General features: G+C 67.6%; 101 protein-coding genes (1 of these 101 only partly in view). 45 read left to right on the top strand and 56 right to left on the bottom strand.

Annotated elements, in window-relative coordinates; translation table 11 throughout:
- The 3 genes in view from EKG36_RS01185 to EKG36_RS01175 are tightly spaced (at most 12 nt apart) and all read left to right on the top strand, a layout consistent with a single transcriptional unit that may run on beyond the window.
- Positions 1–218, top strand: partial view of a TIGR04282 family arsenosugar biosynthesis glycosyltransferase gene (locus EKG36_RS01185; protein WP_246007398.1) — the 3' end only. It extends 379 nt beyond the left edge of the window; 218 of the gene's 597 nt are visible here — the last part of the coding sequence; its start codon lies beyond the left edge, outside the window; the stop codon is at positions 216–218.
- Between the two features lie 12 nt (positions 219–230).
- On the top strand, positions 231–815 hold the full coding sequence (locus EKG36_RS01180) for a sigma-70 family RNA polymerase sigma factor (RefSeq protein ID WP_126480156.1): 585 nt from the start codon (positions 231–233) through the stop codon (positions 813–815).
- A complete protein-coding gene (locus tag EKG36_RS01175; protein ID WP_126480154.1) occupies positions 812–1,045 on the top strand; it encodes a zf-HC2 domain-containing protein in 234 nt (77 codons plus the stop codon). Before EKG36_RS01180 ends, EKG36_RS01175 begins: the two co-directional genes overlap by 4 nt.
- A gap of 59 nt (positions 1,046–1,104) precedes the next feature.
- On the opposite strand, the gene EKG36_RS01170 is transcribed toward EKG36_RS01175, so the two are convergent.
- The 3 genes from EKG36_RS01170 to EKG36_RS01160 all read right to left on the bottom strand — a co-directional run bounded on the left by EKG36_RS01170 (position 1,105) and on the right by EKG36_RS01160 (position 3,546).
- Complete coding sequence (locus tag EKG36_RS01170) at positions 1,105–2,427, bottom strand: DcaP family trimeric outer membrane transporter (protein ID WP_221766024.1); 1,323 nt, start codon at positions 2,425–2,427, stop codon at positions 1,105–1,107.
- Between the two features lie 122 nt (positions 2,428–2,549).
- The gene (locus EKG36_RS01165; protein WP_126480152.1) at positions 2,550–2,738 is read right to left on the bottom strand and encodes a hypothetical protein; all 189 of its coding nucleotides are present in this window, start codon (positions 2,736–2,738) and stop codon (positions 2,550–2,552) included.
- Positions 2,739–3,066: 328 nt separating this feature from the next.
- Entirely contained in the window at positions 3,067–3,546 is a 480-nt protein-coding gene (locus EKG36_RS01160; RefSeq protein ID WP_221766023.1) for a DUF302 domain-containing protein, read from the bottom strand.
- Positions 3,547–3,692: 146 nt separating this feature from the next.
- On the opposite strand from EKG36_RS01160, the gene EKG36_RS01155 reads away from it, so the two are divergent.
- On the top strand, positions 3,693–4,376 hold the full coding sequence (locus tag EKG36_RS01155; RefSeq protein WP_126480150.1) for a DUF3047 domain-containing protein: 684 nt from the start codon (positions 3,693–3,695) through the stop codon (positions 4,374–4,376).
- A 3-nt stretch (positions 4,377–4,379) separates the two neighbouring features.
- Here EKG36_RS01155 and EKG36_RS01150 read toward each other — a convergent pair whose 3' ends face one another.
- From EKG36_RS01150 to doeA, 12 genes are all read right to left on the bottom strand, one after another.
- Complete coding sequence (locus tag EKG36_RS01150; protein WP_126480148.1) at positions 4,380–5,063, bottom strand: haloacid dehalogenase type II; 684 nt, start codon at positions 5,061–5,063, stop codon at positions 4,380–4,382.
- A gap of 77 nt (positions 5,064–5,140) precedes the next feature.
- Positions 5,141–6,088 (bottom strand): cyclodeaminase, encoded by a 948-nt coding sequence (locus EKG36_RS01145; protein WP_126480146.1) that lies wholly within the window; start codon positions 6,086–6,088, stop codon positions 5,141–5,143.
- 170 nt (positions 6,089–6,258) lie between these two features.
- Positions 6,259–7,257, bottom strand: a complete 999-nt coding sequence (eutB, locus tag EKG36_RS01140) for a hydroxyectoine utilization dehydratase EutB (protein ID WP_126480144.1) — start codon at positions 7,255–7,257, stop codon at positions 6,259–6,261.
- A gap of 168 nt (positions 7,258–7,425) precedes the next feature.
- Entirely contained in the window at positions 7,426–8,835 is a 1,410-nt protein-coding gene (locus EKG36_RS01135; RefSeq protein WP_126480142.1) for an aspartate aminotransferase family protein, read from the bottom strand.
- A 239-nt stretch (positions 8,836–9,074) separates the two neighbouring features.
- Positions 9,075–10,544: an NAD-dependent succinate-semialdehyde dehydrogenase gene (locus EKG36_RS01125; RefSeq protein WP_126480140.1), complete on the bottom strand. Its 1,470-nt coding sequence runs from the start codon at positions 10,542–10,544 to the stop codon at positions 9,075–9,077.
- A gap of 203 nt (positions 10,545–10,747) precedes the next feature.
- A complete protein-coding gene (locus EKG36_RS01120; RefSeq protein ID WP_126480138.1) occupies positions 10,748–13,525 on the bottom strand; it encodes an aminotransferase class I/II-fold pyridoxal phosphate-dependent enzyme in 2,778 nt (925 codons plus the stop codon).
- A 44-nt stretch (positions 13,526–13,569) separates the two neighbouring features.
- Positions 13,570–14,568, bottom strand: a complete 999-nt coding sequence (locus EKG36_RS01115; protein WP_246007397.1) for a C45 family autoproteolytic acyltransferase/hydrolase — start codon at positions 14,566–14,568, stop codon at positions 13,570–13,572.
- A gap of 47 nt (positions 14,569–14,615) precedes the next feature.
- Complete coding sequence (locus EKG36_RS01110; protein ID WP_246007396.1) at positions 14,616–16,235, bottom strand: biotin carboxylase; 1,620 nt, start codon at positions 16,233–16,235, stop codon at positions 14,616–14,618.
- Positions 16,236–16,273: 38 nt separating this feature from the next.
- Positions 16,274–17,143 carry a carbon-nitrogen hydrolase family protein gene (locus EKG36_RS01105; RefSeq protein ID WP_126480136.1) on the bottom strand — a complete coding sequence of 290 codons (870 nt, stop codon included), beginning with the start codon at positions 17,141–17,143 and terminating at the stop codon, positions 16,274–16,276.
- A 190-nt stretch (positions 17,144–17,333) separates the two neighbouring features.
- Positions 17,334–17,810, bottom strand: coding sequence for an Lrp/AsnC family transcriptional regulator (locus tag EKG36_RS01100; RefSeq protein WP_126480134.1), 477 nt, complete (start codon positions 17,808–17,810; stop codon positions 17,334–17,336).
- A 20-nt stretch (positions 17,811–17,830) separates the two neighbouring features.
- The gene (gene doeB / locus EKG36_RS01095) at positions 17,831–18,844 is read right to left on the bottom strand and encodes a N(2)-acetyl-L-2,4-diaminobutanoate deacetylase DoeB (RefSeq protein WP_126480132.1); all 1,014 of its coding nucleotides are present in this window, start codon (positions 18,842–18,844) and stop codon (positions 17,831–17,833) included.
- 13 nt (positions 18,845–18,857) lie between these two features.
- Positions 18,858–20,057 (bottom strand): ectoine hydrolase DoeA, encoded by a 1,200-nt coding sequence (gene doeA, locus EKG36_RS01090; RefSeq protein ID WP_126480130.1) that lies wholly within the window; start codon positions 20,055–20,057, stop codon positions 18,858–18,860.
- A gap of 209 nt (positions 20,058–20,266) precedes the next feature.
- On the opposite strand from doeA, the gene ehuR reads away from it, so the two are divergent.
- From ehuR to EKG36_RS01070, 4 genes are all read left to right on the top strand, one after another.
- Positions 20,267–21,673 (top strand): MocR-like ectoine utilization transcription factor EhuR, encoded by a 1,407-nt coding sequence (gene ehuR, locus EKG36_RS01085; protein ID WP_126480128.1) that lies wholly within the window; start codon positions 20,267–20,269, stop codon positions 21,671–21,673.
- Positions 21,674–21,684: 11 nt separating this feature from the next.
- Complete coding sequence (locus tag EKG36_RS01080; protein WP_126480126.1) at positions 21,685–22,620, top strand: 2-hydroxyacid dehydrogenase; 936 nt, start codon at positions 21,685–21,687, stop codon at positions 22,618–22,620.
- 77 nt (positions 22,621–22,697) lie between these two features.
- Positions 22,698–23,267 (top strand): nicotinamidase, encoded by a 570-nt coding sequence (locus EKG36_RS01075; protein WP_126480124.1) that lies wholly within the window; start codon positions 22,698–22,700, stop codon positions 23,265–23,267.
- Positions 23,264–24,610 carry a nicotinate phosphoribosyltransferase gene (locus tag EKG36_RS01070; protein ID WP_126480122.1) on the top strand — a complete coding sequence of 449 codons (1,347 nt, stop codon included), beginning with the start codon at positions 23,264–23,266 and terminating at the stop codon, positions 24,608–24,610. Before EKG36_RS01075 ends, EKG36_RS01070 begins: the two co-directional genes overlap by 4 nt.
- Positions 24,611–24,710: 100 nt before the next feature.
- Here the strand turns inward: EKG36_RS01070 and EKG36_RS01065 are convergent, their stop codons facing one another.
- From EKG36_RS01065 to EKG36_RS01050, 4 genes are all read right to left on the bottom strand, one after another.
- A complete protein-coding gene (locus EKG36_RS01065) occupies positions 24,711–25,469 on the bottom strand; it encodes an SDR family oxidoreductase (RefSeq protein ID WP_425459571.1) in 759 nt (252 codons plus the stop codon).
- Positions 25,470–25,539: 70 nt separating this feature from the next.
- Positions 25,540–26,652, bottom strand: a complete 1,113-nt coding sequence (locus EKG36_RS01060) for an alkene reductase (RefSeq protein WP_126480120.1) — start codon at positions 26,650–26,652, stop codon at positions 25,540–25,542.
- Positions 26,653–26,750: 98 nt separating this feature from the next.
- Complete coding sequence (locus EKG36_RS01055) at positions 26,751–27,335, bottom strand: TetR/AcrR family transcriptional regulator (RefSeq protein ID WP_126480118.1); 585 nt, start codon at positions 27,333–27,335, stop codon at positions 26,751–26,753.
- An 88-nt stretch (positions 27,336–27,423) separates the two neighbouring features.
- Positions 27,424–27,981, bottom strand: coding sequence for a DJ-1/PfpI family protein (locus EKG36_RS01050; protein WP_126480116.1), 558 nt, complete (start codon positions 27,979–27,981; stop codon positions 27,424–27,426).
- 142 nt (positions 27,982–28,123) lie between these two features.
- On the opposite strand from EKG36_RS01050, the gene EKG36_RS01045 reads away from it, so the two are divergent.
- From EKG36_RS01045 to EKG36_RS01025, 5 genes are all read left to right on the top strand, one after another.
- Positions 28,124–28,777, top strand: coding sequence for a hypothetical protein (locus EKG36_RS01045; protein ID WP_246007395.1), 654 nt, complete (start codon positions 28,124–28,126; stop codon positions 28,775–28,777).
- A 250-nt stretch (positions 28,778–29,027) separates the two neighbouring features.
- Positions 29,028–29,954, top strand: a complete 927-nt coding sequence (locus EKG36_RS01040) for a LysO family transporter (protein ID WP_126480114.1) — start codon at positions 29,028–29,030, stop codon at positions 29,952–29,954.
- 357 nt (positions 29,955–30,311) lie between these two features.
- Positions 30,312–31,751 carry an ATP-binding protein gene (locus tag EKG36_RS01035; protein ID WP_126480112.1) on the top strand — a complete coding sequence of 480 codons (1,440 nt, stop codon included), beginning with the start codon at positions 30,312–30,314 and terminating at the stop codon, positions 31,749–31,751.
- Positions 31,748–32,461: a response regulator gene (locus EKG36_RS01030; RefSeq protein ID WP_126480110.1), complete on the top strand. Its 714-nt coding sequence runs from the start codon at positions 31,748–31,750 to the stop codon at positions 32,459–32,461. Before EKG36_RS01035 ends, EKG36_RS01030 begins: the two co-directional genes overlap by 4 nt.
- 144 nt (positions 32,462–32,605) lie before the next feature.
- A complete protein-coding gene (locus EKG36_RS01025; RefSeq protein WP_126480108.1) occupies positions 32,606–33,439 on the top strand; it encodes an AraC family transcriptional regulator in 834 nt (277 codons plus the stop codon).
- Here EKG36_RS01025 and EKG36_RS01020 read toward each other — a convergent pair.
- A complete protein-coding gene (locus tag EKG36_RS01020) occupies positions 33,424–34,014 on the bottom strand; it encodes a LysE family translocator (protein WP_126480106.1) in 591 nt (196 codons plus the stop codon). The two genes, EKG36_RS01025 and EKG36_RS01020, sit on opposite strands and share 16 nt — an antisense overlap.
- Before the next feature lie 171 nt (positions 34,015–34,185).
- On the opposite strand from EKG36_RS01020, the gene EKG36_RS01015 reads away from it, so the two are divergent.
- From EKG36_RS01015 to EKG36_RS00985, 7 genes are all read left to right on the top strand, one after another.
- Positions 34,186–34,839: a hypothetical protein gene (locus EKG36_RS01015; protein ID WP_126480104.1), complete on the top strand. Its 654-nt coding sequence runs from the start codon at positions 34,186–34,188 to the stop codon at positions 34,837–34,839.
- A gap of 185 nt (positions 34,840–35,024) precedes the next feature.
- Positions 35,025–37,076, top strand: a complete 2,052-nt coding sequence (gene betT, locus EKG36_RS01010; RefSeq protein ID WP_126480102.1) for a choline BCCT transporter BetT — start codon at positions 35,025–35,027, stop codon at positions 37,074–37,076.
- Between the two features lie 143 nt (positions 37,077–37,219).
- Positions 37,220–38,158 (top strand): carbon-nitrogen hydrolase family protein, encoded by a 939-nt coding sequence (locus EKG36_RS01005; protein ID WP_126480099.1) that lies wholly within the window; start codon positions 37,220–37,222, stop codon positions 38,156–38,158.
- An 84-nt stretch (positions 38,159–38,242) separates the two neighbouring features.
- Positions 38,243–39,484, top strand: a complete 1,242-nt coding sequence (locus EKG36_RS01000; RefSeq protein ID WP_185827442.1) for a cyclic di-GMP phosphodiesterase — start codon at positions 38,243–38,245, stop codon at positions 39,482–39,484.
- A gap of 89 nt (positions 39,485–39,573) precedes the next feature.
- Positions 39,574–39,942 (top strand): DOPA 4,5-dioxygenase family protein, encoded by a 369-nt coding sequence (locus EKG36_RS00995; protein WP_126480095.1) that lies wholly within the window; start codon positions 39,574–39,576, stop codon positions 39,940–39,942.
- A 14-nt stretch (positions 39,943–39,956) separates the two neighbouring features.
- Positions 39,957–40,448 carry a CreA family protein gene (locus EKG36_RS00990; RefSeq protein ID WP_126480093.1) on the top strand — a complete coding sequence of 164 codons (492 nt, stop codon included), beginning with the start codon at positions 39,957–39,959 and terminating at the stop codon, positions 40,446–40,448.
- Positions 40,449–40,533: 85 nt separating this feature from the next.
- Positions 40,534–40,773 carry a hypothetical protein gene (locus tag EKG36_RS00985; RefSeq protein ID WP_126480091.1) on the top strand — a complete coding sequence of 80 codons (240 nt, stop codon included), beginning with the start codon at positions 40,534–40,536 and terminating at the stop codon, positions 40,771–40,773.
- A gap of 74 nt (positions 40,774–40,847) precedes the next feature.
- On the opposite strand, the gene adhP is transcribed toward EKG36_RS00985, so the two are convergent.
- The 3 genes from adhP to EKG36_RS00970 all read right to left on the bottom strand — a co-directional run bounded on the left by adhP (position 40,848) and on the right by EKG36_RS00970 (position 44,834).
- The gene (gene adhP, locus EKG36_RS00980; protein WP_126480089.1) at positions 40,848–41,873 is read right to left on the bottom strand and encodes an alcohol dehydrogenase AdhP; all 1,026 of its coding nucleotides are present in this window, start codon (positions 41,871–41,873) and stop codon (positions 40,848–40,850) included.
- A gap of 108 nt (positions 41,874–41,981) precedes the next feature.
- The gene (gene exaC, locus EKG36_RS00975; protein WP_126480087.1) at positions 41,982–43,502 is read right to left on the bottom strand and encodes an acetaldehyde dehydrogenase ExaC; all 1,521 of its coding nucleotides are present in this window, start codon (positions 43,500–43,502) and stop codon (positions 41,982–41,984) included.
- A gap of 258 nt (positions 43,503–43,760) precedes the next feature.
- Positions 43,761–44,834 (bottom strand): sulfite oxidase, encoded by a 1,074-nt coding sequence (locus tag EKG36_RS00970; RefSeq protein WP_126480085.1) that lies wholly within the window; start codon positions 44,832–44,834, stop codon positions 43,761–43,763.
- A gap of 355 nt (positions 44,835–45,189) precedes the next feature.
- Here EKG36_RS00970 and EKG36_RS00965 point away from each other — a divergent pair, with 355 nt between their 5' ends.
- A complete protein-coding gene (locus tag EKG36_RS00965; RefSeq protein WP_126480443.1) occupies positions 45,190–45,849 on the top strand; it encodes a response regulator in 660 nt (219 codons plus the stop codon).
- A gap of 34 nt (positions 45,850–45,883) precedes the next feature.
- Here EKG36_RS00965 and EKG36_RS00960 read toward each other — a convergent pair whose 3' ends face one another.
- From EKG36_RS00960 to EKG36_RS00945, 4 genes are all read right to left on the bottom strand, one after another.
- Positions 45,884–48,454, bottom strand: a complete 2,571-nt coding sequence (locus EKG36_RS00960) for a hybrid sensor histidine kinase/response regulator (protein WP_221766022.1) — start codon at positions 48,452–48,454, stop codon at positions 45,884–45,886.
- Complete coding sequence (gene nosP / locus EKG36_RS00955) at positions 48,435–49,532, bottom strand: nitric oxide-sensing protein NosP (RefSeq protein WP_126480441.1); 1,098 nt, start codon at positions 49,530–49,532, stop codon at positions 48,435–48,437. Before nosP ends, EKG36_RS00960 begins: the two co-directional genes overlap by 20 nt.
- Before the next feature lie 223 nt (positions 49,533–49,755).
- Positions 49,756–51,072, bottom strand: a complete 1,317-nt coding sequence (locus tag EKG36_RS00950) for a sigma-54-dependent Fis family transcriptional regulator (protein ID WP_126480081.1) — start codon at positions 51,070–51,072, stop codon at positions 49,756–49,758.
- Positions 51,073–51,638: 566 nt separating this feature from the next.
- Positions 51,639–53,153 (bottom strand): carbohydrate porin, encoded by a 1,515-nt coding sequence (locus EKG36_RS00945; protein ID WP_126480079.1) that lies wholly within the window; start codon positions 53,151–53,153, stop codon positions 51,639–51,641.
- A gap of 467 nt (positions 53,154–53,620) precedes the next feature.
- Between EKG36_RS00945 and EKG36_RS00940 the strand changes: the two genes are divergently transcribed.
- The 8 genes from EKG36_RS00940 (at position 53,621) to EKG36_RS00905 (ending at position 63,764) form a co-directional block, all read left to right on the top strand.
- Positions 53,621–54,889, top strand: coding sequence for an ABC transporter substrate-binding protein (locus EKG36_RS00940; RefSeq protein WP_126480077.1), 1,269 nt, complete (start codon positions 53,621–53,623; stop codon positions 54,887–54,889).
- Between the two features lie 12 nt (positions 54,890–54,901).
- Positions 54,902–55,876 carry a carbohydrate ABC transporter permease gene (locus EKG36_RS00935; protein WP_126480075.1) on the top strand — a complete coding sequence of 325 codons (975 nt, stop codon included), beginning with the start codon at positions 54,902–54,904 and terminating at the stop codon, positions 55,874–55,876.
- Complete coding sequence (locus tag EKG36_RS00930) at positions 55,873–56,715, top strand: carbohydrate ABC transporter permease (protein ID WP_126480073.1); 843 nt, start codon at positions 55,873–55,875, stop codon at positions 56,713–56,715. Before EKG36_RS00935 ends, EKG36_RS00930 begins: the two co-directional genes overlap by 4 nt.
- A gap of 70 nt (positions 56,716–56,785) precedes the next feature.
- Complete coding sequence (locus EKG36_RS00925; RefSeq protein WP_126480071.1) at positions 56,786–58,411, top strand: alpha-glucosidase; 1,626 nt, start codon at positions 56,786–56,788, stop codon at positions 58,409–58,411.
- A 49-nt stretch (positions 58,412–58,460) separates the two neighbouring features.
- A complete protein-coding gene (locus EKG36_RS00920; protein WP_126480069.1) occupies positions 58,461–59,567 on the top strand; it encodes an ABC transporter ATP-binding protein in 1,107 nt (368 codons plus the stop codon).
- A 45-nt stretch (positions 59,568–59,612) separates the two neighbouring features.
- Positions 59,613–60,917 (top strand): ABC transporter substrate-binding protein, encoded by a 1,305-nt coding sequence (locus EKG36_RS00915; RefSeq protein ID WP_126480067.1) that lies wholly within the window; start codon positions 59,613–59,615, stop codon positions 60,915–60,917.
- 72 nt (positions 60,918–60,989) lie between these two features.
- Positions 60,990–62,633 (top strand): alpha-amylase family glycosyl hydrolase, encoded by a 1,644-nt coding sequence (locus EKG36_RS00910; RefSeq protein ID WP_126480065.1) that lies wholly within the window; start codon positions 60,990–60,992, stop codon positions 62,631–62,633.
- A 75-nt stretch (positions 62,634–62,708) separates the two neighbouring features.
- On the top strand, positions 62,709–63,764 hold the full coding sequence (locus EKG36_RS00905; RefSeq protein WP_185827440.1) for a LacI family DNA-binding transcriptional regulator: 1,056 nt from the start codon (positions 62,709–62,711) through the stop codon (positions 63,762–63,764).
- 87 nt (positions 63,765–63,851) lie between these two features.
- On the opposite strand, the gene EKG36_RS00900 is transcribed toward EKG36_RS00905, so the two are convergent.
- The 7 genes from EKG36_RS00900 to EKG36_RS00870 all read right to left on the bottom strand — a co-directional run bounded on the left by EKG36_RS00900 (position 63,852) and on the right by EKG36_RS00870 (position 73,546).
- Entirely contained in the window at positions 63,852–66,038 is a 2,187-nt protein-coding gene (locus tag EKG36_RS00900) for an ATP-binding protein (protein ID WP_126480063.1), read from the bottom strand.
- A 33-nt stretch (positions 66,039–66,071) separates the two neighbouring features.
- A complete protein-coding gene (locus EKG36_RS00895) occupies positions 66,072–66,590 on the bottom strand; it encodes a putative pterin-binding protein (protein WP_126480061.1) in 519 nt (172 codons plus the stop codon).
- Between the two features lie 135 nt (positions 66,591–66,725).
- Positions 66,726–67,541, bottom strand: coding sequence for a DUF2189 domain-containing protein (locus tag EKG36_RS00890; protein ID WP_126480059.1), 816 nt, complete (start codon positions 67,539–67,541; stop codon positions 66,726–66,728).
- 230 nt (positions 67,542–67,771) lie between these two features.
- The gene (locus EKG36_RS00885) at positions 67,772–68,200 is read right to left on the bottom strand and encodes a universal stress protein (RefSeq protein WP_126480057.1); all 429 of its coding nucleotides are present in this window, start codon (positions 68,198–68,200) and stop codon (positions 67,772–67,774) included.
- 14 nt (positions 68,201–68,214) lie between these two features.
- Positions 68,215–70,809 carry a TRAP transporter permease gene (locus EKG36_RS00880; RefSeq protein WP_126480055.1) on the bottom strand — a complete coding sequence of 865 codons (2,595 nt, stop codon included), beginning with the start codon at positions 70,807–70,809 and terminating at the stop codon, positions 68,215–68,217.
- 134 nt (positions 70,810–70,943) lie between these two features.
- Positions 70,944–71,918: a TAXI family TRAP transporter solute-binding subunit gene (locus EKG36_RS00875; protein WP_126480053.1), complete on the bottom strand. Its 975-nt coding sequence runs from the start codon at positions 71,916–71,918 to the stop codon at positions 70,944–70,946.
- A 239-nt stretch (positions 71,919–72,157) separates the two neighbouring features.
- Positions 72,158–73,546: a KamA family radical SAM protein gene (locus EKG36_RS00870; protein WP_126480051.1), complete on the bottom strand. Its 1,389-nt coding sequence runs from the start codon at positions 73,544–73,546 to the stop codon at positions 72,158–72,160.
- 324 nt (positions 73,547–73,870) lie between these two features.
- On the opposite strand from EKG36_RS00870, the gene EKG36_RS00865 reads away from it, so the two are divergent.
- The 3 genes from EKG36_RS00865 to EKG36_RS00855 all read left to right on the top strand — a co-directional run bounded on the left by EKG36_RS00865 (position 73,871) and on the right by EKG36_RS00855 (position 76,895).
- A complete protein-coding gene (locus tag EKG36_RS00865; protein WP_126480050.1) occupies positions 73,871–74,695 on the top strand; it encodes a carbon-nitrogen hydrolase family protein in 825 nt (274 codons plus the stop codon).
- A 36-nt stretch (positions 74,696–74,731) separates the two neighbouring features.
- Complete coding sequence (locus tag EKG36_RS00860; RefSeq protein ID WP_126480048.1) at positions 74,732–75,268, top strand: macro domain-containing protein; 537 nt, start codon at positions 74,732–74,734, stop codon at positions 75,266–75,268.
- An 862-nt stretch (positions 75,269–76,130) separates the two neighbouring features.
- Positions 76,131–76,895 carry an outer membrane protein OmpK gene (locus tag EKG36_RS00855; RefSeq protein WP_126480046.1) on the top strand — a complete coding sequence of 255 codons (765 nt, stop codon included), beginning with the start codon at positions 76,131–76,133 and terminating at the stop codon, positions 76,893–76,895.
- An 81-nt stretch (positions 76,896–76,976) separates the two neighbouring features.
- Here the strand turns inward: EKG36_RS00855 and EKG36_RS00850 are convergent, their stop codons facing one another.
- On the bottom strand, positions 76,977–78,065 hold the full coding sequence (locus tag EKG36_RS00850; protein ID WP_126480044.1) for a glycosyltransferase: 1,089 nt from the start codon (positions 78,063–78,065) through the stop codon (positions 76,977–76,979).
- A gap of 167 nt (positions 78,066–78,232) precedes the next feature.
- Between EKG36_RS00850 and EKG36_RS00845 the strand changes: the two genes are divergently transcribed.
- Positions 78,233–79,105, top strand: a complete 873-nt coding sequence (locus EKG36_RS00845) for a DMT family transporter (protein ID WP_126480042.1) — start codon at positions 78,233–78,235, stop codon at positions 79,103–79,105.
- 4 nt (positions 79,106–79,109) lie between these two features.
- Here the strand turns inward: EKG36_RS00845 and EKG36_RS00840 are convergent, their stop codons facing one another.
- From EKG36_RS00840 to EKG36_RS00775, 14 genes are all read right to left on the bottom strand, one after another.
- Positions 79,110–79,649, bottom strand: a complete 540-nt coding sequence (locus EKG36_RS00840; RefSeq protein WP_246007394.1) for a DUF192 domain-containing protein — start codon at positions 79,647–79,649, stop codon at positions 79,110–79,112.
- Complete coding sequence (locus tag EKG36_RS00835) at positions 79,642–80,799, bottom strand: ABC transporter ATP-binding protein (RefSeq protein WP_126480040.1); 1,158 nt, start codon at positions 80,797–80,799, stop codon at positions 79,642–79,644. Before EKG36_RS00835 ends, EKG36_RS00840 begins: the two co-directional genes overlap by 8 nt.
- The gene (gene modB / locus EKG36_RS00830) at positions 80,789–81,460 is read right to left on the bottom strand and encodes a molybdate ABC transporter permease subunit (protein WP_126480038.1); all 672 of its coding nucleotides are present in this window, start codon (positions 81,458–81,460) and stop codon (positions 80,789–80,791) included. Before modB ends, EKG36_RS00835 begins: the two co-directional genes overlap by 11 nt.
- The gene (gene modA / locus EKG36_RS00825) at positions 81,460–82,272 is read right to left on the bottom strand and encodes a molybdate ABC transporter substrate-binding protein (RefSeq protein WP_126480036.1); all 813 of its coding nucleotides are present in this window, start codon (positions 82,270–82,272) and stop codon (positions 81,460–81,462) included. Before modA ends, modB begins: the two co-directional genes overlap by 1 nt.
- A gap of 244 nt (positions 82,273–82,516) precedes the next feature.
- Positions 82,517–83,248, bottom strand: a complete 732-nt coding sequence (locus tag EKG36_RS00820; protein ID WP_126480034.1) for a GntR family transcriptional regulator — start codon at positions 83,246–83,248, stop codon at positions 82,517–82,519.
- A gap of 98 nt (positions 83,249–83,346) precedes the next feature.
- On the bottom strand, positions 83,347–84,837 hold the full coding sequence (gene pyk, locus EKG36_RS00815) for a pyruvate kinase (RefSeq protein WP_126480032.1): 1,491 nt from the start codon (positions 84,835–84,837) through the stop codon (positions 83,347–83,349).
- On the bottom strand, positions 84,834–86,144 hold the full coding sequence (locus EKG36_RS00810; protein WP_126480030.1) for a glycerate kinase type-2 family protein: 1,311 nt from the start codon (positions 86,142–86,144) through the stop codon (positions 84,834–84,836). Before EKG36_RS00810 ends, pyk begins: the two co-directional genes overlap by 4 nt.
- A gap of 181 nt (positions 86,145–86,325) precedes the next feature.
- Positions 86,326–87,213: a 2-hydroxy-3-oxopropionate reductase gene (locus EKG36_RS00805; protein WP_126480028.1), complete on the bottom strand. Its 888-nt coding sequence runs from the start codon at positions 87,211–87,213 to the stop codon at positions 86,326–86,328.
- 220 nt (positions 87,214–87,433) lie between these two features.
- Positions 87,434–88,213, bottom strand: coding sequence for a hydroxypyruvate isomerase (hyi, locus tag EKG36_RS00800; protein ID WP_126480026.1), 780 nt, complete (start codon positions 88,211–88,213; stop codon positions 87,434–87,436).
- A 91-nt stretch (positions 88,214–88,304) separates the two neighbouring features.
- The gene (gene gcl / locus EKG36_RS00795; RefSeq protein ID WP_126480024.1) at positions 88,305–90,080 is read right to left on the bottom strand and encodes a glyoxylate carboligase; all 1,776 of its coding nucleotides are present in this window, start codon (positions 90,078–90,080) and stop codon (positions 88,305–88,307) included.
- A gap of 526 nt (positions 90,081–90,606) precedes the next feature.
- Complete coding sequence (locus EKG36_RS00790; RefSeq protein ID WP_126480022.1) at positions 90,607–91,443, bottom strand: bifunctional allantoicase/(S)-ureidoglycine aminohydrolase; 837 nt, start codon at positions 91,441–91,443, stop codon at positions 90,607–90,609.
- On the bottom strand, positions 91,440–91,973 hold the full coding sequence (locus EKG36_RS00785; protein ID WP_126480020.1) for an ureidoglycolate lyase: 534 nt from the start codon (positions 91,971–91,973) through the stop codon (positions 91,440–91,442). Before EKG36_RS00785 ends, EKG36_RS00790 begins: the two co-directional genes overlap by 4 nt.
- A gap of 302 nt (positions 91,974–92,275) precedes the next feature.
- Positions 92,276–93,208, bottom strand: coding sequence for an allantoinase PuuE (puuE, locus tag EKG36_RS00780; RefSeq protein WP_126480019.1), 933 nt, complete (start codon positions 93,206–93,208; stop codon positions 92,276–92,278).
- Positions 93,209–93,327: 119 nt separating this feature from the next.
- Complete coding sequence (locus EKG36_RS00775; RefSeq protein ID WP_126480017.1) at positions 93,328–93,987, bottom strand: aspartate/glutamate racemase family protein; 660 nt, start codon at positions 93,985–93,987, stop codon at positions 93,328–93,330.
- A gap of 421 nt (positions 93,988–94,408) precedes the next feature.
- Here EKG36_RS00775 and EKG36_RS00770 point away from each other — a divergent pair, with 421 nt between their 5' ends.
- The 3 genes from EKG36_RS00770 to EKG36_RS00760 all read left to right on the top strand — a co-directional run bounded on the left by EKG36_RS00770 (position 94,409) and on the right by EKG36_RS00760 (position 98,192).
- Positions 94,409–95,155, top strand: coding sequence for an aspartate/glutamate racemase family protein (locus tag EKG36_RS00770; RefSeq protein ID WP_126480015.1), 747 nt, complete (start codon positions 94,409–94,411; stop codon positions 95,153–95,155).
- Positions 95,156–95,267: 112 nt separating this feature from the next.
- The gene (locus EKG36_RS00765; protein WP_185827439.1) at positions 95,268–96,644 is read left to right on the top strand and encodes an NCS1 family transporter; all 1,377 of its coding nucleotides are present in this window, start codon (positions 95,268–95,270) and stop codon (positions 96,642–96,644) included.
- 96 nt (positions 96,645–96,740) lie between these two features.
- Positions 96,741–98,192, top strand: coding sequence for an NCS1 family nucleobase:cation symporter-1 (locus EKG36_RS00760; protein WP_126480012.1), 1,452 nt, complete (start codon positions 96,741–96,743; stop codon positions 98,190–98,192).
- 84 nt (positions 98,193–98,276) lie between these two features.
- On the opposite strand, the gene EKG36_RS00755 is transcribed toward EKG36_RS00760, so the two are convergent.
- The 3 genes from EKG36_RS00755 to uraH all read right to left on the bottom strand — a co-directional run bounded on the left by EKG36_RS00755 (position 98,277) and on the right by uraH (position 100,795).
- On the bottom strand, positions 98,277–99,017 hold the full coding sequence (locus EKG36_RS00755) for a GntR family transcriptional regulator (RefSeq protein ID WP_126480010.1): 741 nt from the start codon (positions 99,015–99,017) through the stop codon (positions 98,277–98,279).
- 124 nt (positions 99,018–99,141) lie between these two features.
- A complete protein-coding gene (locus EKG36_RS00750) occupies positions 99,142–100,389 on the bottom strand; it encodes a urate hydroxylase PuuD (RefSeq protein ID WP_126480008.1) in 1,248 nt (415 codons plus the stop codon).
- 52 nt (positions 100,390–100,441) lie between these two features.
- Positions 100,442–100,795, bottom strand: coding sequence for a hydroxyisourate hydrolase (gene uraH, locus EKG36_RS00745; protein ID WP_126480007.1), 354 nt, complete (start codon positions 100,793–100,795; stop codon positions 100,442–100,444).
- Between the two features lie 204 nt (positions 100,796–100,999).
- Here uraH and uraD point away from each other — a divergent pair, with 204 nt between their 5' ends.
- Together uraD and EKG36_RS00735 are read left to right on the top strand one after the other, a co-directional pair.
- On the top strand, positions 101,000–101,524 hold the full coding sequence (uraD, locus tag EKG36_RS00740) for a 2-oxo-4-hydroxy-4-carboxy-5-ureidoimidazoline decarboxylase (protein ID WP_126480005.1): 525 nt from the start codon (positions 101,000–101,002) through the stop codon (positions 101,522–101,524).
- A gap of 118 nt (positions 101,525–101,642) precedes the next feature.
- Positions 101,643–102,266: a phosphoribosyltransferase gene (locus tag EKG36_RS00735; protein WP_126480003.1), complete on the top strand. Its 624-nt coding sequence runs from the start codon at positions 101,643–101,645 to the stop codon at positions 102,264–102,266.
- 106 nt (positions 102,267–102,372) lie between these two features.
- On the opposite strand, the gene EKG36_RS00730 is transcribed toward EKG36_RS00735, so the two are convergent.
- Both EKG36_RS00730 and EKG36_RS00725 read right to left on the bottom strand, forming a co-directional pair.
- Positions 102,373–102,723, bottom strand: a complete 351-nt coding sequence (locus EKG36_RS00730; protein WP_126480001.1) for a phasin family protein — start codon at positions 102,721–102,723, stop codon at positions 102,373–102,375.
- Positions 102,724–102,890: 167 nt separating this feature from the next.
- Entirely contained in the window at positions 102,891–103,598 is a 708-nt protein-coding gene (locus tag EKG36_RS00725) for a glutathione S-transferase family protein (RefSeq protein WP_126479999.1), read from the bottom strand.
- 321 nt (positions 103,599–103,919) lie between these two features.
- On the opposite strand from EKG36_RS00725, the gene EKG36_RS00720 reads away from it, so the two are divergent.
- From EKG36_RS00720 to EKG36_RS00690, 7 genes are all read left to right on the top strand, one after another.
- Positions 103,920–105,620, top strand: coding sequence for an L-lactate permease (locus EKG36_RS00720; protein ID WP_126479997.1), 1,701 nt, complete (start codon positions 103,920–103,922; stop codon positions 105,618–105,620).
- A gap of 151 nt (positions 105,621–105,771) precedes the next feature.
- Complete coding sequence (glcD, locus tag EKG36_RS00715; RefSeq protein ID WP_126479995.1) at positions 105,772–107,271, top strand: glycolate oxidase subunit GlcD; 1,500 nt, start codon at positions 105,772–105,774, stop codon at positions 107,269–107,271.
- A 9-nt stretch (positions 107,272–107,280) separates the two neighbouring features.
- Positions 107,281–108,372 (top strand): glycolate oxidase subunit GlcE, encoded by a 1,092-nt coding sequence (glcE, locus tag EKG36_RS00710; RefSeq protein ID WP_126479993.1) that lies wholly within the window; start codon positions 107,281–107,283, stop codon positions 108,370–108,372.
- Between the two features lies 1 nt (position 108,373).
- Complete coding sequence (gene glcF, locus EKG36_RS00705; RefSeq protein ID WP_126479991.1) at positions 108,374–109,609, top strand: glycolate oxidase subunit GlcF; 1,236 nt, start codon at positions 108,374–108,376, stop codon at positions 109,607–109,609.
- Between the two features lie 66 nt (positions 109,610–109,675).
- Positions 109,676–110,077, top strand: coding sequence for a heme-binding protein (locus EKG36_RS00700; RefSeq protein ID WP_126479988.1), 402 nt, complete (start codon positions 109,676–109,678; stop codon positions 110,075–110,077).
- 167 nt (positions 110,078–110,244) lie between these two features.
- Positions 110,245–110,544, top strand: a complete 300-nt coding sequence (locus tag EKG36_RS00695) for a hypothetical protein (RefSeq protein WP_126479986.1) — start codon at positions 110,245–110,247, stop codon at positions 110,542–110,544.
- A gap of 251 nt (positions 110,545–110,795) precedes the next feature.
- Positions 110,796–111,062 (top strand): DksA/TraR family C4-type zinc finger protein, encoded by a 267-nt coding sequence (locus EKG36_RS00690; RefSeq protein WP_126479984.1) that lies wholly within the window; start codon positions 110,796–110,798, stop codon positions 111,060–111,062.
- 63 nt (positions 111,063–111,125) lie between these two features.
- On the opposite strand, the gene EKG36_RS00685 is transcribed toward EKG36_RS00690, so the two are convergent.
- Together EKG36_RS00685 and EKG36_RS00680 are read right to left on the bottom strand one after the other, a co-directional pair.
- Positions 111,126–112,718, bottom strand: coding sequence for an FMN-binding glutamate synthase family protein (locus EKG36_RS00685; RefSeq protein WP_126479982.1), 1,593 nt, complete (start codon positions 112,716–112,718; stop codon positions 111,126–111,128).
- Positions 112,719–112,777: 59 nt separating this feature from the next.
- The gene (locus EKG36_RS00680) at positions 112,778–113,647 is read right to left on the bottom strand and encodes an HD-GYP domain-containing protein (protein WP_221766020.1); all 870 of its coding nucleotides are present in this window, start codon (positions 113,645–113,647) and stop codon (positions 112,778–112,780) included.
- Positions 113,648–113,760 lie beyond the last annotated feature (113 nt).

Genomic DNA, 113,760 nt, shown 5'->3' with positions numbered 1-113,760 from the left:
TGCCCGCCGAGGACGGCGGCTACGCCCTGGTCGGCGTGCGCGAGAGCCACCTCGAGTTGTTTCGCGGCATCGACTGGGGTGGGCCCCGAGTCATGGCCCAGACCCGGCAACGGGCCCGAGCGTTGGGATGGCGACTGGCCTGCCCGGCCGAGGTATGGGATGTTGACCGTCCAGAGGACCTGGGGCGGCTCGCCGCCCTCGACGCATTCACGGATTGACAAGGAGGCCATGTGACCCCGAACAGCGCCGACGATGATCGCCACCGCCGCCTGGCGGCCGTCAGGCCACGCCTGGTGGCCTTCGCCCTGATGCACCTTCGCGATGCCGCCCAGGCCGAGGACGCCGTGCAGGAGGCCCTGGTCGCGGCCATCGAGAAGCCCGAGGCCTTCGCCGGTCGCTCCGGCTACGAGACCTGGGTGTTCGGTATCCTCAAGTACAAGATCCTCGACGCCATGCGGGCCCAGAGGCGCCAGGGCAAGTGGCAGCCGCTGGAAGACGAGACCGATGACGAGGCCATCGACCGCCAGTTCCAGCGCAACGGCCGCTGGCAGGAATCCGCCCGGCCATCGAGCTGGGGCGAGCCGGAGGCAACCTTCGAGAACGAGTACTTCTGGCAGGTCTTCGACGCCTGCATGATCGGCCTGCCGGACAACCTCGCCCGGGTCTTCTCGCTTCGCGAGCTGATGGGCTTGTCCACCGGCGATATCTGCCAGGAGGTCGGCATCAAGGAGAACAACTGCTGGGTGATGCTCCACCGGGCACGGCTGCGGCTGCGTGCCTGTATCGAGCGCGGCTGGCTGGAGGAATCGGCATGATGATGTGCAAGCAGGCGACACGCCTGATGTCGCTGAAACGGGACCGCCCCCTGACCTTCCAGGAGCGCCTGTCGCTGCGCCTGCACCTGGCGATGTGTGGCGCCTGCCGCAACTGCGACCGGCAATTCGAGCTGCTGCACCAGGTGGGCCGCCACTACGAGCCCACGTCGGAAGACGACGGAGAGAGGCACGAGCAGAGCGACGACGATCCCGGCTCGCCCGGCCGCTGAACCGCCCCCTTGATGGCGGGGCGCCACCGGGTGGCGCCCCGTCCCGTTGCCATGGCCTGTCAGAAGCTGTACTGGGCGGAGAACTGCAGTCGAGTATTGTCCGCATCGTCGCGGTTCTGCAGTTCCTTGTAGGCATGCGAGACCTCGAAGCCCAGCGTCACCGGGTCGCTCCACTGGTAGAAATGGCTGAAGTGGATGCTCTGCAGGGTCCGGGTCGAGGTCGGGAAGATGTCCTCCGGGCGATCGCCGCGCACCAGGCCATAGGACAGGCTCGAGGTGAAGGCCGGCGTCCACTCCTGTACGACGGCGGTATTGAAGCCGTAGGCCTCGATGGTCTCCAGGCTGCCGTCGGGATCGATATAGGCCGCGCCGATGGAGTCCCCGTCCTCGGAGCCATTGGCCGTGTAGATGTAGCGGCCGATGCCGTCACCATAGAGAACCCCCGCCATCAGCCGGGTACTGTCGGCCACGTCGACATTGCCGGCCAGCATCAGGCCGTAGCCGGTGGCGGCATCGTCGCTCGACGCGGCCGCATCGTCGGTCTCGAGGCGCCGCAGCAGCGCCCCCGCTTCGACCGCGGCCGCCGCCCCCTGCCACTTGTAGCGCGCCGTGACGTCCGGGGCGGTGTCCCGGGACTCGGCATAGCCCGTGCCTTCCGGATTCTCCGCGGCCAAGGACAGTTCCCCGGGCCCAACCGGCAAGGTATAGCGCACCTGAGCCTGGCGAATGAAGCTCACCCCCACCGGGCCATCGAAGTCCACGGTGGTCGGATAGGCAGAGAAGTGCATGAAGTTCGACCAGGTCTGACCGGCCAGCAGTCCGGCAAGCTCGCCATAGGCGTGACGTAGCCGGAAACCGCGGGAGTTGGAGAAGACTTCGTTGCCCCCGCCACCGAAGAAGTCCCCCTCGATGTGCGTGGTGGCCGCCCCGAGGGCGGTGGGCGTCGAGGTCTTGATATACAACCGGGACTGGCGGGCGTGGGAGCGGAAGGAGGGATCGCCCGAATCGTCCGAGGCGTCCAGGCCATCGACGAACAGGGTGTCGCCGAGGTCCTGGTCCAGGTCGTAGATGGCGTCGAACTTCACATAGCCACCGATCTGCACCGAGGTCTCGCTGCCCGGCACCTTGAAGCTGCCCGGCATGTCCCCGCCGGTCACCACATCGGCCGGCACGCCGGCGGCGACCTCGCGTTGCTGCGCCGACTGCCGCTGTTCGCGCTCGAGTCGCTCGATCTGGCGCTGCATCTGCTGCATCTGGGCGCGCAGTTCCTCCAGAGTGGCCTGGTCGGCCAGGCCGGGTTGTGCCACCACCGACAATCCCCCGCCAAGCCCCAGGGACAACGCCCAGACCGCAGGGAGCCGCGAGCTGCGTGAATGATCCATGAGAGTCACCTCTTGTTATGGTTATTGAACAGCCTTCCCGAAGGAGGCCATAGTTAACTTAGCTCAACACCGAACTCGGGGCGTCACGCCCTTCCTCTTTTGTCGCCCGATACGGGCCCGGCTTACTCCAGGATCATCAGGATCTGATAACGCGACGTCTCGAGTTCGCTGCGGGTACCGAAGGTGGCCCCCTCGAACTCGAGCAGGTAGTCCCCCGGGGAGACCTCAGCAACGAGTTGAAAACCTCCCTCGCCAGGAAGGGAGGCCCCCAGCGGACGCGCCTCGCCATCGAGCAGGCGTCCACTGATCACTGGCGGTAAACGCCCAGTTCCGTCCCTGAAGCCGCAGGGTCGCGGGTGACTCGATACGAAGGGAGAAGCGATGCACGCCCTGCGGAACCAGGAAGGTATCGGAGAGACCGGGCGTCAGCGGAGTCAGGTCCTGGGCGTCGGCGCTGCCGAGCATCATCCCGAGCAGCAAGCCCATGAGCCCGCGAAGGAACGGGTGTCGCACCTTCCACCTCCCCCGGCGACGAGGCGCCGACAATCGCAACGAACGTCAGCTTGCCAGGCTTGGTCGGCAAGCCGGGCCACACCCTTACAGGCAGGCGCCCGGGGGGAGATGCTGGGGCACGAGGGGCTAGTCGGTGGCGGCGGCCTCGGCGATGGCAGACAGCGCTCCTGCCACCTTATCCAGCGGCAGGTCGCAGGCCTCGAGGTCATGGCGCCGGGCCAGGTACCGGGGATCGTTCCATTCGATGCGGGTGCCGCCATCGGTCTCGCGCAGCAGCATCTTCTGGGGCAGGTCCAGGGCCAGGCTGCCCTGGCATTGCATCATGGGGGTGCCCACGGCAGGGTTGCCGAAGACGAAGGTGCGTGTCTCGGGCAGCTCGAGATCGACCCCCGCGGCATTCGCTGCATGGTCGACCACGGTCATCAGGCGCATGCCGCGGGCCTCCAGGGCCTCGCGGAGGCGACTGTCGACCCGGGCGATGTCATCCTGGCTCAGCCTGTGGAGGATGCCGTGCGGCGATGTCTCGCGGGTGTCATCGGCGGCGGCGCCGAGGGTCACCCCCATCGCCAGCCCCAGCAGGGCCAGCGGCCACGTCACATGCCTCATGGAATTCCCTCCCGTTGGTGGAGTCCTCATCCTTGGCGACACCCGGCGGCAGGTCAAGTCATCCCGGTTGCCGGTAAGGAATGCCCGGGCGCCACGACCCAGGTCCTGCATTGCCGCCGCCCACTCTCCCTCCTCAAGGAGATCCCATGCGTCACCGTCCCGCGCCGCCACCACGCCTGGCATTGCCCCTGCTGGCCGCCCTGCTCCTCGGCCTGGCAAGCGCCTCGGCGGCCGCCGAGCTGGCATTCTCGCCCCGCGACATCCTCGGCTGGCCGACCCGCTCCTTCGCCGGTCACACCGACTACCGGCTGGTGGACCTCGACGGCCGGCGGGTGCTGCAGGCCCGGGCCGCTGGCCAGGCCTCGGCCAAGTACCTGGAGCGGCGGATCGACCTGACCGCCACCCCCTACCTGAAGTGGTGCTGGCGGGTCTCGGGGATCTATCCCGGCCTCGACGAGACCACCAAGGACGGCGACGACTACCCGGCACGGGTCTATGTAGCCCGGCGCACCGGCCTGCTGCCCTGGCAGGTGCAGTCGGTGAACTATGTGTGGTCGTCGACCCAGGCCGCCGGCAGCGACTGGCCGAACGCCTTCACCGACCGTGCCCACCTGCTTGCCCTGCAGGGGGGAAGCGCCCGGGTGGGCGAGTGGGTCGCCGAGGTCCGTGACGTGCGTGCGGACTATCGCCGCCTGTTCGGCGCCACCCCGGCGACCATCGACGGCGTGGCCCTGATGACCGACGGCGACAATGCCGGAGGCGATGCCCGTGCCTGGTTCAGCCGGATGGTCCTCTCGGCGGATGCCACGCCCCTGGAGTGTCCCTCCTGACGCTCAGGCCAGGGCGTCGACCAACCCCGATAGATCCGCCACGGTGAGGTCGGGCTCGATGCCCCAGGGATCGAAGGGCGCCTCCGGCAGGCGCCGGACCCAGGCCGCATGCAGGCCCGCATGACGGGCGCCGATGACATCGAAGGCGTTGCTCGAGATCAGCCAGGTGTCACCCGGCGCCACCTCGAGGCGATGACGCAGGTGGGCATAGACCGCCGGGTCGGGCTTGAAGCGCTTGACCTCCTCGACGCTGACGATGTCGTCGAAGCGCTCGAGCAGGCCGGCCTCGCCCAGCAGGCCAGCGACGGCATCGTGGCTGCCGTTGGAGAAGGCCACGCAGGTCACGCCGGCCTCGGCGAGGCGCGCCAGGGCCACCTCGGCTTCGGGGAAGGCCGGCAGCCGCGCGTAGGTCGCCATCAGGTGATCCTTGTCGGCCTCGGCGAGGCGGGTGCGCAGCGCCCGATCGGTGTACTCGAGGGCCTCGCGGGTGCACTGCGAGAAGTCCACGTAGGCTCCCATCAGGCCGCGCCGAAAGCTGTACTCGAGCTGCTTGTCCCGCCAGCGTCGCGAGAACTCCGGGGCCAGGTCGGACTGGCCCTGGGCGGCCAACCGCTGCTCCAGTTCGGTGACCACGCCGTGGGTATCGATCAGGGTCCCGTAGACATCGAAGGCCAGTACCATTGCCATCTCGTGCTCTCTCCTTACGTCGATCACTGGGCTCACCAGTGCAGCCTGCGCCAGGCCGCGGCCGGGCACAAGGCGTATCAGGTCCCAGCGAGGCGTGACAGGGCATGGTCGGCGATGGCGGTGTCCTGGACGCCGGTGCCGGTGAGGTCGCAGACCGTGATGGTGGCCGAGGAGAGCCGCAGCATGTCACCGCCGGCGATCACCCGGCCGAGCTCGTGGACCTTGAACGGCGTCTCCCGGCCGGCGAAGGCCTTGAGCTCGCCGTTGGTCTCGCTCTGGCCGCGGCTGTCGGCGACGAAGGCGTCGGCGCGGGTCAGCACCGAGGCATCGAGCTCGCGCTTGTCGGGACTGTCCGAGCCCATGGCGGTAACGTGCACGCCCTCGGGGAGGTCCTGGGCAAAGAGCAGCGGTGTCCGGGACGGTGTGGCGGTGACGATGAGATCGGCTGCCGCACAGGCGGCGCGGATCTCCTCATGGACATGCGCCTCGAGGCCGCGGGCGCGCAACCGCTCGGCCAGGGCCTCCGCGGCCGACCGGCGGCGCGCCCAGAGATCCACCACGCGGATGTCCCGTACCAGGCGCAGGGCCTCCACCTGGCGCTCGGCCTGCTCGCCGGCCCCCAGGACCGCCACCCGGCGGCTGTTCTCCCGGGACAGGTGGCGAGCGGCAATGGCCCCGGCCAGGGCCGTGCGCACCATGGTCAGGTAGCCCTCATCGAAGAGCACGGCCTCCACCTGGCCGGTGCGCGCCGAGAACACCATCATCAGGCCATTGAGGCTCGGCAGGCCGAGCCTGGGGTTGTCGAAGAAGCCGGGGCTGACCTTGATGGCGAAGCGCGCGGCACCACGGATATGCGCCATCTTGACGTCCACCTCGCCATTGGCCTCCTCGATGGCCATGGACAGGATCGGTGGCTGCACGGCCTCACCGCGACCCAGGGCAGTGAAGCCGGCCTCCACCGCCACCAGGGCCTGGCGATCGATGCCCACGGCGGTCTCGATGGTATCGCGTTGATAGAGCTGCATGGGAAAACCTCCAGACGCAAGGAACCAGGGTCGAGGAACGATGAGTGAAGAGTGAAGAGTGAAGAGTGAAGAGTGAAGAGTGAAGAGTGAAGAGTGAAGAGTGAAGAGTGCAAGATGCTCTTGTCCCTTGCTACTCGTCTACTCCCCTCTTGCCCCGCGAACCTCGAACCTCAGCGCCCCGCCAACGCCCGGGCCCGATCGAAGGTCTCGAGCGAGACCGCGTTGCCCGAGACCACCAGGGCCACCTTCTGCCCCTGCACCGCGATGCCGTGTTCGGCCAGTGCCGCCAGGCCGACCGCGGCGGCGCCCTCGATCAGGCGCTGCTCGTGCGCCAGGAAGTCGACCATGGCCCCGGCGATCGCCGCCTCCGAGACCCGATAGTGCTCGTCCATGACCTCGCGGACCAGGGCGAAGGTACAGCGATTGTCGAGACCGATGCCACCGCCCAGGGAGTCCCCCAGGCTCGCCACCTCTTCCACCGCCAGCGGATGACCGGCCGCCAGGCTATCGGCCATGGCCGCGCCACGGGAGAGGCTGACCCCGGTGACGGTGACCTCGGGCCGGAGCGCCTTGAGCGCCGCCCCGATCCCGCCGATCAGGCCGCCGCCGGAGAGCCCGGCCAGGACGCGGTCGAGATCGGGCGCCTCCTCCAGCAGCTCCAGGCCGATGGTGCCCTGGCCCGCGGCGATGAGGGGATCGTCGAAGGGCGGGATCAGGACCATGCCCCGTTCGCGGACCAGCCGCTCGACCTCCTCGAAGGCCGCATCCTGGCTCTCGCCGACCCGCCGCACCTCGGCGCCCAGCGCCGCGACGGCCTCGGCCTTGTCGGCGGGCACCAGCCGCGACAGGCAGACCATCGCGGGAATGCCCAGCCGCGCTGCAGCATAGGCCACTGCCCGACCATGGTTGCCGGTGGAGGCGGTCACCACACCGGCGGCCAGGGCCTCCCGCCCCCGTTCTTCCAGCAGGGCAGCGATCATGTTGGTGGCCCCGCGCAGCTTGAAGGCGCCGGTGGGCTGGCAGGTTTCGAGCTTGAGCAGGATGTCGGCGTCGAAGCGCCGCGACAGGGCAGCGGAACGTACCAGGGGCGTGCGGACCACCTGGCCCTCGAGGCGCCGACGGGCGGCCTGGATCGCCGCCAGGGTGACGCCATGGCTCGACTCGCTCATCCAAAGCCTCCTCACGGGTTCGGGCACGGAGCCCGGGGGAGCCCGGGGGAGCCCGGGGGAGCCCGGGGGAGCCCGGGGGAGCCGCCCCGATGATGGTCGATGGGCGGCGCCCCAACAAGTGCGCCGCGGGGGGCTCCCCGCGGCGACCAACGTCGGCACCGGCCGGTGTCAGGCGGTCTGCAGAGTACCTTCCCGGACCAGGGCATCGGTGACCTTGTCCACCGCGCGCTTGGTACGGGCGACGATCTCGTCGACCTCGCCCCGAGTGGTGGTCAGCGGCGGCGCGAAGCCGAGGATATCCCCCTGGGGCATGGCCCGGGCGATCAGGTTCTCCTCCAGGGCGGCAGCGGCCATGCGCGGGCCCACCTTCAGGCTCGGGTCGAAGTGACGACGCCGCGCCGGGTCGGCGGAGAATTCCAGGGCCGCCAGCATGCCCACGCCGCGTACCTGGCCGACGATGGGGTGGTCGCCGAAGGCGGCCTGCATCTGCCGCTGCAGGTAGGCACCGGTCTCGGCGGCGTTGGCAGTCAGACCCTCGCGCTCGATGATCGCCAGGTTGGCGAGGCCGGCCGCACAGCCCAGGGCATGACCGGAGTAGGTCCAGCCGTGGCCGATGGGGCCGTACTCGCCGGTGCCCTGCTCCAGCACCCGCCAGACCCGATCGCCGACGATGACGCCGGAGAGCGGCTGGTAGGCGCTCGTCAGGCCCTTGGCCACGGTGATCAGGTCCGGCTTGATGCCGTAGTGGTGGCTGCCGAAGTCGGCGCCGATGCGACCGAACCCGCAGACCACCTCGTCGGCGATCAGCAGCACGTCGTACCGGGCCAGGACCGCCTGGATGGCCTCCCAGTAGCCTTCCGGCGGCGGCACGATGCCACCGGTGCCGAGCACCGGCTCGCCGATGAAGGCGGCCACGGTCTCCGGCCCCTCGGCGAGGATCATTTCCTCGAGCTTGCCGGCACAGTACGCCGAGAACTCGCGCTCGGTCATGCCCGCCTGCTCCGCGGCGCGATGGTAGTAGTAGGGCGCCTCGGTGTGCCGGATGGTGTCGATGGGCAGGTCGAAGTGGTCGTGGAAGGCCTTGAGTCCGGTCAGCGAGCCCGAGGCGATGCCGGAACCGTGGTAGCCGCGCATCCGCGCGATGACCTTCTTCTTCTGCGGGCGCCCCAGCACGTTGTTGTAGTAGCGCACGATCTTGAGCTGGGTCTCGTTGGCGTCACTGCCGGACATGCCGTAGTAGACCTTGGACATGCCGGGGCCGGCCAGCTCGAGGATCTTCTCGGAGAGCGCGATCTGGGGCTCGTTGGAGTGGCCCACATAGGTGTGGTAGTAGGACATCTCCAGGGCCTGCTGGTAGATCGCCTCGGCGACCTCGGTGCGTCCGTAGCCGATATTGACGCAATACAGCCCGGCGAAACCGTCGATGAACTCGCGGCCGTCCTTGTCGATGATATGGATCCCCTTGCCGCCAGTGATCACGCGTCCCGGCGCATCGCCATGGGCGAAGTCACGCAGGTGGGTGGACGCGTGGAAGGTCACCTTGCGGTCGCGATCGATCAGTTCCTGATGGGTGGTCATGCGTCTCTCCAGTAAGGCTCCCCGGCTCCGCCGGGGAGATGTTCGTCATTCGTTCTGGGACCGGCGATTACCGATCTCTTGCCTAACCATTCGAGAGCTCGGGGAGCCCTTCTTCTCGAAGCTTGGGAGCTCTGCGAGCGAAGGCCTGACCAGGCGGGCCCGACGGAGAACAGCTGAAGTTTACTGGCCGTAAATGAGCATGTTCGATGTCGGGCCCAACGCCGTCAGGCCGAGCGCAGCTAGCTCCCGGATACCGAACCCAGGGCGCCCAGGCAGTAGTACTTGGTCTCCAGGTACTCGTCGATACCGGTCACCCCACCCTCGCGGCCGAGGCCGGAGTGCTTGACGCCGCCAAAGGGAACGGGCGGACCGGTCATCTTCACCGAGTTCACCGCCACCATGCCGAACTCCAGGGCGCGCATGATCTTCCAGATGCGGCGGATATCGTGGGTATAGATGTAGGCCGCCAGACCGTACTCGGTGTCGTTGGCCATCTCGATGACCTGATCATCGTCGGCGTAGGCGGTGATGCCGGCCACCGGGGCAAAGCTCTCCTCATGCCAGATCTTCATGTCGTGGGTCACGCCCGTGAGCAGCACCGGCATGAAGAAGTTCTCGCCCGGCGCCTGGCTCTGGTCGCCGGCCACCAGGGTCGCGCCCTTGGAGATGGCATCGTCGACGACGGCCGCCGCCTTCTCCACCGCCTGACGGTGAATCAGCGGGCCCAGGTCGATTTCACTCTCCAGCCCGTTGCCCACGGTCAGCGCCGCCATGCGCTCGGCGAAGTGCTCGACGAACGCCTCGTGGATCGACTCGTGGACCAGGATGCGATCCGCGGCGAGGCAGTCCTGGCCGGCAGTCTGGAACTTGGCCGCCACCGCGGCATAGGCCGCCTCCTTGGGATCCATGTCCGGGCCGACGATGAAGGGCGCATTGCCGCCGAGCTCCAGCGAGACCCGCTTGACGGTGTTCGCGCACTGCTCCAGCAGCAGCCGGCCGACCCGGGTGGAGCCGGTGAAGGACAGCGCCTTGACCCGGTCGTCATAGCACAGCAGCTTCGAGACCTCGGCCGCCTCGCCCAATACCACGTTGAAGACCCCGGCGGGGATGCCGGCACGCTCGGCCAGCTCGGCCAGGGCCAGGGCCGAGAAGGGCGTCTCGTGGGCGGGCTTGACGATCACCGGACAGCCGGCGGCCATGGCCGCCGCGGCCTTGCGGGTGATCATCGCCAGCGGGAAGTTCCAGGGCGTGATCAGCGCGGCGATGCCCACCGGCTCCTTGATCGTGCCGAGGGCCGCGTTGGGAATATGGCTGGGGATGGTCTCGCCGAAGGTGCGCTTGCCCTCCTCGGCGAACCAGCGCACGAAGCTGGCGCCATACTCGACCTCGCCGCGGGCATCCGGCATCGGCTTGCCCTGCTCCAGGGTCATGATGGTGGCCAGATCCTCGCGGTTGGCCTGCAGCAAGTCGTACCAGGCCAGCAGGCGCTCGCAGCGCTCGTCGGCACGCAGCGCCCGCCACTGGGTGAAGGCCGCCTCGGCGGCGTCCACCGCCGCGTTGACCTGCTCGGTCTCGAGCAGCGGGATATGCCCCAGTACCTCGCCGGTGGCGGGGTTGAACACGGGCTCCTCGCGGCCACCCTCGCCGTGGGTCCACTTGCCGTCGACATAGGCGTACTGACGGAACAGACGCGGATCGCTGAGTTTCATGGGCACCTCCCCTGACTCGCCGGCGCGTTCAGTCATCACGCCGGCGATAAAATGTCATCCGCGGCCCACAGGCCGCGCGATGCCTTCATGGTAAGGGAGGTGGCGGATCAGGACTTTTCGAAGCGCCGCCCTGCAGGCGGCAGGTTTTTCGTTCCATGCCCGAGAAGTTGCGATTTTTTTTGCGCCACCGCCGGCGACTGCCTTCAGTCGTCCGGCGGCGCGGCCAGGGCCGCCTCGGCGAACACCAGCAGGCCGAGCTCGGGGCGGTAGCCGTGGATCTCGGTGACATCCAGGGCCTGCAGGAAGGCGAGGATCTCCTCGCTGACCACCTGGCCCGGCACCAGCACCGGAAAGCCGGGGGGATAGGGGATCACGAAGCTGGCCGAGACCACGTCGCGGCCCTCGCGCATCTGGGCCTGAAGCTCGCCGTTGTCGAAGCGCAGATACTCGGTGTTCTCCTCGTCATAGCTGAGGAAGTAGGCCCGCCGGATATCGCCTTCCGGGGTCTCCTCACGCTGGCGGAAGGCGTCGTGGAAGCGACTGAAATCGGGCAACGGCGGCAGCTCCTGGGTCAGGGAGTGCACCCGGCGCTCGATGATCTTGCGCTCGGGCCGGCTGCTGTCCTCCCAGCGGTACTCGAACTCCTTGGCGATCTTCATCAGGACATCGAGCAGGTAGGCGATGGCCCCCCGGGAGGTACCGATGTTGGTCATGAACAGCACGGTGTTGCGGGAGGTCTTGTTGATCTGGATGCCGTACTTGTTCATCAGGTATTCGTTCTTGAAGGCATCGCCATCCACCCCGGTATTGCCGATGGCGATGGTCACCCGGGTCGGGTCGACCACGAACTCGTCGCGGGCCCAGGCCTCCTCCATCTGGTTCCAGCCGGTCACCGGGTTGTAGTAGGACTCGACGCCGGACTCGCGATAGGCGGCGGGCACCATGTCGCTGTTCTTGAGCACCCGGAAGTACTTCTGCAGGAGCGGATGGCTGTAGAGCTGCTCGCGCAGCGACAGCGCCGTCTCGACCTGGGCATGCACCAGCTCGAAGCCTTCCATCTCGGCCTGCATGCGCCCCACGTCCAGCGAGGCCAGGATCTGGTAGTTGGGGGACGTGGAGGTGTGGGTCATGTAGGCCTCGTGGAAGGGGGCCTCGACACGCTGCCGGAAATCCTGGTCGTAGACGTGGATCATCGAGCCCTGGCGCAGCGAGGTCAGGGTCTTGTGGGTGGAATGGGTGGCATAGGTGCGCACCCGGACCCGGTCCGGGTCCGGCAGCAGGCGATGCTCGAGCCAGGTGGCGTCATCGTCGGGATCGAGCTGGTCGAACTCGGCCTTCCAGGCCGCATACTCCTGGCGGTACTCCTCGCTGCGGTAGCGGTCGCGCAGGGTGCGCGCGGCATGCATGGCGGTGCGCGGCCGGTAGGTGGGGTTGAAGGAGGCAAAGGCGAACCAGGCCTCGTCCCACAGGAAGACCAGGTCAGGCTTGATTGCCAGGCACTCCTCCATCACCCGCCGCACGTTGTAGACCACCCCGTCGAAGGTGCAGTTGGTCAGCAGCAGCATCTTGACCTTGTGAAGCTGGCCGGCCCGCTGGTAGGCCAGCAGGGTCCTCTTGATCTCGTGCAGCGGCACGGCTCCGTACATGGAATAGTCGTTGAGTGGGTAGGAGTCCAGGTAGCTGACGTGGGCCCCGGCCAGCACCATGCCGTAGTGGTGCGACTTGTGGCAGTCGCGGTCGATCAGCACGATATCCTTGGGCTTGATCAGTGCCTGGACGACGATCTTGTTGGCCGTGGAGGTGCCATTGGTGACGAAGAAGCTCTGGCGGGCGCCGAAGGCCCGGGCGGCATACTCCTGGGCCTTCTTGATCGGCCCGTAGGGCTGCAGCAGGGAGTCGAGGCCCCCCGAGGTCGCCGAGGTCTCGGCCAGGAAGATATTGATGCCGTAGAAGTCGATCATGTGGCCCGCCCAGTGCGAGCGGGTGACCGACTTGCCCCGGGAGATGGGCATGGCGTGGAAGACCCCGGTGGGCTTCTTGCTGTACTCGCGCAGGGCATCGAAGAAGGGCGTGCGAAAGCGACTGTCGATGGCCCGCAGGATGGTGTGGTGCTGCTCGATGTAATCGGTCTCGCGATAGAAGATCCGGTTGAAGTAGCGGATATCGCGACTGGCCGTGGACTCCACGTCGCCGCTGGTCACCAGGAACTGATCCACTTCGGGGCGCAGCTCGTGGATCATCGAGCTCAGCAGGATGCTGCGATCGGCCTCGCTCTGACTGTCCAGCGCCTGTTCGCTGAGGCCCTCGAGGTAGCCGCGCAGGGCACTGAGGTTGTACTTCGACTTGAAGGGGAAATCGAAGCGAATCAGGCAGGCCTGGATGTTGGGATTGACCAGCACCGCGATCAGGGCGTCCTCGAAGCTTCTCGCCGTGACCACGTCGTAGACGAACTTGTCCTCGGGGCGGCGCAGGTTGTGGAAGGCCTCGCGGACCACCTCCTCCTCCTGGGGGGAGCAGTTGTCGACGATCAGCAACTCGAAGTAGGGCTGGGCCGAGCTGTTGGAGGCAGGGTGGCCACGCCGCAGCTGGTTGAGGGCATCCAGGGTCTCCAGATCCTCGGCATCGGCGTCGGTCTCGCTGAGGTCGACGTGCCGACGCCGGTAGGACTCGCTGATCAGCGCCCGGACCAGGCGCTTGACCACCTTCTCGAGCAGCACGTACTCCCCGCGCTCGAACAGCGCCCAGATATGGCGGAAGTCCTCCTTGGAAGGGAAGGCATGGTAGTCCTCGATGATCTCCAGGCGGGTGAGCTTGACGTCGATGGCCTTGACCAGGTTCTTCGCCCGGCTCTCGTCCTTGAGTCGCACCAGCTGGCCCAGGTCCCGGGTCAGGGCATTCCAGGTGTCGGCACGCAAGTGGGAGATCTTGTGATAGAACCCCAGCGCGGTGTAGGTGGTTTCGGTATGAGTCGGTTCTTGCATGGCGACACCCTTCTCGGTCGTTGTTCTGCGGGGAAGCGTGGGGCTCAGCCCGAATAGAGGCCGCGCGCGCCGTAGCGCACGGTGATGCGTTCCTCGGGGAAGTCGTCGAAGGTCAGGTCCAGGTGCATGCCCGGCCAGTGGTACTGGGCCCGCCCCTCCCCGGGGCGGTAGACGGCGGTATAGACCGTCCCCAGGCCGCGACCGTAGTCGTGACGAAACAGCGGCGGCGAGAAGAAGGCCGAGACCAGGCGCTCCTCGGTGGTGGCCTCATCGTCGACCAGGATCGACAGCTGGCGCTCGCGGATCAGCGTCTCGGAGGCTAGCGCATGGGCATACCACTCGATCTTCTTCTGGTGGTTGGTGGCCACCGGCACGCGCCGGATGCTGGCCTTGTGGTCCGGCGCGATCATCGCCGTCACGTAGCGCCCCGCGCGGTCGGCGACGGTGATGTTGTAGGCCATGTGGGTAGGCACCCGGGCCAGCACCTCGGCGGCCTGGGGCACGCTGTCACAGAACTCCAGGATGTAGCGCAGGATGATCGGGGCGCCGAAGCCGTCACCGACCACCTTGCGCCCGCCGAAGGCCAGCGAGACGGCCAGGCCGGCATCGTTCATGCCGTCAAGCACGCCCCACAGGCAATCGGACATGGCGATCACCCGGCGCTCGTTCCAGCGGGTATGGAGGATGGTCCCCTCGCAGAGCTCCGGGGGGTAGTCGTAGTTGCGCGCCAGCAGCGTGGAAGCGGGCCGGGCAAGCACCGCCTGGGAGCAGCCGGTGATGTAGGGGGGCGGACGGTAGAGGCTGAGCAGTCGCGCACTGAGATCGCCGCCTCCGGCCAGGTCGCAGAGGACCCGGTAGGTCCCCAGCAACTCCGGCATGTGGCGACGCAGGGCGTTGAAGCAGGCCAGATAGGCCGGCCGCTCGCGCTCTCCCTCGCTGAGGTACCAGTGCTCGTAGGCCGGCCAGTGATAGTCGAACAGCGACTTCCACCTGGCGCCGGGCGTGTCCTCGCGCACGGTCCGGAAGTCCAGCATCTTGTCCATCGCGCCCCGCGGCGTCCGGCCCGACGGACCGGTGCCGTGCTCCCTGCTCATAGGATCTTGAAGTTACCGCCGCCGACCGCATGGCTGACGGCGACCTCCTCCACCACCGGGTCCTGCAGCGACTGGCCCGCGTACTGGCCGCGGATGCCCTCAATCCAGGCGCGGGCCCGCTCGGTGAGCTGGAAGTCATCGTCCATCAGCCGCCCGCGGGTGATCAGGATGCCCAGGTCGGCGCCCTCGTAGCGGAAGTCGCCCTCGCCGCTGATGCGCAGGAAGAAGGCCTCCCGCTCGTTCTCGGCGGCATGCGGGTGGGAGTCGTAGTGGTCGTAGGCGATACTGCCGTCCTCGGCCATCTTCCAGACACCGGACTGGGGGGCCTGGGTCAAGAGGTCGACTGACTCCTCGGTATGCTTGATCACCAGCTGGCTCCAGCTATCGATGCTCTCGGGGTGCGCCCAGCGCTCGTTGATCTCGGCGATGTCGAGGTCGAAGTCCAGCTCCGAGAACTCCAGCAGATGGAACAGAAACAACGGGATATCGGAGTGGGCGAAGGCCGCAACGTTGGTCAGCGAGCTGGCGCCGGTGACCCGCGGGTTCAGCTCGCCGAGATAGACCTCCTGGCTGTCCATGTCGATCAGGAAGTCGAGCTCGAAATAGCCCCGATAGCCCTCTTCGCGCAGCGCTTCGCCGAACTTGAAGGTGTACTCCCGGGCCTTGTCCCGCACTTCCTGGCTGAAGGCCCCGGCGAACATCTCGTTGCCGCACCAGCCGCCCTTGTAGGGAGTCAGCGACTTGAAGCCGACGAGCTCGGTCATCAGCGGGCCGACCACGGTGCCGCAGCGGGTCGCACAGGCCTCGATGGCCGAGCCGCGGCAGTTGATGCGCTTCATGATCTTGACCTCGGCCTCGGCCTCGATCTCCTCGGCATGCTTGTAGTAGTCGTCCTCGCTGGCGATGAAGAAGGTGGTGTGACCGGAATCGCCGAAGGCGGTCTGCACCACCAGGTCGTCGCCCAACTCGCGGCTCACCTCGCCGAGTTCCTGATAGCTGCCCACCCTGGCCAGCACATTGGGCACGCTGGGCACCCCGGCCTTGTTGCCGATGCGCACCGTCTCGATCTTGTTGTCCATCCGCGAGCGCAGCTTGGCCGGCGGGAAGGCCACCTTGAGGCCCAGCTGCCGGCACACCTCCTCGGTGTGCTCGTCGAACATCAGGAAGGTCGCGATGCCGGCGTTGTCGCCATCGGCCCGGGACTGGATGAAGTCGATGACCTCCTTGTGCTCGAGCAGGTAATTGTTGATGTCCTCGATGCTCTCGAAGTCGCGGGGAAACTTCTCCTTGGGCACGAAGACATTGCGCTGACGCCCCTCGAAGCAGTCGATGTAGTTGATGTGGCGGAAGTTCCCCACCCAGTCACCGATCCCGAGGAGGTTGAAGTTGGTCGCCGAGATGAAGTAGATCGGCTCCTTGTTGTTGAGGAATTGGCGGCGGACATCGGCAATGCTTGTTATTTTGCTCATCGTTGTCGCTCCCTGGCTATCGGCGGATACCCCCCGCCCCGCCCCCTTGGCGGGGGCAGGGCGGTCGGGCGAGGACGCGCCGGCGTGGCCGGCGGCCCGGGACGAATCGAACAGGCGACGCAGGGCATGCAGGATCCTGGTAAGCATGGAACCTCCTCTTCCGTTGGCGCCTGTCCCTGGAGAGATCAGTACTCCTCGATATCGGCGCGCTGTGGTTTGGCCAGGGGCCCCAGGGTATCGAGGAAGGGGGTGGAGCCGCCCTCGTTGCGATACAGCGAGAAATCAACGCGCCGATCGCGGAAGCTCTTGAGCGGCTGGCCGAGGCCGCGCAGGCCCGTCTCACGCTCGCGGCGCACCCGGCTGAAATCCACCTCGATGGGCATGATCTCCTCGCCGGTGCCGGCCTGGTGGATGACGTCGCCGGAGGGGCCCACCACGATGGAGCGGCCGTTGCCGATGGCGCCGGCCCCGTTGATGTCGAAGAAGTAGCACTGGTTCACCGCGGCATTGGTCCGCGCGATGGACAGCTCGATATCCCGGTCGATGGTATCGGTCATGGTCGGGTGCAGGATCACCTCGGCGCCCATGGCGGCCAGGGTGCGGGTGGTCTCGGGGAACCACATGTCGTAGCAGATCGACACCCCGAAGCGGCCGACCCGCGGCACGTCGAAGGTGATGAACTCGCTGCCGCTTTCCACCCCGGCCTCGTAGGGGCGGAACGGGAACATCTTGCGGTAGCGGGTCACGACCTGGCCGTGAGGATTGATCACCGACAGGGTGTTGTAGACATGCCCCCCGACCTGCTCGAACATCGAGCCGGGAATCAGCCAGATGCGGTGCTGCTCGGCGAGCTGGCAGAACATTGCCTCGGCGTTGCTGGGCAGGGGTTGGGCGTGGTGCGGCGAGGCGCCCATGGGCATCAGCTCGCTGAACAGCACCATCTGCACCTGGGGGAAACGGCTCATCAGCACATCGATGCGATGGCGCATGGCCTCGGTGTTGTCGCCATGATGCAGGGCATGCATCTGGACACCGGCAATCGTGAAATAGGACATCGGCGGTCTCTCTGCGTCAGGCGATCTCGAATCATTCGGGCTACGTCCAGCACTGCGGCGCCGCAAGATTCGTCAACGCCGGTGGGATCGCCCGGCAGTCATGGGTCTGCGACCCACTTCTTCATCAGCTTATCCCATTTCCGCCACCCTAAATCAACGCTGAGGGTCCGCAGTCATTCCGGCGTGCCGGCTAGAGTGTCAGCTCGGCCGCCGTGATGCCCGCCGCCGGACGCTTGACGGTCTTGGTGACGATATAGGTGAAATAGCGCTCGATGCCCACGTCCGACATCAGCCAGGCATCGATCAGGCGCTGGTAGGCGTCGATGGAGTCGGCCTCGAACTTGACCAGGTAATCCACACCGCCGCCCACCGCCACGCACTCGGTGACCTCGGGGGTGTCATGCACCAGGGCCTCGAAGCGCGCGAAGCTCTCGGCATTGTGTGCCTTGAGCTCGATCTGCACCCACACCGGCGTGCGCGGCTTGAGCACGGCCGGGTTGAGCCGCGCCCCATAGCCCTCGATGATGCCGGCCTGCTCCAGGCGCCTGACCCGCTCCCAGCAGGGGCTGACCGAGAGGTTGATCGCCTCGGCCAGCTTGGACTTGGTGATGCGCCCGTCCCGGGAGAGGATCTCGAGGATTTTCAGGTCGTAACGATCGAGCTTCATGGGGATCTCTGGTCAGGGGTTCAGCCGAGCGACTCGACGACCTCGGCGATCACCGCGATGGTATCGCCCATGTTGACGTTGGCGGGGAAGCGGCGAGCGGCCAGCACGCCGTCGCGTTCGGCCCGGTACTCGACCGGCGCCGCGCCGCTGCGGGTCATGTCGTAGACCCGGGCGATGACCTGCCCCTTCGTCACGCTGTCGCCCAGCGCCACGCCAAGCTCGAGCAGGCCGGTATGCTCGCTCTGCACATAGCAGCTGGCATCCGGCATGTCGAGATACACCTGGGGCGCCTCGGGCGCCTCCAGGACACCCTCGACGAGGCCGAAGTGGACCAGGAAGTTGCGGATGCCCCGCTCGGTGATGGCCAGGCTCCGGGGGGTCGAGGTGCCGCCGCCGCCGAGCTCGGTGGCGACGAAGATCTTGCCCTGGCGCTCCACGGCGGTATCGAACAGCGCCTCGGCATCGAGCTCGAACATCATCATGGCATAGGGGGCACCAAAGGCCTTGGCCCCCGCCAGGGCACGGCGCTGCTGCTCGGGGTCCTCGAGCACGTGAGAGGCGGCGAAGGGCAGGATGTCCAGGGTACGCCCCCCGGAATGCAGGTCCAGCACCACGTCGCACATCGGCACCAGCGTGCGGGTGAAATAGTCGGCGATCTTCTCGGTGACGCTGCCGTCGGGGTCCCCCGGGAAGCTGCGGTTGAGGTTGCCGCCGTCCATCGGCGAGGTGCGCCGGCCGGCCTGGGCGGCCGGGGTGTTCATCATCGGCACGATGATTACCCGACCCTGGACATCCTCGACCGACAGCGAGCTCGACAGCTTCTGCAGGGCGGTGATGCCCTCGTACTCGTCGCCGTGGTTGCCGCCGGTCAGCAGGGCCGTGGGCCCCTCGCCGTGCTTGATCACCGTGACCGGGATCATCACCGCCCCCCAGGCGGACTCGTCGTTGGAGATCGGCAGCTTGAGGAAACCGTGCTGGACGCCCTCGGCGTCGAAATCGACGGTGGCGGAAATGGGGCTGGGTCGCTTGCTCATGGGGGCGGTCTCCTTACTTGACGAACAGCTGACGGGGGAAGTCGGCCAGCGTCTCGCAGCCGGTCTCGGTAATCAGGATACTCTCGGTGATCTCCAGGCCCCACTCGTCCACCCACAGGCCGGGCATGAAGTGGAAGGTCATGCCCGGCTTGAGGATGGTCTCGTCGGAGGGACGCAGGCTCATGGTCCGTTCGCCCCAGTCCGGCGGGTAGCTGATGCCGATGGGATAGCCGCAGCGGGCACCGCCACGGTCGAAGCCGTACTTGTCCATGGCCGCGCCCAGCGCCATGGCGATGTCGGCGGTGCGATTGCCGGGCTTGGCCACCGCGAGGCCGTTGTCGATGCCCTCGAGCAGCGCCGACTCGGCGCGAATGAACTCCGCCGGGGGCCGACCCAGAAAGACGGTGCGCGACATCGGAGCATGGTAGCGCTTGAAGACCCCGGCGATCTCGAAGAAGGTCCCCTCCCCCTCGCGGAAGGGGGTGTCGTCCCAGGTAAGGTGCGGGGCGGCGGCATCCTTGCCGGTGGGCAGCATCGGCACGATGGCCGGGTAGTCGCCCCCGTAGACCTTGCCGCTGGCATCCTTCCAGCCCTCGATGCCGACCCGGTAGATCTCCGAGACCAGCTTGCTCTTGGGCAGCCCCGGCTCGATCACCTCGAGGATGCGCGAGTGCATGCCCTCGACGATCTTGGCGGCGATGCGCATGTACTCGACTTCCTGGGGCGACTTGATGGCGCGACACCAGTTGACCAGGGCGTTGGCATCCATGAAGCGGGCATGGGGCAACTCGCGCAGCAGGCTCTGGTAGGCCTTGGCCGAGAAGTAGTAGTTGTCCATCTCCATGCCCACCACCCCCTCGTGCCAGCCACGATCGGGGAGGATCGTCTGGGCCAGGTAGTCCATGGGGTGCATGTCGGGATTCTGGACGTAGTAGTCCGGATAGTAGGTGATGTTCTCCGGGTCGATCCAGCAGGTGCGCAGGGCACCGTTGGCATCCATCCGCCGGCCGTACCAGACCGGCTCGCCTTCCAGGCCGAGCAGCACGCACTGGTGCACATAGAAGGACCAGCCGTCATAGCCCGTCAGCCAGGCCATGTTGGAGGGGTCGCTGATGATCAGCACATCGATGCCTCGACTCGCCATCTCGGCGCGCACCTTCCAGAGGCGGCCGAGGTATTCCTCACGAGTGAACGGCAGGGAAACCTCAATCATGGAATCGCTCGTCAAACGATCACATCACCAAATCCGGCCACGTCCTCTCCTGGAGGCGGCCGGGGCGCAAGGGCGGACTCACCGGCCACGTCTGGGGCGTGTGAATTGTCATGACGTTTGCTAGCATGTGTCATGACAATTTCCGGTCAATGTCTCAACGCTGATACTAGCACCCCCGCTCGGCGACCGGTCAAAGGCTTTATTGCATCATGACAATTGATCTGACGCCCTACCTTTCGGATTCCGGGCCCAAGTACCTGGCCATCGCTCGCGCCCTCTCCGAGGCCATCCGTCAGGGCGACCTCACGCCGGGGACCCGACTGCCGCCCCATCGTCAGCTGGCCGAGATCCTCGACGTCAGCGTGCAGACCGTCTCCCGCGCCTATGCCCAGGCCGAGAAGATGGGCCTGGTGCAGGCCCGGGTGGGTAGCGGCACCTGGATCAATACCCTCGACGACGCCCGGGAGTCGGCCTACCTGCGCGGCCAGGAACCGCGCCATGAGAGTGCCCTGATCGACCTGTCCATCGCCCATCCGATCTGCCCGCCGGGCCATCACCTGCGCTTTCGCGAAACCCTGGCACGGCTCGCCGAGCAGGCCAGTCCCGAGGTGGTGACCGCCAATCGTCCCATCGCCGGCCTCTCCCACCATCGCGAGCGGGCCAGCGACTGGCTGAGCCAGCGACTCGGCGTGCCCGGCGAGCCCGAGGGCAGGGTGCTGTGCAACGGTGCCGCCCATGGCCTGATGCTGGCCATCTCCACGGTGGTCCAGCACGGCGACCTGGTGCTGACCGAAGCGCTCACCGACCACGGCCTGATCGCCCTGTCCCGTACCCTGGGCTTTCAGCTGCGCGGTGTGGCCATCGACGAGCGCGGCGTGGTCCCCGAGGCCCTGGATATCGCCTGCCGGCGCTTCAAGCCACGGGCCGTCTGCCTGACGCCCACCCAGCTCAACCCCACCGGCGCGACCATGGACGCCCCGCGACGCGACGCCGTGGCCCGGGTCCTCGAGCACCATGGCGTCTGGCTCATCGAGGATGATGTCCATGCCCTGCTGGAGCCGCCGGGCCTCACCCCACTCACCGCCCGCCTGCCCCACCTGAGCTTTCATGTCACCAGCCTGACCAAGGCTACCGTGCCCGGGGTGCGGGCCGGCTATCTCAGCGTGCCCCGGGGCCAGCTGCACCACACCCTGCCGCGGATGCGCGCCACCACCTGGATGGCCACCCCGCTGATCTTCGAGATCGCCGATGCCTGGATCGCCGATGATAGCCTGGAGGCCATGGCAGCGGAGCAGCGCCGCCTGCTCGCCGAGCGCCAGCGGCTGGCCGCGAGGCTGCTCGACGGCCATGAGCGCAGCGCCCGCCCCTCCAGCCTGCATGTCTGGCTCTCGCTGCCCCCGGCCTGGCGGGCGGAGGAACTCCAGCAGCAGGCCGAACAGGAGGGCGTGGCCATCACCACAGCGGTACCCTTCATGGTCGAGCAGACCCCGGCCCCGCGGCGGATCCGGCTCAGCCTCGGGGCAGAGCCCGATATCGGGCGCCTCGAGCAGGGCCTGGCCCGCCTCGCCGGACTGCTCGACGAAGCCCCGCCCCCCATGATGCAGCTCGTCTACTGAAGGAGGTCCCCATGCGTGTAATGGTCCATATCGACGCCGCCGAGGCCTGGCGCGAGGCCCTGGCCCGTCGCCTGCCCGAGGCCGAGATCATCACCAGTGCCGCGCCCCTCGCCGAGCGCCGCCGGGCCGACTACCTGGCGGCATGGAAGCCACCCGCCGAGCTGCTCGGCGAGCCGGAACACCTCAAGGGCATCGTCAACCTCGGCGCCGGCGTCGATGCCCTGCTGACCAATCCGGGACTGCCCCGCGGGGTGCCCATCGTCAAGCTTCGCGATGCCGGCATGGCCGGGCCCATCGGCGACTATGTGCGCTATGGCCTGCTGCACTTCCAGCGCGACTTCGATCGCTATGCGCGCCAGCAGTCGCGGGCCGAGTGGCACGAGCATCCGCTGGTCGACAAGGCCGACTGGCCGGTGGGCGTGCTCGGCCTCGGGGCCATCGGCGCCAGGGTAGCCGCCATGGTCGCGGCCGACGGCTTTCCGGTGCATGGCTGGAGTCGCTCCCCCAAGCGGCTTCCCGAGGTGACCTGCCATCACGGCGAGGCGGGCCTGATGGCATTGCTCGCCAGGGTGAGAAGCCTGGTGCTGCTGCTGCCGGATACTCCCGCCACCCGCGGGATCATCGACGCCAACGCCCTGGCGGCACTGCCCGAGGGGGCGAGCCTGATCAACCCCGGGCGCGGGTCGCTCATCGACGAGACCGCCCTGCTCGAGGCCCTGGGTGACGGCGACACGCAGGGCCGGTTGCGCGGCGCCCTGCTGGACGCCTTCCCGGAGGAACCGCTGCCTGTTACCAGCCCGCTGTGGCATCACCCGCGGGTGATCGTCACGCCGCACATGGCCGGCCCCACGCCGCTGGCCGCGGCCGTGGACCAGGTCGCCGACGCGCTGCGCGCCTTCGAGGCTGGAGAACCGGTGGACACCATCGACCCGGACGCCGGCTACTGACCGACGCGCCCTACACGAACGCCGACGCAGGGCGTAGGCTGAAGGATGACACTCACCGACCTCGACGGAGGTGTGCGATGCGTGCTCATCAGCTGGACTACGGCCCCCGGGACGCGCTGCTGGTGGTGGACATGCAGAACGACTTCTGCGAGGGCGGCGCCCTGGCAGTGGCCGGCGGCAACGCCCTGGTGGCCGGCATCAACGCCGAGATCGCCGCGGCCCACCGGGCCGGTGCCCTGGTGGTGGCCACCCGCGACTGGCATCCGGTGGATCATGTCAGCTTCGCCCATCGCGGTGGCCCCTGGCCGGTGCACTGCGTGCAGGACACCGAGGGCGCCGCCTTCCATCCCGACCTTCGGCTGCCGGCGGCGACCATCCGCGTCAGCAAGGCCACGGCCTTCGACGCCGACGCCTATTCGGGATTCGACGGCACCGGCCTGGCCGGCTACCTGCGCGACCGTGGCATCGGCCGGGTCATCGTCTGCGGCCTGGCCCTGGATGTCTGCGTCCGGGCCACCGTGCTGGACGCCCGCCGGGAGGGCTTCGACACGGTGCTGCTCGAGTCGTTGAGCGCGGCGGTGGATCCCGACAGCATGGCGGCGTGCCGGCGCGAGTTCGCCGACGCCGGCGCCGAGGTGCGCCCATGAGCCGGCCCACGCCCCTCCAGGTGGACGACGACGAGCTGGCGCTGCTCACCGACCTCTACCAGCTGACCATGACCCAGGCCTACTGGAAGGAGGCCATGGACGAGGTCGCCACCTTCAGCCTGTTCTTCCGCCGGTTGCCGCCCCAGCGGCGCTTCATGCTCGCCTGTGGCCAGCAGCATGCCGCCGAGGTGGCCAGCCGGCTGCGCTTCACCGACGGCGCCCTGGCCCGACTGGCCGCGGTCGATCAGTTCGAGACCGCCTTTCTCGACTGGCTGGCGAACTGGCGCTTCGAGGGCGATATCTGGACCCTGCCCGAGGGCACGCCGGTGTTCGCCAACGAGCCGCTGCTGGAGGTGGACGCGCCCATCGCCCAGGCCCAGCTGCTCGAGAGCCTGGTGATGAACCTGGTGCAGCTGGAGACGGTGCTCGCCTCCAAGGCGGTGCGCATCGTCACCGCGGCCCGGGGCCGGCCGGTGGTGGACTTCGGGATGCGCCGCATGCACGGCGTGGATGCCGCCGTCCGCGGGGTGCGGGCCTATCGTGCCGCCGGGCTCGCCGGCACCAGCAACGTCCTCGGCGGCCTGCGCCACGACCTCGCCCTGAACGGCACCATGGCCCACAGCTACGTGCTGGCGCATGACAGCGAACGGGAAGCCTTCCGCACCTTCGCCCGCCACTATCCTCAGACCACCCTGCTGGTGGACACCCACGACACCCTCGCCGGGGTGCGTCAGGTCATCGCCCTGATGCGCGATGAGCCAGAGGTGCGCATCGGCGCCGTGCGCCTGGACTCCGGCGATCTGGGCGAGCTGGCCAAAGGGGCCCGCGCCCTGCTCGACGAGGCCGGCCACCCGGAGGTGAAGATCGTCGCCAGCAGCGGCCTCGACGAACATGCCATCGCCGCACTGCTCGCGGACGGGGCCCCGATCGACGCCTTCGGCGTCGGCACGCAGATGGGGGTGGCGGCGGACGCCCCGGTCATCGACCTCTCCTACAAGCTGGTGGAGTATGCCGGCACGCCCCGGGTCAAGCACTCCACGGGCAAGATCAACCTGCCCGGACGCAAGCAGGTATATCGTCATCGGGACGCGGCCGGGCAGTTCAGCGGCGATGTCATCGCCCTGCGCGACGAGCCCATCGAGGATGGCCAGCCGCTGCTGCGACTGCTGGTGCAGGCCGGCCGGCTGGATGCGAACGAGATGGCCCGGGCGGATGACGCCAGGGAGCGGGTCGCGGACGCCCTTCACCGCTTGCCCGATCACCTCCGGCGCCTCGAGGAAGGAGGCAGCGGCTATCCGGTCGCCTTGAGCCAGGGACTCGAGCACCTGCAGTCGCGCTCCTGACCTCCCGTCCATCCGTAGACGCCGCCACGCCCCGAGGGGGCGTGGCGGCGTGATGTCGTCGGCGAGGGCGGCATGAACGCGTCATGCCTCCGTCGCTGTCTTACAGCGGCTGCTTGGTCGGACGAATGATCAGTTCGTTGACGTCGACGTCCGCCGGCTGCTCGATGGCGTAGACGATTGCCCGGGCGATGGCATCGGCATCGATGGCCATCTCGTAGAGCTCGTTCACGCCCTTGGCGGTCTCGGCGTCGCTGATGGTCTGAGTCAGCTCGGTGGACACGGCCCCTGGCGAGATGTTGGTGGAGCGGATCTCCTCGCCCCCTTCCTGGCGTATGCCCTCGGAAAGCGCCTTGACCGCGTACTTGGTGGCGCAATAGACGGCGGCGGAGGGGAAGACCACGTGGCCGGCCACGGAGGACAGGTTGATGATATGGCCGGCGTGCTGCTCGCGCATGGTCGGCAGCACGGAGGCGAGGCCGTAGAGCACCCCCTTGATGTTGACGTCGACCATCTGCTCCCACTCGTCGACCTTGAGCTGGTCGAGCGGCGACAGCGGCATCAGGCCGGCATTGTTGACCAGCACGTCGATGCGGCCATAGGCCTCCTTCGCGGCCTGTGCCAGGGCCTCGACCTGGTCGCGGTCGGTCACATCGGCAACGCGGTAGATTGCCTCGCCGCCCTGATCGACAATGGCGTCGCGCAGGGCCTGGAGGCGGTCCTCGCGGCGGGCGCCGAGAACCAGCTTGGCCCCGGCCTTGGCCAGACGATGGGCGGTAGCTTCGCCGAGGCCGCTGCTGGCGCCGGTGATGATGATGACCTTGTCCTGAATGCCTTGCTTGGCGGTGTCGTGCATTGCCATGGATACGTGTCCTCTGGCCGGGCCCGCCGCAGCGGCGGGCCGTGAATGAGAGCGTGTCGGTTCCCGAGGCCTAGTCGCGGGCCTCGAGGAACGGATAGTCGGTATAGCCGTGCTCGTCGCCGCCGTAGAAGGTGGCGTAGTCCGGCTCGTTGAGGGCCACCCCGCTGCGCAGCCGCTCGGGCAGGTCGGGATTGGCGATGAAGGGCCGTCCGAAGGTGACCAGGTCGGCACGCCCATCGGCGATGCGCTGGCGGGCTTCATCGGCGGTATAGGCACCGTTGCCGATATAGGCACCGGCGAATCGACCACGAATGGCATCGATCACCGCTTCCGGACGACCGGTCTCGTGGTTGCCCTGGAAGGAATCCTCGACCACCTCGATATAGGCGATGCCGATGCTGTCGAGGGCCTTGGCGAAGGCCCCGAAGGTGGCCACCGGATCCTCGTCGTGCATGGCATTGAAGCTGCCGGTGGGGCTGACACGCACGCCGACCCGAGCCTTGCCCCAGACGCCGACCACCGCCTCGACCACCTCCAGCGGCAGGCGCAGGCGATTGTCCAGCGAGCCGCCATAGGCGTCTTCCCGGGCATTGCTCCCGGACTTGAGAAACTGGTCGAGCAGGTAGCCATTGGCCGCATGGACTTCCACACCGTCGAAACCGGCCTCTCGGGCATTCTCCGCCGCCTGGCGATACTGTTCGACGATGCCGGGCAGCTCTCCGGCCTCGAGCGCCCGGGGCTGGGGCACGTCGACCATGCCCGAATCGGCACTGATGAAGGTCTTGGCGTCCTCGGGACGGATCGCCGAGGGCGCCACCGGCAATGCCTCGCCGGGCTGCAGGGCGGGATGCGATATCCGGCCCACGTGCCACAGCTGGGCATGGATGCGCCCGCCCGCGTCGTGCACGGCATCGGTCACGCGACGCCAGCCGGCGATCTGCTCGGCGCTGTGAATCCCCGGGGTGAAGGCATAGCCCTTGCCCTGAGGCGAGATCTGGGTGGCCTCGCTGAAGATCAGGCCGGCGCCGGCCCGCTGGCGGTAGTACTCGACGTTCATGGCCTGGGGCACGTCGCCGGGCTGCGCCGAGCGGGAGCGGGTCAACGGGGCCATCAGCACCCGGTGGGGCAACGCGAGCTCGCCCAGGGTGAAGGGCTGAAACAGCGGATCGTCGTGGCGGGTCATGTTGCGTCTCCTCGTTTTCTTGTAGACCGGTCTATTATTTTTAGACCGGTCTACTAGTTCTCGGGCGCTGAACTGTGTCTTTCCACCCGTGTCGGGGCTCAGCTCGGCCGCAGGCAGTCGAGCAGTACCGTCTCGAAGCGCTCCAGGGGAGCGACCGACTTGACGGTCTTGGCGCGAATCAGGGCGCCTTCCCAGCCCGACAGGATGAAGCTTGCCAACGCGTCGGGGTCGAGATCCGTGCGAATCTCGCTCCGTGTCTGGCCGTCACGCAGGCAATCGGCAAGCAGCCGCTCCCAGCCACTCAGCACCTGGTCGAGGCGGTCCCGAAAGCGCGCGCTGTGCCCGGACAGCTCCTGGCCCAGATTGCCGATCAGGCAGCCGCGGGCGTGGTCACAGTCGACCATGTCCGCCCGGCCCGCGGCGAAGTAGTGCTGCAGGCGCTGCAGGGCCGGCACGTCGCTGTCGGCGAGCATTGCCTCCAGGCGCGCCGTGTAGCCCTCGGCCGTGGCGTCGATGACCGCCAGGCCGAAGTCTTCCTTGCTGGAGAAGTAATGGTAGAAGGATCCCTTGGGCACGGCCGCCGCCTTGAGCACGGTGTTGATACCGGTGGCGTTGTAGCCATGCTCGGCGATGAGCGCCATGCCTGCCTGGATCAGTCTGTCACGGGTTGCCGATTGCTTCATGCCGGACACAATAGACCAGTCGGTCTAGGTCGTCAAACACGGCTCCCCGGGTCACGGCGACCCGGATCACGAGGGGGACCGGCCAGGGCTAGAGCAGCTCGTGGAAGCGGGCGAGCCAGGCCGGATGGGCCGGCCAGGCCGGGGCCGTGACCAGGCTGTCACTGACGATCGCCTGGTCGACCTCGAGCTCGGCAAAGTCGCCGCCGGCCAGATGGACCTCCGGGGCGCAGGCCGGATAGGCCGAGACCCGGAACCCCTCCAGGGAGACCGCCGCCGCCAGCAGCTGGGCCCCGTGGCAGATGGCGGCCACCGGCTTCTCGTGGTCGAAGAAGTGGCGCACCAGCTCCAGGACCCGCTCGTCAAGGCGCAGGTACTCGGGGGCACGCCCCCCCGGAATCACCAGGCCATCGTAGTCGCCGGGGGTGACCTCGGCGAAGGTGGCGTTGAGGACGAAGTTGTGGCCCGGCTTCTCGGAATAGGTCTGGTCGCCCTCGAAGTCGTGGATGGCGGTCCGGATACGGTCGCCCTCGCGCTTGTCGGGACACACCGCATCCACCTGGTGGCCCATGGCCTGGAGGGCCTGGAAGGGCACCATGATCTCGTAGTCCTCGACGAAGTCGCCGGCGATAAGTAGCAAGCTGGCCATGGGGATCTCCTTGTGGGTGGGAAGCAAAGCGGGGCCCCTGCCAGGGCAGCCTAGCCCGCCATCGATGAATCGGCCATGCCCGGCGGGAACCCGGGGCGGCACGCCGCGCTCTCAGGGCAGTCACCCCCTCGAGGGCATCGCCGTGCTCCTTCCCGCCCTGCGCCTCGTCGGCTGGCTGGCCCTGCTGTCGCTGGGCCTGCCCGCCCTGGCGGCGCCTCCGCCGCAGGCCTTCAGTGCCCGCTACCACCTGCAGGTGGACGGCTGGCCGGATGCCGACATCCGCCACCGCCTCAGCCATGACGGGGGCACCTGGCAGAGCGAGATGCGCACCGAGCTGCCCGGCGCCTGGGGGCGGGAGTGGGGACGCTTCCGGGTCGCCGAGGATCGGGTACGCGCCCTGCACTATGCCGCCGGCTACTCGCTGCTGGGGATCCAGCGGGGCTACTCGCTGGACCGGCGGGAGCTGGGGGCCCTGCCCGACCGCCAGAGCGCGCTGGTCGCCCTCGCCCGCCGGGCCATCGGCGATGCCTGTTCCCGGGACTGCCCGCTGCACTATCGGGACCACCGGGGCCGCGAGGCGGTGCTGCGCTATCGGGTGCTGGGACGGGATGCCCTGTCCCTGCCGCTGGGCCGCTTCGAGCGGGTGCGGGTCGCCCTCACCGAGCCCGGCGAGGCCGGCAAGCGTCTGGTGCTGGACCTCGATGCGCGGCGTCCCGGCCTGCTGCTGGCGCTGGAGTACCATCGCGACGGGCAACGCCGCAGTCGTCTGACCCTGACCGCGCTGGCCGAGCCCTGAGCCGCCCTTCCGCCGCGGGCCAAAGATGCCTGGCAGCCGGTCGGATTCGACCGATCGTCACGAGCAAGACGGATTTCGAGACGAGTTTATCGATCTAATGAGGCAAATAGCACGCTATTTAACGAATCAGATCGAATGAAATCGGCCGAAAGCCCGGGTTTCGCAGTAGAGCAGCGTCAAGTCCGACAGGCTGCTAGAGTAGCCGGTTTTCGGGTCGCCGACGGCGCCCCTCTGGAGAAGGGACTCTCGCATGCTGACCGGTCTGCTGATCGTCTTGTTGCCCCTGGTCCTGGGCTATCTGGTCCGGGTCCGTCGGGCGGGGCCCATGGCCCTGATCAACCGTGGCGTGAACGCCTCGATCTACGTGATCCTGCTGTTGATGGGCATCGGGCTGGCCGGGCTCGATGACCTCGGCGGCCAGCTCTCGCGGATGGGCGGGCAGGCCCTGACCCTGCTCGGCGTGACCTCGGCCTGCAACCTCGCCGCGCTGGGCTGGCTGTCCCGCCGGCTGCGCCTGGCAGTGGACCCCTCGCGGGTGGTGGCCGACGCCCCCACCAGCAAGCTCGCCGCCATGGCCGGGTCGCTTTCGCTGGTCGGGGTCGTGCTGTTGGGGGTCGTGCTGGGCGTGGCGGCCGGTGGTCCCCTGGGCGAGAGCCTGTTTCCCTGGGCCGAACGACTGGCGGAGTGGGTACTCTATGCCCTGCTCGCACTGATCGGCTGCCAGCTGCGCAACTCCGGCATGCCGCTACGGCAGATCCTGCTCAACCGGTTCGGGCTGGCCATCGCCGTCACCCTGGCGGCGAGCTCGCTGGTCGGTGGCCTGCTTGCCGCTCCCCTGCTCGACCTGCCCTGGAACCAGGGCCTGGCCATGGCCGCCGGCTTCGGCTGGTACTCGCTGTCCGGCATCCTGATCGGCGACCAGCTCGGCCCGCTGCTGGGCGGCGTGGCCTTCTTCAACGACCTCGGCCGGGAGCTGCTGGCCTTCGTGCTGATCCCGCTGGTGATCCGCCGCCAGGCGGCGCTGGCCATCGGCTACGGCGGCGCCACGGCCATGGACTTCACCCTGCCGGTCATCCAGCAACACGGTGGCGTGACCTGCGTGCCGGTGGCGGTGGTCAGCGGGTTCATCCTCTCGCTGCTCTCGCCGCCGCTGATCCTCTTCCTGCTGACGCTGTAGGCCATGGGCACCCTGCCGCTCTCCAGGGGTCAGCCAGCAACACGGTGGCGTGACCTGCTTGCCGGTGGCGGTGGTCAGCGGGTTCATCCTCTCGCTGCTCTCGCCGCCGCTGATCCTCTTCCTGCTGACGCTGTAGGCCATGGGCACCCTGCCGTCGCTGATCCTCCAGTCTCCGGCTGGGCGTTCGCGCGGCCGTGCCGCCGGCAAGCAGCCCAGGCCGGACCGGCCGGCCACTGACGCCGTTCACCCTGCAGGCAAGGCTGCACACTCTCTGCACACTTCCTGCCCGATGCCTCCACGGCACTCACCGATGATAGGCTGTGGCATCTTGCCTTCATCACGCTAGCGGAGCCCTGCATGCGTCGACGACGCGTCTTCACCCCGGCCGTGTCCCGGCTCGGGATCAAGTTGTTCGTGATCATCCTGGTGGTCAACGTGGCCATCTCCGGACTGGTCTTCATCGCCGTGTCACGCAGCCTCGACCAGGGTTTCATCGAGTACCTGGACCGCACCCAGACCCGGCGGGCCGAGACCCTGGCCAAGGGCCTGGCCGACGAATGGGCCTGGCGCGGCGACTGGCAGTGGCTGCGCCAGTCACCGCGCACCTGGCATCACCTGGTGCGACGCCAACTGTGGCCGGGGGATGCCCCGCCACCGGAGGGCATCGAGCGGCGCCTGGGGGATCCCAAGGACTTCGTGCTCCATGATGCCGAGGGCCTGCCGGTGATCGGCCTGCCGCCGGACAACGACCTGGAGGCCGCAGAGCTGCGCTGGCTGCCGATCGTCAGCGAGGGCACCCGGGTCGGCACCCTGGGCTACCGGCCGCCCCAACAGCTGATGGCGCGCATGGACCGGATCTTCCTCTCCCAGCAACGCCGCAACCTGGCGATCATCGTCGGCGCCCTGGGGCTGGCCTCGCTGCTGCTGGCGGGCGGGCTGTCCTGGTGGCTGGGCCGCCGCACCCGGGGCATGACCCTGGCCACCCGGCGTCTTACCGAGGGCGACTACAGCACCCGCCTGGCCGAGCGTGGACGCGACGAGCTTTCCAGCCTGGCACGCGACTTCAACGTCCTGGCGGCCACCCTGGAGGCCAGCCGCGAGGCCCGCAGCCGCTGGGTCTCGGACATCGCTCACGAGCTGCGCACGCCGCTCGCGGTGCTGCGCGGCGAGATCGAGGCCATGCAGGACGGCATCCGTGCCCTGGACCTGGACAACCTGGGCTCGCTGGCCCAGGAGGTCGACCAGCTCGAGCGTCTGGTGGCCGACCTGCGGCTGCTGTCCCAGAGCGATGCCGGTGCCCTGGAGGTCCAGCTGGCGCCCCTGGATCTCGCCTCCAGCCTCGCCGGCCGCCTCGACGAGGCCTGCCCCTGGCTGGCCGATAGCGAGCTCGCGCTGGACAGCGAGATCGCGGGCCCCGCCTGGATCCGCGGCGACACCCAGCGGCTGCGCCAGCTGTGGACCAACCTGCTTGACAACACCTGTGCCTACACTCGTCCCCCGGGCCGCCTGAGAGTACGCCTCGCGGCCACCGACACGGGCTGGCAGGTGAGCTGGGAGGACAGCGCACCGGGGGTGCCCGAGGCCGAGCTGCCACGACTCACCGAACGCCTCTACCGGGTCGAGGGATCGCGCAGCCGGGCCAGCGGCGGCAGCGGCCTGGGGCTGTCCATCGCCATGGCCCTGGCCCGGGCCCACGGCGCCGAGATGGTCGCAAGCCCGTCGTCGCTCGGGGGGCTATGCTGGACGCTGACCTTCCCGGCCATCGCCGAACACCAACTCAGGGAGGATGACGCATGATTGCCCCGGACCCCGCGACCGACCGTGTCCTGATCGTCGAGGACGAACCCAAGATCGCCCGCCTGGTGGCGGATTACCTGGAGGGCAGCGGCTTCGACTGCCACCATATCGACCACGGCGACAAGGTCCTGCCCTGGCTCGAGGCCCAGGAGGCCCGCCCGGAACTGGTCCTGCTCGACCTGATGCTGCCGGGCACCGACGGCCTGACGCTGTGCCGGGAGATTCGCCAGCGCTGGCCGCGGGTGGCCATCATCATGCTCACCGCCCGGGTCGAGGAGGTCGACCGCCTGCTGGGCCTGGAACTCGGCGCGGACGACTACATCTGCAAGCCATTCAGCCCCCGGGAGGTGGTGGCCAGGGCCCGGGCCGTGCTGCGCCGCAGCCGCGCTGCCGAGGCCCCGGAGACGGCCGACGAGGCCAACACCCTGAGCCTGGACGAGGACGGCTGGCGGGCGCTGGCCGAGGGCCGGGACCTGGGACTGACGGCGGTGGAGTTCCAGCTGCTGCGGGTGATGATGCAGTCCCCCGGCCGCATCTTCTCCCGGGAACAGCTGATGGATCACATGTACCGCGATCACCGCATCGTCTCCGAGCGCACCGTGGACAGCCATATCAAGAAGCTGCGCAAGAAGATCGCCGAGGTCTGGCCCGAGCGCGAGATCATTCGCTCGGTCTACGGTGTGGGCTACAAGTACCAGCCGGAGGAGTGAGTCCCCTCGAGGGTGACGCCTGCGCCGCCCTGGCTTAAGCTGGTGATCGCACGGGCCGGCATTTCCCCCGCGGTCGGCGCGGGCCACCACCCGGGCCCGCCAGGCCCGCTCACCGAGACCCGCGCCGGATCAGGGAGGGCGCGCATGGCAGGCCAACGAGACCCCCAGCGCTTCTGGCGCGATCCGGCGCTGCCCTTCATGGAGGCACGCCGCGTCACCGACGGCCGCCGCGTCTGCTACGCGAGGCACAGCCACGCGACCTTCTCGATCGGTGCCATCACTGGAGGGCGCAGCACCTACTGGAACCAGGGGCATGAGGAGGGCGTCACCCCGGGCATGGTGGTGGTGATGAACCCCGAGGAAGTGCACGCCTGCAATCCCGTCGATGACCGCCCCTGGTCGTACGATATGCTCTATCTCGATATCGCCTGGCTGGCCGACCTCCAGCGAGAGCTCGGCGCGCCCGCCCACCTCGACCTCCAGATATACACCCAGTGCTCGAGCCGACACCCGGCCCTCTACCGCCGGCTGGTGGCTTTGTGTGACACCCTCTTCGCCCCCGATGCCACCCGTCTGGCCAGGGAGACCGAGGCCACCGCGCTGGTCGTCGAGATGCAGCATCGACTCGCACCGCGGATGCCGCCCCCCGGAGACCATCCCCTCGGGCTGCGCCGCGCGGCGGACTACATCGACGCCCACTGCACCGAGGCCATCGGCCTGGATGACATCTGCAACGCCGCCGGCCTGTCCCGCTCCTACCTGGTCCGGCGCTTCAAGGCCCACTACGGCTTGACGCCACACGCCTTCCTCACCAACCGGCGTATCCGGCTCGGTCGCCGCAAGCTGCGCGACGGACAGCCCATCGCCGAGGTCGCCGCGGACTGCGGCTTCGCCGATCAGGCGCATTTCCAACGCACCTTCAAGCGCCTGCAGGCGGCCACTCCGGGGCAGTACGCCACGAGTCACACCAACAAATAGAGCGCGCTCGCCGCCAGCAGCACCGCCATGCCGCGGTTGAAGCGGCGCACCCTCGCCGGTCGATCGAGGAAGCGCTTCAGAAAGGCGCCGAGATAGGCCCAGCAGCCGATCGATAGATAGCAGATCACGAAGTACAGGGCCGCGAACCATGCCACCAGGCCGAGATCACCGCCAGCAGCATAGGCTCCCATGCCAGCCATCGAGGCCAGCCAGGCCTTGGGATTGAGCCACTGCATGGTTGCGCCCATCAGCAGCGACGGTCCCTCCCCGGAGGCACTCCCCTCCAGGCGCCCGTCGTCCAGGGCGAGCCGGTAGGCCATGTACAGCAGGAAGGCCACCCCTGCCCAGCGCACCCCGTGCAGGATTCCAGGCCAGCGGGCCAGCAGTTCGTGAAGCCCCAGGCCGATCAATACCAGCAGCAGGGTGAAGCCGACAGTGGCGCCGGTGACGTGGCGCAGGCTGGCCCGGAAGCCATGCTGCGTTGCGGCGGTCAACGCCATCAGGTTAACCGGACCGGGGGACAGGGAAGCCGCCAGGGCGAAGGCCGCCATGGAAAGCGACAGGGACCAGGACATGAGGCACCTCCTTTGTGGTTGTCGGTCCTGGTCAGGCTAGGCGGCCCCGCTCACGGCGTATTGAACGGAATTGCCCTGACATTGCATGGGGTTTGCATCCGCTGTCCACGGCGCTTGCACGACGCCGGTCGAAACTGCAAGCGTCAACCCAATGACACAAGGAATGCCCACATGAAGACGATGCGCCTGACCCGCACGCTGTTCGCTCCCGCCCTGCTGGCCGCCGCCATTGCCCCCCTGGCGCTCTCCGCCAGCGCTGCTCCCGGTGAGGGCGAGCCCCATGGCAGGGGAGGATCGTCCCACGCCGAACAACGCGAGGCGCTCTTCGAGCGCGCCGGCCTCGACGCCGAGACGCGCGACGCCCTGGCCGAGGCCCGCGCCGAGCACCGCCAGGCACTGCAGGCGCTGAAGGCCGAGCACCGCGAGCGCCTCGAGGAGATCCTCGACGCCGACCAGCGCGCGGCCCTCGAGCAGGCCAAGCGCGAGATGCGCCGGGAATGGCGGGCCGAGCAGCGCCAGGCCCGCGCGGCACGCCTGGAGGCCCTGTTCGACGAGTGGCAGCTCGACGAGACGACCCACGAGACCCTCCGCGAGCAACGTGCCGCCTTCCATGCCGAGGCCCAGGCGCTGCGCGACCAGCCCTTCGACAGCCGCGAGGACCGCCGATCGGCCTGGCGGGAGCTCCGTGCCGAGTATCGCGAGACGCTCGCCGAGCAACTCGACGAGGAGCAGCTGCGCCGCCTGCGCGAGGCAATGCGGCCCGCTCACAAGGGCTCCGATGCGCACCATGGCGGCGACCGCCCGTCGCCCCCCGACGCCGGCTGAGGCCGCCCTCTCCGCCTACCAGGACGCCCGGCCCCGTGTCGGGCGTCCTCGTTTCTCCCGTCTCACTGGACTTCGAGATTCCCGCCGCGACAGGATGGCCGACTTGCAGGCCGCACGGGATGTGCGTATTTTATTTGAACGTTCATTTAAAAAAAGAGTCGCCCCAACGACAGGAGTCTCACCGAATGACGGATAACACCGCCCTTCCCGAACGACGGGATCGGATCAACCGCACGGTCTTCCACGGCAGCGTGGCGGGCATCGTGGTGTTCCTGGTCCTGACCATGACGTTCACCCAGGAGGCCGGCGCCTTCTTCGACGCCGGCCTGGCCTGGGTGAATGACACCTTCGGTTGGTACTACATGCTGGCCGCCGTGATCTATCTCGCCTTCGTGGTGGTAATCGGCTGCTCACGGGTCGGCTCGATCCGCCTCGGCCCCGACCACTCGCGCCCCGAGTTCTCGCTGGTGTCCTGGGCCTCGATGCTGTTCGCCGCCGGCATCGGCATCGACCTGCTGTTCTTCTGCGTGGCCGAACCGCTGTCCCACTACCTGACGCCACCGGACATGGCTCCGGAGAGTGCCGCGGCCATGCGCGCCGCCGTGCCCCAGACCTTCCTCCACTGGGGGCTCTCCGGCTGGGGCATGTACGTGCTGATGGGCATGGCGTTGGCCTATTTCAGCTATCGCCATCGCCTGCCGCTGGCCATCCGCAGCGCCCTCTTCCCGCTGCTCGGCAAGCGCATCAACGGCCCCATCGGCAACGCCGTGGACATCACCGCGGTGATCTCCACCGTGTTCGGCATCGCCACCAGCCTCGGCATCGGCGTGATGCAGCTGAACTACGGCCTGACCTTCATGTTCGGCGTCCCCGAGAGCCTCGCCACTCAGGTGGTGCTGATCGTGCTGGTGGTGATACTGGCGACCATCTCGGTGGTCACCGGCGTCGAGAAGGGCATCCGCCGGCTGTCCGAGTTCAACATGGGGCTGGCCGCCGCCCTGCTGCTGTTCGTGCTCTTCCAGGGGGATACCCTGCACCTGCTCGATGCCCTGGTGCTCAACGCCGGGGACTACTTCAGCAACTTCGTCGGCTCGAGCTTCGACACCTATGCCTTCGCCGGGGCGGATGCCCAGCAGTGGAAGGGCTGGTGGACCATCTTCTTCTGGGGCTGGTGGATCGCCTGGACGCCCTTTGTCGGCCTGTTCCTGGCACGTATCTCCCGCGGCCGGACCATTCGCGAATTCGTCATCGGCGCCCTGCTGATCCCGCTGGGCTTCATGATGGCCTGGATGTCGATCTTCGGTAACAGCGGCATCGAGATGGTCGCCAACCAGGGGCTCGCCGAGCTGGGCGAGCAGGCCCTCAACGCGCCCCAGACCACCATCTACACCTTCCTCGAGCAGTACCCCTACATCGGCATCACCGCCTCGGTGGTCACCATCCTGGGCATCGTGTTCTTCGTCACCTCCGCCGACTCCGGCGCCCTGGTGCTGGCGAACTTCACCTCGATCCTGTCGGACGTGAACCACGACGCGCCGATCCGCCTGCGCATCTTCTGGTCCATGGCCATCGGCCTGGTCACCGTGGCCCTGCTGATGGCCGGCGGCCTGTCGGCGCTGCAAAGCGCCGTGGTGATCACCGCCCTGCCCTTCTCGCTGGTGATCTTCGCGATCATGGCGGGCATGACCCGGGCGCTGAAGCTGGAAAGCAAGAAGGCCGACGCCCGCCGCCAGGTCAGCGGCACCGCGCCGGGCGGCGACTGGCGTGAGCGCCTCGACCGGGCGCTGGACACGTCGACCCGGGCCGGCGCCGCCGCCACCGTGGAGCACGCCATCCAACCGGCCCTGCGCCAGTTCGCCGAGGAGCTCGAGAGTCGCGGCCAGCCGGCCACGGTGACCGAGGAGGCGGTCGAGGGCGAGCCGCTGCCGCAGCTCACCCTGCAGGCAGACTTCGACGACGCCCACGGCTTCGTCTACCAGGTCCGTGCCCACCGCCTGCGTACCCCGAGCTTCCTGCCGGCGGATGACGACTACTATGTGCGCCTCGACGTCTACCTGACCGAAGGGGGCGCGGACAAGGACCTCAACGGCTACACCCGGGGGCAGGTGCTCGGCGACGTGCTCTCCGAGTACGAGCGCCACCTGCACTTCCTGGCCCTGGCCGGCGAGGGCGGCGCCAATGTCCAGGCGATGCCGGGGTCGGTGGGCGAGCCGCCCCAGGACCTCAGTCCGGCCTGAAACGCGCCCAACGCCTGAACGCGAGCGGCGACCCCACGGGGTCGCCGCTTTCGTGTGCGCCATAAGGGAGCAGCGACATAGCGATGGATCTGACCCATAGTGAAGGGAGCCGGCGGCCGCCGGCCTCTTGGAAGGGATCAGCCATGCACACCCGCGTCGCCGTCATTCAAGCCCCTCCGTGCCTGCTCGACCGTGACGCCAGCCTGGAGGAGGCCATCGCCCTGACCGATGAGGCCGCCGCCTCGGGAGCCGGCCTGCTGGTCTTTCCCGAGGCCTACCTGCCCGGCTACCCCACCTGGATCTGGCGCCTGCGGCCGGGGGGCGACATGGCCCTGTCCGGCGAGATCCATGCCCGCCTGTGGGACAACGCCATCGACCTTGAGCAGGATCATCTGCGTCCCCTTCGGGAGGCCGCGGCGCGTAACGCCGTGACGCTGGTGATCGGCCTGCATGAGCGGGACGGCCGCTACAGTGGCACCACCCTGTACAACAGCGTGGTGGTGATCGGACCCGACGGCACCCTGCTCAACCGTCATCGCAAACTCATGCCAACCAACCCGGAGCGCATGGTCTGGGGCCAGGGCGACGCCAGCGGACTGAGGGTCGTGGAGACCCCCGCCGGGCGCCTCGGCACCCTGATCTGCTGGGAATGCTACATGCCGCTGGCCCGTTTCGCGCTCTATGCCCAGGGGATGGAGCTGTTCATCAACCCGACCTGGGACGCCGGCGAGACGCGCCTGGCCAGCCTGCGGCATATCGCCCGGGAGGGCGGCTGCTGGGTCATCGCCACGGCGACCGCCATGCAGGGGAGCGACATTCCCGAGACCTTTCCCGAGCGCGACCGGCTGTTCTCGCCGGACGAGTGGATCAATCCAGGAGACGCCACCGTGGTCGCCCCTGGCGGGGAGGTGGTCGCCGGCCCACTGCACCGGCAGACGGGCATCCTCTATGCCGACATCGATGCCGCGGCGGCACGACGGGCGCGACGCACCCTGGACGTGGGCGGCCACTACGGCCGACCCGACCTCTTCTCGTTGAGCGTGGACCGGCATCCCCGCGTGCCGGCTCACTTCAATGACTGACCGGGCCCGGCGGCCACGCCGCCACCCGGCGGATGGTCTATAACTGTACCCAGTACCCAGGCCATGACAGCCGGAGATAGCGTCATGCAACAGGACCCCGAACCGCCGGGTGGTACGCGCCTGGTCGAAGTACCGGTCAGCCTGCTCGAGAACGGCATGTACATCGCCGCCCTCGATCGGCCCTGGATGGTCCCGCCACACCTGTTGAAACGGGGCCGTTCAGACCTGCGTCGACTGCGCAGCTACTGCCGCTCGGTGTACGTCGACCCGCAGCGCTCCCAACCGCAGGTGCAGGCGATCCTGTCGGCGCTGCAGACCCCTCCGGACCTCAGCGAGATCGCGCCCATGCCCGCCGAGGAGCGACGCAGCCCGGCAGTCACGTCCAGCGACCCCCGCGAGATGCATCACGCCGAGCAGCTGTATACCAAGACCCAGCGCACGCTGCAGCGCCTGATGCGCGACGAGCATGACTGGTATCGCCGCCTGCCCACGCTGCAGCGGGAAATCGGCCGACTCATCGCCTCGCTGGAGGTGGTCCCCGATACCCTGGTCTGGCTGACGCGCCTCAAGCACCGGGGTGCCTATCGGATGGAGCACGGCCTCAACGTCGCCATCCTTGCCATCGCCTTCGGCCAGCACCTGGGCCACGAGCGCTCACGGCTCGAGGCACTGGGGCTCGCCGGGCTGTTGCACGACGTGGGCAAGATGCGCCTCGACCAGGCGATATTGGACAAGCCCGGCCCGCTCACCGAGGAGGAGTTCGCCCACGTCCAGAGCCACGTGCTGCGGGGCTACGCCATGCTCGAGCATGACCCGCACCTCCCCACGGCGGTCAAGATCGCCTGCCGGGACTACCACGAGCGCCTCGACGGCAGTGGATACCCCCGCGGCAAGCCGGCTCGAGGCATCGGTGAGGCCGCGCGAATCCTCGCCATCGTCGATACCTACGACGCCATCACCAGCGACCGCGTCTACAGCCCGGCTCGGCCGGCGACCGAGGCGCTGGGCATCCTCCACCAGGGCCGTCGACACCTCTTCGATGGGCGGCTGGTCGACCGCTTCATCGACTGGATCGGGCTCTACCCCCTCGGCACCCTGGTCGAACTCAACAACGGCATGGTCGGCATCGTGGTCGCGCAGGTGCCCGACCAGCCGCTGCGTCCGCAGGTACTGGTCAAGCTCGACGAACGCAAGGCGGCCATCCCCGGGAAGCGGGTCGACCTCGCCGAGCCGGCCCTCGGCGGGTTCCGGCTGTCGGTGGACAAGGCGCTCCCCCCGGGCGCCTACGGGGTTCAGCTGGACACCCTGCCGATGCCCGATGGCTGACGCCTCTCGCCCGGGCCCATGTCTGGGGACACCGCCTCGCGTTGTCGCCCTGCAGCGGTTACCCTGATGCCCCCTGTCAGGAGACGGCCATGAGTGACACCCCGCCCCTCACCGACCCGCGGCGCATCACCTACTACCACGCCCACCTCTACTACGAGGATGCGGCGGGGCTGGCCGAGGCCCGTCGCGTGGCCGAGGCCGCCGCCGAGCGCTTCGCGATCCGGGTGGGGCGCTTCCACGAGCAACCGGTGGGTCCCCACCCCCTGTGGAGCTGCCAGCTCACCTTTGCCACCGAGCTGTTCGGCGAGGTCGTGCCCTGGCTGGCCCTCAACCGCGGCTCGCTGGATGTCTTCGTCCACGTCGGTACCGGCGACGACCGCTTCGACCATACCCAGGGGGTGATGTGGCTGGGACACAGCCATCCGCTCGACCTGAGCCTCTTCAGCGACGACCACTGACCAAGCTATCGCCCATGCGCTTCCCCTTACCCACCGGCCCTGTACGCCGACTGGCCCTGCCCCTTGCCGCCTTGCTGCTCGCCGGCTGCGACGGCGGCAACGAGGTCGGCGACGTCTCCCTGGGCCTGTTCACCACCAAGGACATCAAGATCGAGAGCCTCAGTGACCCCAAGGTCCCCGGGGTGACCTGCCATCTCAGCAACATCGACGCCGACCTGGACCTGGCCGACCCTTCCGACACCAGCCTCGCCTGTCGCCAGACCGGCCCCATCACCGCCGAGATGCTCGCCGACATCGACACCTCGGCAGACGGCGAGCTGCTCTACCGGCGCTCCCAGAGCGTCCTGTTCAAGAGCCTCAAGCTGCGGCGGATCTATGATGCCGAGAGCCAGACCCTGCTGTACCTGGCTTACAGCACCAAGGAGACCAGCGGCAGCTTCAAGCACGCGCTGAGTAGCGTGCCGCTGTGGGGCACCCTGGCCTGGCAGAAACCGGGATCGCCGTAGCCCCTGCAACGAAGGGCGTCGCCAGGGCCCCGGCGGTGCCTAGACTACACTGATGATCACATACCGCTTGTCGAGCGAGATGCCCATGAGTCACCGCTTCATCGAGGTCGTCAGCGACTACCCCTCCAACGAGGAGGAGTTCGTCCTGCTGCTGCATCTCGACCAGATCGCCCAGATCCGCCCCGAGATCGAGGCGGAGAACGAACCCCGCCACGAGCCAGTGGCCGTGGTCACCCTGGCCAATGGCGAGATGCTGGTCCTCAAGAACAGCTTCAAGAGCGTGGTCAAGCGGCTCACCGAGGCCAAGATGGTAATGCGTCCCTGAGGCCCCCACCGGCTCCGCCATATGCAAAAGGGGATGGCAACTGCCATCCCCGGTGACGTGCTGGCCGGCCTCGATCAGCGCATGTCGAGCACCACGCGCCCCTCGATCTTGCCATCGATCATGCGCTGAAGGACATCGTTGATGTTTTCCAGTCGGTCGCTCGATACCGTGGCCTTGACCTTGCCCTCGCCGGCGAAGTCGAGCGCCTCCTGCAAGTCCAGGCGACTGCCGACGATGGAGCCGCGCACGGTGATGCCGTTGAGCACGGTGTCGAAGATCGGCAGCGGGAAGTCGCCCGGCGGCAGGCCGTTGAGCGAAATGGTGCCGCCGCGACGCACCATCCCCTGGGCCTGCTCGAAGGCCTTGGGTGAGACCGCGGTGACCAGCACGCCGTGAGCGCCACCGATCTCGCGCTTGAGATAGGCGGCCGGGTCGGTGGTCATGGCATTGACGGTGACCGTGGCCCCAAGCCGCTCGGCCAGGGCCAACTTGGCGTCGTCGATGTCCACCGCGGCGACGTTGAGCCCCATGGCGCGGGCGTACTGCACCGCCATGTGGCCGAGCCCGCCGATGCCGGAGATCACCACCCACTGGCCGGGGCGGGTGTCGGTCATCTTGAGCCCCTTGTAAACGGTGACTCCGGCGCAGAGTACCGGCGCGATCTCCAGGAAGTCGACCTTGCCCGGCAGGCGGCCCACGTAGCCGGCATCGGCCAGGGTGTAGCCGGCGAAGCCGCCGTTCACCGAGTAGCCGGTGTTCTGCTGGGACTCGCACAGGGTTTCCCAGCCCCCCAGGCAGTGCTCGCAGTGGCCGCAGGCGGAATACAGCCAGGGCACCCCAACCCGGTCGCCCTCCTTGAGATGGGTCACCCCCTCGCCCACGGCGGCGACATGGCCGACGCCCTCGTGTCCGGGGATGAAGGGCGGCTCGGGCTTGATTGGCCAGTCGCCATGGGCCGCGTGAAGATCGGTATGGCAGACCCCGGAAGCGGCTACCTTCACCAGTATCTCGCCACGCCCCGGGCGGGGCACCTCGACCTCTTCCAGGCTCAGCGGTTCACCGAAGGACCGCACCACGGCGGCTTGCATCGTCTTGTCCATCGTTGCTGCTCCTAACCGTTGCGTTGGCAGGCACCGGCATCGCCTGTGGCGATACCGGGCATCGACTCGTCAGGGGACATGCCCCGGGCGCGTGCCCGGGGAAAGGCTTCAGAAGAAGCCGAGGGGATTGGTGTCATAGCTGACCAGCAGGTTCTTGGTCTGCTGGTAGTGCTCGAGAGCCACCTTGTGGGTCTCGCGGCCCACGCCGGACTTCTTGTAGCCCCCGAAGGCGGCATGCGCCGGATACTGGTGGTAGCAGTTGGTCCAGACCCGGCCGGCCTGGATACCGCGTCCCATGCGGAAGGCCACGTTCATGTCGCGGCTCCATACCCCGGCGCCGAGGCCAAACTCGGTGTCGTTGGCGATGGCCAGCGCCTCGGCCTCGTCCTTGAAGGTGGTCACCGCCACCACCGGGCCGAAGATCTCCTCCTGGAAGACGCGCATCTTGTTGTGGCCCTTGAGAAGCGTGGGCTGGATATAGAAGCCCTTGTCATAGGCGGGGTCGAAGCTCTCCTTGTCGCCACCGGTGAGGAACTCGGCGCCCTCCTCCCGGGCGACGTCCATGTAGGACATGATCTTGTCGAACTGTTCCCGGGAGGCCTGGGCGCCGACCTGGACATCGGTGTCCAGCGGATTGCCGCGCGTGATGGTCGTCACCTTTTCCATGACCTTGGCCATGAAGGGATCAAAGATGTCTTCCTGGATCAACGCTCGGCTCGGGCAGGTGCACACCTCGCCCTGGTTGAAGAAGGCCAGTACCAGGCCCTCGGCGGCCTTGTCGATGAACTCCGGCTCGGCGTCCATGATGTCGGCGAAGTAGATGTTCGGCGACTTGCCGCCCAGTTCCACGGTGGAGGGAATGATGTTGTCGGCGGCGCACTTGAGGATGTGTGAGCCCACCGGGGTCGAGCCGGTGAAGGCGATCTTGGCGATCCGCGTGCTGGTAGCGAGGGCCTGGCCGGCCTCCGCGCCGTAGCCGTTGACCACATTGACCACGCCGGGCGGCAGCAGATCGCCGACCAGTTCCATGACCTTGAGGATCGACACCGGGGTCTGCTCGGCGGGCTTGAGTACCACGCAGTTGCCAGCCGCCAGTGCCGGGGCAAGCTTCCAGACGGCCATCAGGATGGGGAAGTTCCACGGAATGATCTGGCCCACCACGCCCAGCGGCTCGTGGAAGTGATAGGACACGGTATTGGCGTCGATGTCCGCCGCGGTGCCCTCCTGGGCACGGATGCAGCCGGCGAAGTAGCGGAAGTGATCCACGGCCAGGGGGATATCGGCGTTCAGGGTCTCGCGTACCGCCTTGCCGTTGTCCCAGGTCTCGGCGACGGCGAGCATCTCCAGGTTGGCCTCGATGCGGTCGGCGACCTTGAGCAGCAGGTTGGCCCGCTCGGTGGCCGAGGTCCGGCCCCAGGCCGCCGCGGCCGCATGGGCGGCGTCCAGCGCCTTGTCGATGTCCTCCGCGGTGGAGCGGGGAATCTCGCAGAACACCTCGCCGTTGACCGGGCTGACGTTGTCGAAGTACTGCCCCTTGACCGGCGCGACGAATTCCCCGCCGATGTAGTTGCCGTAACGGGGCGCGAAGGACACCGGGGAATCGGGGCTACCGGGGTTGGCGTAGATCATGGTGCATACTCCTGCCTGTCGGGATCTCTGGGAGCCCCGCCCGGCCCACGAGGGCGGGCCGGGCGGGACGCATGTATTAGAGGGTAGTGAATTCTGCGCGTTCGCCCATCCTGCCTTGGAGGCAACGGATGGGGGTCGTTGGTCGTAGTTCCCGGGCCCCACCCGGCGGCCCCGCAGGAACGCCGGCGCGAGGCCGAGCGGGAAGTGCCAGGAGGCGCGGGGCGGGGAAGGCCCCGCCCCGGGGGACGAGGGGATGGCTCAGGAGGAGGAGTCGAGGTCGCGGCGGACCTGGACCACCAGGCGCTGGACCGCATTGTTGGCGACCCCCTTGAGGTTCCACTGGGGCTCCAGCGGCTGCGCGTTGCCGGCCGCGTCCGTGGCCCGACAAAGCAGCTCGTGGCGGCCCTCGCCGGCCTCCCAGTCCAGCGACCACGCCTGCCAGGCATGGGGCGCCGCCGGTGGCTCGAGCGCGGCCAGCTGCCAATGCTGGCCTGCATCCGTGCTGACCTCGACACGGATGATGCCGCCCCAGCCCGACCAGGCCCGACCCTGCAGCCGCTGGTGGCCGAGGGACAGCAGGCGCTCGCGGGTCTCGAATACCGGTATGCCCGGCGGCACCATCAGGGCGCGGGGATACATGCGGGTCAGCTGGACCCCCGGGTCATCCTCGTCCCGGGCGATGCGGTAGAAGACGTTCTGCTGGTAGCCCCAGAACGGCTGGTCGAGCACCGTGATGCGGTGCAGCCATTTCACCTGGGTCATGCCGTACCAGCCGGGCACGATCAGCCGCAGCGGGAAGCCATGCTGGGGTGGCAGGGGCACCCCGTTCATCTCGTAGGCCAGCAGCACCTCGGGGCGCAGGCTATCGGCGGCGGAAAGGGCGCGCTGGTACCACTGGACGATCTCGCCCTGTTCGCCGCGATCGAGCCCAGTGAAGAGCACCTCCCGAGCCTCGTCGAGCAGCCCGGCCTCCTGGAGCAGCGGCCCCAGCGGGGTCCCGGTCCATTCGCCGGTGCCGACGGCCTCGTCGAGCCATGGCTGGCTGCGGGGGCGGGGTGTCAGGCGCGCCCGACCGTTGCCGGCGCACTCCAGGGTCACCTGCTGGCTGACCCGAGGACGCGAGCGAACCTCCTCCAGCGACAGGCAAAGCGCGCGTGCGACACGGCCGTCGACCTCGAGCCGCCACGCCTCGGGGTCGACCCGAGGAGTATCGAAGTGGGTGAGCACGTAGTGCATGCCCACAGGCGTGGTCGTGTAGGCGAGCGCCTCGAGGGGCATGCCGTGATTGCGGGTCGCCGACTGCAGTTCTTCGAGAGTAAAGTCCGTGGTCATGCCGCCCTCCCGTCTGACGAGGTACGGCCGCAGGGATCGTGGCTACGGTCGAGGTGGGTTGCCTTGAGTATAGCGTGCCGCTGCCCTGCGTCCCCATGGCAGGGGCCAGGCGGCTGCCTCCTGGTCAGCGGGTGCCGGAGGCGCACGCCTGGCAGCCAGCTCGGCATGTACCGCGCCTCGCCCCGACGGAAGTCGTAGTTCTCCCTGCACCGATTGGCGTCATCATGGGGCGGGGCGCTGGATTCTCCCGCCCCGCGGAGGGCCGCCGCCCGGGACAGGGCCGATCGAGGCCGCCGCACGACGCCGCATGGGCACGATGGCGACGCCGATTGACGACCACGACAAGGCCATAGCCATGTACAAGCTACTGATCGCCGACGACCACCCCCTCTTCCGCGAGGCCATCGGCCGGGTCATCCGCGACGGTTTCGATGCCGCCGAGGTGCTCGAGACCCAGGATCTCGAGTCGACCCTGGCGATGACCATCGAGCACGACGACCTGGACCTGATCCTGCTCGACCTCAACATGCCCGGCATGCATGGCCTGGGGGGACTGCTGCGGTTGCGCAACGAGGCCCCGACGATTCCGGTGGTGATCATCTCCGCCGAGGAGGACAAGCAGGTCATCCTGCAGGCCGTGACCTATGGTGCGGTGGGATTCATCACCAAGTCGTCGCCCCGCGAGCAGATGACCAAGGCGATCACGCAGATTCTCGATGGCAACATCTACCTGCCCTCGGACATCATGCGGGCCGCCGGCACCGCGCCGGCCCGCGGCGCCGAGACGGGGATCAGCCCACGGCAGCTCGAGACCCTGACCCGCAAGCAGCTGCAGGTGCTGGAGCGCATGACCCGCGGCGAGTCCAACAAGATGATCGCCTACCACCTGAACATCGCCGAGACCACGGTCAAGGCCCATGTCTCGGCGATCCTGCGCAAGCTCGGCGTTCACAACCGGGTGCAGGCAATCCTCTCGGCCGGCGACATCGACTTCAGCGCCTACCTCGGGCGCTGACCGCTCCCCTGATAGCGTCGTCGTGGCCGATGGCTCATCCCGTCCCGGCCAGCAACTGCGCCAGTACCATGCGCAGCTTGAGCGGCTTCACCGGCTTGTGCAGCAAGCTGTAGCCCCGCTCACGCAGTTCTCGCCTGAGCTCGCGGCTATGGTTGGCGGTGATCACCACCACCGGCAGCGGAGCCCGGCGGCCGGCATTGAGTCGTTCGGCCAGCGCCACGCCGGTGTCCCCCCCGTCCAGGTGGTAGTCGACGACCAGCACATCCGCCGGGGCGGTGGCGGGGTCGAGCTGGGCGACCAGGGCCGCTTCGCTCTCGGCGACCCGGACGCGACATCCCCAGCGACCGAGCAGCAGGCGCATCGCCTTGCAGATGTCGGTGTCATTGTCGACTACCCAGATGCGCCGATCCCGCAGGGCCAGCTGGCCAACCGGCGGCGGCTCCGGCACCAGGGAGCCGGGCGGGGCAGCCTGGCCGTGGGGCAGCAGGATGCTGAACCGCGAGCCGCGTCCGGCAATCGAGGCCACGCCCAGCGGATGATCGAGCATGCGGGCGATCTTGTCGGCGATGGCCAGGCCCAGCCCCAGACCACGATCCTGGCGCTTGCCGACGGCCTGGGAACGGCGGAACTCCTGGAAGATCGCCCCCAGCTCGGCCTCCTCGATGCCCATGCCCGTGTCGACCACCTGGACCTCCAGGCCATCGGGACGATGCCGGCAGCCAAGCAGGATACGCCCCGACGCCGTATAGCGAATGGCGTTGGTCAGGAAGTTGCGCACCACCCGGGACAGCAGCTGGATATCGCTGCGTACCACGGCGCCGCTCGGCACATAGTGCAGCGCCAGGCCCTCGTTGGCGGCCACCTGGCGGTACTCCCGGGCCAGGCCGTCGAGGAGCTCGGCCACCGGGAAAGCGGCGATGTCCGGGGTCACGACCCCGGCATCGAGCTTGGAGATATCGACCAGGGTGCCGAGCAGCGTCTCGACGTCCTTCAACGAGCGACCGATCTGCTCGATCAGCTCCCGTCCGTCCACCGGCACCTCGTGCTCGCCGAGGGCTCCGGTGAACAGGCGCGCGGCGTTGAGCGGCTGCAGCAGGTCGTGACTGACCGCCGCCAGGAACTTGGTCTTCGAGAGATTGGCCGCCTCGGCCTCGGCCTTGGCCTCGCGCAGGCGCTGCTCGACGGCGGCACGTTCGGCGATCTCCCCGCGCAGCTGGGTATTCACCCGGGTGAGCTGGGTGGTGCGCTCGCGGACCCGCTGCTCGAGGTTCTGGTAGGCCTGGTGCAAGGCTTCCGCGGAACGCCGCCGCTCGGTGATGTCGCGAATCAACACGAAAAGCCCGAGGACCTCGCCGTCCTCGCCGACGTGGGGCACGTAGCTCCGCAACAGCACCCGTTCCTGGCCGCCGGCGCCCTGCTCGGGGAACTCGAAGGAGACGCTCTCCCCGTCAAGCGCCCGCTCCAGGTAGGGCGCCAGACGCGCGCAATGCTCGGCGCTGTGCAGGGCCGTGAGCTCGCCGCCGAGCAGCAGATCCCGCGGCCAGCCGTACCACTCCTCGTAGACGCGATTGGTGAACACGTAGCGCAGATCGCGATCGAGGTAGGCGATCATCGCCGGCACCTCGTCGGTGATGGTGCGGATCCAGCGCTCGCGTTCCCGCAGGACCTCGGCATGGCGGATGCGTTCGGTGACGTCGGTGTAGGTCAGCACCTGGCCACCGCCGGGCATGGCATGACCGCGCACCTCCACCACCCGGCCATCGGGCAGCTGTCGCTCGCAGGGGGCGGTCACTCCCCGGGCATCGCCGGCAACGATCAAGGCGCTGCGCCCGGCCAGGGCCGCCAGATCGTGGGGCACCGCGAGGGAAGCGAGCCCGGTCAGGGTCCGGAAACGCTGGTTGCACATCTCCAGCTGGCCGGCGGCGCCGATCACCGCCACGCCCTGGGACAGGCTGTCGAGGGTGACCTGCTGGAGGCGACTCTTCTGCGCCAGGGCATGCTCGCGGCGGGCATGCTCCTGGCGCTTGAGCGCGGTGATGTCGACGAAAAGCATGACCCGGCCTCCCCCCCGCGTGGGCCGCTGGTGCACCTGGACCCAGCGGTCGTCATGCAGGCGATAGAGGGTGCGACGGTCGCCGTGTCCCGATTCCTCGCTGCGCACCAGACCCGATGCCAGCGCCTGGCGACGCAGCTCCTGCATATGCATGCCGCTGGCGATGCGGATTCCCGCCGGGCGCCAGAAGTCGGCGAAGCGGCTGTTGAAGCGCTGGATGCGCTGGTCGGCATCGAACAGCACGAAGGCATCGGTGATGCTCTCGATGGCGTCGACCAGGTGCTGGCCGGCGGTCTCGGCCCGCTCCCGGGCCTCGACCAGCAAGCGGTTGCTGGCGCGCAGCTCGTGCATCGCCTGGTTGAGCTCCTGGGTCCGCTCGCGGACCTGCTCGGCGAGCAGCGCGGCATGTTCGAAGGCCGCATAGGGGGCGCTGCGTGGCAGGTTGCTGGCCTCGACGCGCTCGATCAGGGCCGCGTTGATGCGCTTGAGCTTGGCGACCTCGCGCTCCAGGGCCCGCTCGCGAACGCCGGCGTCAGGTGCGGCGGCGGCCATGGCCGATGACCACTCCGGTGAAGGTCTGGTTGAGGTGCAGCCCATTGCATTGCTCTCCGTAGGTATTGAACCCCACCACGCGATAGCGGCTCAGCAGCCGGGAGGCGGCGTCGCTCAGGCCGTCCAGGTCGATCTCCAGGCGACGCAGGAAGCAGTCGCAGCCGATCACCAGCTGCGGCGGCCCCTGCCGCGCGACGATATCGTCGAACACCCGTTGCAGGTCGTCGAGCAGCGGCGCGGCGGCCATGGCCGTGAGCACGATGCCGTTCTCCACGGCGCAATAGAAGCTCAGGCTGAGGTCGTCGTTGACGCGCTGGATCGAGCGCACATAGGTCCGGTCGTGCAGCCGCACGGCCAGTGGATGGCGGGCGAAGACCTCCTCGTCGAGATCCGCCACCGCACAGCCCACCAGCCGGGCATACTCCTCGGCGGCAGGCTCGGCGTTGAGCTCGATCACGCGACGTTGCTCGCGGTCGGCGGCGGTCACCACCAGCTTGTCGTCCAGCGGGCGCAGGTGGTGAGTGGTGAACACCTCGAAGTCGAGGACGGTGGTAACCATCACCACCACCGCCGCCCCGCCACGAAAGCGGCCCTCACCGTAGACATGGGTGCCGGCGAGGCGGTTGTCGTCCCCGGCGCTGCCGCCGAAATGGGGAATGCTGCCGAGCGCGGCATTGAGGGTCGCCAGCACCTGTTCCTCGCTGGCCGAGAGGCCATCGAGCAGGGTCAGGGCGAAGCTATGGCCCTTGATGGGGGCGATCGCCGCCTGACGGCAGCGGTCAAGCAGCCGGTCGCTCAGCCGCTGGGCGTCGAGCAGCGAGACACCGTCGAGATCCTCGATCAGTGCATGGGCGAAGGCGAAGTAGCGTTGATCGAAGCCGATGGCGGTGATGCCCCCACGGCCATACCCATCCTCGCCGATCTCGCCGGCGGTGGTGCAGCCACACAGCGAGACGCCGCCGAAATGCTCCTCCAGGGCCCGGCCCAGGGCGTCGAGATCATACTCCGCGGAACAGAAGAACAGCACCCCGCCGAGACAGGGATGCAGCAGGCGGCGGGCCAGATCCTGGGCGGCCATGTCGGGCTCCCGGGCCCGCGACTGGGCGACCAGCACGGGGGGCTCCGCAGGTGCGTGGTCAACGGGAGGCAAGGGTGACGGATCGATCTCCATGCGGGGACACTCATCGGCGAGGGCGGCTCCTCCAGTCTAGAGAGACGCGCGGCGGCGGGAAATGCGACTTGAGTGCCCTCCTTGTCGCCGTGAATGCGACTTCCGGAGGAGTCACGTCGCTGACTGCCCCTCAGGCGCTCGCCGACAACCTCACCAGGGTGCCCACTTCGCGGCCAGGCGGCCCCAGCGGTTGGCGCTCCTGGCTTGCCAGCCACGCCGGCACTACCCGGGTCTCGCTGGACGCCTCCCGGTCCAGCGATGGCAAGCGAGTCTGGGGCGTCAGTGCCATGTCGGCGCCGAGGAGACGGAGGGCGTCATGGGCCGGTGTATTGGCCTTGACCAGCCGACCACGACGATCGAAGGCCAGCAGGCCCTCGCCCTGCCAGCAGCGGAAGGCATGCCGGCTCGCCTCGATCACCTGGTCACGGTCGTGGAAGTAATCGGCCCTCAGGTTGGCCTCGACCAGGCGGGCGGCCGACATCGCGAAGTCGAGGGCATGGGGTCGATGGCTGCGGGTCCGGCCCGAGAGGTCGATCACCCCCAGGACCCGGCCGTCGTGCGGGTCGCGGATCACATCGGCCGAGCAGGTATAGCGCTTGATGCCCGTGCAGAAGTGCTCGGCCCCGTAGAGCTGTACCGGCTCGGCGGCGGTCAGGGCCGTGCCGATGGCATTGGTGCCCACGTCACGTTCCGACCAGAGCCCGCCCGCCATCAGGTTGACCGCCTCGGCCTGTCGGCGGGTCTGACGGTCCCCGGCGACTTCCAGGACGAGCCCCTGGGGATCGGCCAGCAGCACCAGGCTGTCCTCCTCGTGCAACACCTCGCCGGCCCGCGCCAGGACCGGTTGCGCGGCCTCGCGGAGCTCTGCCTGGCCGGCGCGATGCCGATCGAGCACGTCGGTGTCGGCCACCACCGGCGCCTGGCGCCGCTCCGGGTCGACCCAGCAGGCGTGGCAGCGATGCCAGGATGACTCGACGACCGGCCGGATATCGTCGCCGCCCAGCTCCCGCACCTCGATGAAGCGCTCCCATAACGCCAGCAGGCGGCGGTGATCCCCGGGGTTGCTGAGGCGACCGGCAAGCTCCTCGGGCTGCGCCGTGGCCATGGCCGCCTGCTGGCGGGTAAAGAAGCGGCCGTCGCGCATGAAGCCTGCCACGATGCCGGGCTTGACCGCCTCGACCCGGCCATTGGCCTGACGCGAGACGACCAGGTCATCGGGCAGACCATCCAGCAGGTGCATGGGCGCCTCCAGGCCGCTGGCGAACCGGGAGGGGTGGACGGTACCGGTGTCCATATCGTAGAAGGCGGGGCGGAACCCCTGTGAGCGGTTGCCAGCGCTGACGCCGCCACTGCCGCGGAAGACCTGGTTCTGTCGCCGCAGCATCGCCAGCGTCAACGCATTCGGGCCGCTGGAAGACGAGGCGGGGTAAGGGAAGGCAGTGGTCATCGACGGCTCCGGTCACCAGGCATCGCACGGCGTCTTCGGCCCCGAGAGTGCCAGACGCATGCTGCAGGCCATATGCAGGTCGTCCGTCCGTGGAATGGGGTCGGGATCTCCCGGGAACCACGACCTCCATGTCGCGGTACTGGTTCTAGACACCCTGCGCCGAGCCGAGTTGCCCTGGCTGCCCATGGCAAGGGCACCGGGGTGACGGCCACTTCGTCGCCATGTCGGGACGCTCGCAGCGCCACGCCTGCGGGGCAGGAATCACCCGCGGAGGTGCTCCGCCGATTCCGGTGCGACCAGGGGGCGGCTCGCCAGGCACAGCCGTCTTCCCGCGACTTGTTGCCCCTGCGGGAGACGGGGTCGGCATCTGATGCTCCCAGTAAAGCACAGGAACCGGAGCGTTCCCTCGGTACTTTGGGAGGAACAAAGGGGCATTTGGCTCTGCTGCCAGAGAGCAGCGGCCGGCGGGCGGTTCCGAAGGGACGGCGGGAACCAAGAAGCCCGTGGCATCTATACCACGGGCAAGGATCGAAACAGCCGGCCGTCCGGCTCGCGAGGCCCTATCGTCAGAACCAGACTTCGGTCTGCACGCCAAAGGCCCACTCGCTGCCGGCGAAGCCTTCACTGCCGAAGGCATCGTCGGCGGCGTAGTCGTTGAGCTCCTCGTCCCAATCGCTGAAGGAAGCAAAGACGCGAACCTCCGGGCGCTGCCAGAAGCCGCCCACGTCGGGCTTGAAGGTCGGCGCGATGGTGAACTTGGTGTATCCCCCCGCGGCGGCATTGCGGCCCATGAAGCCGGCGGGATCGAAATCGAGATACTGGTAGCTCGCCTCGTACTGCATCTCGAAGCTATCGGTGAGCTCGTTGGCCAGGCGCGCGTTGATCGTCGCCCACAGGTACTCGTCTCCCTCGGCAAACCGGTCCTCGCTGTTCTCGGCCATCAGCGCCGGGGCGATGCGCCACTTGGGCGCCAGGTAGGTGGTGCCGTAGAGGGCCACTCGGGTGGAGGCGGCATCCTCGGTCAGATCGCCGTTGGATCCCAGTCCCTTGACCTCGGCGCCCAGGCCCTGGCCATGCATGACGGCGGCCTTGAAGTTGCCCTCGCTGAGGCCGAAGAAGCTGTCGCCATGGTAGGCGATCATGGTGTGGAAACCGTCGTCGGCGGCCGTGTCACCGCTCTGGAGCAAACGCATGTCGTTGTCCGCGGCGGTCATGCCATTGACCATCCACTGCCAGTTGCCGAAGTAGTTATTGGCCGTATAGATGAAACTGTCGGTGTCGTTCTCGTTCGGATCGGCTTCCTCGATGATGGGAAAGTCAGTGAAGCTGCGTCCATAGACCGAGAAATTGGCCTTCCAGCTGTCGGCGAGCTGGACATCGTAGAGCCCGCCGCCGGTACCGGCCAGGAAGATGAAGTCGCTGTCGAGCCAGTGGATATCGAAGTTGTCGCGATCGAATCGCTTGCCGGCCCAGATCGAGGCATTCTCGAAGGCCCCGGTGAAGCCCGGCAGGTCACTGAACTCGGCATAGACCTGGCGCACATTGAGGTTGGATTCCTCGGAGGTCCAGTCATTGCTGGTCCGCACGCCGTCGGCGATCATGGTGCGATAATGGGCCTTGGCCCCATTGTCGAAACGCATCTTGTAGTTGAAGATCGCCTCGGCATAGGTATCCGGCTCATTACCCAGTCGGCCGACGGCCCCACCGACCGACCCCGCCGGCGTAACGTAGGGCCCCCCCTCGGTACTCTTGCCATCCTCGCCGATCAGCAGGCCCGAACGGGCATAGGCCCCGAAGGAGAAGCCTTCCTCGCCGCTGGCCTGGCGCTCGACGGCGCTCAGTCGCTCCTCGAGGGCATCATCGGTGAGGCCCTGGCCTGACTCGCGCTCGGCCGCCTCCGCGCGCTGCTCGGCAACCTCGGCGCGCCGCTCGGCGGCGACGATGCGCTGTTCCAGCTCGGCGAGGCGCGCCTCGAGGTCATCCTGGCCCTGGGCACTGGCCAGGCCGCTGGCCGCAAGGCCGGCGGCGGCAATGGCGATGGCAAGCGGGGACTTGATCTTGCAGGAAGCGGGGGAAGTCATGGTGATAATCGCCCTTTGTTGTTGTCGCGATAGGTCGTGTCGAACGTCGGGTGTCCCATGCGCCAGGGATAAGGCGTCTCGTCACCCTGCCTGCGGAGCCGTTGCCGCGGGAGCGGCCGACCCAGCAAGGGGCATGAAACACGCCAGGAAACTTAATCGATTAAGTTCCGGAGGACAAAAAAAATTTGTAATATTACAACTTATGTCTAATAGGGGCCGATAACCCTCACGCATATTAGTAAAGTTACCTAATAAAATGGCTTGCGAGTGGTTAACAGGCTCGCTTTTCCGCTGAGACTTCTGTGACGAAAGTCTAGGTTGCAGGACGGCCTCACCACCGGTTAACTGAGCGGCAAGTCAATCTTAATCGTTTAAGTAACCTTTCAGGCCCACGCGCCGTGAGCGACGGTAAGCGTGTCAACGGATCGCGCCCAGCCCCGGACAACAACAACCGACGAGGAAACCCCATGCACAAGAAGACTCTGATCGCTTCCACCTTCGCCCTGGCCGGTGCCGCTGCCGGCAGCCCGTCCCTGGCTGCCGAACTGACCATCTCCTGTGGTGCGGTGGGCGCCGAACTCGCGCTGTGCGAGGAGGGCGTCGCCCAGTGGGAGGAAAAGACCGGCCACCAGGTGGATATCGTCTCCACGCCCAACTCCTCCACCGAGCGCCTGTCGCTGTACCAGCAGATCCTCTCGGCCCAGTCCAGCGACATCGACGTCATGCAGATCGATGTGGTCTGGCCCGGCCTGCTGGCCAATCACCTGCTCGACCTTCGCGAGACCCTCGGCGCGGACGCCGCGGCCGGCCACTTTGACACCATCGTGGCCAACAACACCGTCGATGATCGCCTGGTGGCGATGCCCTGGTTCACCGATGCCGGGGTGCTCTACTACCGCAAGGACCTGCTCGAGCAGCACGGCGTCGAGCCCCCCGAGACCTGGCAGGAGATGACCGAGATCGCCGAGGAGATCCAGGCCGCCGAGCGCGCGGCCGGCAATGACCGGATGTGGGGCTACGTCTTCCAGGGCCGGGCCTACGAGGGCCTGACCTGCAACGCCCTGGAATGGGTGGCAAGCCACGGCGGTGGCAGTATCGTCGACGCCGAGGGCGAGATCACCATCGACAACCCCCAGGCCGCCGAGGCCCTCGACCTGGCCGCCACCTGGATCGGTGAGATCTCGCCGGACGGGGCGCTCAACTACACCGAGGAAGAAGCTCGCGGCATCTTCCAGTCCGGCAACGCCGTGTTCATGCGCAACTGGCCCTATGCCTGGTCCCTGGCCCAGAGCGAGGACAGCGACGTGCGCGGCAAGGTCGGCGTGGTCCAGCTGCCCCATGGTCCCGACGGCGACAGTGCCGCCACCCTGGGCGGCTGGAACCTGGCGGTATCCAAGTATACCCAGCATCCCGAGATCGCCGCCGACCTGGTGGCCTTCCTGACTGGCGAGGCCGAACAGAAGCGTCGTGCCATCGAGGGCGCCTACAACCCCACCATCGCCTCCCTCTACGAGGATGAACAGGTCCTCGAGGCCGTGCCCTTCTTCGGCACCCTCTATGCCACCTTCACCAACGCCGTGGCCCGCCCGTCGGCGCCTACCGGGGACAACTACGGTCGGGTCAGCAACAACTTCTTCAACGCGGTGCACAACGTGCTGTCCGGCAACCTGAGCGGCGCCGAAGCCGTCGCCCAGCTGGACAGTGAGCTTGCCCGCATCAAGCGTCGCCGCTGGTAACCGGAGGTCGTCATGACGACACAGGCAACCGACAGCGCCCCCGCGGTGGGGCGCTCTTCCTCCGCCGCCTATCGCGGCACCAAGGTGCGCCGCCAGCGGGTCCGCGCCGCCTGGCTGTTTCTCGCACCGATGCTGGTCGCACTGGCCATGGTGGCCGGCTGGCCGCTGCTGCGCACCTTCTACTTCAGTCTCACCGATGCCTCGCTGTCGGACACCGCCGGTGCCGCACTGATTGGCTTCGAGAACTACCTGGTCTACGACGACGGCGCCTGGTACGGCCTGCTCACCGATCCGGTGTGGTGGAACTCCGTGTGGAATACCGTCTTCTTCAGCGTGGTGTCGGTATCGCTGGAAGTGGTCTTCGGCATCATCGTCGCCCTGCTGCTCAACGCCGAATTCAAGGGCCGCATGCTGGTGCGCGCCGCCGTGCTGATCCCCTGGGCCATCCCCACCATCGTTTCCGCCAAGATGTGGGCCTGGATGCTCAATGACCAGTTCGGGATCATCAATCACATGCTGATGGCCCTGGGGCTGATCGATGCCCCCCTGGCCTGGACCGCCGATGCCAGCCTGTCCATGTGGGCAGTGATCATGGTCGATGTCTGGAAGACCATCCCCTTCGTTGCCCTGCTGGTGCTGGCCGCGCTGCAGATGCTGCCCAAGGACTGCTACGAGGCCGCCGAGGTCGACGGCATCCATCCGCTCAGGGTGTTCTTCCGCGTGACCCTGCCGCTGATCACCCCGGCGCTGCTGGTGGCGGTGATCTTCCGGCTGCTCGACGCCCTGCGCGTGTTCGACGTCATCTATGTGCTGACCTCCAACTCCACCAGCACCATGACCATGTCGATCTACGCTCGCCAGCAACTGGTCGAGTTCCAGGACGTGGGCTACGGCAGCGCCGCCTCGACGATGCTGTTCCTGATCATCGCCCTGGCCGTCGTCATCTACCTCTACCTGGGCCGCCGTCAACTGGGAGTCGACCAATGAACCAGTACCAGCTCATGAAGCTCGCCAAGCGCGTTGGCCTCTATGCCCTGATCGCCGTGGTGCTGGTCTACGCCATCTTCCCCTTCTACTACGCCGTGATCACCTCGCTGAAGCCCTCCAGCGAGCTGTTCCGCGTCGACTTCTGGCTGACGTCGCTGGATTTCAGCAACTACGTGCAGATCTTCACCCAGAAGAGCTTCGTGCGGGCCATCTTCAACTCCATCCTCATCTCGCTGTCGGTGGTGTTCATTGCCCTGCTACTCGGCATCACCGCCTCCTATGCCCTGGGCCGGGTCCGCTTCCGCGGCCGCACCACCGTGATGCTGACGATCCTCGGCGTCTCGATGTTTCCCCAGGTGGCGGTGCTCTCGGGGCTGTTCGAGGTCATCCGCGCGCTCAACCTCTATAACAACCCGGGCGGCCTGATACTGAGCTACACCATCTTCACCCTGCCCTTCACCGTCTGGGTGCTGACCACCTTCATGCGTCAGCTGCCCATGGAACTCGAGGAGGCCGCGATCATGGACGGCGCCACGCCCTGGGTCACCATCACCAAGGTGTTCCTGCCGCTGATGTGGCCGGCCATGGCCACGACGGGATTATTGGCCTTTATCGCCGCCTGGAACGAGTTCCTGTTCGCCCTGACCTTCACCCTCACCGACGACCAGCGCACCGTGCCGGTGGCCATCGCCCTGATCTCCGGCGGCAGCCAGCATGAGCTGCCCTGGGGGCCGATCATGGCCGCCTCGGTCACCGTCACCGTGCCCCTGGTCATCCTGGTGATGATCTTCCAGCGACGCATCGTGTCGGGGCTGACCGCCGGCGCCGTCAAGGGCTGAATCCGGCGCGAAAACTGGCTGCACTCGCAGTGTCTTCGCGCCCGATGCCACTTTTATCAAGGAACCCAAGATGCAAGACAACCTGACCTGGTGGCGCGGCGGCGTCATCTACCAGATCTACCCGCGCAGCTTCATGGATGCCAACGGCGACGGCATCGGCGACCTGCCAGGCATCACCGAACGCCTCGATTACGTGGCGAGCCTGGGCGTGGACGGCATCTGGCTGTCGCCCTTCTTTACCTCGCCGATGCACGACTTCGGCTACGACGTCAGCGACTACCGCGACGTCGACCCGATGTTCGGTACCCTGGAGGACTTCAAGGCGCTGCTGGCACGGGCCCACGCGCTGGGCCTCAAGGTGATGATCGACCAGGTGATCAGCCACACCTCGGATCAGCATCCCTGGTTCCGGGAGAGCCGCCTGGACCGCACCAATGAAAAGGCCGACTGGTACGTGTGGGCCGACCCCAAGCCCGATGGCACTCCGCCCAACAACTGGCTGTCGATCTTCGGCGGCGCGGCCTGGACCTTCGACTCCCGGCGCCGCCAGTACTACCTGCACAACTTCCTGACCAGCCAGCCGGACCTCAACTTCCACCATCCGGAGGTGCGCCAGGCGCAACTCGACAACATGCGCTTCTGGCTGGAACTGGGGGTCGATGGCTTCCGCCTGGACACGGTCAACTTCTACTTCCACGACCCCGAGCTGCGCGACAACCCGCCGGTACCAAAGGGCGAGGCCAAGACGCTGGGGGCCCCGGACAGCAACCCCTATACCTGGCAGCGCCACGTCTATGACCTGAGCCGTCCGGAGAACCTCGACTTCCTCCGCGACCTGCGAGCGCTGATGGACGAGTTCCCGGGCACCACCACGGTAGGCGAGATCGGCGACGACAAGCCGCTGGAACGCATGGCCGAGTACACCGCCGGCGGCGACAAGCTGCACATGGCCTATACCTTCGATCTGCTCAACGACCCGCATTCGCCGGCCTACATCCGTGAAGTGATCGAACGCTTTCAACGCCTGGCCGGCGATGCCTGGCCCTGCTGGGCACTGTCCAACCATGATGTGGTGAGAAGTGCCACTCGCTGGGGAGACGGCGAGGACGCCGTGGCCTATCCCAAGGTAGCCCTGGCGATGCTGTTCTCGCTGCGCGGCAGCGTCTGCCTCTACCAGGGCGAGGAGCTGGGCCTGCCGGAGGCCGAGGTGCCCTTCGAGCGCATCCAGGATCCCTACGGCAAGGTACTGTGGCCCGAGTTCAAGGGCCGCGACGGTTGCCGCACGCCGATGCCCTGGCTCGACGCCACCGATGGGGGCTTCTCACCCTCCCCCGACGTCGAGCCTTGGCTTCCGGTGGAGGCGCGCCAGCGGCCGCTGGCCGTCGAGCGTCAGCAGGACGACGCCAACTCGGTGCTCAACGCCACCCGCGCCATGCTGGCCTTCCGCCGCGCTCACCCGGCACTGGTCGACGGCGATCTCACCCTGATCGATGTGGGTGAGGACCTGCTGGGCTTGCTCCGCGAGGGCCGGGGTGAACGTGTGCTGTGCGTCTTCAATCTCGGCGGCGACGCCCGCAGCACCGCCTTGCCGGAGCCCGGCACCCCGCTCGACGGCCATGGCTTCGAGGTCTCGCTCGACGGCAACACCCTGACCCTGCCGGCCTACCAGGCCGCCTTCATCCAGCTCGATCGATAACACGACCTAACAAAGAGGCCGGCCCGGTGGGCCGGCGAGGAGTCGCAAGATGGCAAGCGTGACCCTGGAAAAGATCAACAAGGTCTTCGGCCACACCCATATCATCAAGGATGTCGACCTGCAGGTCGGCGATGGCGAGTTCGTGGTGTTCGTCGGCCCCTCGGGCTGCGGCAAGTCGACCCTGCTGCGGCTGATCGCCGGCCTGGAGTCGATCACCGACGGCGACCTGAAGATCGCCGAGGGCGTGGTCAACGACCTGCCGCCCCGGGAGCGAGGCGTGGGCATGGTCTTCCAGTCCTACGCCCTCTACCCGCACATGTCGGTCTACGAGAACATGGCCTTCGGCCTCAAGCTGGCCAAGATGGCCAACGAGACCGTCGACGATCGGGTGATGGCCACCGCGCGCATCCTGCAGCTCGAGGACCTCCTGCACCGCAAGCCCAAGGCACTGTCCGGCGGCCAGCGCCAGCGGGTGGCCATGGGCCGCGCCATGGCCCGCGAGCCACGTATCCTGCTGTTCGACGAGCCGCTGTCCAACCTGGATGCCTCGCTGCGGGTACAGATGCGCAACGAGATCGCCCGCCTGCACCACCGCCTGGGGTCAACCATGATCTACGTCACCCATGACCAGGTCGAGGCCATGACGCTGGCCGACAAGATCGTGGTGCTGCGCGACGGGCGCATCGAACAGGTCGGCAGCCCGCAGACCCTCTACCAGCAACCGGCCACCAAGTTCGTCGCGGGCTTCATTGGCTCGCCGACCATGAACTTCATGCCGGCGGCGCTGGTGAACAGCGACAGTGACGGGTGCAAGGTCAAGGCACCGGGGCTCGGTGAGCTTGCCCTGCCCCAGGACGCCAACGGCGAAAGCATTGATGCCGCCTTGACCCTTGGCGTGCGCCCCGAGCACCTGCGCCTGGCCGAGCCCCAGGGCGAGAACAGCTTCGAGATCGTCAACGTCGAGTACCTGGGCAACGAGGTCTACGTCTACCTCGAGCCCAAGGCCGGCGAGACCCTGCTGATTCATCGCAGCGAGTCGCCCAGTCGCTGGGACCTCGGCCAGCGGGTGGCGCTGGTGCCCGAACTCGAGCACGTGCACCTGTTCGACACGCGCGACCGAGCGCTGGCCGTCGCCAAGCATCGCCAGGCCGCCTGAGGCGGGCCATTCACTTCAACAACTACAACAACGGAGAACCACCGTATGTCCCTCGAAGCGACACGCCACCCACGCCCCCTCACCCGCCTGCTCAAGGGCGGCGGGGGCGCCCTGCTACTGGGCGGCGCCGTGATCGCCACCCCGCAGGCCCTGGCGGCGGAGATCGCCATTGCCTGCGGCTCCGGCGACGCCGCCGACTACTGCCCCATCGCCGCCCAGCAGTGGGTCGAGAAGACCGGTCACAGCGTCAAGGTCGTCTCCACCCCCAACAGCGCCACCGAGAAGCTGTCGCTCTACCAGCAGCTGCTGGGCAGCGAGTCCGACGACATCGACGTGCTGATGGTCGATATCGTCTGGCCCGGCATGCTCGACGACCACCTGGTGGACCTCGGCGACTACCTGCCGAGTGATGCCACCGACGGCTTCTTCCCGGCGCTGGTCGACAACAACACCGTCGACGGCCGACTGGTGGCCCTGCCCTGGTTCACCGATGCCGGCCTGCTCTATTACCGCAAGGACCTGCTGGCGAAGCACGGCTTCGAAGTCCCCGAGACCTGGCAGGAACTGACCGCGACCGCCCAGGCCATCCAGGCCGCCGAGCGCGAGGCCGGCAACGACGGCTTCTGGGGCTACAGCTTCCAGGGACGCGCCTACGAGGGCCTGACCTGCAATGCCCTGGAATGGGTGGCCAGCCACGGTGGCGGCACCCTTGTCGATGACGATGGCGAGGTGACCATCGACAACCCCCGCGCTGCCGCCGCGCTGGACCTGGCCGCTTCCTGGATCGGCAGTATCTCCCCGGAAGGCGCACTGAACCACACCGAGGAGGAGACCCGCGGCATCTTCCAGTCCGGCAACGCCCTGTTCCTTCGCAACTGGCCCTACGTCTGGTCGCTGGCCAACGGCGAGGGCAGCGAGGTGACCGGCAAGGTCGGCATGGCGCCGCTGCCCCATGGCCCGGAGGGTGAGTCCCGGGCCACCCTGGGTGGCTGGAACTTCGCCGTGTCGCGCTATTCCGAGCACCCCGAGCTGGCCGCCGACCTGGTCGCCTTCATCACCTCCCGGGAGCAGCAGAAGGCCCATGCCATTCAGATGGGCATGAACCCCACCATCGAGGCGCTCTACCAGGACGAGGAGGTGCTGGCCAGTAACCCCTCCATGGGCGAACTCTACGCGACCCTGGTGGGCGGCGTGCCGCGTCCCGCCACGGTGACCGGCGATGCCTACGCGCGGGTCTCCAACGCCTTCTTCAACCGTACCCACCAGGTGCTCTCTGGCGATCTCGACGGCACCCAGGCAGTCCAGCAGCTGGGCCGGGAACTTGAGCGCCTCGGCCGCCGCGGCTGGTAAGGCCATGTGTGTCGCCCGGTCGGATCGCCTCCGGCCGGAGCCTACCGATTACCCAACGAAAGGAAGCCCAGGATGACACTGTCCCAACGGCGCCAGGACACCCGGCATGACTGGTGGCGGGGCGCGACGATCTACCAGATCTACCCGCGCAGCTTCATGGACGCCAACCAGGATGGGATTGGCGATCTGGCGGGCATCACCGAGAAGCTCGAGCACGTGGCGAGCCTGGGGGTCGATGCCATCTGGCTATCGCCCTTCTTCACCTCGCCGATGGACGATTTCGGCTATGACGTCGCCGACTATCGCGACGTCGACCCCATGTTCGGCAGCCTCGACGACTTCCGGGCATTGGTCGACCGCGCCCACAGCCTGGGCCTGCGGGTGATTATCGACCAGGTGCTGTCGCACAGCTCCGACCGGCATGCCTGGTTCCGGGAGAGCCGCCAGGACCGCACCAACCCCAAGGCCGACTGGTACGTCTGGGCCGATCCCCAGCCGGACGGCACCCCGCCCAACAACTGGATGGCGGCCTTCAGCGGGCGCGCCTGGACCTTCGATGCCCGGCGCCGGCAGTACTACCTGCACAACTTCCTGCCCAGCCAGCCGGATCTCAATTTCCACCACCCCGATGTGCAGCAGGCGCAGCTCGACAACCTGGGCTTCTGGCTGGAACTCGGCGTCGACGGCTTCCGCTTCGACGTGGTCAACTACTACTTCCACGACCGCGACCTCACCGACAACCCGCCGATGCCCCGCGAGCGGATCCAGCCCGGCAATCCCCAGAGCTACCAGTTCCAGCGTCACAACATCGAGCAGCCCGAGAACCTGGCCTATCTCGAGCGCATCCGCGCGCTGCTCGACGAGTACCCGGGGTCCACCACGGTGGGCGAGATCGCCGGCAACGACCCACTGCCGACCATGGCCGCCTACACCCAGGGCGAAAAGCGCCTGCACATGGCCTACACCTTCGACCTGCTGGACTCCACCGGCGACGCTCGCGAGCTTCACGGTGTACTGGCACGCTTCGCCGAGCTGGGTGACGACACCTGGCCCTGCTGGGCGCTGTCCAATCATGATGTGGTGCGCAGCGCCACCAGCTGGGGCGAGGAGCGCGCCCTGCTGGCGCTGACCGTACTCTGCTCGCTGCGCGGCAGCCTGTGCCTCTACCAGGGCGAGGAGCTCGGCCTGCCCGAGGCCGAGCTGGCCTATAAGGATCTGCAGGATCCCTTCGGCATCAACCTCTGGCCCGAGGTCAAGGGCCGCGACGGCTGCCGCACGCCGATGGTCTGGGACGACGGCGCCAACGGCGGCTTCTGTCCCGAGGACATCGCCCCCTGGCTGCCGGTCGACGAGCGCCACCGGCCGCTGGCCGTCGGCCGCCAGGATCCGGCGCCCGAGAGCCCGCTGAATCGGGTACGCCAGTTGCTGCAGCTGCGCGCCGACAGCGATACCCTGCGCCAGGGCGACCAGCAATTGATCCCCCCCGAGGCCCTGCCCGAAGACGTCTTCGGCGTGATCCGTACCCACGGCGAACGGCGCCTGCTGTGTCTGGCCCACCTCGGCCGGGGCGGGGCGGCAGGTATCGCGCTGGACGGCTTGCTGCCCGATACGGCCGGCTGGCAACCTCGGGACCTGCCGGGCATGGCCTCACCCGACCTGGCGGGCACACGCCTGAGCCTGCGCCCCGGCCAGGTGACATGGCTCGCCCCCCGCTGATACGCGCTTGCCCCGGCTGTCACGGGTCGGGGCGAGCCGGTATCCTATCGATGAATCGCCGAGCAGGAAGACAGGGTGACACCACCAAGACGCATCACGCTCAAGGATCTCGCCGGCTCGTTGGGCGTCTCCACCGCGACGGTATCCAATGCCTTCAACCGGCCCAACCAGCTGTCACCGAAACTCCGCGAGCACATCCTCAGCGAGGCACGCCGACTGGGGTATTCGGGCCCCGATGCCAAGGCACGCAGCCTGAGGACAGGCCGCTCGCGGATCATCGCCGTGGTGCTTGCCGAAAGCCTGACCTACAGCCTCAACGATGCCGTGGCCAGCGAACTGCTGTCCGGCATCGCCGAGGTGCTGGACGCCCACGGCCATACCCTGTTGCTGCTATCGGGCCGCCAGAGCGGCGCTCGGGTACCCGGCTCGTCGAGCATCGCCGATGGCTTCATCGTCTACGGGCTGATGCCCAGCATGATGCTGATCGACGAGCTGCAGGGCCCCGGGCAGCGTCCCCTGGTGGCCGTGGATTTCGACCTCGAGGGACAGCCCACGGTCCATGTCGATGACGAGCCGGCCTGCTACGCCATCGGCCGACACGCCTTGCAGACCCGACCCCGGCGACCCGCGGTCGTCAACCTGCGGCTCACCAAGCATCCCTGCAACGCCCGCATCGCTCCCGACCAGGAACTGCTGCCCGCCGCCCGCACCATTACCCGCTCGCGGCTCGCCGGCTTCCATCGTGCCTTCGCCGAGCACGGTATCGACCCGGCCGGCGTGCCGATGTGGAACATCGAGGAGAACACCTACGAGGTCTGCGCCCCGGTGATCGCCGAGATCCTCGACCTGCCCGACGACGAACGCCCCGACCTGCTGCTTTGCATGTCGGACCGTATCGCCCTCACCGCGGTGACCCTGGCCGAGCAACGCGGCCTGCGCGTTCCCCAGGACCTGCGTATCACCGGGTTCGACGGTATCGCCGAGGGTCAGTACCGGGCACCGCGCCTGACCACCGTCCGCCAGGACAGTGTCGAGAAGGGCCGGATCGCCGCACGCATGGTCCTCGGGCTGGACCCCGCCGAGCCCCGGCTGCTGCACACCACGCTGCTGATCGGCGACTCCTGCCCCTGACGCCGCTGACAGGCCTGGGCGCTCCCTTGCTGGGCCCAAGGGGGTGGTTCGGGCGCTCGCTTCGCCTGCCGGACAGCCAGGCGGGCATCACGGGGCCGGGGCCGAGTTGTCCAGGGCCGCCAGGGTGGTTTGCAGCGTCGTCCTCAGGGTGGCCAGGGTCTCCTCGGCCCCGCCCAGCCGCCCGGCATGGGCGGCCTGCTCGAGCCGCGTCGCCAGCCCGGCGACCTTGACGGCACCGAGGCTGGCGGATTCGCCCTTGAGCTGGTGGGCCAGGCGCTCGCCCCCCGCCGCATCGCCCTCGGCCATGGCGGCCTGCAACGCCGCCAGGTGCTCCTCCGCCTGATCCCGGTAGCGTTGCACCAGGGCATCGACCCCGGCACGCCCCAGGCTCTCGTGAAGGGCGGCCATGACTTCGGGATCCACCAGCTGGTCGGCCCCCACCATGGCCCCGCGTCTCGCCAGGGGAGTCCGCACCGGGCTCGGTGGACGCTGCCGGAGATGGCGCCGTAACACGTTAAGCAGGGCATCCCGCATCAGCGGCTTGACCAGGTAGCCGTTCATGCCCGAGGCCAGGCAGCGCGCCTGGTCGCCCCCCGGACCGCCCGCGGTCATGGCGACCACCGGCACCTCCGCCAGCCAGCCCCCCCGGGCACGCAGCCGGCGCGTGACCTCGAGCCCATCCATGTCGGGCATCTGCACATCCATGAAGACCAGATCGAACCGCTCCCGGGTGGCAGCGGCCAGGGCCTCGGTCCCGGTACTGGCCAGGCTGACCCGGCATCCCAGCTTGGCGAGCATGGCCTGCGCCACCTGCTGGTTCACTGGATTGTCCTCGACCACCAGCAGCCGGGCCCCGCTCAGAGGCTGGGCAGGGCCCTCGCCATGCGCCCAGGGGGCCACTTCCGACGTCGACGCGGCCTCGACGAGGGGGAGGCAGAACCAGCAACGGCTGCCCTCGCCCGGCTGACTCTCGATACCGATCCGGCCCCCCAGCGCTTCCACCAGGCGCTTGCTGATGGCCAGTCCCAGGCCGGTGCCACCGAAGCGGCGCGCCGTCGAGGGATCGCCCTGATGGAAGGGCTCGAAGAGCTGGGCCTGCTGCTCGGTCGGGATCCCGCAGCCCGTGTCGACCACCGCGATGCACAACGCATCCCGCCCTGACCGATCGACCTCGACGCGAACCTCGCCGTGCTCGGTGAACTTGATGGCATTGGACAGCAGGTTGAGCAGCACCTGGCGCAGGCGGCCGGGATCACTGACCACGCGCTCGGGCAATGACGGGGACAGATGCGCCTCCAGGACCAGGCCTCGGGCCTCGGCATGAGGCGTGAACAGTGATACCGCGCCGTTCACCAGTTCGCCCAGCGACAGCGGCCGGTGTTCCAGGTCGAGGCGGCCAGCCTCGATCTTGGAGAAATCCAGGATGTCATTGATCAGCTCGAGCAGGCGCAGGGCACTCTCGTGGATGGTATCGGCGTAGTGGCGGGCCCGCTCCGGCAAGCGCTGGTCCACCAGCAGGTCGCTCATGCCGATCACACCGTTGAGCGGCGTGCGGATCTCGTGGCTGACGGTGGCCAGAAACTCCGACTTGGCCTGGTTGGCCGACTCGGCGCGCCGCGCCGCGACCTCGAGCTCCCCGCTGAGCGTCTCCAGGGTGCGCCTCGCGGCGGCGTTGTCCCGCGCCTCCCGAAACAGGAAGGTCACCACCATCATCGCCGCCACGCTCATGGCCAGGATCAGCACCAGCAAGAGACCGTAGAGCCACTGCAGGCGCTCGCGCTCGCGGGTCGAGGCCTCGGCCATGTGTCCGTTGACGGTGATGATAAGTCGCTCGGAGGGAGTGCTGAGCTGGCCCAGGCGCTCGATCAGCGCCTGCCGTGCCTCGGCATCCAGGCTGTCGAGGCTCTTGATCCTCGCGTCCAGCGCCTTGAGATGCGTCTCGATCTGGTCGATCAGCGCAGCGGTGCGGGGAATCGCCTTGACGAGTTCGGCGACCTCGCCGCCACGCAGCAGGGCCAGCCGACTGTAGAGCAGTTCGAAGCGCAGGCGGGCCTCCTCCAGCGGCGCCTGGCCGCCCTCGCTCAGGGCCAGGAAGCTGCGCAGCTCCACGGTGTCTCGATCGAGCTTGTAGGCATGCCAGACGGTATCCTCCCCGACACGCCAGATCAGGCTGTCCTGTCGCCAGGCCACCAGGCCCACCACCAGCAGGGCGCCGGCGAACAACAACAGCGCGGCGATGGCGCCGAACTTCAGGCGCAGAGGGTAGTGCAGCACCGAACTCCTCCTTGATGATCGGCCGTGCCGGCGTCAGTAGACCTCGATACGGTTGACCTGCCAGACCGAGCGGAAGCGAATGGCCTCCGTCACCAGCTCGGGATGGGCGTCGAAGGGATAGAGCACGAAGAGGGGGCCGAAGTCGCGAATGGGCATGGGTGCGCCGTTACGCTGCATGGCCAGAATGACGTCGTAACGCTCGAAGTCGCTGACCGGGATCACCGCCTCGAAGCCGTTCAGGGCACTCACTCGAACCCGGCGCCCCTCGGCCCCCACCGCGCGGAGAATGGCCTGGGCCAGCGGCCCCTCGAAGCGGTTGGTCTCAGGGTGCCAGGGTGTGCTGGTGACGATGGCGCGGGCCGGCAGCGCCTCGAGCATGGCCCGATCGAAGCGAGCCTCGTCACCGACATTGGTGCGAGTGATATCCCCTCCCACGGTCAGCATGATCGGGCCATCGGGCGTCGGCAGTGCGCCGGCCGCTTGAGCCGCAGGCATCGCCAGGCAGGTCAGCAGCAGCCCGCCGACGAGGGTAAGGAGGATGCGGGGACGCATGGCAGGGCTCCCGGTTGCCAGTCGTGTCGGCGACTAAGGGTACGCGATTCGTGACACGAGGTCAGGTCGCCCCGGCCCGAAAAGCAAACGGGGACGCAGCGCGCCCCCGCAACCTCGATACCGGCATTGCTCGGCTCAGCTGGACAGCTCCTCGACCTGCTCGATGCGCACCAGGTCCTCGTAGGCATGCCAGCTGGCATGGCCGAGCACCGGCAGGATCAGCGCCAGGCCGATGTAGAAGGTGGCCACCCCGACGATCACGCAGCCCGTCAGGATGACGGCCCACAGCAGCATCGGACGGAAGTTCCTGGCCACCGACCGGACACTGGCCTCGATGCCCTCCATGAAGGTCAGGTCCTGATCCATCAGGGTCGGAATCGCCACCACGCTGATGGTGAAGGCGCCGAAGGCCAGCACCGCGCCGATGGCCGTGCCGACCAGCAGCATGCCCAGCCCCTGGGGGGTGGTCAGCAGAGACAGGTAGATGGTTGTCGGATCGGGCGCGCCGAGCCCGAAGAAAAGGGCGAATAACAGCATCGCCATGTTGAACCAGGCCAGCAGGATCAGCACCAGCATCACGCCCATCATGGCCAGCTGGCCGGCATGGCCCTTCCAGCCGCCGAAGGCATCGCCCAGGGTGGGGTTGCGCCCGGCCTCCAGGGCCTGGCTGATGCCATAGGAGCCGACCGCCACCAGGGGGCCGATGAACATGAAGCCGGCGATCAGCGGCAGCAGCCAGTGCCACAGCCCCAGGGTGAAGGCCCCGGCCGTGATGGCGATGCTCAGCCCGACCCAGAACATGCCGTAGGCCAGGCTCACCGCCGTGGCGCGGCGGAAGTCCTCGAAGCCGGCCGCCAGCCAGGCACGTGGCTTGTCCATGCCGACGGGGCGGATGGTGATCTTGACTTTGGCTGGCGTTTTGTCATGGCCTTTCGTGGCTGCTGCGCTCATGGAGTCACCCCTCTTGCCGCCGATGGAATCCCGGTACTGCCGGGACAGTCAGAGGCCGCACGGGCCGTATGGCCCAATACGCGCTTCGTCCCTTAACACCTGATTAATGTAGACGACCCTCTGTCATCCCGCCGATACCGACATCACCCTCCCCTCAACGCTGCGCCGGCCGAAACGCGAACGCCCCCGACGGGGCGGGGGCGTTCGCGTCGGCCGTGGCCGCGGGTCGCTCAGCGCACGATCATCACCGATACCTTGCTGTGATGTACCACGTGCTCGGCATTGGGGCCCAGCACGTAGTCGGCGAACTTGCGCTTGTTGTGGGATGCCATGACGATCAGGTCGACCTCGAGCTTCTTGGCCGCCTTGATGATCGCTTCCCAGGGCGAGCCGTCGACGATCACGCTCTGGGCGGTGATGTCCTCCGGCACGTTCGTCTGAATGAACTCGTGTTGGGCCTTCGTCACCGCCTCATGGGCCTTGGTGGCGAAATCTTCGGGAAAGTAGGCCCCCACCAGCGGCATGTGATAGTCGGGCAGCACCGTCACCACATGCAGCGAGGCGCCGAAACTGCGACACAGCGTCAGCGCCGTGGGCAGGGCCTTGCGCCAGGAGGCCTCCTCGTTGAGATCCACCGGTAGCATTATCTTGCTGTACATGAGCGTTACCTCCTTCAGGCCGAAACCGGCTCAGCGCTGCGCTCCCGACGCCGGCGCTGGAGCAGCACCACCAGGCCGAACACCAGGAAGGCGGGAATCCACATCAGCTCCTTGGTCCAGCGATCCACCGGTGCCTGGACCTGGATGATCTCCTGGTCGAAGTCGAAGCCCATGTCCGCCGCCTGGCTGCCGAAGGCGACCATGTCGACCACGGCACGGTCGTCCTCGATGAGCAGCTCGAGGCCCAGGTTCTCCAGGCGTTCCTGGCCATCCGCCCCGTCCGGCACCGGCAGGGTCATGTAGGTGGTCATGGGATCCCCGTAGGCATCCAGCCCGCTGATCTGCACCCGCAGGGTGGTGTCGGTATCGGCCTGGCCCAGCGCCTCGACGAACTGCGCCGGCGGGATCTCCTGGTAGGGATCGTGGATCATGTCCATCCAGAACCCGGGGCGGAACAGGGTGAAGGCCACCAGCAGCAGCAGGATCGACTCGTACCAGCGACTGCGGGTGATCATGAAGCCCTGGGTGGCGGCGGCGAAGATCAGCATCGCCACCGTGGCCACCACGAAGATCAGGATCCCCTGCAGGAAGGACACGTCGATCAACAGCAGGTCGGTATTGAAGATGAACAGGAAGGGCAGCGCCGCGGTGCGCAGGCTGTAGTAGAACGCCTGGAAGCCGGTGCGGATGGGATCGCCGCCGGAGACCGCGGCGGCGGCGAAGGATGCCAGGCCGACCGGCGGCGTCACGTCGGCCATGATGCCGAAGTAGAAGACGAACAGGTGGACCGCGATCAGCGGCACCAGCAGGCCGTTCTGCTCGCCGAGCTGGACGATCACCGGCGCCAGCAGCGCGGACACCACGATGTAGTTGGCCGTCGTGGGCAGGCCCATGCCGAGGATCAGGCTGAGCACCGCGGTGAGCAGCAGGATCAGCATCAGATTGCCCATGGAGAGGATCTCGACCACATCGGCGAGCACCAGACCGACGCCGGTCTGGGAGACCGCTCCCACGATGATCCCCGCGGTGGCCGTGGCGATGCCGATGCCGATCATGTTGCGGGCACCGGTGACCAGGCCCTCCCAGAGATCGAAGAAGCCCTCGCGAATGTCCTCGCCGAGGCTGCTGCGATGACGGAAGATCGCGGTGATCGGACGCTGGGTGATCATGATGAAGATCATGAAGACGGTGGCCCAGAAGGCCGACAGCCCCGGCGAGAGGCGCTCCACCATCAAGCACCAGATAAGCACGATGACAGGCAGGATGTACTGCAGGCCGACCATCACCGTGGGCCGGGTCTGGGGCAGCTTGTAGACCGGCTCGTTGGGGTCGTCGAGCTCGAGCTCCGGATAGCCGGCGGCCACCTTGAGCAGTCCCACATAGACCGCCGCCAGGGCCACCGCCACCACCCAGGGCGTGGCATCGCCCAGCAGCGGCTTGAGCCAGCCCAGCCCGTAGTAGACCACCAGGGCCGTGATCATCATCAGCAGCAGGCCGGCGAGGAAGCCGATCACCTTGCGCACCAGGGGCTTGGGTGGGTTGCTGCTCTCCAGGCCCTGCATGTTCGCCTTGAGTGCCTCGAGATGGACGATGTAGACCAGGGCGATATAGGAGATCAGGGCCGGCAGGAAGGCGTGCTTGATGACCGCCACGTAGGAGATGCCCACATACTCGACCATCAGGAAGGCCGCGGCCCCCATCACCGGCGGCATGATCTGGCCGTTGACCGAGGACGCCACCTCCACGGCCCCGGCCTTTTCGGCGGGAAAGCCGACCCGCTTCATCATCGGCACGGTGAAGGTCCCGGTGGTGACGACGTTGGCGATGGAGGAGCCGGAGATCAGGCCGGTCATGCCGGAGGCCACCACGGCCGCCTTGGCCGGTCCGCCGCGATAGTGGCCGAGCAGCGAGAAGGCGACCTTGATGAAGTAGTTGCCGGCACCGGCCTTGTCGAGCAGGGCACCGAACAGCACGAACAGGAAGACGAAGCTGGTCGATACGCCCAGCGCGATGCCGAACACCCCCTGGGTGGTCAGCCACTGGTGGTTGACCAGCCCGTAGAGACTGACGCCGCCGTGGGCCAGGATGCCGGGCATCCAGGGGCCCGCCAGGCTGTAGACCAGAAAGACCGTCGCCACGATCATCAACGGTGGCCCCAGGGCACGTCGCGTGGCCTCGAGCAGCAGCAGGATGCCGATCACGCCGACGATCACGTCCTGGGTGATCGGGGCACCGGGACGCTGGGCGAGCTGCTCGTAGAACATGAACATGTAGGCGCCGCAGAAGGCCGCCGCAATCGCCAGCACCCAATCCTGGAGGGGAATGCGGTCACGGGGAGAGCGCTGCAGCGCCGGATAGGCCATGTAGGCCAGGAACAGCGCAAAGGCCAGGTGGATGGAGCGCGCCTCGGTGGCGTTGAAGACACCGAAGCCCAGTATGAAGGGGATCGGGGAGGCGATCCACAACTGGAAGAGCGACCACACCGCGGCGATGCTGACCAGCAGCTTGCCCGGCGTTCCGGCCGGCTTGCGGGCCCCGGAGTCGCTTGAGGCGACCATGTCCTCCAGGTCGACCTCGGCGCCCGGCGCCCTCTGTTTATCGTCAGTCATAAGCGAGCCCTGCTGTACATGGGTGATACGAAGCGAGCGCGAAGATACTATCCGGTGCCGCAAACGCAATGCGCGGCCCTCGGCGAGGGCCGCGCATCATTCAGCGAATATGCGGTGATGTCAGGCGTCGACGATCACTCGATCCAGCCCTGTTCGCGATAGTAGCGCGCGGCCCCCTCGTGAAGCGGAGCAGACAGCCCGGAGGTCACCATTTCCTGCGGGTCGAGGTTCTCGAAGGCCGGATGCAGGCGCTTGAAGCGATCGAAGTTGTCGAAGATCGCCTTGACGGTCTGGTAGACCACCTCCTCGCTGGTATCCGCATCGGAGACGAAGGTCGCGGCCACACCGAAGGTGTCGACGTCATCCGGATTGCCCTTGTAGAGACCGCCGGGGATGACCGACTTGGAGTAGTAGGGATGTTCCTCGACGATACCGTCGATGGCCTCGCCGTTCAGCGGGATCAGCCGCGCGTCGACGGTGGTGGTGGCTTCCTGGATGGAACCGTTGGGATGGCCCACCACGTAGACCATGGCATCGACGTTGTTGTCGGCGAGTGCCGCGGCCTGCTCGGCGGCATCCAGCTGGGAGGCCAGCGAGAAGGTGTCCTCGGTCCAGCCCTTGGCTTCCATGACCACTTCCATGGTATTGCGCTGGCCGGAGCCGGGATTGCCGATATTGACGCGCTTGCCTTCCAGGTCGTCGAGGGTCTCGATGCCGGCATCGGCACGGGCCAGCAGGGTCAACGGCTCGCCGTGCACGCGGAAGACGGCGCGCAGCTCTTCGTAGGGTTCGTCCTCGAAGTTGCCGGTGCCGTTGTAGGCCTGGTACTGCACATCGGACTGCACCACACCCATGTCCAGCTCGCCGGACTTGATGCCATTGATATTGGCCACGGAGCCGCCGGTGGACGGGGCATTGCACTTGATGTTGGCATCCTCGAGGCGGTTGACCAGGCGACAGACCGACTGGCCGACCACATAGTAGACCCCGGTCTGTCCCCCGGTACCGATGGTAATGAACTCTTCCTGGGCCATTACCGGCGAGGAGAACATTGCGGCGCCGAGCAGCGCTCCAGAGAAGGCGGCGGCGGAGAAAGCATGGCGTTTCATTGACACACCTCTTGTCATGATGGGCATAGCGTTCGGTCGACGGTCCCTCGTCAGCAACCGCCCAGGGCCGAACCTTACTCTTCTACTTTAGCGAAGGAACGCCTGTATGATGAGGAATTTTTCTTTCCGTGTCAGTCTAGTTGCCGTCAACGTTTAGGGCTCGTTAATTTTCCCACCGCCCGAACGGCACGGGCCCGGCATATCAGCCGGGCCCGGGAGTGTCGATCGTCGCGAAAGCGTCAGGAGGCCTTGGTGATCAGCGCCTGCTTGGCATCCTTCATGGCGGCGAACTCGGCCTCAAAGAAGAACGCGTCCTCGCCCAGCGCCGGCTCGAGATGATTGAGCCAGGTCGCCGTCTCGTCGTACCTGGCGAAGAACGGCCGCTGCACCCAGTCGCTGTCGCGGCCCTGGATAAAGCGCAGCACGAAGACCTTCTCGCCCTTGAACTCGGTGACACCCTGGATCTCCACCTTGCCGGGATCGGCAGACATCGACGGGCCACGAGCCGTCCGCGCCAGGCCCGGCACCTGCTTCATCGCCTGGCGGTAGATCTCCCAGGCGCGCACCAGGGGCACCTCGAAATAGTGGCGGGCGCCGGTGTCGCGCTCCACGAACAGGTAGTAGGGGATCATCCCCAGGCGCACCTGGGTGGTCCACATGCGTGCCCACTGCTCGGCATCGTCGTTGATGTGCTTCAGGAGCGGCGCCTGGGTGCGGATCTCGGCGCCGGTGGCACGAATGCGACGGATCGCCTCGCGGCAGATGGGGGTATCCATCTCCTTCCAGTGGTTGAAGTGCGCCATGAAGGCCACGTGCTTGCCGGCCGCCGTCAGCTCACGGAACAACTCGAGAATATCCTCGGCGTCCGGGTCGGTGACGAAGCGGTAGGGCCAGAAGGTCAGGCTCTTGGTGCCGATGCGGATGTCCTGGACGTGGTCCAGCTCCGGCGCCATCAGCCCCTCCAGGTACTGGCGCAGGTGCTTGGCCTTCATCACCATGGGGTCGCCGCCGGTCATCAGCAGGTCGGTGACCTCGATGTGCTCGGCGAGATAGCGGTGCAGCGAGTCCGCCTCGCTGGAGGCGAACTTCAGCTCCTTGTCGCCGACGAACTGCGCCCAGCGGAAACAGAAAGTGCAGTAGCTGTGGCAGACCTGTCCCTGGCTGGGAAAGAACAGCACCGTCTCGCGGTACTTGTGCTGCATGCCGGGCAGTGCCTCACCGTCCAGCAGCGGCAGGTTCAGGTCCATCTGCCCCGCCGGGTGCGGATTGAGCTCCTCGCGGATGCGCTCGATCACCGGCTTCATCTCGGCAGCACTGGCCTGCCGATGCATCAGCTCGGCGACCTCGTCGAAGTGCTCGGGCCGCAGCATGCCGCGCTGAGGGAAAGTGAGCTGGAAGACGGGATCATCGGGCACCGCACTCCAGTCGATGAGCTCATCGATGACGTACTCGTTGACCCGGAAAGGCAGCACCTGGCTGACCACCCGCATGTCGAAACGCAGCGCCTCCGGCAGTTGCTTGAGCGCCTGGATCTTGTCGAGCTGGCGATGGGTATAGACCTTGAACTGACGGGCCTCGAAGGCTTCGGCCTGGGGATCGTCGAGCTCCAGGTTCACACGCTGATTCATGCCATCTCCTCCGTTGTTATGTCACGGCCGGGGCGGGACGCGTCCGCTCGGACAGCTGTCACGCGGGCGTGCCGTGGCCTTGGCAAGGGGGCTGGTATTGGTACAGCGCAAGAAGCAGAGTTGCAAGCATTTGCGCACATTTGCAACGAATGTCGCGAAAACACCAGCTTTTCGCAACTGATCGTTCAAGGACGACGCGCCGCAGGTGCGACGGGCGCGACGCGCTTGTGACCAGCAGCCGAAGGGCGAGGGCCCGCAACGGTGCAAACCGCGATAAGCTGGGAGGACACCCTGTCGGGCCCGCGTCGCCGGGGAGGAGCCGCCATGAACCTGCTCGCTTGCCAGATCGCCATCCCGCGCACCCGCTGCCGCGGCGATCAGCTCACCCACCTCCGCGCTCTGTGTCACCGGCTGCGGGAGGCCTGTCGGGAGCGGATTCCGGACCTGATCGTGCTGCCGGAACTCGCCGCCCAGGAGTATGGCAACGGCGCCTTCGCCTGCCTGCGCGATCTCGATGACGACGGTCATGGCCCGGTGACCGCGACCTTCGCCGAGCTGGCCCGCGAGCTTGGATGTCATGTCGCCTTCGGCGTGGCGCGCCGCGACGGCGGGCGTCACCACATCAGCCAGCTGCTGCTGGGTCCCGACGGGGAACTCGCCGGGGTCTACGACAAGCTGCACTGCGCTCAATTCGGCGCCTCGGCGGAGGCCGCCCACTTCACGCCGGGGCAGCGGCTGCTGGTCACCGAGATCGCCGGCTGGCGCCTGGGCGTGATGATCTGCTACGACCTGCGCTTCCCCGAGCTCGCCCGACGGATGGCCGACCTCGGGGTCGAGCTGATGCTGCATCCGGTGGCCTTCACCCGGGACTTCTCCTTTGTCAGCTGGCACGCCTTCGTCATCGCCCGGGCCATGGAGAACCAGTGCTACTGGCTGAGCCTGAACCGGGCCGGCAAGGCTTGGGGACACTCGCTGCTGTGCCCTCCTCTGGTCGACGAGGATCACCCGGCGAGGCCCTTCGGCTCCGAGGAAGCGCTGCACTGGTTCACCCTGGACCGCACGGCCCTGGAGGATGCCCGCTCGCGCCTGCCGCTGGCCCAGGACCTCCGGGACGACCTTGCCTCCCTGCCGCTCTGGGCACCAGACTGACAGGGTGCCCATCCGCGAACCCTCGAGGAGATCGAGATGAAAGCGTCCTCGTCGCGCATCGAGTGCTGCCAGGGCGACATCGCCCGCCAGGATGACATGGTCGCCGTGGTCAACGCGGCCAACGCCCAGCTCCGCTCCGGCGGCGGCGTGGCCGGGGCCCTGCATCGGGCCGCCGGCCCCGAACTCGCCGAGGCGGGTCGTCCTCTGGCGCCCCTCCACCCCGGGCAGGCCGTGGTCACCGAGGCCTTTGGCCTGCCCAACCGCTATGTGATCCACTGCCTTGGCCCGGTGTACGGCGTCGACGAGCCATCCGATGAGCTACTCGCCGCCTGCTACCGCCATGCCCTGCAGCTGGCCGAGCGCCACGGCATCGAGAGCCTCGCCTTTCCGGCCCTCTCCACCGGCGCCTTCGGCTACCCGGCGGCCGAGGCCGCCCGCATTGCGCTGGCCACGGTGATGGACACCCTTCCCCATTGCCCGACGGTACGCCGGGTACGCTTCGTGCTGTTCGATGCCGAAAGCGCCGAGCTGCACCGTCGCACCCTGGCCAGTCTGGAGGGCGGCAGCGGCTAGCCCCGAGCCGCCGCCTCGTCGCGGCGCTCGACGTGGTGCGAGGGCTGCGCCTGCCCAGGAGGCGCAGTCCCCTCTGCTGCGCCAGCCCCGCCACGGGACCATGGTCGGGAAGGCCACCAGCAGGGCCAGGGCAGCGCTAGCCAGACCAGGTAGCACCTCTCCAGTGGCCACATGACCGGCAACAGCGTCTCCCGCTGGCCTTCCTGCCAGGTCCGCTTGACCCCGTACCTTGCGACCAGCGCCAGTACGACCGGGCCACACGGGCTCCGGAAAAGGAGCAGCGCGGGGACCGCCCGATCCCCCCGCCCGGAATGCTCCGTGCGGAGAGGCCGGAGACGCGACTCCCGGGCGTCATGGACGTTCTCGGTGACGAAGGCCCGGCACCGGGCTCGTCCAGCAGGGTGACGCTCACCCCGCGCTGCGGGTCCCCGCCAGGCAGTTGGCCTTCTCCACTCGGGTCGGGTCTGACCGATCTCCCGGGCCCTTGCCTCGCGGACCGCAGGACGCCGCGACTCGGGGAACGAGTCCCACGCCAGGGACACCCCGCCCCTGTCCTGGATGAGCGTGTGAACGCGGCGCTCGATAAGCAGGCATTCGCCCTCTCGAGTCAGCATGCCAGGTGCTGTCCGCCATCCGGAAACCGCTGCCCAGCCCCGGGTGGCCTCATCATGCCGCGCATAACGTATACAGATAATGATTGAAACCGTGCACACCAGGATCTATAAATGTGTACGACCGATGCTTATGGGAACATTTAATACCACCCTTTGTGTACAAAACTGGTGCTCACGCGCCCGGCGCCGCGACCGGGCGAGCCTCAGGGCATCGGCCGCCTCCAACGACAACAACACCGGAGAACAAGATGCGCACCAAGACCAAGCTCGTCCTCGCCACCGCCACCGCATCGCTGCTGCTCGCCCAGGGCGCCAGTGCCGCCCTCTACAGCACCACCAAGGTCGAGGCACTCTATGGCTGGGACTACGAGGACGAGGCCGGCGCCGGTTTCCCCATCGACAACGAGGAGCACGCCATCCTCACCGTCGCCAATGCCACGGGCTGGACCTATGGCGACAGCTTCTTCTTCGCCGACTTCACCAACCTGGACCAGGGCCGCGAGGACGAGCAGGACTTCGGCAGCACCCATGCCGAGTGGAACCTGCGCGGCAACATCGGCAAGGCCACCGGCCTCGACCTGGCCTTCGGCCCGGTGACCGGCCTCTACGTGACCGGCCAGCTGGACCTGGACCGCAACGCGGCGACCCGCAAGACCACGCACCTGGCCGGCCTCTCCGCCGACCTGGCGGTGCCCGGCTTCCGCTTCTTCAAGGTCTACGCGATGTATCGCGACGACGAGAGTGAGGCCGCCGGCGGCAGTTCGGCGCAGTACACCGCGGCCTGGAACCTGCCCTTCCGGCTAGGCGGGGCTGACTTCTCCTTCGAGGGCTTCATCGACTACATCACCGAGGAGGGCGAACTGGAGGCCCAGCTGCTGACCCAGCCCCAGCTGGTCTGGCACGCCACCGACAACCTCGGCGTCGGGCTGGAGTACCAGCACTGGGAAAACAAGTTCGGCCTCGAGGACACCGACGAGTCGTTCCCGCAGGCCATGGTGCGCTGGACCTTCTGAGCGATTCGCCCGGGGCGGCCGCGGCCGCCCCCGTCGGTCCTCTCTCTGCCACGACGCCGGCCCGGCCCCACGCCCCCGGCGTCAGGCACCGCCCAGGGCGCGGTAGCGCGCCACGATGCTCGCGGGAGAATAGCGCTCGACGATCGTCGCCGGGATGGCCGGGGGATCCGCCAGCAGGTCGCCCACCGCGGCACCGAAGGCCTCGACGTCGTCGAGGGGCACCAGCCCGCGCCTGAGCTCGCCCTTGAGGATGTCGGACGGTCCCGAGAGACAGTCGGTGCTGACCACGGGGGTCCCGCAGGCCAGGGCCTCCAGGAGCACGTTGGGCAGGCCCTCGTAGTCGGAGGACAACATCAGCAGGCGCGCCCGGCGCATGTAAGGGTAGGGGTTGTCACGCGCACCCAGCAGGGTGACCCGGTCCTCGAGCCCCAGGGCGCGGATCTCGCCTTCGACACTCGCCCGGTCGCCATCGCCGATGAGCACCAGCGGCAGGTCGGTCCCGCTGGCCTGGTAGCCTCTGAGCAGTCGGTCGAGGCGTTTCTGGGTCATGGCCAGCCGGCCCACGTAGAGGCAGAAGTCCCGCTCGGCCCATTCCGGCTCGGCGATGGGCTCATGCATCAGCGCCTGCAGGCGCTCCAGTTCCATGACGTTGGGAATCACCTGGACCTCCCGCGGGCGGCAGCCGATCGAGGCCAGGGAATGCCGGTTGGTCTCCGAGAGCACGATCAGGCGCTTGTCCCCGTACAGCCGGCACACCTTGCGTCGCTTGATCCGCCGCCGCCAGCCCTGCTTGTTGGAGAGCAGTTCCTGGCGCGGATCGGAGCGAATGCACAGCCAGGCCCGATCAGCCAGGCAGGAGCGGCTGACGACCTGGTGCGCCTGGTGCAGATTGGCCACCACCAGGTCGAAGGACGCCTCGTACTCGGCGAGGAAGGCATCCAGCCGGCGTGCATGCAGTCGGTAGCGGTGCAGCTTCTCGCGCCGCCCGCGCGGCGTGAAGGGCACCACCCTGACCTCGGCGCCCTCGGGCACCTCCAGGCCCAGGCGTTCGGACAGGGCGATCAGGGTGACCGACACGCCCTGGGCCAGCATGGCCCGGGTCAGCTTGAGCACCGAGCGGGGCGCGCCGCCACTGGCCAGCTGATCGATCACGAAGAGGACTCTTTGCATGCCACACCACTCCTTTGTTCGTGCCACAGGCCACCATGGTAACCCACCACGAGAGCCGGCCCGACGATGAGCTGCCCGCGGCGCCCGCCACGCGAACCCCCACGGCAAGCGGCGACCATCTTTTGCTATGCTGGCGCCTTCCTGCCGCCATCAATCAAGGAAGAATCGTGCCATTACGGGATCTGGCCCTGGGCCTTGGCGTCGTTGCCATCTGGGCGCTGAACATCATCGTCATCAAGCTCGGCGTGGCGGAACTGCCGCCGCTGCTGTTGACCACCCTGCGCTTTTTGCTGGTGGCCGCGCTGCTGGTGCCCTTCCACCCCGTGGCCCGCCACCAGCTACCCTTCCTGGCGCTGCTGTCGCTGACCTTCGGCACCCTGCACTTCGCCATGCTGTTCATCGGCCTGGAGCAGGCCGAGGCCGGCACCGGGGCCCTGCTGGTGCAGATGGGCACGCCCTTCGCCACCCTGCTGGCAGTGCTGTTCCTCAAGGAACGCCTGGGCCCGCGTCGGCTGGCCGGCCTGATCCTGTCCTTCGCCGGCATCGTCGTGCTGGCCGGCGGCCCGACGCTGCCGGCCCCCCTGCCCACCGCGCTGCTGCTGGTCAGCGCCCTGGGCTGGGCCATCTCCCAGCTGTTGATCAAGCAGGGCCCCAATGTCCCGCCCATGGCACTGGCGGGCTGGGTGGCGCTGTTCGCCACGCCTCAGGTAGCGCTGGGCTCCTGGTGGTTCGAGCAGGGTCAGATCGAGGCCCTGTCCGATGCCGGCTGGGCCGCCTGGGGCGCGGTCTTCTACACGGCAGTGATGTCATCGATCCTCGCCTACGGCGTCTGGTACGGCCTGCTTCGCCGCCACCCGGTCAACCGAGTGGTGCCCATGGTGCTGCTGGTGCCGGTGCTGGCCGTGGGGCTCGGGGTCGTGCTGCTCGGGGATGGGCTGGGACCGCACAAGCTGATCGGCGGCGGGCTGGTGGTGGCCGGGATCGCCCTGATCGTGCTGCGCCTGGGGGGCCGGAAGACACCCGCCGAGGCGTCCTCCTGACCCCTCAGCCGTCCGCCGCCATGCTGGCGCGGCGACACTCCCCGCCATCGCCGGGCCAGCTGACACAGTCGCCCGGCCTGACGCCCTTCTCCGCGAAGTAGCCGGCATTGACCTCCAGCGCGGCCCGATAGGCGGCGGCCGGCCGGGTCACCGGACAGTCCCGGGGCGCGTCGGCCGTGCAGGGCTCCATGCGGTGGATCTCGAGGATCCGCCCGCTCTCGTCGATGAAGGCGATATCCAGCGGGATGCGGGTGCGATACATCCAGAAGCCGTTGCGCGAGGGCTGGGTCCGTTCGTAGAGAAACAGCATGCCGGTGTCGGGTGGCAGCTGCTCGCGCTCCATCAGGCCCCGGCCGCGCTCGGCGAGGCTTCGCGCCACCTCCGCCTGCAGGCGCCGCGGGCCCGCCTCGCCGTGCAGGGTCACCGGCACCCGGGGCAGGCGCGGCTCCTGGGCCAGTACCGGCGCCCCCCAGAGCGGCACGGTGGGCAACAGCAGCAGCGCCTGGAGCAGGCGGCGTCGGGTCGGGTCAGGCATCTCAGACATGGGCAGGCTCCTCTCTGGGCAGTGCGGCCTCCGGCATCAGGTGGATACCGGTGGCCAGCAGCGAAACGGTCACGGTCTCGCCCCGGGCCAGGCCATTGCGGCGGGCAGCATGGGTGGCGATCTCGAAACGCAGGGTATCGTCGCAGTGATCGAAGGCCAGTGCCACGGACGCCATGCCCCCCAGGATCGCCATTTCGCTGACTCGGCCGGTGATCGGGTTCTCCCGCTCCCCGCGGGACGGCCGGCCGCGGCGATGCAGGACGACATCGGAATTCGGCAGGTACCAGGTCAGGCGCCGCCCCACGGGCAGCGTCTCCAGCCCCTCGGCCACCTCGAGCCGCCAGGGCCCCCACTGCAACCGTCGCCGCCCCGCCGCGTCCGCCACCACGGTGCCGTCGAAGACATTGTGGCGATCCAGCAGGCGCGCCACCTCGGGGGAGGCCGGCCGCCGAAACAGCGCCTCGGCGGGGGCCTGCTGCAGGCTGCGCCCGGCATGCAGCACGCAGAGCCGGTCGGCCAGGGCGGCGGCCTCGTCGAGGTCGTGGGTGACCAGCACGATGGGAATACGGATCTCCTCGCGCAGCAGCGCCAGCTCCCGCTGCAGGCGACGCCGGGTAACCTGGTCCACCGCGGAGAAGGGCTCGTCGAGCAACAGCACCTGCGGCTGGCGGGCCAGCGCCCGGGCCAGGGCGACACGCTGGCGCTGGCCCCCGGACAGCTCGTCGGGCAGCCGCCCCCCCAGCCCCTCCAGGCGCACCCGCGACAACCAGGCCTCGGCGACCGGGCGGCGCTCGGCGGCGGGCAACTGGCCGAGGGCCACCATGACGTTGGCCCGGGCGTCGAGATGGGGAAAGAGCGCATAGTCCTGGAACACCAGTCCCACCCGGCGTCGCTGCGGTCGCATCCAGCAATGGCGGGCCGAGGCGAACCAGGTCTCGCCGGCACAGCGGATATCGCCCTCGGCCGGCCGGTAGAGACCGGCGATGGCCCGCAGCAGCGTCGTCTTGCCACTGCCCGAGGGGCCCACCAGGGCGAGCAGCTCACCGGGGGCACAGCGGAAGGCGGCATCGAGCGGAATCGGCCCCGCCTGGGCGACCCGCACCGTCAGATCGCCGACCGTGCATGGCGGTCCCGCGGTCTCAGTGTCCATGCCGTCGCCTCCTGCGGCCGCTCAGCCCATAAACCACGCCGATGGTCACGAAGGACACCAGCAGCAACATGGCCGACATCAGCGCCGCGCCCTGCTCGTCAAAGGCCTGGACGCGGTCGTAGATGGCGATGGCAAGCGTCCGGGTCTCGCCGTCGATGGCGCCCCCGACCATCAGGATCACCCCGAATTCCCCAAGGGTATGGGCGAAGGTCAGCGCCAGCGCCGAGACCAGCCCGGGCCATACCAGCGGCAGTTCGATGCGCCACAGGGTCTGCCAGGAGGACAGGCCGCAGCACCAGGCGGCCTCGCGCAGGTTGGCGGGAATCCCCTCGAAGGCTCGCTGGATGGGCTGCACGGCGAAGGGCAGATTGGCCACCAGGGAGGCGAGCAGGATGCCGCTGAAGGTGAAGTTGAGGGTCGTGCCGGTGAGCGAAGCCCAGACAGCCCCGAAGGGCGCCTGCTGGCCGAAGCTCTGCATCAGGTAGAAGCCCAGCACCGTCGGCGGCATCACCAGCGGCAACGCCACCAGGGCCTCGCAGAGGGAACGCCCACGAAAGCGGGCCAATGCCAGGGTGCGCCCCAGCCACAGGCCCAGGGGGATCAACAGCAGGCTGGTCAACGCCGCCAGGCGCAGCGACACCCACAGCGCCGGCCAATCCATCAGGAGGCATCATCCTGCACGGGCGGCTGGAAGCCACGACGCTCGAGGATCGACCTCGCCCGCTCTCCCTGCAGCCAGGCATAGAAGGCCCGTGCCCCCTCCCCGGCTCCGTCAATCAGGGCCATGCGCTGGACCAGCGGAGCGTGCCACTCGGCGGGAATCAGCACATGATCGGCCTGCTCGGCCACTGTCGGGGCCAGGGCCAGGGAATAGGCCACCAGCCCGCCCCGGGCCTCATCGGCCAGGGCGAAGCGGGCCGCCTGGGAGACATTCTCGCCCAGCACTCGCAGCCTCGTCGTCGGTGACCACAGCCCGGCATGGGTCAGCGCCTGACGGGCCGCCACCCCATAGGGCGCGTGCTCGGGATTGGCCAGGGCCAGTCGCGGCCGCCCTTCGCCGTCCTCGAAGGCGGCAAGCGCCTCCCGCACCCCCGCCAATGGTGCATCGGCCGAGGGCAGCACGCCACGCCCCCTGGCCTGCAGCCAGACCAGGCGTCCCACGGCATAGACACGGCCCTCTCCCTCGATGAGCTCCGCCTCCTCGAGCACGCGCACGTTTGCCTCGTCCGCCGAGAGGAACAGCTCGAAGGGAGCATGCTGCAGGATCTGGCGACTCAGGTTGCCCGAGGCACCGAAGTTGACCCGCACATCATTGCCGGTCTCCTCGCGGTAGGCCGCGACAAGTTCAGGGAACACGAACTGCAGCGACGAGGCCGCCGCCACGCTGGGCACCTCCATGGCCTGCACCAGGGGGGCCATCCATGGCAGCAGGAGCAGGGCCAGGCGGGCCGCCCAGCGTCGGGGATGCTTCATGGTGTCGAGCCTCTCGAATGACATGCCGCCAAAGTTGACCGGATGGTCAGCCTTGTCAAGACGGCCGACACGGACTGCCCCTTGCCGGATGCCCTCCCCGCCCCCGACGACCGATCATGGGACGGGCGAGGCAACTAGACACGACAAGCAGACGGCCGGGCCGGTCGACTCGGCAGCATTGTCATCCAGACGCGGCGGACGGTAAAGGCGCCCGCCGGGGAACCCGGCACCGGCATGACCCCAATCAGGCCTGTTCGGTGGCGCGGCCCAGGATCGACTTGAGATCGATACGGGCTTCCCGGGGACTCAGGTCGAGCAATGCCTCGAGGCCGTTCAGATGGTCGTGGATATCGCCACGGGCCGCCTCGGCGTCCCCGGCTTCCAGATGGGCCAGCAGCCGGGTATGGTCCCCCGCGAGATAGCAGGAGGCCAGGCCGGCGCGCTTGTAGAGGGCGATGACGATGGAGGTGCGCAGCACCAGATCGGTGAGCATCGCGCCCAGCACGCGGTTGGGCGAATGCTCGGCCAGCAGGTGGTGCAGGGTCAGGGAGTGCTCGATCCGCGCCGGCTCGTCGCCCCGCTCGAAGGCCGCGACCTCGCCGCGTGCCTGCTCGGACAGGGCGGCCATGGCCTCGGCCGGGAGCCGGCCGGCCAGCAGGGCCACCACCTCGCCCTCCACCAGGCGCCGCGCATCGAAGGTCTCGCGGGTTTCCTCGATGCTCGGGGCGCGGACCCGAGCCACCTGGTTGGGACGCTGGTCGATGACGTGCTCGGACGCCAGGCGGGTCAGGGCCTTGCGCACCACCGACCGGCTGACACCGAAGACCTCCCCCAGCGTCACCTCGGGCAGCTTGGTACCCGGGGGCAGGCGCTGCATCAGCACCGCTCGGCGCACCTTGTCGACGATATCCCGGTCGCTGACGCGTCCCCCGGCCTTGGCCTCTGCCAGCATCTCGGTGTGCCAGGCATTGTTCATGGCATGTCTCTCCGCGTGGTCCTGAGAGAACCATCGCATGTTTCACGCTATCTGGCCACACCATGGCTACATTTTGTATACAAGAGAACGGCCATCCCTCAGCGTTCCTGGTGCTCGGCCGTCACGTCCAGGATCTTCAGGGTATTGGTGCCCCCGTGGGCGTTCATGTGATCGCCGCGGGTCAGGATCACGTGATCCCCCGGCTCGGCAATGCCCTGTGCCACCAGCCGCGCCAGGGCGCGGTCGTTGAGCTCGGTGGCCCCCATCTCACTGGTGTCGAAGGGCAGCGAGATGACACCACGGTACAACGCCATGCGCCGCTGGGCGACGGGGTTGTGGGCCAGCCCGACGATCGGCAGCCCGGAGCGGATCCGCGAGGCGATCAGCGGCGTGTAGCCGGTGGCCGTCATGCAGGCGATCGCCGCTACCCCGGTCAGGTGGTTGGCGGCATACATCGCCGACAGGGCGATGGTCTCGTCGATCCGGGAGAAGCCCTCGTGGATGCGGTGGCCGGATTCCTGGGCACTGCGCTCGCGCTCGGCGCCCAGGCAGACCCGGGCCATGGCTTCCACGGTCTCCACCGGGAAGTCGCCGGCGGCGGTCTCGGCGGAGAGCATCACCGCGTCGGTAGCGTCGAGCACGGCATTGGCCACGTCGAACACCTCGGCCCGGGTGGGCAGCGGCGCCTCGATCATCGACTCCATCATCTGGGTGGCGGTGATCACCGCGCGGTTCAGGGTCCGGGCGTGCTTGATGATGCGCTTCTGGGTGCCGATCAGCGCCGCGTCGCCGATCTCCACGCCGAGATCGCCGCGGGCCACCATCACCGCCTCGCTGGCTTCGATGATGCCGTCGAGGGTGGCGTCGTCGGCCACCGCCTCGGCACGCTCGAGCTTGGCCACCAGGCCGATCTCACGGCCGGCCTCGCCGAGCAGCTCACGGGCCTCGCGCATGTCGGCGGCATGGCGCGGGAAGGACACCGCCAGGTAGTCCACGCCGATGGCGATGGCGGTCTCCAGGTCGGCCTTGTCCTTGTCGGTCAGCGCCGGCGCCGAGAGGCCGCCGCCCTGCTTGTTGATGCCCTTGTTGTTGGACAGGGCACCGCCCACCACCACGCGGGTGTGGATGGCGCTGCCGTCGACCCGGGCGACGTCGAGCACCACCCGGCCGTCGTCGAGCAGCAGGCGGTCGCCGGCGGCCACGTCGTCGGCCAGCGCCTTGTAGTCGCAGCCGACCCGCTCGGCGTCGCCGGCCTCGCCGTCGAGGGCCACGTCGATCACGAAGGGCGCGCCCTCGGCGAGCTCGACGGCGCCGTCACGGAAACGGGCGATGCGGATCTTGGGCCCCTGGAGGTCGCCCAGGGCGGCGACGCTACGGCCCTGGCGGGCGGCGATCTCGCGCACCGCGGCCAGCCGGCGGCGGTGGTCGTCCGCCGAGCCGTGGGAGAAGTTGAGGCGCACCACGTCGACGCCGGCGGCGATCATCTGCTCGAGCACGCCCTCCCGGTCGCTGGCGGGGCCCAGGGTGGCGACGATCTTGGTGCGGCGGATCGGCTCGTGGATCGGGGCATGGGGCGGCAGTGTCGTCATGAGTTCCTCGGCAGTACCAGGATGGCACGAAAATCGTTGACGTTGGTGCGCGTCGGCCCGGTCATGATCAGGTCGTCCAGCGCCTCGAAGAAAGTATACGCATCATTGCGTGACAGATAGGCGTCCGGGTCAAGGCCCAGCGAGCGCATGCGCGTCCAGCAGCCCGGTCCGAAGACGGCCCCGGCATTGTCCTCGGAGCCGTCGATGCCGTCGGTATCGATGGCCAGGGCATGGATGCCCTCGGCGCCCTCGAGGGTGGCGAACAGGCCAAGCAGGAACTCGACATTGCGGCCGCCGCGGCCGTCGCCGGTGACCGTCACACTGGTCTCGCCGCCCGACAGGATCAGCAGCGGCCGTTCCAGGCCATCCTGGGCGGACAGCGCCATGCGGCCCTGGGCACGGCCCAGCTCGCGGGCCTCGCCCTCGAGGTCGTCGCCCAGCAGGCGCACCTCGACGCCATCGCTCTCGGCGGCAACCTGCCCGGCCGTCAGGGCGTCGCGGGCGCGAGCCAGAATCTCGCTCTGGTCCCGGGCGAAGGCCGGATCATCGGGGCGCGGCGCCTCGGTATTGGCCTCCAGCTGACGGCGCACCGCGTCCGAGATCTCGATGTCGTGGCGCTCGAGAATCGCCAGGGCCTCGGCGGGGGTGCTGGCGTCGGGCAAGGTCGGGCCGGAGGCGATCAGTGAGGCCTCGTCGCCGGGCACGTCGGAGATCAGCCAGGTCAGCACCCGGGCCGGGTGAGCGGCGGCCGCCAGCCGGCCGCCCTTGATGGCCGACAGGTGCCGGCGCACGGTGTTGATCTCGCGGATCGGCGCCCCGCTTCTCAGCAGCGCCTTGTTGATGGCCTGCTTCTCGGCAAGCTGGATGCCGGGCGCGGGCAGGGTCATCAGCGCCGACCCGCCGCCGGAGATCAGGGCGATGACCAGATCGTCCTCGCCCAGGTCCTCGACGGCCTCGAGCATCCGCCGGGCGGCCTGCTCGCTCAGGTCATCGGGCATGGGGTGCGAGGCCTCGAGAACCTCGATATGGCGACACTCGGCGCCATGGCCGTAGCGGGTCACCACCAGGCCGGACAGCGGCGCCTGGGGATGGCGCAGCTGCCAGGCGCGTTCCAGGGCAGCCGCCATGGCTGCCGCCGCCTTGCCGGCCCCTACTACCAGGGTGCGGCCGACCGGGGGATCGGGCAGCCGGTCGGGCAGCAGCGTATCGGGATGCACGGCCGAGACGGCGGTCTCGCCCAGGCGCCTCAGCCAGGCACGCGCTGCCTCGGGCCGCTCGCGGGAAAGCAGGGGGGAAAGGGCATTCATTCGGGGGTCTCCTTCGAAAAAGGGCCCGGTGACGAACCAGGGGGCTACAGGGGAAGACTCGACACCGGGCAAGGGGCCGTCAATCGACGACCCCGGCAGACGACGACCCGACGCCTGCCATCAGGGAGCAGTCACCTCCCCTGTCCTCCGCCGGCCACCCATGATGGCCGGCGGCACGGACTCAGCGGCTGCCGATCTCGTGGTCGGCGAGCTGTTCCAGGGCACGGGCGATGCCGGCGTGATCCCAGTCGCCGCCGCCGTGGGCGACGCAGGCCTGGAACAGCTGCTGGGCATTGGCGGTACCGGGCAGCGCGAGATTGAGGCTTCGCGCGCCTTCCAACGCCAGGTTGAGGTCCTTCTGATGCAGCTTGATCTTGAAGCCCGGATCGAAGGTGCGGTTGATCATGCGCTCGCCATGAACATCGAGGATCTTCGACTGGGCCAGGCCGCCGAGCAGGGACTCGCGGACCTTGGCCACGTCGGCACCCGCCCGGGAGGCGAACAGCAGCCCCTCGGAGACGGCCTCGATGGTCAGGGCGACGACGATCTGGTTGGCCACCTTGCAGGTCTGGCCGGCGCCGTGATCGCCGATATGGGTGATGGTCTTGCCCATGATCTCGAGCAGCGGCCTGGCGCGCTCGAAGCCTTCCTGGGTGGCACCGACCATGATGGTCAGGGCCGCGTTGATGGCGCCGCCCTCGCCGCCGGAGACCGGGGCGTCGACGTACTCGCCGCCGGCCTCGGTGATGCGCTTGGCGAATTCCTGGGTGGCCAGCGGGGCGATCGAGCTCATGTCGATCACCAGGGTACCGGGCTGGAGGCCCTCGATGACACCGCCCTCGCCGAACAGTACCTGCTCGACGTCGGGGGTGTCCGGCACCATGGTGATGATCACCTCGGAGGCCTCGGCGACCGCCTTGGGACCGTCGAGTTCCAGCATGCCCTTGGCGGCCAGGGTCTCGTCCAGGGTGCCGCGCTTGACGGTGGTCAGTTCGTGGTCGGCGTCCAGCAGGTGGCCCGCCATGGGGCGACCCATGATGCCCAGTCCGATAAAGCCGATCTTGCTCATGATGATTCTCCTGTCACATTACTTGCTGACGTTGGGTCGTGAGTATTCGTCGTCGTGCAGAAAGTGTCGCTCAGGGCTCCTAGGGATGAGCGCCGGGGGCAAGACGAAGCGAGGGTCCTACGCCCAGGGAGGGGGTCACAGCGCCCTCGCGGCGTCTTGACGCCGGGGTAGCTCATCCCGACCACGGACCTGTCCCGGCGCCCCTTTCTATCTTCAATGTTCAGCCTTTTACGGCATCCAGCCAGCCCAGCCCCTCCTGGGTGGACCCGGCCGGCTTGTACTCGCAGCCGATCCAGCCCTGGTAGCCCAGGCGATCGAGGTGGGCGAACAGGAAGGGATAGTTGATCTCGCCGGTGCCCGGCTCGTGGCGGCCCGGGTTGTCGGCCAGCTGCACGTGGGCGATGCGATCAATGTGCTTCTCGATGGTCGGGGCGAGATCCCCTTCCATGATCTGCATGTGATAGATGTCGTATTGCAGCTTCAGGTTGTCGCTGCCCACCTCGTCGAAGAGCGCCAGGGCCTGAGCGGTGCGATTGAGAAAGAAGCCCGGGATGTCGCGGGTGTTGATCGGCTCGGCGATCAGCAGGATGCCCGCGGCCTTCAGCTTGTCGGCGGCGAAGCGCAGGTTGTCGACCAGGGTCTGTCGGGCCTCGTCATCGCTGACGCCCTCCGGCTTGATGCCGGCCAGGCAGTTGACCTGGGTGTTGCCGAGCACCTTGGCGTACTCGATGGCACGGTCGACGCCGGCACGGAACTCCTCGACGCGATCCGGATGGCAGGCGATGCCGCGCTCGCCGGCGCCCCAGTCGCCGGCCGGCAGGTTGAACAGCACCTGGGTCAGGCCATTGTCGTCGAGGCGCTGCTTGATCTCGGCGGCCTCGAAGTCGTACGGAAAGAGGTACTCCACGCCCTTGAAGCCGGCCGCGGCGGCGGCCTGGAAGCGATCGAGGAAGTCGACCTCGGTGAACAGCATGCTGAGATTGGCGGCAAACTTGGCCATGTGAATCTCCCTGTGTCTTCTCGTGTATGTCAGCGTGCGTCTCGGGCCGCCCGGCCACCGGTCCCCACCGACGGCCGGACGGCAGCCGTCCTCAGCGCAGGGCGGCGATGGAGCTCGGCGCGTCGGCCACGTTCTCGGCCAGCTCCTCGAACTCGTTGATGCCGGCCAGGTCGGTGCCCATGGAGATGTTGGTCACGCGCTCCAGGATCACCTCGACCACCACCGGCACGCGGTGCTGCTTCATCAGCTCGCGGGCCTCGGCGAAGGCCGGGCCGATCTGGTCGGGCTCGGTGACACGGATCGCCTTGCAGCCCAGGCCCTCGACCACCGAGACGTGGTCCACGCCATAGCCGTTGATCTCCGGGCAGTTGATGTTCTCGAACGACAGCTGCACCTGATAGTCCATGTCGAAGCCGCGCTGGGCCTGGCGGATCAGTCCCAGGTAGGAGTTGTTCACCAGCACGTGGATGTAGGGCAGGTTGAACTGCGCGCCCACGGCCAATTCCTCGACCATGAACTGGAAATCATAATCGCCGGACAGCGCGACGATATCGGCCTCCGGGTCGGCGCGACGCACCCCGAGCGCGGCCGGGATGGTCCAGCCCAGCGGGCCCGCCTGGCCGCAGTTGATCCAGTGGCGCGGCTTGTAGACGTGCAGGAACTGGGCGCCGGCGATCTGCGACAGGCCGATGGTGCTGATATAGCGGGTGTTCTTGCCGAACGCCTTGTTCATCTCCTCGTACACGCGCTGCGGCTTGACCGGCACGTTGTCGAAATGGGTCTTGCGCAGCAGGGTGCGCTTGCGCTCCTGGCACTCCTCGGCCCAGGCGCGGCGATCCTTGAGCCTGCCCGCGGCCTGCCACTCCCTGGCCACCTCGACGAACAGCTCGAGCGCCGCCTTGGCGTCGGAGACGATGCCATAGTCCGGCCCGAAGATGCGGCCAATCTGGGTCGGCTCGATGTCCACGTGGACGAACGTGCGCCCCTCGGTGTAGGTGTCCAGCGTGCCGGTGTGACGGTTGGCCCAGCGGTTACCGATGCCCATCACGAAGTCGGACTCGAGCAGGGTCGCGTTGCCGTAGCGATGCGAGGTCTGCAGGCCGACCATGCCGGCCATCAGCTCGTGATCGTCCGGGATGGTGCCCCAGCCCATCAGGGTCGGGATGACCGGCACGCCGGTGAGCTCGGCGAACTCGGTGAGCAGGTCGCTGGCGTCGGCGTTGATGATGCCGCCCCCGGCCACCAGCAACGGCTTGTCGGCCTCGTTGAGCATGCCCAGGGCCTTCTCGATCTGGGCGCGGCTGGCAGTCGGCTTGTAGGCCGGCAGCGGCTCGTAGGTGTCCGGGTCGAACTCGATCTCGGTCATCTGCACGTCGATGGGCAGGTCGAGCAGCACCGGGCCCGGGCGCGAGCTGCGCATGATCTGGAAAGCCTGCTGGAAGGCACGCGGCACCTGGGCCGGCTCCCGCACGGTGATGGCCCACTTGGTGACCGGCCCGGCGATGGCCTGGATATCCACCGCCTGGAAGTCCTCCTTGTGCAGCTTGCTGGCCGGCGCCTGGCCGGTGATGCACAGGATCGGGATGGAGTCGGCGGAGGCCGAGTACAGCCCGGTGATCATGTCCGTCCCCGCCGGGCCGGAGGTACCGATGCACACGCCGATGTTGCCCGGCTGGGTACGGGTATAGCCCTCGGCCATGTGCGAGGCCCCCTCGACGTGGCGTGCCAGCACGTGATCCACGCCGCCGACCTTGCGCATGGCGGCGTAGAAGGGATTGATGGCGGCGCCGGGCAGCCCGAAGGCGACCTCGATGCCTTCCTTGCGCAGCACGTGAACGGCAGCTTCCGCAGCGGTCATGCGAGCCATGGCGATTCCTCCACTGGTGGCTTTTATTCTTTGGAAAATATTTCTGTATACAGAGACTAGACCCGCCACGGGAATACCGTCAACACCTTTTGGAAAACATTTCCAGTCGATAGCAGGCAAAAAATACCCAAGCCATAACAGTATCTTGGGTTAATGGAAAAATTTACCATAAATTCAATCACAAGGGGCCGAGACAATCCCCCGATTGGGCTAGCCGGTGTCCCATGAATGAAACGTTCGTATGCAATCTCAGGGAGCGAGGTGCAGGACCGCCTCACCGATGCCGGCAAAGACCAGTCGGGCCTGCTGGCCGGCGACCCAGCGCTGGGCGCGATACCGCAGCCCGGCACTAAGCCGTCGAGGCTCAACCCATCAGCCAGCTGCAAAGCGTCTGTTGACCACCTTCCAGCACACCGGCGAGTCGATCACCGATATCAATCGCGGCTGACGCCGCGCCATCGCCCCAACACGACGACACCCGCCGAAGGGCGGGTGTCGTCGTGTGCCGTTGCCGTGCCGGGGCCGATCAGCGCCGCTTGCTGTAGGGCAGCGCCATGTGCCGGTTGACGTCCTTGTACAGCAGGTAGCGGAAGGGGCCCGGGCCGCCTGCATAGCAGGCCTGCGGGCAGAAGGCGCGCAGCCACATGTAGTCGCCCGCCTCCACCTCGACCCACTGCTGGTTGAGATGGTAGACCGCCTTGCCCTCGAGCACATAGAGGCCGTGCTCCATCACGTGGGTCTCGTCGAAGGGAATCACGCCGCCGGGCTGGAAGGTCACGATGTTGACGTGTATGTCGTGGCGCAGATCGTCCGGGTCGACGAAGCGCGTGGTGGCCCAGACCTCGTTGCAGTCCGGCATGACCGAGGGCTCGATGTCGTTCTCGTTGACCACGAAGGGTTCGGGCACCTCGAGACCGTCGACGAACTCGTAGGCCTTGCGGATCCAGTGGAAACGCACCGGGGCGTCGGCCTCGTTGCGCAGCTGCCAGTCGCTGCCCGGCGGGATGAAGGCATAGCCGCCGGGGACCATCCGGTGCTTCTCGCCGGCCAGGGTCAGCACCATCTCGCCCTCCACCACGAAGAGCACGCCCTCGGCGCCCGGGTCAGTCTCGGGCCGCTCGCTGCCGCCGCCGGGGGACACCTCCATGATGTACTGGGAGAAGGTCTCGGCGAAGCCGGACAGCGGGCGGGACAGCACCCAGAGGCGGGTGTTCTCCCAGTGGGGCAGCTTGCTGGCGACGATGTCGCGATACACCCCCTTGGGAATGACCGCGAAGGCCTCGGTGAACATCGCGCGGTCGGTGGTCATCACCTTCTGGCCGGGATGGCCGCCCTGGGGAGCGTAGTACTGACGCTGGGTCATGGGGTTGCCTCTTGTTCGCTGGTAGACGCGACGCCCTCGCCTTGCGGCAGGGTCACGCGGATATCGATGGGGATCTCGTCGCAGTTGTTGCCCTCGCCGCCACGGTCGACCACCAGGAACTCGCCCTCGCCTTCCAGCACCGACTGGATGGCATGCCAGGTGCCGGCACGATAGTTCACGCCCTGGCGGCCATCGGTGACGAAGGCACGCACCTTCTCGGGGGCGATGGCGTCGCCGGGCGGCGCTACCACCACCAGGAAGCGCTCCTCGTGCATGGGCACGAAGGCCTGGCTGCCCTGGGGATGGCGCTCCAGGAAGTTCAGATCGAGTGGCACGCTGACGGGCTGGCTGACGAAGATGCTGATCAGTGCCCGGCCCTGCTCGCCCAGGGTCTCGACCCTGGCCAGGTCGTGGTAGCGACGGGTTCGACCGGCATTGATGTGAAAGTAGTCGGACGTGCGGGTATCGATCACGTCGCCGAAGGGCGCGAAGGCCTCCGGGGTCAGGGGACGGGCTTCGAGTTGGAGCATGTAACCTCCTGAGGGCAATGTCTGAAAAGTGTCTGCGCTCGGCTAAACGGCGTGTTAAAACTCAGCTCGGTGGCGAGTCCGATCAAAGTGCGCATTTACAGCTCGAAAACTCCGCCTTTTGACTCGCGACCTCCATATCGCTCGCTCTGCGAGCAACTGAGCTGCCCAAATCGGTAATCCCTGCCGATTTGTCGCTGCTTCTTGCCTTGTCTAGCCTTCGCTCGCCGACTTTTCAGGCAATGCCAAAATGCGGAGCGGGACAGGCGGCGCGCCGCCCACCCCGGGCTGTCGGAACGGCGGAATCAGGGTGCCGGATGGTGCTCGGCCCAGTGACGGGCGATGTCCATGCGGCGAGTGACCCAGACGCGGTCGTGGGCCTCGATATGGTCGAGGAAGCGCTGCAGGGCGCGGAAACGCCCCGGGCGTCCCAGCAGCCGGCAGTGCATGCCCACGGAAAGCATCTTCGGGGTGTCCTCGCCTTCCGCATAGAGGACATCGAAGGCGTCACGCAGGTAGGTGAAGAAATGATCCGCGGTGTTGAAGCCCTGGGGCGCGGCGAAGCGCATATCGTTGGTGTCCAGGGTATAGGGCACCACCAGGTGGCTGTGCTCACGCCCCTGGCTGTCTTCCTCGCGGGTCCAGAACGGCAGGTCATCACCATAGTAGTCGCTGTCGTAGAGGAAGCTGCCCTCGTCGAGCACCAGGCGACGCGTATTGGGGCTGTCACGTCCCGTGTACCAACCGAGCGGCTTCTCGCCGTACAGCGACTGGAAGATCTCGATGGCCCGTTGCATGTGCTGGCGCTCGATGTGCTCCGGCACCTGCTGGTAGTGGATCCAGCGATAGCCATGGCAGGCGATCTCGTGACCGAGCTCCTTGAAGGCCAGGGCGACCTCGGGGTTGCGCTCCAGCGCCATGGCCACACCGAACACGGTCAGCGGCAGGCCGCGACGCTCGAACTCGCGCAGGATCCGCCACACGCCCGCCCGGGAACCGTATTCGTAGATCGACTCCATGCTCAGGTGGCGATCGGGGTAGGACTCGGCGCCGATGATCTCGGAGAGGAACTGCTCGGAGCCATTGTCGCCGTGGAGCACGCAGTTCTCGCCGCCCTCCTCGTAATTGAGCACGAACTGGACGGCAATGCGTGCCCTGCCGGGCCAGTTGGCCGCCGGGACATCGCGGCCATAGCCGATCAGGTCGCGGGGATAGTCGTTGCGGGTCGGTGAGGTCATGGCAATGCGTCCTTCTTGTTCTTTGAGCGCTCGACGGTGCAGGAGCCCCCGGATGAACAACATAAACTGTATACAGAAATAGAATAGAGTGTGCCCATTCTATATTCAAGGATGGCCTTTCAGCCCCTCGCCAGGCGCATCAGCGCCAGGCTCTGAGCCAGACCGGCGTCCAGGGAATCCACGAGCCGGCAGTCGGGGCCTACCGCCAGGTCGGCGGCCAGGCCGGCGAAGGCGGCACCGCCGACAATGATGGCGTCCGGGGCGAGTCGCGCCTGCTGATCCGCCACCGCCGACTGGACTCTTGTCCGGGCCTGATCCCGCTGCGCGGGCAGGGCCAGGTCGTCGATGTTCACGGCGGAGATCCCCAGGCAACGGCGCGACGCCCCCAGCTCGTGCAGGATGTCCTCGATCATGCGTGGCCAGCGCCGCCCGGGGGTGACGATCGAGAAGCGCTCCCCCAACTGCAGGGCGGACAGCACGGAGGCCTCCAGCATGCCGGTGACGGGTACCGGGCAGGCCTCACGGGCCGCGGCGAGCCCCGGCTCGCCGAAGCAGGCCAGCAGCACGGCGTCATGCTCGATCCTGGAGCGCCGTTCGAGACTCGCGACCAGCGCGGCACCGGCCAGTGCACAGTCTCGACGTGAGGCGATATAGGCCACGCCCTGCTCGGCCGTCTCGGCGTGGACCTCGACCGCACTCCCGAGAAAGGCCCGGGCCCGTGAGGCCATGGCGTCGGTCATGGCGGTGTTGGTATTGCCGTTAAGCATCAGCAGGCGCATGCCGCCCTCCCCCTTTCCGATGACTGCCTTTAGCCTCGTACTTTGTATACAAAAAATCAATCCCCACGGCCAATCCTTTCTTTCCCCGGACCCGGCCGCCGATGCCTCACCCCTCAATGGCGGCCGGCATCATGGGCAGTCTCCGCCCTGGCAGGCCGATTCGTCCGGCAGAACACCACAGTGTATACACTTAACCTCGATAAACTGTCTTAAATATCCGAGAATTTGAGCTTCATTTATTGTATACAGTGTATCGCACTGGTTAATTTTTCTTAGTACACCCCTAACTCACTGTTAAACAATGGAATTTCCATGAGGGAGCCATTGAAGTCATGGGTTGATTTTTCGAGGCACCCCCGACTATTTTGTGTACAAAGAAAAAAATCATTGTTCACAAGAATAACCGCCAACGGAGCCACCCATGCAGATCCGCGTCATCAATCCCAACACCACCCGCGGCATGACCGATACCATCGCCACCGCCGCCCAGGGGATCGCCGCCCCCGGGACGGTGATCAGCGCCACCCAACCGGCCCATGGCCCGGTCTCCATCGAGAGCCATTTCGACGAGGCCATCAGCACCGTGGGCGTGCTCGAGGAAATCATGGCCGGCGAACGTGATCGGGTGGATGCCTATATCATCGCCTGCTTCGGCGACCCGGGGCTGCTGGCGGCCCGGGAGCTGACTCGAGCCCCGGTGGTCGGCATCGCCGAGGCCGCCTTCCACATGGCCGCCCTGATCAGTACCCGCTTCTCGGTGGTCACCACCCTGAGCCGCACCGGCATCATCGCCGAGCATCTGCTCGACCAGTACGGCTTCCGCCATCACTGCCGCCGAGTCCGTGCCGCCGAGATCCCGGTGCTCGACCTGGAAGACGACGGCAACGCCGCCCTCACACGGATCATCGACGAGGGCCGTCGCGCCCGCGACGAGGATGGCATCGGGGCCATCGTGCTGGGTTGCGGCGGCATGGCCGACCTGACGGACGAGATCAGCGAGGCCGTGGGCCTGCCGGTGGTCGAGGGCGTGACGGCCGCGGTCAAGCTCAGCGAGGCCCTGGTCGGCCTGGGACTCGGCACCAGCAAGGTCGGCGACCTGGCCTTCCCCCGTCCCAAGACCTTTACCGGCCGCTTCGCCCACCTGTCGGAGCTGGCCCCCGACGGCTGAGGGGCCGGCCGCCCCCAGCGTCCATCCCGAGCACGATACCGCAAGCGACCCCGCGCCCTGAACGGGCCGGACAACAACCACAATCACCGCACCATCTTGCGAGGACTGCATCATGACTCTCTCGACTTCACGCGCCGCCCCCGGCGATGATACCGGGGTGATCCACGACAGCCCCCATGACACCAAGGCGGCCGGCAGCGAATCGCTGGCCCCCCAGAAGACCCGCATCATGGGGCGCACCTCCTACCTGCTGGCCTGGTTCGGCGGCTGCGTCTCCATCGGCACCTTCACCATGGGCTCCAGCGTGGTCGGCACCCTGAACCTGCTCCAGGCCACGCTGGCGATCGCCATCGGCTGTTTCGTGATCGGCATCGCCCTGGCCCTGAATGGCGCCGCCGGCTACAAGTACGGCATTCCCTTCATGGTCCAGGCACGCAGTGCCTTCGGCTTTTCCGGTACCCGCCTGCCGGGTCTGGTGCGTGCCGTGCCGGCCATCGTCTGGTACGGCTTTCAGAGCTGGATCGGTGCCGGCGCCCTGAACATGGTCTCGGCGACCCTGTTCGGCTTCGACAACCTGATCTTCTTCTTCATCGCCTTCCAGTTCCTCCAGATCGCCCTGTCGGTGCTGGGCTTCCAGGGCATCAAGTGGCTCGAGAACATCGGCAGCGCCTTCATCCTGGCCTCGCTGGTCTACATGTTCTATAGCACCGTGCAGCGCTACGGCGACGAACTCTCCGCCAGCATGCTGACCATGGAAGGCTCCTGGGGCATGCCCTTCTGGGGCGCCACCATGCTGTTCCTGGGCATCTACAGCACCATGATGCTCAACGTCAGCGACTATTCCCGCGAGCACAAGGAGGGCACCGGTCCGGGCCTGCTGACCACCATCTACGCCATGTCGATCCTGCCCTGCACCCTGTTCATGGGGCTGATCGGCTACATGGTCTCCGAGGCCACCGGCGTCGCCGACCCGATCCAGGTGTTCGCCAATGCCGTGGACAACACCCCGCTGTTGATGACCACCCTGCTGTTCATCGCCTTCGCCCAGGTCACCACCAACGTGCTCAACAACGTGGTGCCGCCGACTTACGTGCTGATGGACGCCTTCAAGCTGAAGTTCCGCACCGCTACCGTGATCGTCGGCCTGCTGGCCTTCGCCACCTTCCCCTGGGAGCTGGTCAAGGACGAGTCCGCCGCCGGCCTGCAGGTCTTCGTGCAGACCTACTCCGCCTTCCTCGGCCCGATCTTCGCCATCCTGGTGGTCGACTACTACCTGATCCGCCGCCGCACTCTGGACCTTGGCAAGCTCTACGACGAGAACGGTCCCTATCGCGGCGTGCACCACGCGGCACTGATCGCTACCGCCGTGGGTGCCGTGGTCGCCCTGACCTTCTCTTCCGTATCCTGGTACGCCAGCCTGATCCCGGCCGGCCTCACCTACTACCTGCTGATGAAGACCTGGGCGCCCTGCCAGCGCTTCTGCAGCTGAACGCCCTAGACTGAGGGTGACGGCGTCACCCTCTCGCCTTCAGGCCCTCCCGTTATAGGCAGGGGCTTTTCCACAACGACAAGAAGGGTGAACCCCATGATGGAAAAAGAGCTGGAGATCCAGCACCGAGACCCGACCCTCTACAACGCGGACCTGGCGCCGATCAAGCATCGTGACCGCAACTGGGGCTGGTTCGAGATCTTCAATGTCTGGTCGAACGACATCCAGAGCCTGTTCGGCTACACCCTGGCGGCCTCGCTGTTCATCTCCTACGGCCTCAACGGCTGGGCGGTGATGGCGGCGATCATCCTCGCCGGCGTCGTGGTGATGTGGCTGGTCAACCTGAGTGGCAAGCCCAGCGTCAAGTACGGCGTGCCCTTCCCGGTAATGATCCGGTCCAGCATGGGAGTGCGCGGGGCCAACTTCCCGGCCATGCTGCGGGCCATCATCGGCATCTTCTGGTACGGGGTACAGACCTACTTCGCCTCCACGGCGGTCGCCCTGCTGATCACCGCGCTCATCGGCGACCCCGGTGGTTCCTGGCTGGGCATGTCCGCGGTGGGGTGGGTGTCCTTCGTGATCGTCTGGGTCTTCCAGATGGCGCTGTTCTGGCAAGGGATCGACCGCATCAAGCACTTCCTCAACTGGGCCGGCCCCATGGTCTACGTGGTGATGGTGGCGCTGATGGTCATCGTCTGGTTCCAGGCCGGCAGCGACCTGTTGCCCGCGGTGAGCACCATCTTCAGTGGCAGTAGCGAGTATGAAGGCAGCCCCTTGACCGCCTTCCTGGCGATTACCGGCACCATGATCGCCTACTTCGCTGCCGTGGTGATCAACTTCGGCGACTTCACCCGCTTCGTGAAGAGCGAGAAACAGATGAAGCTCGGCAATCTGCTGGGCCTTCCGCTCAATGTGGCCTTCTTTTCCTTCATCGCCCTGATCATTACCGCGGGCACGCTCGCGCTGTTCGGCGAGACGCTCACCAACCCCTCGGACATCATCGAGCGGGTCGACTCCCTGCCGCTGACCATCATCGCCGCGATCACCTTCTTCGCCGCCACCGTGGGCATCAACCTGGTCGCCAACTTCATCCCACCGGCCTACGACCTGGCCAACCTCTTCCCGGGCAAGATCAGCTTTCGGATCGGCGGGCTGATCACCGCGGTGGTGGCTTTCTTCGTCGGGGCACTGTGGGTGTCAGTGATCAGCCAGATCGGCATCGCCGGCTTCGTCAATGCCCTGGGAGCCATCGTGGCACCCTTCTACGGCATCATCGTGGTGGACTACTACCTGGTGAAACGCCAGCACTTGAACATCCAGGACATGTTCTCCGCCGACCCCGACGGGGCCTACCACTACGTCAAGGGCTGGAACAAGCGAGCCATCGGCGCCTTCGCCCTGGCCGCGCTGTTCTCGATCTCATCGGTGTGGGTGCCAGCCCTCGAAGCGCTCGGCGGCTATGCCTGGTTGATCGGTGCTGCCCTGGGCGGGCTCTTCTACTTCCTGTTGATGAAGGGCCAGCGCCAGCCGGTCACCGCCAACTCCTGATCCCCATCCCTCGTCACGCTACACCGCGCCCCGTGCCATGGCACGGGGCGCGGTGATTCGAGGGTAACCCGGGGAGAGTCGCCCCTAGCCCGAGAAGATCTCGAACAGGTCCGGGGCCTCATCCTCTTCGGCATGGATGGACAGCGATGCCTCGATGGCCTTGAGGTGGCGGCTCATGAAGGCCAGGGCACGCTCGCCGTTGCCGCTCACCAGGTAGCCCACCAGGTCGTCGTGGTCGTGGGACTCGCAGCCCAGGTGGCCGGCGTTGCCGTACACCGCCAGGATCAGCGAGGAGCGCGAACACAGGCGTTCGACGAACGCCGCCAGGGTGGCGTTGCCGGAGATCCACGCCAGTCGCCCATGGAAGGCCGCGGACAGCTTGATGGCGGCACTCTGCTCGCCGGCCCGCAGGGCCTCGCGTTCACGCACCGCCATCTCGCGCAGTGACTGGGCGTCCTCGGCGGTGATGCGGCGGGCCACCTCGGGCATCAGGCCACACTCGACCATCTGCCGGGCATCGAAGACATCCTTGGCCTCGTCGGCGGTGGGCCGCGTCACGCTGGCGCCACGGCGGGGGGTCAGGGTCACCAGCTGCTCCAGGGCCAGGCGCTGGAGGATCTTGCGGATGCCGGTCCGGCTGATGCCGAAGACCTCGGCCAGGGCATCCTCGCGCAGCCGCGCGCCGGGCTTGAGGCGATGCTCGATGATGGCATCGCTGATCGACTGGTAGATCGCCTCGTGACGCTCGGCGCCGTCGCCGTTCTTGCCGGGGCGACCGCCGCCGTCGCTGGACTTGTCCCCGGCAACGACCTGACGCTGGTTCATGGACTGCTCGCCTCCGTGAAAACCCGATATGCCACTCATTGTATACGCTTTCCGCTGCCCGAAACGACCACCGCCCGCCAAAAAGGCGGGCGGTGGTCATGGGGCGAGGAGGCTCGGCATCAGCTCACGGGCTCCAGGCAGCGATCTCCGCACGCTCCTCGTCGGTCATCTGGGTGATGTTGCCCAGCGGCATGTAGCCGCTGGCGACCACCTGCTTGATCTGGTCGATCTGGCGCAACATCTGCTCGGGGGTGTCGAGGATCACCCCGGCCGGTGCCGCCGAGAAACCGGCATGACTCGGGTTCTGGGCGTGGCACTGGACGCAGCGCTGCTCGATGATCGTCTGCGCCCGGCTCTCCGGCTCGGCCTGGGCCACCTGGGCCGGCGCAGTCTCGCCCCCGGCTGTCTCGCTGCTGGCCGTGGCGGCGGCCGTGGCATTGCCCGCGGTGGGCGCCCCGATCCATACCGCCACCAGGATCAGCACCGCGCCCGAGGCCGGGTAGGCCGGCTTGATCTGGCCGGCGTGCATCAGCACGAAGAACTGGCGAATCAGGGCGCCAGCGAAGATGAACAGCGACATGATCACCCAGGACAGCTCATGGGTGTAGGTGAAGGAATAGTGGTTGCTGAGCATCAGCAGCACCACCGGCAGCGTGAAGTAGGTGTTGTGCACCGAGCGCTGCTTGCCGCGCTTGCCATCGATGGGATTCGGCGTCTCGCCGGCCTTCATGGCCTTCACCATGCGGCGCTGCCCCGGGATGATCCAGAAGAAGACGTTGGCCGACATGGCGGTGGCCATCACCGCACCGGTGAGCAGGAAGGCGGCGCGTCCCGCGAAGATCTGGGTGCTCAGGTAGGCCACCACCACCATCATCACCGCCACGGCCAGGCTCAGCAGGCCGTCACGCTCCATGTTGGGGCTGATGCGCTTGCACATCTCGTTGTAGACCACCCAGCCGCCGAGCAGGAACAGCAGGGCCACCACGTTGGCCTGCCAGCCGGTGAGGTTGGCGGCCCACGCCCAGTCGCTGCCCGGGTTGACCAGGTAGAAGCCGGGATTGGCCATGTAGAGCAGCACGAACAGGCCGAAGCCGGAGAGCCAGGTCGTGTAGGCCTTCCAGAACGACCAGTGCAGGTCCTCGGGGAGTTTCTCCGGGGCGCTGGCGTACTTCTGGTTGTGGTAGAAGCCACCGCCATGCACCGCCCACATCTCGCCGAACACGCCCTTGCGCTGGTCCTCGGCGGCCTTGGGCGGGCGCAGGCCATTGTCCAGCATGACGAAGTAGATCGACTCGCCGATCCAGGCCACGGCGGCGATCACGTGCAGCCACCTCAGCAGGAGGTTGGCGAAGTCCAGGAAATAGGCTTCCATCGGTCAGGCCTCGTTGGAATTATGCGATTGTCGTCTGGGGCAGGGACCGGGCTCAGCTGCCGCGGTAGGTGGAATAGCTGTACGGCGACAGCAGCAGGGGCACGTGGTAGTGCTGGCCGGCATCGGCCACGCCGAAGCGCAGCGGAATGACGTCGAGGAACCGGGGCTTGCTCCCTTCCACGCCCTGGCGATCCAGGTAGGCGCCGGCATGGAAGACCAACTCGTATTCGCCCGCGGTGAAGGCATCACCTTCCAGGATGGGCGCATCGCAGCGCCCGTCGTCGTTGGTAACGACCTCGGTGATGCGGGTGCGGTCAGCGCCCTCGAGGCGATAGACCTCGATGCGAATCCCCTGGCCCGGGCAGCCGAGGGAGGTGTCCAGCACATGCGTCGTCAGGCGTCCCATCACGTTTCTCCTCTATTGTCGATGCCGGCCACGGCGGGAGGTCCGGCGGGAGTGTCTTCCGGTGGTTGCGCCCGCCGAGACGAGCGCATCCTATTAAGAACAGTTTTAGCTCTAAAGAGAGTACATTTCAAAGACTTTATTGTATACACTTTTATCGCTACCCTGACACGGCAGATGGCAACCGCTCAGCAAGGAGACCAGACCATGAACAGCAAGACGCTTTCCCCGCGGCCCAGCGAGCTGGGCCAGGCCGACTTCGTCGCGCACTACGGCGATATCTACGAGCACTCGCCCTGGGTGGCCGAACTGGCCTGGGAGCGGGGCCTCGATAGCGGCCAGGACACGCCTCCGGGCCTGGCCGCGGCCATGGGCCGAGTCCTGCGGGAGGCGAGCGCCGAGCGCCAGCTCGAGGTCATCCGCGCCCACCCCGACCTGGCCGGCAAGGCGGCCATCGCCGGCGAGCTCACAGATGATTCCACCCGGGAGCAGGCCGGTGCCGGCCTCGACCAGTGCACGCCCGAGGAGATGGCACGGTTCGAGCGCCTCAACGCCGCCTACAAGGCCAAGTTCGGCTTCCCCTTCGTGATGGCCGTCAAGGGCAGTGACCGGCACGCCATCCTCGCCGCCTTCGAGACGCGCCTGGAGAACGATCCGGCCGAGGAGCGTCGCACCGCCATCGAGCAGATCAACCGCATCGCCGGCTTTCGCCTCGAGGATCGGGTGGGCTGACCCTACCGGTCACGTCAGCGGCCCCACGGCCGCATACAGCCGCCCGGCGACAGCCCCGGGGCAGGCTCCGTCACGTCTACACTAGACAGAGAGAGGGTCTACACGAGGGGATGCCACGATGTTCCGCGACCGACTGGAAGCTGCCGAGGGACTGGTGCGCCGACTGGCGCACCTGAGAGGACGCGACCCGCTGATCCTGGCCATTCCCCGGGGGGGAGTGCCCATGGGCCGGTTGATCGCCGATGAGCTGGAAGGGGAACTGGACGTGGTGCTGGTGAGGAAGATCGGCGCCCCGGGCAACCCGGAATACGCCATCGGCGCGGTCGGCGAACAGGGCCGGGTGCAGCTCGAGCCGGCGGCCAGTCACTATCCGGAACATGCCATCACCCGGGAGATCGAGGCCCAGCAGGCGCTGATCGAGGAGCGCCGTCGCCGCTACACGCCGGTGCGGGCGCCCATCGATCCCGCCGGGCGCATCGTGGTGGTGGTCGACGACGGCAGCGCCACCGGTGCTACCATGGCCACCGCCCTGGCTAGCCTGCGCCCCCACCATCCCGCCCGGCTGATCGCCGCCATGGGAGCGGCGCCTCCCGAGACCGTGGCGCGCCTGGAAAGGCTCGCCGACGAGGTGGTATGCCTGCTCACCCCCGCCAACTTCAGCGCCGTCGGCCAGTTCTTCGCCGACTTCGGGCAGGTCAGCGACGACGAGGTGATCCAGCTGCTGGGCACCGAGCACGGCTGAACGCCTGCGCCCCGACCCGCGAAGAACCGAAAAAAACGGGTCACCGCCGTCTGGTGGTGACCCGCAAGGCCCGGCAAGGGCCCCTTGCTTGCAGAGAGTCGGGAAATCAGCTGGTGCTGGCGGCCTTGACCTGCTCCTCGACCAGCTTCTGCCCCTTCTGGGCATATTCCTGGCCGAGGGTCATCAGTGCCTCGGAGTCGCTCTTGACGCGCTCGCCGAGGTCCTGCAGGGCTTTCTGCTGCCCTTCCATGGCTTTCTTGACGCCATCGGCATCCTTGACCTCGAGCCAGCCGCGCGCCTGGGCCAGGCCCAGATCGGTCAGGGCGCGTGCCGAGTCGAACTGGGTGGAGACCAGCTTCTCGGCATACTCGAGGTTCAGCGCGGCATAGGACCGCATGGGTTGCACAAAGAGAGACTCGAACTGCTCGGTGGTCTTGTCGGTCGTTGCCTTGCTCATCGCACACCTCCGGGATGGTGGGGATACCGGGCCATGCGCCCGTGCTGCATTGCAACATAGCAGGCCGTTTTGTGCATCGCAACATCTTCGCCGCCCTTTTTCCCCTCCCCCGGACACGACGAGACCCGGCCAGGGCCGGGCCTCGTCACACGCAAGTGTGAAGGAGGTCAGCGGTAGGCTCCCTCGATATCGGTGACGCGCATGGCCCGGCGACCCAGGCCGTCGTGCAGGTCGAGCAGGCGCTCGACCCAGGCATGGACCGGGTCGGCATTGGAGACCAGGTCAGCGCTGGAGACGCAGCGGGCCCACATGAAGTTGCCGAAGACGAGATAATCGGCGCCTCCCGGGGCATCACCATCGAGAAAGTCGGCCTCCTCGAGGCGCCCGCGCATCGGCCCGAGGGCCGCGTCGAGCTGCGCCAGGCCCTTGGCCGGGGAGTGAAACTCCTCCAGGGTACGGCCGAAGCGCTTCTCGCGGGACTCGCGAAAGTAGGCGCGGTCGTCAGGATGCACGGCATTGAACAGGTCCATGATGATGGTTCGCATCATCGCCGGCGCCAGTGCACGCTCGGCATAGTGCTTGAAGAAGCGTCCCCGGGCTTCGGCCAGGGCGTCGCCGAGTAGCGGTGCCTGGGGATAGGTGCGATCCAGGTAGCGCAGGATCGCGTAGCTGTCGGTGACCACCTCGTCACCGTCGACGAGGACCGGTACCTTGTCATGGTCGGCGAAGGCCAGCGCCTGCTTGTCGGTGAAGCGCCAGGGGCGAGTCTCGACATCCAGCCCCTTGTGGGCCAGGGCATAACGGACCCGCCAGCAGAACGGCGAAAACCGCAGCGATTCGTCAATCCCGCAGAGCTCGTAGAGCACCCGTGTCATACCGACTCCTTGCATCCGGTGAGGGGAGAGCCCCGATAGTGCCAGGCTTTGCCGGCCGCTGCCATCGCCCCGGCGGCTACCGGCCTCTTGTCCATTGGTATAACCACCATTCACGCCTCGGTGCCGCTCAGGCTCGACAACTTCTATTCAAGCCACTGAACAAAAAAGGATTTAATAGCGACACGAGGAATGCATCGGCACAGAAATATTGGTAATACCAATTTACCTGAAATGGTCAATCCCGGTGTCTGACCGTAAGGTTCACCCTTGCCGTCCCGCGCGGCCGACACCGACATCATCCTCGATGAGAGACCTCCACCGATGCATGACACTCTCCTGGCGCTTCTGGCCTTCACCCCCCTGCTGTTGGCGGGGATCCTGCTGATCGGCCTGCGCATGGCGGCACGGGTCGCCATGCCGATCGTCTTCGCCGTGACGGCCGTCATCGCCCTGCTCGCCTGGGACATGACCTTCACCCGGGTCCTGGCCTCGACCCTGCAGGGCCTGATGCTGACGGTCGCGATCCTGTGGATCATCTTCGGCGCCATCCTGCTGCTCAACACCCTCAAGCATTCCGGCGGCATCACCGCCATTCGCAACGGCTTCTCGGGCATCAGTCCCGACCGTCGCGTCCAGGCCATCATCGTCGCCTGGCTGTTCGGCTGCTTCATCGAGGGCGCCTCGGGCTTCGGCACCCCCGCTGCGGTGGCCGCCCCGCTGATGGTCGCCCTCGGCTTCCCGGCGCTGGCCGCCGTGGTGGTCGGCATGATGATCCAGTCCACGCCGGTGTCCTTCGGCGCCGTGGGCACGCCCATCGTGGTCGGCGTGTCGGGCGGCCTCGACCGCGCCGGGATCAGCCAAGTCCTCGAGGCCGGCGGGGCCGGCTGGCTCGACTACTTCCACCTTGTGGCCGGTGAGGTGGCCGTCATCCACGCCATTGTCGGGGTACTGATGCCGCTGCTGATGGTCATGGTGATGGTGCGCTTCTTCGGAGCCAACCGCTCCTGGCGGGAAGGCCTGGCCATCGCGCCCTTCGCGCTGTTCGCCGGCATCAGCTTCGTGGTGCCCTATGCGCTGGCCGGCGTGCTGCTGGGACCGGAATTCCCCTCGATGATCGGCGCCATGGTCGGCCTGGCCATCGTCGTACCGGCCGCCCGACGCGGCTTTCTGATGCCCCGCGAGAGCTGGGACTTCCCCGAGGCGACCGCCTGGCCGGACCACTGGATCGGCAAGCTCGTCATCAAGACCGACGAGGTGGTCGGCAAGACGCCGATCTCCACCTTCATGGGCTGGCTGCCCTATGTGCTGCTGGCCCTGCTGCTGGTCGCCTCGCGGACCGTGGCCCCGCTGAAGGAGGCCCTGACCTCGGTGAGCCTCAGCTGGGGCAACATCCTCGGCGAGCCCGGCATCTCCGGCAGCATCCAGCCGCTCTATCTGCCAGGCGGCATCCTGCTGATGGTGGTGCTGCTGACCGCGGTCCTGCACCGGATGCGCCTCGGCGAGCTGCGCGCCGCCTTCGGCGAGTCCACCCGGACTCTGGTCGGCGCCGGCTTCGTGCTGGTCTTCACCATCCCCATGGTGCGTATCCTGATCAACTCGGGCGTCAATGCCGCCGACCTGGTGTCGATGCCGGTGGCCATGGCGCGCCTGGTGGCCGACGGGGTCGGTGATATCTATCCGCTGTTCGCGCCCACCGTCGGCGCCCTGGGGGCCTTCATCGCCGGTTCCAACACGGTATCCAACCTGATGTTGTCCGACTTCCAGTTCAACGTGGCCCAGCAACTGGGGGTCTCCACGGCCATGATGGTGGCATTGCAGGCCGTCGGCGCCGCCGCGGGCAACATGATCGCCATCCACAACGTGGTCGCGGCCTCGGCCACCGTCGGCCTGCTGGGCCGCGAGGGCATCACCATCCGCAAGACCATCCTGCCGACCATCTACTATGTAGTAGCGGCGGGACTTGTCGGCCTGGTGGCCATTCAGCTGTGGGCGATCGCCGACCCGCTGCTGCGACTGACCTGAGCCATGGCCCCGCCGACAGGCGGGGCCATGCGAGCCCGTCGGCTGCCGCCGCAGTGCGGCAAAATGTCCGGAAGCGCTTCCGTAAATTTATGGAAGACATTTCCATACCATTGACCCCATACTGGATTCATTCCCGTTTCTCGGAGCCGCCATGAATATCCACTTCGACGCGAGACTCGATGGGGAGCTGCCTCGCCGGGACAAGGCGGAGGTGCTCGCCAGCCTCCAGCAGAGCGTTCCCGACTTGACTCTGCTCCATCGCGAGGAAGACCTGCATCCCTTCGAGTGCGACGGCCTGGCCGCCTATCGCGTGCTGCCCATGCTGGTAGCCCTGCCGGAGACCCTCGACCAGGTAGTGGCCCTGCTCAAGGGCTGCCGGGAACTGGGCGTGCCGGTCGTCACCCGCGGGGCCGGCACCGGCCTGTCCGGCGGCGCCCTGCCCCTGGAGCAGGGCGTGCTGCTGGTGATGTCGCGCTTCAACCGCATCCTCGACGTGGACCCCGACGCCCGCACCGCCCGGGTGGAACCCGGGGTGCGCAACCTGGCCATCTCCGAGGCCGTCGCCCCGCATGGTCTCTACTATGCGCCGGACCCCTCCTCGCAGATCGCCTGCTCGATCGGCGGCAATGTGGCGGAGAACGCCGGCGGGGTGCACTGCCTGAAATACGGCTTGACCGTCCACAACGTGATGAAGGTCGAGATCATCACCATCGAGGGCGAGCGCCTGACGCTCGGCAGCGAGGCCCTGGATGCCCCCGGCTTCGACCTGCTGGCCCTGATCAACGGCTCCGAGGGCATGCTCGGGGTAGTTACCGAGATCACCGTCAAGCTGCTGCCCAAGCCGGAGACCGCCAAGGTGCTGATGGCCAGTTTCGACGACGTGGGCAAGGCCGGTCACGCCGTCGGCGACATCATCGCCGCCGGCATCATCCCCGGCGGCCTGGAGATGATGGACAACCTGGCGATCCGCGCCGCCGAGGACTTCATCCATGCCGGCTACCCCGTGGAAGCGGAGGCGATCCTGCTGTGCGAGCTGGACGGCGTGGAGGCCGATGTCGATGACGACTGCGCCAGGGTGCGCGAAGTGCTCGAGACGGCCGGCGCCACCGATATCCAGCAGGCCCACGACGAGGCCGAGCGCGCCCTGTTCTGGGCCGGGCGCAAGAACGCCTTCCCCGCGGTGGGCCGCATGTCGCCGGACTACTATTGCATGGACGGCACCATCCCGCGCCGCGAGCTTCCTCGCGTCCTGCAGGGCATCAGCAAGCTCTCCGAGCAATTCGGCCTGCGGGTCGCCAACGTCTTCCATGCCGGGGACGGCAACATGCACCCGTTGATCCTGTTCGATGCCAACCGTCCCGGCGAGCTGGAGCAGGCCGAGGACCTCGGCGGCAAGATCCTCGAGCTGTGCGTCGAGGCCGGGGGCTCGATCACCGGCGAGCACGGCGTGGGCCGCGAGAAGATCAACCAGATGTGCGCCCAGTTCAGTCCCGAGGAGCTGACCACCTTCCACGCCGTGAAGGCGGCCTTCGACCCCGAGCGCCTGCTCAACCCGGGCAAGAACATCCCGACCCTGGCGCGCTGCGCCGAGTTCGGCGCCATGCATGTGCACGGGGGCGAGCTGCCGCACCCCGAGCTGCCCCGTTTCTGAGGAGTCATCATGGCCAACACCACGACCCCAACCCCGGACCGGGATATCAGCGAGGCCCTGGGAGAGCGCGTCCGCAAGGCCGACGCGGACGGCACGCCGCTGCGCATCGTCGGCGGCGACACCAAGGGCTTCTATGGCCGCCCGGTGGAGGGCGAGGCGCTCTCCACCCGGGAACACCGCGGCATCACCAGCTATGACCCAGTAGAGTTGATCGTCTCGGTGCGTACCGGCACCCCGCTGGCGGAACTCGAGGCGCGACTGGCCGAGCACGGCCAGATGCTGCCCTTCGAGCCGCCTCACTTCGGCGATACCGCCACCGTCGGCGGCATGGTCGCCACCGGCCTGTCCGGCCCGCGACGGCCCTGGGCCGGCGCCGTGCGCGACTTCGTGCTGGGTGCCCGGGTGATCACCCGGGCCGGGGACGAGCAGCGCTTCGGCGGCGAGGTGATGAAGAACGTCGCCGGCTACGACCTCTCCCGCCTGATGGTCGGCGCCCAGGGCAGCCTGGGCCTGCTCACCGAAGTCACCCTCAAGGTGCTGCCGCGGCCGTCGGCCAGCCACAGCCTGCGTCTCGAGATGCCCCTGGACCAGGCCCGCGCACGCCTGGCCGAGTGGGGGCGCCAGCCGTTGCCACTGACCGCCGCCGCCTGGCAGACCGGCGCCCTGCACCTGCGCCTGGAGGGCGGCCCCGGCTCGGTGGCGGCCACCCGCGAGCGTCTCGGCGGCGAGGATCTCGAGGCCGACTTCTGGGAGGCGCTGCGCGAGCAGCGACTGGCGTTCTTCTCCCGCGAGGACGCGCGACCACTGTGGCGGCTCTCGCTGCCCTACGACACGCCGGCACTGGCCCTGGACGGGGTCGCCGAGGATGACCTGCTGTACGACTGGGCCGGCTGCCAGCGCTGGCTGCGCAGCGAACTGCCCGCCGAGACCCTGCGCGAGGCCTGCGCCAGCGCTGGCGGGCATGCCACCTGCCTGACCCCGGGCGCCGCCGCCCCCTTCACCCCGCTAGCCCCGGTGATGGCGAAGTACCATCGCCGCCTCAAGGCCGAGCTGGACCCGAAGGGCATCTTCAATCCGGGCCGACTCTACGCGGAGCTCTGAGATGCAAACGCACTTCACCGAGGAAGACCTCCAGCAGCCGCATATCCGCGAGGCCGACCGCGTGCTGCGTACCTGCGTGCACTGCGGCTTCTGCAACGCCACCTGCCCCACCTACCAGCTGCTGGGCGACGAGCGTGATGGCCCCCGTGGGCGCATCTACCTGATGAAGCAGATGCTGGAGAACCCCGATGACGACAATGTCACCGAGGAAACCCGGCTGCACCTGGATCGCTGCCTGACCTGTCGCAACTGCGAGACCACCTGCCCGTCCGGGGTGGAGTACCACAAGCTGCTCGATATCGGCCGCGCCGAGGTCGAGCGGCGAGTGCCGCGCTCCATGCCCGACCGCGCGCTGCGTCTCGGCCTGCGCAAGGCGCTGGTGGACCCCGCGCGCTTCAAGGCGCTGCTCAGGATGGGCCAGGTGTTCCGTCCGCTGGTCCCGGCCGCGCTGCGCAGCAAGATGCCACCGACTCCGGTGGATGCCGGCCAGCGTCCCGCGGGAAGTCGCCACGCACGCCAGATGCTGATTCTCGAGGGCTGCGTCCAGCCGGGCCTGTCGCCCAACACCAATGCCGCCACGGCGCGAGTGCTGGATCGCCTCGGCATCGGCCTGACCCCGGCACCGGAGGCCGGCTGCTGCGGCGCCATCGACTACCACCTCAACGCCCTGGACGCTGGCCGGGCACGCATGCGCGCCAACATCGACGCCTGGTGGCCGCATGTCGAGGCCGGCTGCGAGGCCATCGTGCAGACCGCCAGTGGCTGCGGGGCGATGGTCAAGGAATACGGCGAGGTGCTGGCCGATGACCCCGACTACGCCGAGAAAGCCGAGCGCATCAGCGCCCTGGCCAAGGACCTGGTGGAGGTCCTGCGCGAGGAGGACCTGGAACGCCTGACACTGCGCGAGCACAAGCGCCTGGCCTTCCATTGCCCTTGCACCCTGCAGCACGCCCAGAAGCTCGGCGGCAGCGTCGACGCCCTGCTGGCGCGACTCGGCTTCTCGCTGACCCCGGTGCAGGACGCCCACCTCTGCTGCGGTTCGGCAGGCACCTACTCGGTGACCCAGCCGGAACTCGCCACCCAGCTGCGCGACAACAAGCTCGATGCCCTGGAGGCCGGCAATCCGGAGGTGATCGTCACGGCCAACATCGGTTGCCAGACCCACCTGGCAGGTGCCAATCGCACGCCGGTGCGCCACTGGATCGAGATCGTCGACGAGGCCCTTGAGAAGCACTGACAAGCCAGGGCGTTCGCTCGCCCCCCTGCAGAACCGCAATTTCATGCACCCACGAGGAAGAGTCCCATGCAAACCAAACCCGTCCTGACCCTGGATGACGTCAACACCCTCCTCGACGCCGGCCAGAAGGAAGCCGAGGCCAACGGCTGGGCGGTCACCATCGCCGTGGCCGACGACGGCGGTCACCTGCTCGGCTTGCGCCGCCTGGATGGCGCCCCTCCGTTCAGCGCCGAGGTCGCCGGCGAGAAGGCCCGCAATGCCTCCATCGGCCGCAAGGAGACCCAGGTCTTCGAGGAGATGATCAACAACGGCCGCACCGCCTTCGTCACCGCGCCGATGCAGGCCCTGCTGGCCGGCGGCGTGCCGGTGATCGTCGAGGGCCAGGTGGCCGGCAGCGTCGGCATTTCCGGCGTGAAGCCGGACCAGGATGTGCAGGTGGCGAAGGCCGTGGTGGCGGCCCTGGCCTGACCCCGTCGGCATGATCGCGCCCGACCCCCGGCCCTGCCGGGGTTCTGTCGTTTCCAGGGTTACACAGAGAAACCTTGCATGATCTGCAACCATTGCATAGGTTCTGTATAGCATTCGTATCGATACACGGATGCATGGCACGCCAATTACCGGACGAGAGGTCAACCATGAAACCGATCGCCACCGCCGCCGTTACCCTGACCACCCTGTTGCTGCTGTCCGGCACCGCCCTGGCAGCCGACCACGAGGACGAGATGGCGCCCGAGAGCGGCGTCGACACCGCCAACGAGACCAGCGAGTCCATGATGTCGAGCGACGAGGCCGCCATGGGCGAGAAGCCCCTCGTCGAGGAAGGCGGCACCGACAGTGCCAACGACCTGGAGGAAGAGGACCAGATGTCGACGGTCGAGGGCGGCGAGGTCGCGCCCGAGAGCGGCGTGGACTCGGCCAACGATGCCGACGACTGATCGCCCTTTCCACGTGGCAGCGATACCCCGGCGCAGCCGGGGTTTTTTGTGACGGACTTCAAGTGCTCCCTCGCGCGAAGTGTCGATGGCACTCAGACCTGGAGGAGCGCCTGGGAGCGGCAACCCTTGATTCAGCAGGACAGTCTCCCCGAGACACGCGGCCTTGGCGCTCGAGGTTCCCATGGCGCCATGGCCAGCCATTTGGCAAGCTGATAGGCAGATGACGGGGGCATTGCGGAGGGGAGACCACCATGGCCGGAGGCTGGTCGAGAGACGGCGATGTGCAGCAGCAGATCGACGACAGCGTACGCGACGAGCTCGAGCGGGCAAGACACGCCTTGCCCCGCGGCGAGAGTGCCCGCCACTGTGACGAGTGCGACGAGCCGATCCCCGAGGCACGGCGACAGGCCGTGCCCGGGGTGCGACTCTGCATCGACTGCCAGGCCGAGCGCGACAAGCACCGTGGACCCACCGCCGGACACAATCGGCGGGGCAGCAAGGACAGCCAGCTGCGCTGAGGCGCCTGGCGACGACACGGCCAGCCCCATTACGGCCCCGCCGGCGTTGGTGACGATGTGGCATTAGCCCAATCGCCAGAAGTGGTCCGCCGACGCCTGCGCCAGATCCCGTTGGAAGCGTGCGGGCACCTGATCGCCGAGCAGGCTCCCCGGGGGCAGGCGAGGAAATATCTGGTCGTATTGGCACACGGCCTGCTGGTTGATACGCCGAAAGAGATGGTGGCGGCGCAACTCGCGGCTGTGGCGAAGCCCTGCCGCGCCGATGATCTCTGCGGCGGCATGCAGGGTCTTGGCATGGTACTGGGCCACCCGCGGCGCCTTATCGCTGACCACCAGGCCACGATAGAGCCGGGGGTCCTGGGTGGTCACGCCGGTGGGACAGCGGTTGCTGTGACAGGTCAGCGAATGCACGCAGCCCAGGGCCAGCATCATGCCACGTGCGCTGTTGCACATGTCTGCGCCCAGTGCCAGATTCTTGACGATATGGAAACCGGTAAACACCTTGCCGGCGGCGATCACCCGTATCTCCTGGCGCAGGTCGAAGCCGGTCAGGCAGTCATCGACGAAGGCCACCGCTTCGCGCAGCGGCATGCCCAGCGAGTTGGCAAACTCCAGGGGCGCGGCCCCGGTGCCCCCCTCGCCGCCATCCACGGTGATGAAATCCGGGAGGATACCGGTCTCGAGCATGGCCTTGCAGAGTGCCAGGAACTCGACCCGGTGGCCGATCGCCAGCTTGAAGCCCACTGGCTTGCCGTCGGCCAGCTCCCGCAGCCGGGCTATGAAGTGCATCATCTCCCGCGGCGTGGCGAAGGCGGAATGGGCCGCCGGTGAGCGCACCTCGATACCGGGCTCGACGCCGCGACTAAGGGCGATCTCCGCGGTGTTCTTCTCCGCCGGCAGGATGCCGCCATGCCCGGGCTTGGCTCCCTGGGAGAGCTTGAGCTCGATCATGCGCACGCTCGCGTGGGACGCAGCTTCCCTGAAGGTCTCGGCGCAGAAGCCACCGTCGGCCCGCCGGCAGCCGAAATAGCCCGTGCCGATCTGCCAGACCAGGTCGCCCCCATGCTCGAGGTGATAGGGGCTGATACCGCCCTCGCCGGTATTGTGGGCGAAGCCGCCCTCGCGAGCCCCGCGGTTAAGGGCGAGAATGGCATTGCCGCTGAGGGCACCGAAACTCATGGCCGAGACATTGAGGATACTGGCCCGATAGGGATGTCGGCAGTCGGCTCCCCCCACCGCGACCCGCATGTCCTGATCGACCGCCTCGGCGTCGATCGCGGCTATGGAGTGACCGATCCATTCGTAACCGTCACGGTAGGTGTCCACCCGTGTGCCATAGGGCACGCTGTCCAGGGTATCCTTGGCCCGCTGGTAGACGATGCTGCGGAACATCCGACTGATGGGCGTCGCGTCGGTATCCGATTCGATGAAGTACTGCCGCACATAAGGGCGCAGCGCCTCCATGCACCAGCGCCCCCGGGCGAACAGCGGAAAGTTGCGTCGGATGCTGTGTTCGGTCTGCCACCAGTCATGCAAGCCCATCAGGATCAGCGGCCCGACGACCACCAGTGACCACAGGCCGGTCGGCCAGACCAGCGCCATCAAGGCGTTGAGAGCCAGCGACACGACCACGAAGTGGAAAAACCAGTGCTGCATATGTCCTCCGCGCTTCATTCGCGGATGCCCCGGACCGGGCCATCTCGCCAGGAACGGGGCTAGAACGCGAGCCGGGTGCGCAGACGCGACATCAGTGCCTGGCGGCGAGACGCCGAAAGATGCTGCTGCGCCGTCACGACCAGACGCTCGATCAGATCTTCGTCGACGGTCGGAACCAGCTGCGATGCATCGCCTCGTCGCCCGGTGGGCACCACATCCAGACGCTTGCCATGTCGCTGTAGCACCAGCTCGGCTCGGCATAGGCGGCAATACACATGCTCGCCAGTCCGCTGCGCCGAGCGCACCACGATCACCGGTCCACAGGACGGACACGCCTGCAGCGGCACCTCCAGCTCGCTATGGCCGACGACATGCTCGAGTTGCCCCGTCTCCCCTAGCGCCAGGAAGTGCTCACCCAGCCATCGATCGAACTGGTTCCCGAGATTCGTCCGTATGAGCTGCAAGGCGCGATCGATGGGCATTCCGCGGCGATAGGGGCGCTGACTGGTCATGGCATCGAAGGCGTCGGCGATCCCGACCACGCGTGCCTCCAGAGGAATGACCTCGCCTTCGAGACCGCGGGGATAGCCACGCCCGTCGGGGCGCTCGTGATGCCCATGAACCGCCCCTTCGACCAGCGGGGCCAGAGGGTGCTGGAGCAGCAAGCGATGCCCGATCGCCGGATGGGTCTTGATGACGGCGAACTCGTCGTCGTTCAGCGGCCCCGGCTTGTTGAGGATGCCATCCGGCACGCCGACCTTGCCCAGATCGTGCAGGAAGCCGCCCAAGGCCATCCGAGCCTGCTGGCGATCATCGAGGCCAGCCTCGGCTGCCAGCAGGTGGGCAAACTGCGATACGCGCCACAGATGGCCACCGGTATAGGGGTCCCGTGCCTCGACCATGGCCGCCATGCTCATCAGGTTCTTCAAGAGTGCTCTGTTACAATCCATCTTTCCACCCTCACGACTCGATTGGCTGACCCCGGTCCACTTCAGTGCGGAGCATCCTCGGTTCGCCCTTACCTCGCTATGTCGGTGGCCGA

The organism is Halomonas nitroreducens (assembly GCF_003966155.1).
Lineage (GTDB): Bacteria > Pseudomonadota > Gammaproteobacteria > Pseudomonadales > Halomonadaceae > Halomonas > Halomonas nitroreducens.
The sequence above is the reverse complement of the archived record's forward strand: the minus strand, read 5'-3'. Positions and strand labels throughout refer to the sequence as shown.

Excerpts from the sequence above, each read along its gene's own strand:
- EKG36_RS00835 (WP_126480040.1), bottom strand. The coding sequence starts at position 80,799 with ATGGACACTGAGACCGCGGGACCGCCATGCACGGTCGGCGATCTGACG.
- EKG36_RS00840 (WP_246007394.1), bottom strand. The coding sequence starts at position 79,649 with ATGTCTGAGATGCCTGACCCGACCCGACGCCGCCTGCTCCAGGCGCTG.
- EKG36_RS00930 (WP_126480073.1), top strand. The coding sequence starts at position 55,873 with ATGAACCAGTACCAGCTCATGAAGCTCGCCAAGCGCGTTGGCCTCTAT.
- EKG36_RS00820 (WP_126480034.1), bottom strand. The coding sequence starts at position 83,248 with ATGAACAATGCCTGGCACACCGAGATGCTGGCAGAGGCCAAGGCCGGG.
- EKG36_RS00770 (WP_126480015.1), top strand. The coding sequence starts at position 94,409 with ATGCAGATCCGCGTCATCAATCCCAACACCACCCGCGGCATGACCGAT.
- EKG36_RS00755 (WP_126480010.1), bottom strand. The coding sequence starts at position 99,017 with ATGAACCAGCGTCAGGTCGTTGCCGGGGACAAGTCCAGCGACGGCGGC.
- adhP (WP_126480089.1), bottom strand. The coding sequence starts at position 41,873 with ATGGACAAGACGATGCAAGCCGCCGTGGTGCGGTCCTTCGGTGAACCG.
- EKG36_RS01155 (WP_126480150.1), top strand. The coding sequence starts at position 3,693 with ATGCGTCACCGTCCCGCGCCGCCACCACGCCTGGCATTGCCCCTGCTG.
- glcE (WP_126479993.1), top strand. The coding sequence starts at position 107,281 with ATGGCCAACACCACGACCCCAACCCCGGACCGGGATATCAGCGAGGCC.
- pyk (WP_126480032.1), bottom strand. The coding sequence starts at position 84,837 with ATGACGACACTGCCGCCCCATGCCCCGATCCACGAGCCGATCCGCCGC.
- EKG36_RS00735 (WP_126480003.1), top strand. The coding sequence starts at position 101,643 with ATGTTCCGCGACCGACTGGAAGCTGCCGAGGGACTGGTGCGCCGACTG.
- EKG36_RS00790 (WP_126480022.1), bottom strand. The coding sequence starts at position 91,443 with ATGACCCAGCGTCAGTACTACGCTCCCCAGGGCGGCCATCCCGGCCAG.
- EKG36_RS01135 (WP_126480142.1), bottom strand. The coding sequence starts at position 8,835 with ATGACCACCCATCAGGAACTGATCGATCGCGACCGCAAGGTGACCTTC.
- EKG36_RS00720 (WP_126479997.1), top strand. The coding sequence starts at position 103,920 with ATGCATGACACTCTCCTGGCGCTTCTGGCCTTCACCCCCCTGCTGTTG.
- EKG36_RS01035 (WP_126480112.1), top strand. The coding sequence starts at position 30,312 with ATGCGTCGACGACGCGTCTTCACCCCGGCCGTGTCCCGGCTCGGGATC.
- EKG36_RS00950 (WP_126480081.1), bottom strand. The coding sequence starts at position 51,072 with ATGACCACTGCCTTCCCTTACCCCGCCTCGTCTTCCAGCGGCCCGAAT.
- modB (WP_126480038.1), bottom strand. The coding sequence starts at position 81,460 with ATGGATTGGCCGGCGCTGTGGGTGTCGCTGCGCCTGGCGGCGTTGACC.
- EKG36_RS00690 (WP_126479984.1), top strand. The coding sequence starts at position 110,796 with ATGGCCGGAGGCTGGTCGAGAGACGGCGATGTGCAGCAGCAGATCGAC.
- EKG36_RS01005 (WP_126480099.1), top strand. The coding sequence starts at position 37,220 with ATGCACACCCGCGTCGCCGTCATTCAAGCCCCTCCGTGCCTGCTCGAC.
- EKG36_RS00765 (WP_185827439.1), top strand. The coding sequence starts at position 95,268 with ATGACTCTCTCGACTTCACGCGCCGCCCCCGGCGATGATACCGGGGTG.
- EKG36_RS00960 (WP_221766022.1), bottom strand. The coding sequence starts at position 48,454 with ATGGCCGCCGCCGCACCTGACGCCGGCGTTCGCGAGCGGGCCCTGGAG.
- EKG36_RS00990 (WP_126480093.1), top strand. The coding sequence starts at position 39,957 with ATGCGCTTCCCCTTACCCACCGGCCCTGTACGCCGACTGGCCCTGCCC.
- exaC (WP_126480087.1), bottom strand. The coding sequence starts at position 43,502 with ATGATCTACGCCAACCCCGGTAGCCCCGATTCCCCGGTGTCCTTCGCG.
- EKG36_RS00750 (WP_126480008.1), bottom strand. The coding sequence starts at position 100,389 with ATGGAAGCCTATTTCCTGGACTTCGCCAACCTCCTGCTGAGGTGGCTG.
- EKG36_RS00785 (WP_126480020.1), bottom strand. The coding sequence starts at position 91,973 with ATGCTCCAACTCGAAGCCCGTCCCCTGACCCCGGAGGCCTTCGCGCCC.
- EKG36_RS01175 (WP_126480154.1), top strand. The coding sequence starts at position 812 with ATGATGATGTGCAAGCAGGCGACACGCCTGATGTCGCTGAAACGGGAC.
- EKG36_RS01150 (WP_126480148.1), bottom strand. The coding sequence starts at position 5,063 with ATGGCAATGGTACTGGCCTTCGATGTCTACGGGACCCTGATCGATACC.
- EKG36_RS00885 (WP_126480057.1), bottom strand. The coding sequence starts at position 68,200 with ATGTACAGCAAGATAATGCTACCGGTGGATCTCAACGAGGAGGCCTCC.
- EKG36_RS01055 (WP_126480118.1), bottom strand. The coding sequence starts at position 27,335 with ATGAAGCAATCGGCAACCCGTGACAGACTGATCCAGGCAGGCATGGCG.
- doeA (WP_126480130.1), bottom strand. The coding sequence starts at position 20,057 with ATGATTGAGGTTTCCCTGCCGTTCACTCGTGAGGAATACCTCGGCCGC.
- EKG36_RS00920 (WP_126480069.1), top strand. The coding sequence starts at position 58,461 with ATGGCAAGCGTGACCCTGGAAAAGATCAACAAGGTCTTCGGCCACACC.
- EKG36_RS00775 (WP_126480017.1), bottom strand. The coding sequence starts at position 93,987 with ATGCGCCTGCTGATGCTTAACGGCAATACCAACACCGCCATGACCGAC.
- hyi (WP_126480026.1), bottom strand. The coding sequence starts at position 88,213 with ATGGCCAAGTTTGCCGCCAATCTCAGCATGCTGTTCACCGAGGTCGAC.
- eutB (WP_126480144.1), bottom strand. The coding sequence starts at position 7,257 with ATGAGCGAGTCGAGCCATGGCGTCACCCTGGCGGCGATCCAGGCCGCC.
- EKG36_RS00910 (WP_126480065.1), top strand. The coding sequence starts at position 60,990 with ATGACACTGTCCCAACGGCGCCAGGACACCCGGCATGACTGGTGGCGG.
- nosP (WP_126480441.1), bottom strand. The coding sequence starts at position 49,532 with ATGGCCGCCCAGGATCTGGCCCGCCGCCTGCTGCATCCCTGTCTCGGC.
- EKG36_RS01030 (WP_126480110.1), top strand. The coding sequence starts at position 31,748 with ATGATTGCCCCGGACCCCGCGACCGACCGTGTCCTGATCGTCGAGGAC.
- EKG36_RS00925 (WP_126480071.1), top strand. The coding sequence starts at position 56,786 with ATGCAAGACAACCTGACCTGGTGGCGCGGCGGCGTCATCTACCAGATC.
- modA (WP_126480036.1), bottom strand. The coding sequence starts at position 82,272 with ATGAAGCATCCCCGACGCTGGGCGGCCCGCCTGGCCCTGCTCCTGCTG.
- EKG36_RS01160 (WP_221766023.1), bottom strand. The coding sequence starts at position 3,546 with ATGAGGCATGTGACGTGGCCGCTGGCCCTGCTGGGGCTGGCGATGGGG.
- gcl (WP_126480024.1), bottom strand. The coding sequence starts at position 90,080 with ATGGCTCGCATGACCGCTGCGGAAGCTGCCGTTCACGTGCTGCGCAAG.
- EKG36_RS01110 (WP_246007396.1), bottom strand. The coding sequence starts at position 16,235 with ATGCTTACCAGGATCCTGCATGCCCTGCGTCGCCTGTTCGATTCGTCC.
- EKG36_RS01125 (WP_126480140.1), bottom strand. The coding sequence starts at position 10,544 with ATGAAACTCAGCGATCCGCGTCTGTTCCGTCAGTACGCCTATGTCGAC.
- EKG36_RS00865 (WP_126480050.1), top strand. The coding sequence starts at position 73,871 with ATGAACCTGCTCGCTTGCCAGATCGCCATCCCGCGCACCCGCTGCCGC.
- EKG36_RS01145 (WP_126480146.1), bottom strand. The coding sequence starts at position 6,088 with ATGCAGCTCTATCAACGCGATACCATCGAGACCGCCGTGGGCATCGAT.
- puuE (WP_126480019.1), bottom strand. The coding sequence starts at position 93,208 with ATGACCTCACCGACCCGCAACGACTATCCCCGCGACCTGATCGGCTAT.
- EKG36_RS00870 (WP_126480051.1), bottom strand. The coding sequence starts at position 73,546 with ATGAATCAGCGTGTGAACCTGGAGCTCGACGATCCCCAGGCCGAAGCC.
- EKG36_RS00725 (WP_126479999.1), bottom strand. The coding sequence starts at position 103,598 with ATGACACGGGTGCTCTACGAGCTCTGCGGGATTGACGAATCGCTGCGG.
- EKG36_RS00935 (WP_126480075.1), top strand. The coding sequence starts at position 54,902 with ATGACGACACAGGCAACCGACAGCGCCCCCGCGGTGGGGCGCTCTTCC.
- EKG36_RS00695 (WP_126479986.1), top strand. The coding sequence starts at position 110,245 with ATGAAACCGATCGCCACCGCCGCCGTTACCCTGACCACCCTGTTGCTG.
- EKG36_RS00890 (WP_126480059.1), bottom strand. The coding sequence starts at position 67,541 with ATGAGCGCAGCAGCCACGAAAGGCCATGACAAAACGCCAGCCAAAGTC.
- EKG36_RS00915 (WP_126480067.1), top strand. The coding sequence starts at position 59,613 with ATGTCCCTCGAAGCGACACGCCACCCACGCCCCCTCACCCGCCTGCTC.
- EKG36_RS01070 (WP_126480122.1), top strand. The coding sequence starts at position 23,264 with ATGAGCCGGCCCACGCCCCTCCAGGTGGACGACGACGAGCTGGCGCTG.
- EKG36_RS01050 (WP_126480116.1), bottom strand. The coding sequence starts at position 27,981 with ATGGCCAGCTTGCTACTTATCGCCGGCGACTTCGTCGAGGACTACGAG.
- EKG36_RS01040 (WP_126480114.1), top strand. The coding sequence starts at position 29,028 with ATGCTGACCGGTCTGCTGATCGTCTTGTTGCCCCTGGTCCTGGGCTAT.
- EKG36_RS00805 (WP_126480028.1), bottom strand. The coding sequence starts at position 87,213 with ATGAGCAAGATCGGCTTTATCGGACTGGGCATCATGGGTCGCCCCATG.
- EKG36_RS01080 (WP_126480126.1), top strand. The coding sequence starts at position 21,685 with ATGCGTGTAATGGTCCATATCGACGCCGCCGAGGCCTGGCGCGAGGCC.
- EKG36_RS01075 (WP_126480124.1), top strand. The coding sequence starts at position 22,698 with ATGCGTGCTCATCAGCTGGACTACGGCCCCCGGGACGCGCTGCTGGTG.
- EKG36_RS01120 (WP_126480138.1), bottom strand. The coding sequence starts at position 13,525 with ATGCAAGAACCGACTCATACCGAAACCACCTACACCGCGCTGGGGTTC.
- EKG36_RS00970 (WP_126480085.1), bottom strand. The coding sequence starts at position 44,834 with ATGACCACGGACTTTACTCTCGAAGAACTGCAGTCGGCGACCCGCAAT.
- EKG36_RS00855 (WP_126480046.1), top strand. The coding sequence starts at position 76,131 with ATGCGCACCAAGACCAAGCTCGTCCTCGCCACCGCCACCGCATCGCTG.
- EKG36_RS00995 (WP_126480095.1), top strand. The coding sequence starts at position 39,574 with ATGAGTGACACCCCGCCCCTCACCGACCCGCGGCGCATCACCTACTAC.
- EKG36_RS01000 (WP_185827442.1), top strand. The coding sequence starts at position 38,243 with ATGCAACAGGACCCCGAACCGCCGGGTGGTACGCGCCTGGTCGAAGTA.
- glcD (WP_126479995.1), top strand. The coding sequence starts at position 105,772 with ATGAATATCCACTTCGACGCGAGACTCGATGGGGAGCTGCCTCGCCGG.
- EKG36_RS01105 (WP_126480136.1), bottom strand. The coding sequence starts at position 17,143 with ATGTCCTATTTCACGATTGCCGGTGTCCAGATGCATGCCCTGCATCAT.
- EKG36_RS00875 (WP_126480053.1), bottom strand. The coding sequence starts at position 71,918 with ATGAAACGCCATGCTTTCTCCGCCGCCGCCTTCTCTGGAGCGCTGCTC.
- EKG36_RS00850 (WP_126480044.1), bottom strand. The coding sequence starts at position 78,065 with ATGCAAAGAGTCCTCTTCGTGATCGATCAGCTGGCCAGTGGCGGCGCG.
- EKG36_RS01100 (WP_126480134.1), bottom strand. The coding sequence starts at position 17,810 with ATGAAGCTCGATCGTTACGACCTGAAAATCCTCGAGATCCTCTCCCGG.
- EKG36_RS01065 (WP_425459571.1), bottom strand. The coding sequence starts at position 25,469 with ATGGCAATGCACGACACCGCCAAGCAAGGCATTCAGGACAAGGTCATC.
- EKG36_RS00685 (WP_126479982.1), bottom strand. The coding sequence starts at position 112,718 with ATGCAGCACTGGTTTTTCCACTTCGTGGTCGTGTCGCTGGCTCTCAAC.
- uraD (WP_126480005.1), top strand. The coding sequence starts at position 101,000 with ATGAACAGCAAGACGCTTTCCCCGCGGCCCAGCGAGCTGGGCCAGGCC.
- EKG36_RS01020 (WP_126480106.1), bottom strand. The coding sequence starts at position 34,014 with ATGTCCTGGTCCCTGTCGCTTTCCATGGCGGCCTTCGCCCTGGCGGCT.
- EKG36_RS00880 (WP_126480055.1), bottom strand. The coding sequence starts at position 70,809 with ATGACTGACGATAAACAGAGGGCGCCGGGCGCCGAGGTCGACCTGGAG.
- EKG36_RS01115 (WP_246007397.1), bottom strand. The coding sequence starts at position 14,568 with ATGGACAAGATGCTGGACTTCCGGACCGTGCGCGAGGACACGCCCGGC.
- EKG36_RS00700 (WP_126479988.1), top strand. The coding sequence starts at position 109,676 with ATGCAAACCAAACCCGTCCTGACCCTGGATGACGTCAACACCCTCCTC.
- ehuR (WP_126480128.1), top strand. The coding sequence starts at position 20,267 with ATGACAATTGATCTGACGCCCTACCTTTCGGATTCCGGGCCCAAGTAC.
- EKG36_RS00860 (WP_126480048.1), top strand. The coding sequence starts at position 74,732 with ATGAAAGCGTCCTCGTCGCGCATCGAGTGCTGCCAGGGCGACATCGCC.
- doeB (WP_126480132.1), bottom strand. The coding sequence starts at position 18,844 with ATGAGCAAGCGACCCAGCCCCATTTCCGCCACCGTCGATTTCGACGCC.
- EKG36_RS00760 (WP_126480012.1), top strand. The coding sequence starts at position 96,741 with ATGATGGAAAAAGAGCTGGAGATCCAGCACCGAGACCCGACCCTCTAC.
- EKG36_RS00940 (WP_126480077.1), top strand. The coding sequence starts at position 53,621 with ATGCACAAGAAGACTCTGATCGCTTCCACCTTCGCCCTGGCCGGTGCC.
- uraH (WP_126480007.1), bottom strand. The coding sequence starts at position 100,795 with ATGGGACGCCTGACGACGCATGTGCTGGACACCTCCCTCGGCTGCCCG.
- EKG36_RS00945 (WP_126480079.1), bottom strand. The coding sequence starts at position 53,153 with ATGACTTCCCCCGCTTCCTGCAAGATCAAGTCCCCGCTTGCCATCGCC.
- EKG36_RS00965 (WP_126480443.1), top strand. The coding sequence starts at position 45,190 with ATGTACAAGCTACTGATCGCCGACGACCACCCCCTCTTCCGCGAGGCC.
- glcF (WP_126479991.1), top strand. The coding sequence starts at position 108,374 with ATGCAAACGCACTTCACCGAGGAAGACCTCCAGCAGCCGCATATCCGC.
- EKG36_RS00895 (WP_126480061.1), bottom strand. The coding sequence starts at position 66,590 with ATGCGTCCCCGCATCCTCCTTACCCTCGTCGGCGGGCTGCTGCTGACC.
- EKG36_RS00985 (WP_126480091.1), top strand. The coding sequence starts at position 40,534 with ATGAGTCACCGCTTCATCGAGGTCGTCAGCGACTACCCCTCCAACGAG.
- EKG36_RS01015 (WP_126480104.1), top strand. The coding sequence starts at position 34,186 with ATGAAGACGATGCGCCTGACCCGCACGCTGTTCGCTCCCGCCCTGCTG.
- EKG36_RS01060 (WP_126480120.1), bottom strand. The coding sequence starts at position 26,652 with ATGACCCGCCACGACGATCCGCTGTTTCAGCCCTTCACCCTGGGCGAG.
- EKG36_RS00730 (WP_126480001.1), bottom strand. The coding sequence starts at position 102,723 with ATGAGCAAGGCAACGACCGACAAGACCACCGAGCAGTTCGAGTCTCTC.
- betT (WP_126480102.1), top strand. The coding sequence starts at position 35,025 with ATGACGGATAACACCGCCCTTCCCGAACGACGGGATCGGATCAACCGC.
- EKG36_RS01025 (WP_126480108.1), top strand. The coding sequence starts at position 32,606 with ATGGCAGGCCAACGAGACCCCCAGCGCTTCTGGCGCGATCCGGCGCTG.
- EKG36_RS00810 (WP_126480030.1), bottom strand. The coding sequence starts at position 86,144 with ATGAATGCCCTTTCCCCCCTGCTTTCCCGCGAGCGGCCCGAGGCAGCG.
- EKG36_RS01170 (WP_221766024.1), bottom strand. The coding sequence starts at position 2,427 with ATGGATCATTCACGCAGCTCGCGGCTCCCTGCGGTCTGGGCGTTGTCC.